This window comes from Paenibacillus sp. FSL M8-0142, assembly GCF_038597315.1.
In the GTDB taxonomy this organism is placed as follows: Bacteria; Bacillota; Bacilli; order Paenibacillales; family Paenibacillaceae; genus Paenibacillus_AQ; species Paenibacillus_AQ lactis.
The window spans coordinates 57,672-173,014 of sequence record NZ_CP152008.1 but is presented as its reverse complement, the minus strand read 5'-3'; the positions used below and the strand labels follow the sequence as shown (position 1 = coordinate 173,014).

98 protein-coding genes, 1 tRNA gene and 3 rRNA genes (1 of these 102 only partly in view) are annotated in these 115,343 nt (G+C 50.4%); 26 read left to right on the top strand and 76 right to left on the bottom strand.

Annotated features, from left to right (window positions below):
* Both NSQ46_RS00780 and NSQ46_RS00775 read right to left on the bottom strand, forming a co-directional pair.
* Positions 1 to 1,161, bottom strand: partial view of a BglG family transcription antiterminator gene (locus tag NSQ46_RS00780; RefSeq protein ID WP_342576052.1) — the 5' portion only. It extends 912 nt beyond the left edge of the window; only the first 1,161 of its 2,073 coding nucleotides appear in the window; it begins with the start codon at positions 1,159 to 1,161; its stop codon lies beyond the left edge, outside the window.
* Positions 1,162 to 1,232: 71 nt separating this feature from the next.
* The gene (locus NSQ46_RS00775; RefSeq protein ID WP_007129038.1) at positions 1,233 to 2,669 is read right to left on the bottom strand and encodes a PTS mannitol transporter subunit IICBA; all 1,437 of its coding nucleotides are present in this window, start codon (positions 2,667 to 2,669) and stop codon (positions 1,233 to 1,235) included.
* A 365-nt stretch (positions 2,670 to 3,034) separates the two neighbouring features.
* Between NSQ46_RS00775 and NSQ46_RS00770 the strand changes: the two genes are divergently transcribed.
* The gene (locus tag NSQ46_RS00770; protein WP_007129039.1) at positions 3,035 to 3,715 is read left to right on the top strand and encodes a class I SAM-dependent methyltransferase; all 681 of its coding nucleotides are present in this window, start codon (positions 3,035 to 3,037) and stop codon (positions 3,713 to 3,715) included.
* 95 nt (positions 3,716 to 3,810) lie between these two features.
* Here the strand turns inward: NSQ46_RS00770 and NSQ46_RS00765 are convergent, their stop codons facing one another.
* The gene (locus NSQ46_RS00765) at positions 3,811 to 4,512 is read right to left on the bottom strand and encodes an FHA domain-containing protein (protein ID WP_244152672.1); all 702 of its coding nucleotides are present in this window, start codon (positions 4,510 to 4,512) and stop codon (positions 3,811 to 3,813) included.
* Positions 4,513 to 4,703: 191 nt separating this feature from the next.
* Between NSQ46_RS00765 and NSQ46_RS00760 the strand changes: the two genes are divergently transcribed.
* The 3 genes from NSQ46_RS00760 (at position 4,704) to NSQ46_RS00750 (ending at position 8,023) form a co-directional block, all read left to right on the top strand.
* Positions 4,704 to 5,684, top strand: a complete 981-nt coding sequence (locus NSQ46_RS00760) for a glycerophosphodiester phosphodiesterase family protein (RefSeq protein ID WP_007129041.1) — start codon at positions 4,704 to 4,706, stop codon at positions 5,682 to 5,684.
* Between the two features lie 215 nt (positions 5,685 to 5,899).
* Positions 5,900 to 6,637, top strand: a complete 738-nt coding sequence (locus tag NSQ46_RS00755; protein ID WP_007129042.1) for a hypothetical protein — start codon at positions 5,900 to 5,902, stop codon at positions 6,635 to 6,637.
* A gap of 36 nt (positions 6,638 to 6,673) precedes the next feature.
* The gene (locus NSQ46_RS00750) at positions 6,674 to 8,023 is read left to right on the top strand and encodes a polysaccharide deacetylase family protein (RefSeq protein ID WP_007129043.1); all 1,350 of its coding nucleotides are present in this window, start codon (positions 6,674 to 6,676) and stop codon (positions 8,021 to 8,023) included.
* Between the two features lie 154 nt (positions 8,024 to 8,177).
* Here the strand turns inward: NSQ46_RS00750 and NSQ46_RS00745 are convergent, their stop codons facing one another.
* On the bottom strand, positions 8,178 to 8,915 hold the full coding sequence (locus NSQ46_RS00745) for a sulfite exporter TauE/SafE family protein (RefSeq protein WP_279615610.1): 738 nt from the start codon (positions 8,913 to 8,915) through the stop codon (positions 8,178 to 8,180).
* A 234-nt stretch (positions 8,916 to 9,149) separates the two neighbouring features.
* Complete coding sequence (locus NSQ46_RS00740) at positions 9,150 to 9,848, bottom strand: Crp/Fnr family transcriptional regulator (RefSeq protein ID WP_342576050.1); 699 nt, start codon at positions 9,846 to 9,848, stop codon at positions 9,150 to 9,152.
* Between the two features lie 114 nt (positions 9,849 to 9,962).
* On the opposite strand from NSQ46_RS00740, the gene NSQ46_RS00735 reads away from it, so the two are divergent.
* Entirely contained in the window at positions 9,963 to 10,307 is a 345-nt protein-coding gene (locus NSQ46_RS00735; RefSeq protein WP_210094078.1) for a DoxX family protein, read from the top strand.
* A gap of 92 nt (positions 10,308 to 10,399) precedes the next feature.
* Here the strand turns inward: NSQ46_RS00735 and NSQ46_RS00730 are convergent, their stop codons facing one another.
* Entirely contained in the window at positions 10,400 to 10,900 is a 501-nt protein-coding gene (locus NSQ46_RS00730) for a cupin domain-containing protein (RefSeq protein ID WP_210094176.1), read from the bottom strand.
* A 508-nt stretch (positions 10,901 to 11,408) separates the two neighbouring features.
* Between NSQ46_RS00730 and NSQ46_RS00725 the strand changes: the two genes are divergently transcribed.
* From NSQ46_RS00725 to NSQ46_RS00700, 6 genes are all read left to right on the top strand, one after another.
* Positions 11,409 to 12,761, top strand: coding sequence for a glycosyltransferase (locus NSQ46_RS00725; RefSeq protein WP_342576049.1), 1,353 nt, complete (start codon positions 11,409 to 11,411; stop codon positions 12,759 to 12,761).
* A 24-nt stretch (positions 12,762 to 12,785) separates the two neighbouring features.
* Positions 12,786 to 13,877 (top strand): acyltransferase family protein, encoded by a 1,092-nt coding sequence (locus NSQ46_RS00720; RefSeq protein ID WP_342576047.1) that lies wholly within the window; start codon positions 12,786 to 12,788, stop codon positions 13,875 to 13,877.
* A gap of 6 nt (positions 13,878 to 13,883) precedes the next feature.
* Entirely contained in the window at positions 13,884 to 15,026 is a 1,143-nt protein-coding gene (locus NSQ46_RS00715) for a glycosyl hydrolase family 18 protein (RefSeq protein ID WP_007129050.1), read from the top strand.
* Between the two features lie 115 nt (positions 15,027 to 15,141).
* Complete coding sequence (locus NSQ46_RS00710) at positions 15,142 to 18,312, top strand: ATP-binding protein (protein ID WP_342576045.1); 3,171 nt, start codon at positions 15,142 to 15,144, stop codon at positions 18,310 to 18,312.
* A 204-nt stretch (positions 18,313 to 18,516) separates the two neighbouring features.
* A complete protein-coding gene (locus NSQ46_RS00705) occupies positions 18,517 to 19,122 on the top strand; it encodes a TetR/AcrR family transcriptional regulator (RefSeq protein WP_251535841.1) in 606 nt (201 codons plus the stop codon).
* A 17-nt stretch (positions 19,123 to 19,139) separates the two neighbouring features.
* Complete coding sequence (locus NSQ46_RS00700) at positions 19,140 to 19,529, top strand: DUF5367 family protein (protein ID WP_210094084.1); 390 nt, start codon at positions 19,140 to 19,142, stop codon at positions 19,527 to 19,529.
* A 189-nt stretch (positions 19,530 to 19,718) separates the two neighbouring features.
* On the opposite strand, the gene NSQ46_RS00695 is transcribed toward NSQ46_RS00700, so the two are convergent.
* The 5 genes from NSQ46_RS00695 to NSQ46_RS00675 all read right to left on the bottom strand — a co-directional run bounded on the left by NSQ46_RS00695 (position 19,719) and on the right by NSQ46_RS00675 (position 25,018).
* Positions 19,719 to 20,252 carry a DinB family protein gene (locus NSQ46_RS00695; protein ID WP_210094085.1) on the bottom strand — a complete coding sequence of 178 codons (534 nt, stop codon included), beginning with the start codon at positions 20,250 to 20,252 and terminating at the stop codon, positions 19,719 to 19,721.
* Positions 20,253 to 20,401: 149 nt separating this feature from the next.
* Entirely contained in the window at positions 20,402 to 20,863 is a 462-nt protein-coding gene (locus tag NSQ46_RS00690; RefSeq protein WP_210094086.1) for a VOC family protein, read from the bottom strand.
* Positions 20,864 to 21,338: 475 nt separating this feature from the next.
* Positions 21,339 to 21,866 carry a class I SAM-dependent methyltransferase gene (locus tag NSQ46_RS00685; protein WP_210094087.1) on the bottom strand — a complete coding sequence of 176 codons (528 nt, stop codon included), beginning with the start codon at positions 21,864 to 21,866 and terminating at the stop codon, positions 21,339 to 21,341.
* Positions 21,867 to 22,258: 392 nt separating this feature from the next.
* On the bottom strand, positions 22,259 to 23,731 hold the full coding sequence (locus NSQ46_RS00680) for a YdiU family protein (protein WP_210094088.1): 1,473 nt from the start codon (positions 23,729 to 23,731) through the stop codon (positions 22,259 to 22,261).
* Between the two features lie 387 nt (positions 23,732 to 24,118).
* The gene (locus tag NSQ46_RS00675) at positions 24,119 to 25,018 is read right to left on the bottom strand and encodes a 3-hydroxyacyl-CoA dehydrogenase (protein ID WP_210094089.1); all 900 of its coding nucleotides are present in this window, start codon (positions 25,016 to 25,018) and stop codon (positions 24,119 to 24,121) included.
* Between the two features lie 216 nt (positions 25,019 to 25,234).
* On the opposite strand from NSQ46_RS00675, the gene NSQ46_RS00670 reads away from it, so the two are divergent.
* The 3 genes from NSQ46_RS00670 to NSQ46_RS00660 are packed head-to-tail and all read left to right on the top strand — an operon-like array spanning position 25,235 to position 28,114.
* Positions 25,235 to 26,371, top strand: coding sequence for a DUF418 domain-containing protein (locus tag NSQ46_RS00670; protein ID WP_007129059.1), 1,137 nt, complete (start codon positions 25,235 to 25,237; stop codon positions 26,369 to 26,371).
* A gap of 19 nt (positions 26,372 to 26,390) precedes the next feature.
* The gene (locus NSQ46_RS00665; RefSeq protein WP_210094090.1) at positions 26,391 to 27,512 is read left to right on the top strand and encodes a sensor histidine kinase; all 1,122 of its coding nucleotides are present in this window, start codon (positions 26,391 to 26,393) and stop codon (positions 27,510 to 27,512) included.
* Positions 27,509 to 28,114 (top strand): response regulator transcription factor, encoded by a 606-nt coding sequence (locus NSQ46_RS00660; RefSeq protein WP_210094091.1) that lies wholly within the window; start codon positions 27,509 to 27,511, stop codon positions 28,112 to 28,114. Before NSQ46_RS00665 ends, NSQ46_RS00660 begins: the two co-directional genes overlap by 4 nt.
* A gap of 207 nt (positions 28,115 to 28,321) precedes the next feature.
* On the opposite strand, the gene NSQ46_RS00655 is transcribed toward NSQ46_RS00660, so the two are convergent.
* From NSQ46_RS00655 to NSQ46_RS00615, 9 genes are all read right to left on the bottom strand, one after another.
* A protein-coding gene (locus NSQ46_RS00655) for an IS1182 family transposase (RefSeq protein WP_251535842.1) occupies positions 28,322 to 29,682 on the bottom strand; the annotation gives its coding sequence in 2 pieces (ribosomal slippage) (positions 28,322 to 29,115 and positions 29,115 to 29,682; 1,362 coding nt in all).
* A 120-nt stretch (positions 29,683 to 29,802) separates the two neighbouring features.
* Positions 29,803 to 30,081, bottom strand: coding sequence for a hypothetical protein (locus tag NSQ46_RS00650; protein WP_251535843.1), 279 nt, complete (start codon positions 30,079 to 30,081; stop codon positions 29,803 to 29,805).
* Between the two features lie 75 nt (positions 30,082 to 30,156).
* On the bottom strand, positions 30,157 to 30,369 hold the full coding sequence (locus NSQ46_RS00645) for a hypothetical protein (RefSeq protein WP_251535844.1): 213 nt from the start codon (positions 30,367 to 30,369) through the stop codon (positions 30,157 to 30,159).
* A 260-nt stretch (positions 30,370 to 30,629) separates the two neighbouring features.
* Positions 30,630 to 31,154 (bottom strand): hypothetical protein, encoded by a 525-nt coding sequence (locus NSQ46_RS00640; protein WP_251535845.1) that lies wholly within the window; start codon positions 31,152 to 31,154, stop codon positions 30,630 to 30,632.
* Between the two features lie 255 nt (positions 31,155 to 31,409).
* Positions 31,410 to 32,018: a protein Mom gene (locus NSQ46_RS00635; RefSeq protein WP_251535846.1), complete on the bottom strand. Its 609-nt coding sequence runs from the start codon at positions 32,016 to 32,018 to the stop codon at positions 31,410 to 31,412.
* Positions 32,011 to 32,526, bottom strand: coding sequence for a ParB N-terminal domain-containing protein (locus NSQ46_RS00630; protein ID WP_251535847.1), 516 nt, complete (start codon positions 32,524 to 32,526; stop codon positions 32,011 to 32,013). Before NSQ46_RS00630 ends, NSQ46_RS00635 begins: the two co-directional genes overlap by 8 nt.
* 68 nt (positions 32,527 to 32,594) lie before the next feature.
* The gene (locus tag NSQ46_RS00625; protein WP_251535848.1) at positions 32,595 to 32,834 is read right to left on the bottom strand and encodes a hypothetical protein; all 240 of its coding nucleotides are present in this window, start codon (positions 32,832 to 32,834) and stop codon (positions 32,595 to 32,597) included.
* Between the two features lie 269 nt (positions 32,835 to 33,103).
* Complete coding sequence (locus NSQ46_RS00620) at positions 33,104 to 33,514, bottom strand: hypothetical protein (protein ID WP_251535849.1); 411 nt, start codon at positions 33,512 to 33,514, stop codon at positions 33,104 to 33,106.
* 457 nt (positions 33,515 to 33,971) lie between these two features.
* Complete coding sequence (locus NSQ46_RS00615) at positions 33,972 to 34,586, bottom strand: restriction endonuclease (RefSeq protein ID WP_341342581.1); 615 nt, start codon at positions 34,584 to 34,586, stop codon at positions 33,972 to 33,974.
* A 359-nt stretch (positions 34,587 to 34,945) separates the two neighbouring features.
* Between NSQ46_RS00615 and NSQ46_RS00610 the strand changes: the two genes are divergently transcribed.
* A complete protein-coding gene (locus tag NSQ46_RS00610; RefSeq protein ID WP_251535850.1) occupies positions 34,946 to 35,509 on the top strand; it encodes a hypothetical protein in 564 nt (187 codons plus the stop codon).
* A gap of 273 nt (positions 35,510 to 35,782) precedes the next feature.
* Here NSQ46_RS00610 and NSQ46_RS00605 read toward each other — a convergent pair.
* From NSQ46_RS00605 to NSQ46_RS00580, 6 genes are all read right to left on the bottom strand, one after another.
* A protein-coding gene (locus tag NSQ46_RS00605) for an IS3 family transposase (RefSeq protein WP_156124786.1) occupies positions 35,783 to 36,903 on the bottom strand; the annotation gives its coding sequence in 2 pieces (ribosomal slippage) (positions 35,783 to 36,654 and positions 36,654 to 36,903; 1,122 coding nt in all).
* Between the two features lie 375 nt (positions 36,904 to 37,278).
* Complete coding sequence (locus tag NSQ46_RS00600; protein ID WP_306437009.1) at positions 37,279 to 37,920, bottom strand: class D sortase; 642 nt, start codon at positions 37,918 to 37,920, stop codon at positions 37,279 to 37,281.
* The gene (locus NSQ46_RS00595) at positions 37,917 to 39,173 is read right to left on the bottom strand and encodes a response regulator (protein ID WP_244869284.1); all 1,257 of its coding nucleotides are present in this window, start codon (positions 39,171 to 39,173) and stop codon (positions 37,917 to 37,919) included. The genes NSQ46_RS00600 and NSQ46_RS00595 overlap by 4 nt, the downstream gene beginning before the upstream one ends.
* A gap of 419 nt (positions 39,174 to 39,592) precedes the next feature.
* Entirely contained in the window at positions 39,593 to 40,501 is a 909-nt protein-coding gene (locus tag NSQ46_RS00590; protein ID WP_342576035.1) for an SMI1/KNR4 family protein, read from the bottom strand.
* A 318-nt stretch (positions 40,502 to 40,819) separates the two neighbouring features.
* Positions 40,820 to 41,323, bottom strand: a complete 504-nt coding sequence (locus tag NSQ46_RS00585; protein WP_007129065.1) for a DinB family protein — start codon at positions 41,321 to 41,323, stop codon at positions 40,820 to 40,822.
* 270 nt (positions 41,324 to 41,593) lie between these two features.
* Entirely contained in the window at positions 41,594 to 43,696 is a 2,103-nt protein-coding gene (locus NSQ46_RS00580) for a TerD family protein (protein ID WP_342576033.1), read from the bottom strand.
* A 374-nt stretch (positions 43,697 to 44,070) separates the two neighbouring features.
* Here NSQ46_RS00580 and NSQ46_RS00575 point away from each other — a divergent pair, with 374 nt between their 5' ends.
* Positions 44,071 to 44,532 carry a hypothetical protein gene (locus tag NSQ46_RS00575; RefSeq protein ID WP_342576031.1) on the top strand — a complete coding sequence of 154 codons (462 nt, stop codon included), beginning with the start codon at positions 44,071 to 44,073 and terminating at the stop codon, positions 44,530 to 44,532.
* A gap of 153 nt (positions 44,533 to 44,685) precedes the next feature.
* Here NSQ46_RS00575 and NSQ46_RS00570 read toward each other — a convergent pair whose 3' ends face one another.
* From NSQ46_RS00570 to NSQ46_RS00550, 5 genes are all read right to left on the bottom strand, one after another.
* A complete protein-coding gene (locus NSQ46_RS00570) occupies positions 44,686 to 45,315 on the bottom strand; it encodes a class D sortase (RefSeq protein WP_342576029.1) in 630 nt (209 codons plus the stop codon).
* Between the two features lie 433 nt (positions 45,316 to 45,748).
* On the bottom strand, positions 45,749 to 49,219 hold the full coding sequence (locus NSQ46_RS00565) for an S-layer homology domain-containing protein (protein ID WP_210094097.1): 3,471 nt from the start codon (positions 49,217 to 49,219) through the stop codon (positions 45,749 to 45,751).
* 596 nt (positions 49,220 to 49,815) lie between these two features.
* Positions 49,816 to 50,346, bottom strand: coding sequence for a DinB family protein (locus NSQ46_RS00560; protein WP_210094098.1), 531 nt, complete (start codon positions 50,344 to 50,346; stop codon positions 49,816 to 49,818).
* Positions 50,347 to 50,675: 329 nt separating this feature from the next.
* Positions 50,676 to 51,191: a hypothetical protein gene (locus NSQ46_RS00555; RefSeq protein WP_210094099.1), complete on the bottom strand. Its 516-nt coding sequence runs from the start codon at positions 51,189 to 51,191 to the stop codon at positions 50,676 to 50,678.
* 236 nt (positions 51,192 to 51,427) lie between these two features.
* Positions 51,428 to 51,919 (bottom strand): CarD family transcriptional regulator, encoded by a 492-nt coding sequence (locus tag NSQ46_RS00550; protein WP_007129072.1) that lies wholly within the window; start codon positions 51,917 to 51,919, stop codon positions 51,428 to 51,430.
* A 131-nt stretch (positions 51,920 to 52,050) separates the two neighbouring features.
* Here NSQ46_RS00550 and NSQ46_RS00545 point away from each other — a divergent pair, with 131 nt between their 5' ends.
* Positions 52,051 to 52,491 (top strand): MarR family winged helix-turn-helix transcriptional regulator, encoded by a 441-nt coding sequence (locus NSQ46_RS00545; RefSeq protein WP_342576025.1) that lies wholly within the window; start codon positions 52,051 to 52,053, stop codon positions 52,489 to 52,491.
* A gap of 71 nt (positions 52,492 to 52,562) precedes the next feature.
* Positions 52,563 to 53,636 carry a hypothetical protein gene (locus NSQ46_RS00540; protein ID WP_210094101.1) on the top strand — a complete coding sequence of 358 codons (1,074 nt, stop codon included), beginning with the start codon at positions 52,563 to 52,565 and terminating at the stop codon, positions 53,634 to 53,636.
* Between the two features lie 241 nt (positions 53,637 to 53,877).
* On the opposite strand, the gene NSQ46_RS00535 is transcribed toward NSQ46_RS00540, so the two are convergent.
* The 6 genes from NSQ46_RS00535 to NSQ46_RS00510 form a co-directional block, all read right to left on the bottom strand.
* Positions 53,878 to 56,658 (bottom strand): discoidin domain-containing protein, encoded by a 2,781-nt coding sequence (locus NSQ46_RS00535; RefSeq protein WP_210094102.1) that lies wholly within the window; start codon positions 56,656 to 56,658, stop codon positions 53,878 to 53,880.
* Positions 56,659 to 56,785: 127 nt separating this feature from the next.
* The gene (locus NSQ46_RS00530) at positions 56,786 to 58,309 is read right to left on the bottom strand and encodes an ABC transporter substrate-binding protein (protein ID WP_342576023.1); all 1,524 of its coding nucleotides are present in this window, start codon (positions 58,307 to 58,309) and stop codon (positions 56,786 to 56,788) included.
* A gap of 115 nt (positions 58,310 to 58,424) precedes the next feature.
* Positions 58,425 to 59,372, bottom strand: a complete 948-nt coding sequence (locus NSQ46_RS00525; protein ID WP_099478038.1) for a carbohydrate ABC transporter permease — start codon at positions 59,370 to 59,372, stop codon at positions 58,425 to 58,427.
* A gap of 21 nt (positions 59,373 to 59,393) precedes the next feature.
* A complete protein-coding gene (locus tag NSQ46_RS00520) occupies positions 59,394 to 60,323 on the bottom strand; it encodes a sugar ABC transporter permease (RefSeq protein WP_007129078.1) in 930 nt (309 codons plus the stop codon).
* Positions 60,324 to 60,593: 270 nt separating this feature from the next.
* Entirely contained in the window at positions 60,594 to 62,144 is a 1,551-nt protein-coding gene (locus tag NSQ46_RS00515; RefSeq protein ID WP_342576020.1) for a response regulator transcription factor, read from the bottom strand.
* Entirely contained in the window at positions 62,141 to 64,006 is a 1,866-nt protein-coding gene (locus NSQ46_RS00510; RefSeq protein ID WP_342576018.1) for a sensor histidine kinase, read from the bottom strand. Before NSQ46_RS00510 ends, NSQ46_RS00515 begins: the two co-directional genes overlap by 4 nt.
* Positions 64,007 to 64,257: 251 nt before the next feature.
* Here NSQ46_RS00510 and NSQ46_RS00505 point away from each other — a divergent pair, with 251 nt between their 5' ends.
* Together NSQ46_RS00505 and NSQ46_RS00500 are read left to right on the top strand one after the other, a co-directional pair.
* Positions 64,258 to 64,659 carry a hypothetical protein gene (locus tag NSQ46_RS00505; protein WP_342576015.1) on the top strand — a complete coding sequence of 134 codons (402 nt, stop codon included), beginning with the start codon at positions 64,258 to 64,260 and terminating at the stop codon, positions 64,657 to 64,659.
* An 88-nt stretch (positions 64,660 to 64,747) separates the two neighbouring features.
* The gene (locus tag NSQ46_RS00500; protein WP_342576013.1) at positions 64,748 to 65,137 is read left to right on the top strand and encodes a hypothetical protein; all 390 of its coding nucleotides are present in this window, start codon (positions 64,748 to 64,750) and stop codon (positions 65,135 to 65,137) included.
* A 127-nt stretch (positions 65,138 to 65,264) separates the two neighbouring features.
* Here the strand turns inward: NSQ46_RS00500 and NSQ46_RS00495 are convergent, their stop codons facing one another.
* Positions 65,265 to 65,864 carry a uracil-DNA glycosylase gene (locus NSQ46_RS00495; RefSeq protein ID WP_342576011.1) on the bottom strand — a complete coding sequence of 200 codons (600 nt, stop codon included), beginning with the start codon at positions 65,862 to 65,864 and terminating at the stop codon, positions 65,265 to 65,267.
* A gap of 225 nt (positions 65,865 to 66,089) precedes the next feature.
* On the opposite strand from NSQ46_RS00495, the gene NSQ46_RS00490 reads away from it, so the two are divergent.
* The 4 genes from NSQ46_RS00490 (at position 66,090) to NSQ46_RS00475 (ending at position 71,671) form a co-directional block, all read left to right on the top strand.
* A complete protein-coding gene (locus NSQ46_RS00490) occupies positions 66,090 to 68,723 on the top strand; it encodes a family 16 glycosylhydrolase (RefSeq protein WP_342576009.1) in 2,634 nt (877 codons plus the stop codon).
* A gap of 365 nt (positions 68,724 to 69,088) precedes the next feature.
* Positions 69,089 to 69,853, top strand: coding sequence for an ABC-three component system protein (locus tag NSQ46_RS00485; protein WP_210094109.1), 765 nt, complete (start codon positions 69,089 to 69,091; stop codon positions 69,851 to 69,853).
* Entirely contained in the window at positions 69,850 to 70,092 is a 243-nt protein-coding gene (locus NSQ46_RS00480; RefSeq protein WP_210094110.1) for an ABC-three component system middle component 7, read from the top strand. The genes NSQ46_RS00485 and NSQ46_RS00480 overlap by 4 nt, the downstream gene beginning before the upstream one ends.
* Complete coding sequence (locus tag NSQ46_RS00475; protein WP_210094111.1) at positions 70,070 to 71,671, top strand: DUF2326 domain-containing protein; 1,602 nt, start codon at positions 70,070 to 70,072, stop codon at positions 71,669 to 71,671. The genes NSQ46_RS00480 and NSQ46_RS00475 overlap by 23 nt, the downstream gene beginning before the upstream one ends.
* Before the next feature lie 165 nt (positions 71,672 to 71,836).
* Here the strand turns inward: NSQ46_RS00475 and NSQ46_RS00470 are convergent, their stop codons facing one another.
* From NSQ46_RS00470 to NSQ46_RS00455, 4 genes are all read right to left on the bottom strand, one after another.
* Positions 71,837 to 72,178, bottom strand: coding sequence for a helix-turn-helix domain-containing protein (locus NSQ46_RS00470; protein ID WP_210094112.1), 342 nt, complete (start codon positions 72,176 to 72,178; stop codon positions 71,837 to 71,839).
* A gap of 266 nt (positions 72,179 to 72,444) precedes the next feature.
* Positions 72,445 to 73,245 (bottom strand): AAA family ATPase, encoded by an 801-nt coding sequence (locus NSQ46_RS00465; RefSeq protein WP_251537695.1) that lies wholly within the window; start codon positions 73,243 to 73,245, stop codon positions 72,445 to 72,447.
* Entirely contained in the window at positions 73,238 to 74,587 is a 1,350-nt protein-coding gene (locus NSQ46_RS00460) for a DDE-type integrase/transposase/recombinase (RefSeq protein WP_251537694.1), read from the bottom strand. Before NSQ46_RS00460 ends, NSQ46_RS00465 begins: the two co-directional genes overlap by 8 nt.
* Before the next feature lie 41 nt (positions 74,588 to 74,628).
* A complete protein-coding gene (locus NSQ46_RS00455) occupies positions 74,629 to 75,084 on the bottom strand; it encodes a DUF6431 domain-containing protein (protein WP_251537693.1) in 456 nt (151 codons plus the stop codon).
* A gap of 1,064 nt (positions 75,085 to 76,148) precedes the next feature.
* Between NSQ46_RS00455 and NSQ46_RS00450 the strand changes: the two genes are divergently transcribed.
* The gene (locus NSQ46_RS00450) at positions 76,149 to 76,778 is read left to right on the top strand and encodes an NUMOD4 domain-containing protein (protein ID WP_342576005.1); all 630 of its coding nucleotides are present in this window, start codon (positions 76,149 to 76,151) and stop codon (positions 76,776 to 76,778) included.
* Between the two features lie 45 nt (positions 76,779 to 76,823).
* Here NSQ46_RS00450 and NSQ46_RS00445 read toward each other — a convergent pair whose 3' ends face one another.
* Together NSQ46_RS00445 and NSQ46_RS00440 are read right to left on the bottom strand one after the other, a co-directional pair.
* Entirely contained in the window at positions 76,824 to 76,925 is a 102-nt protein-coding gene (locus NSQ46_RS00445) for an SHOCT domain-containing protein (protein WP_342576002.1), read from the bottom strand.
* A gap of 27 nt (positions 76,926 to 76,952) precedes the next feature.
* Entirely contained in the window at positions 76,953 to 77,654 is a 702-nt protein-coding gene (locus NSQ46_RS00440; protein ID WP_342576000.1) for a hypothetical protein, read from the bottom strand.
* A 363-nt stretch (positions 77,655 to 78,017) separates the two neighbouring features.
* Here NSQ46_RS00440 and NSQ46_RS00435 point away from each other — a divergent pair, with 363 nt between their 5' ends.
* Entirely contained in the window at positions 78,018 to 78,227 is a 210-nt protein-coding gene (locus NSQ46_RS00435; RefSeq protein ID WP_342575999.1) for a helix-turn-helix transcriptional regulator, read from the top strand.
* Between the two features lie 376 nt (positions 78,228 to 78,603).
* Here NSQ46_RS00435 and NSQ46_RS00430 read toward each other — a convergent pair whose 3' ends face one another.
* The 32 genes from NSQ46_RS00430 to NSQ46_RS00275 all read right to left on the bottom strand — a co-directional run bounded on the left by NSQ46_RS00430 (position 78,604) and on the right by NSQ46_RS00275 (position 115,316).
* Positions 78,604 to 79,665, bottom strand: coding sequence for a tyrosine-type recombinase/integrase (locus NSQ46_RS00430; RefSeq protein WP_342575997.1), 1,062 nt, complete (start codon positions 79,663 to 79,665; stop codon positions 78,604 to 78,606).
* A 135-nt stretch (positions 79,666 to 79,800) separates the two neighbouring features.
* A tRNA-Ser gene (locus tag NSQ46_RS00425) sits at positions 79,801 to 79,889 on the bottom strand.
* A gap of 79 nt (positions 79,890 to 79,968) precedes the next feature.
* Positions 79,969 to 81,249, bottom strand: coding sequence for a serine--tRNA ligase (serS, locus tag NSQ46_RS00420; protein WP_007133230.1), 1,281 nt, complete (start codon positions 81,247 to 81,249; stop codon positions 79,969 to 79,971).
* 193 nt (positions 81,250 to 81,442) lie between these two features.
* Positions 81,443 to 82,027, bottom strand: coding sequence for a pyridoxal 5'-phosphate synthase glutaminase subunit PdxT (gene pdxT / locus NSQ46_RS00415; RefSeq protein WP_007133229.1), 585 nt, complete (start codon positions 82,025 to 82,027; stop codon positions 81,443 to 81,445).
* 16 nt (positions 82,028 to 82,043) lie between these two features.
* Positions 82,044 to 82,925 (bottom strand): pyridoxal 5'-phosphate synthase lyase subunit PdxS, encoded by an 882-nt coding sequence (gene pdxS / locus NSQ46_RS00410; protein WP_007133228.1) that lies wholly within the window; start codon positions 82,923 to 82,925, stop codon positions 82,044 to 82,046.
* A 172-nt stretch (positions 82,926 to 83,097) separates the two neighbouring features.
* The gene (locus tag NSQ46_RS00405; RefSeq protein ID WP_007133227.1) at positions 83,098 to 84,510 is read right to left on the bottom strand and encodes a D-alanyl-D-alanine carboxypeptidase family protein; all 1,413 of its coding nucleotides are present in this window, start codon (positions 84,508 to 84,510) and stop codon (positions 83,098 to 83,100) included.
* 170 nt (positions 84,511 to 84,680) lie between these two features.
* A complete protein-coding gene (guaB, locus tag NSQ46_RS00400; protein WP_007133226.1) occupies positions 84,681 to 86,138 on the bottom strand; it encodes an IMP dehydrogenase in 1,458 nt (485 codons plus the stop codon).
* A 618-nt stretch (positions 86,139 to 86,756) separates the two neighbouring features.
* A 5S ribosomal RNA gene (gene rrf, locus NSQ46_RS00395) occupies positions 86,757 to 86,873 on the bottom strand.
* A gap of 186 nt (positions 86,874 to 87,059) precedes the next feature.
* Positions 87,060 to 89,986 (bottom strand): 23S ribosomal RNA (locus NSQ46_RS00390).
* 424 nt (positions 89,987 to 90,410) lie between these two features.
* Positions 90,411 to 91,964 (bottom strand): 16S ribosomal RNA (locus NSQ46_RS00385).
* Together the 16S, 23S and 5S rRNA genes form the textbook arrangement of a ribosomal RNA operon.
* Before the next feature lie 671 nt (positions 91,965 to 92,635).
* Positions 92,636 to 94,147 carry a lysine--tRNA ligase gene (gene lysS, locus NSQ46_RS00380; protein WP_144871511.1) on the bottom strand — a complete coding sequence of 504 codons (1,512 nt, stop codon included), beginning with the start codon at positions 94,145 to 94,147 and terminating at the stop codon, positions 92,636 to 92,638.
* Positions 94,148 to 94,385: 238 nt separating this feature from the next.
* Positions 94,386 to 94,862, bottom strand: coding sequence for a transcription elongation factor GreA (gene greA / locus NSQ46_RS00375; protein WP_007132906.1), 477 nt, complete (start codon positions 94,860 to 94,862; stop codon positions 94,386 to 94,388).
* 213 nt (positions 94,863 to 95,075) lie between these two features.
* A complete protein-coding gene (gene dusB / locus NSQ46_RS00370; RefSeq protein ID WP_007132905.1) occupies positions 95,076 to 96,101 on the bottom strand; it encodes a tRNA dihydrouridine synthase DusB in 1,026 nt (341 codons plus the stop codon).
* A gap of 337 nt (positions 96,102 to 96,438) precedes the next feature.
* Positions 96,439 to 96,645, bottom strand: coding sequence for a helix-turn-helix transcriptional regulator (locus tag NSQ46_RS00365; RefSeq protein ID WP_251537895.1), 207 nt, complete (start codon positions 96,643 to 96,645; stop codon positions 96,439 to 96,441).
* Positions 96,597 to 97,145, bottom strand: a complete 549-nt coding sequence (gene folK, locus NSQ46_RS00360) for a 2-amino-4-hydroxy-6-hydroxymethyldihydropteridine diphosphokinase (RefSeq protein WP_251537904.1) — start codon at positions 97,143 to 97,145, stop codon at positions 96,597 to 96,599. Before folK ends, NSQ46_RS00365 begins: the two co-directional genes overlap by 49 nt.
* A gap of 7 nt (positions 97,146 to 97,152) precedes the next feature.
* Positions 97,153 to 97,515: a dihydroneopterin aldolase gene (gene folB, locus NSQ46_RS00355; protein WP_007132902.1), complete on the bottom strand. Its 363-nt coding sequence runs from the start codon at positions 97,513 to 97,515 to the stop codon at positions 97,153 to 97,155.
* A gap of 38 nt (positions 97,516 to 97,553) precedes the next feature.
* Positions 97,554 to 98,414 carry a dihydropteroate synthase gene (gene folP / locus NSQ46_RS00350; RefSeq protein WP_007132901.1) on the bottom strand — a complete coding sequence of 287 codons (861 nt, stop codon included), beginning with the start codon at positions 98,412 to 98,414 and terminating at the stop codon, positions 97,554 to 97,556.
* Positions 98,411 to 99,298: an aminotransferase class IV gene (locus NSQ46_RS00345; protein ID WP_144879015.1), complete on the bottom strand. Its 888-nt coding sequence runs from the start codon at positions 99,296 to 99,298 to the stop codon at positions 98,411 to 98,413. Before NSQ46_RS00345 ends, folP begins: the two co-directional genes overlap by 4 nt.
* Positions 99,295 to 99,876 (bottom strand): aminodeoxychorismate/anthranilate synthase component II, encoded by a 582-nt coding sequence (gene pabA, locus NSQ46_RS00340; RefSeq protein WP_007132899.1) that lies wholly within the window; start codon positions 99,874 to 99,876, stop codon positions 99,295 to 99,297. The genes NSQ46_RS00345 and pabA overlap by 4 nt, the downstream gene beginning before the upstream one ends.
* Positions 99,877 to 99,880: 4 nt before the next feature.
* Positions 99,881 to 101,542, bottom strand: coding sequence for an anthranilate synthase component I family protein (locus NSQ46_RS00335; RefSeq protein WP_251537906.1), 1,662 nt, complete (start codon positions 101,540 to 101,542; stop codon positions 99,881 to 99,883).
* A 202-nt stretch (positions 101,543 to 101,744) separates the two neighbouring features.
* Positions 101,745 to 102,683, bottom strand: coding sequence for a cysteine synthase A (gene cysK, locus NSQ46_RS00330; protein ID WP_007132897.1), 939 nt, complete (start codon positions 102,681 to 102,683; stop codon positions 101,745 to 101,747).
* Positions 102,684 to 103,086: 403 nt separating this feature from the next.
* Positions 103,087 to 104,022 carry a peptidyl-prolyl cis-trans isomerase gene (locus NSQ46_RS00325; RefSeq protein ID WP_028406003.1) on the bottom strand — a complete coding sequence of 312 codons (936 nt, stop codon included), beginning with the start codon at positions 104,020 to 104,022 and terminating at the stop codon, positions 103,087 to 103,089.
* A 23-nt stretch (positions 104,023 to 104,045) separates the two neighbouring features.
* Complete coding sequence (hslO, locus tag NSQ46_RS00320) at positions 104,046 to 104,930, bottom strand: Hsp33 family molecular chaperone HslO (RefSeq protein ID WP_251537909.1); 885 nt, start codon at positions 104,928 to 104,930, stop codon at positions 104,046 to 104,048.
* A gap of 52 nt (positions 104,931 to 104,982) precedes the next feature.
* Complete coding sequence (locus NSQ46_RS00315; protein ID WP_251537911.1) at positions 104,983 to 105,747, bottom strand: type III pantothenate kinase; 765 nt, start codon at positions 105,745 to 105,747, stop codon at positions 104,983 to 104,985.
* Positions 105,744 to 106,619, bottom strand: coding sequence for a carboxylating nicotinate-nucleotide diphosphorylase (gene nadC / locus NSQ46_RS00310; RefSeq protein WP_251537912.1), 876 nt, complete (start codon positions 106,617 to 106,619; stop codon positions 105,744 to 105,746). The genes NSQ46_RS00315 and nadC overlap by 4 nt, the downstream gene beginning before the upstream one ends.
* Positions 106,609 to 108,225 carry an L-aspartate oxidase gene (nadB, locus tag NSQ46_RS00305; protein WP_251537913.1) on the bottom strand — a complete coding sequence of 539 codons (1,617 nt, stop codon included), beginning with the start codon at positions 108,223 to 108,225 and terminating at the stop codon, positions 106,609 to 106,611. The genes nadC and nadB overlap by 11 nt, the downstream gene beginning before the upstream one ends.
* A 39-nt stretch (positions 108,226 to 108,264) precedes the next feature.
* Entirely contained in the window at positions 108,265 to 109,203 is a 939-nt protein-coding gene (nadA, locus tag NSQ46_RS00300) for a quinolinate synthase NadA (RefSeq protein ID WP_028406008.1), read from the bottom strand.
* A 222-nt stretch (positions 109,204 to 109,425) separates the two neighbouring features.
* Positions 109,426 to 111,483, bottom strand: coding sequence for an ATP-dependent zinc metalloprotease FtsH (ftsH, locus tag NSQ46_RS00295; RefSeq protein ID WP_007132890.1), 2,058 nt, complete (start codon positions 111,481 to 111,483; stop codon positions 109,426 to 109,428).
* Positions 111,484 to 111,583: 100 nt separating this feature from the next.
* Positions 111,584 to 112,123 (bottom strand): hypoxanthine phosphoribosyltransferase, encoded by a 540-nt coding sequence (hpt, locus tag NSQ46_RS00290; protein ID WP_007132889.1) that lies wholly within the window; start codon positions 112,121 to 112,123, stop codon positions 111,584 to 111,586.
* A 76-nt stretch (positions 112,124 to 112,199) separates the two neighbouring features.
* Entirely contained in the window at positions 112,200 to 113,630 is a 1,431-nt protein-coding gene (gene tilS, locus NSQ46_RS00285; RefSeq protein ID WP_007132888.1) for a tRNA lysidine(34) synthetase TilS, read from the bottom strand.
* A 41-nt stretch (positions 113,631 to 113,671) separates the two neighbouring features.
* Positions 113,672 to 114,592: a serine/threonine protein kinase gene (locus tag NSQ46_RS00280; protein ID WP_007132887.1), complete on the bottom strand. Its 921-nt coding sequence runs from the start codon at positions 114,590 to 114,592 to the stop codon at positions 113,672 to 113,674.
* Entirely contained in the window at positions 114,576 to 115,316 is a 741-nt protein-coding gene (locus tag NSQ46_RS00275; protein WP_007132886.1) for a vWA domain-containing protein, read from the bottom strand. The genes NSQ46_RS00280 and NSQ46_RS00275 overlap by 17 nt, the downstream gene beginning before the upstream one ends.
* Positions 115,317 to 115,343: the final 27 nt, after the last annotated feature.

The window sequence follows — 115,343 nt, the reverse complement described above, 5'->3', positions numbered from 1 at the left end:
CAGCCCGTTTCGGATTTCATCCACCGCCTGACGGACGATGCCGAACAGCTCCTCGTAATCCTTGCGGATCGGACTCAGCAGCGGATTACGGATGCGGGTGCCCTCCCGGAGCCGCTTCATTGCGGCACCCAGATGCTCCACCAATCCGGCCCGAAGCGTCCGGTCCTCTTGAAAATCCAGCCCTGTCCGCTTCGCCACCGCTTCGGTCAACCGGTGCGCAATCTCCACCATTTCGACATCGGAATGGGCGAGCTCGATAATCTCCGACATTTCGCCCGCTGCGTCAAACAATTTTGCGATATAAACAACCTCTGCGTCGGAGAGCCTTAGGTCCAGCGTATTTTCCAGCCGGACGGCAAAGCTTCTTGCGTCAGCCAGCATCGCTTTTGCGCTTCCTGCCTCCTCGGGCCGGATGGATTCAATCGGACGCCCCTGCCGAATTCGGCTTACGGTGACCGATAGAGTGATCAGCATCCGTGTGTAGGCTTCTTCGGTTAAGCTCTCCGTCCAGCTCCAGCCCATATCCCATAGGGCTCTTTCAACGTCCAGAAGGACAGGCTTGTCGATCATGGACAGCAGGCGGGCGATGGCGGGATGACTGTAGTCTTCGTAGCCGTCTCCGACCAGATCGGAGTAATCCACATGCTCATCGGCCAGCCTGCAGATTGCCCACCGCTTGCCGCTCTCCGCCCCTTCGATCTCGACGCCATATCCCCTGCGCCGGATCAGCGACAGTCCGAACCGCTTCATCCACGGCTCGACCTCATCCAGATCATTGCTGATGGTCGGAACCGTGACCTTCAAGCTGTGGGCCAAGGCAAACAGCTTAACCGGCTCCTCGGCTTCCAGCAGCGCGCAGAGCAGAAGGATTTTCCGCTCTTCCCCGGAGTAATCTGCGGGCTTGCCTGCGATCAGCCGTGCCCGAAGGCTTGCTTCGGCCCCGGGCGCCTTGCTCTCCAGCCGGATGCCCGTTCCCGACTTTTTGTAAAGCAGTACCCCCGCACCCTGTAGATGCTCCTCAACGGCTTCCAGCTCCCGATGGACCGTTCTGACGCTGACCCCGATCTCAGACGCGATCTCTGCAGCCGTCATGCCCTCCGGTCTGTCGAGCAAGAGCAGAAGCAGCTGGCGCTGCCGGGCAGTTATAGGTTCCAGATCCATGCCTCCCTTCTGCACGAAATGGAGACAACGCCGGCGTATAGGCGCCAGCGTGTCATATCGTTACTGCAATATTAATCTTTCAGACGTTCCACAAGCTCATCATATCTCGGGCTCTTCAGGAAGTTGTCGATCGAGATATGCTCCGCATTCGGATTTTTGGCGATGGCCCGTTCCGTCAGCGTCTTCTGCGTGATGACGATATCCGCATCGTCCGGAATTTCGCTGACCGCCGAGTTCACGACGGTAATGTTCACGCCGGCCTGCTGCAGCTTCTTCCGGAGGACGGAAGCGCCCATCGCGCTCGAGCCCATGCCTGCGTCGCAAGCGAATACGATTTTGTTGATATTCGTCTTATCCGCGTTAGCGACAGCAGCTGCGGCAGGAGCGACTTGATCATTCATGCCGCCTGTCTTCATCGCCTTCATTTTCGCAGAGGCTTCTTCCAGGTTCGGCTCCTCTTCACCCTTCTTACCCGTTTTGAGCAGCACTGCCGCAACGAGGAAGGATGCGATCGTCGCCGTGATGACACCGGACAGGACGGCCAGCAGCCCGCCTTTAGGCGCCATGGCAAAGTAAGCGAAGATGCTTCCCGGCGATGCTGGGCCTACAAGTCCAGCACCAAACAGCTGGAAGGTGAACGTTCCGACTACGCCGCCCGCGATGGCAGCGAGAATCAGTACCGGCTTCATCAGAATGTACGGGAAATAAATCTCGTGAATCCCGCCCAGGAAGTGAATAACGACTGCGCCCGGTGCGGAAGCCTTCGCGGATCCGCGTCCTACAAGCCAATAAGCCAGCAGGATGCCGAGGCCCGGGCCGGGATTGGATTCAAGCATATACAGCACGGACTGACCGATCCGGGCCGATTCCTCGGTTGCAATCGGGCTCAATATCCCGTGGTTGATCGCATTGTTAAGGAACAGGATTTTCGCCGGTTCAATAATAATGTTGACCAGCGGCAGCAAATTGGCATTGACCAGCACGTCGACGCCCGCGGACAGTGCCTTGGTAACCCCCTGAATCAACGGTCCGATGCCGGTATAGGCGATAAGAGCAAGCACTCCGCCAATAATACCGAGCGAGAAGTTGTTGACCAGCATTTCGAAGCCGGATTTGATCTTGCCGTCGATCAGTTTGTCGAATTGCTTCAGCACCCACGCTGCGAGCGGTCCGACGATCATGGCTCCTAGGAACATCGGAATGTCCGATCCGACAATAACCCCGACTGTAGCGACTGCACCGATGACGGCCCCCCGTTTGTCGTGGACCATCTGCCCGCCGGTGTAACCGATCAAGAGTGGCAGCAAGTAGCTGATCATTGGACCGACCAGCTTGCCGAGCGTTTCGTTCGGGAACCAGCCGGTCGGGATGAATAAGGCCGTAATCAAGCCCCAAGCGATAAATGCGCCGATGTTCGGCATGACCATACCGCTCAGGAGACGGCCGAGCTGTTGAATTTTGACGCGTATGCCTCCGCCGGATGCGTTGGCCTTCGTCTCAGTGGACATGATGCGATACCTCCAGTCCTTATTTTGAAATATATAAAAAAATCGGTTGTGTCATGAACCATGTCTGACATCTTTATGTTAAGGCATTTTGGTAAGCGCACTCAACGAAAGGAAAATTCGGTTTCGGCAAGAATATTGTTGACAATTTTTAAATGGATCATGTTTGTTATTTGAAAATATCTCCCGATAGGCAGTTCTTTCATAGTTCACGGCCAGTTTGATCCTCATAAATTCTCGTTTTTCCCGTTGATTTTCGTTTCATATAGGTTATACCTATAAATTATATTTAATTTATATATTTCCTTAATGAGGCAAGGGTGGGTTACGATGGAGCCAGCCAATCATTTCGAGAGGAGTTTTGAACTATGGACCCGTCGGTAAAAGACCTGTTTGACGCTGTCGCCGGTGACTATGACCGGGAGCGCCGGCAGCTGATCCCCTGTTTTGACGATTTTTACGGAATGGCGCTGTCTCTCGTTGAGAGCGACCATCCATCGCCGCGTATCCTGGACCTGGGAGCCGGCACCGGACTGTTCTCCGGCATGGTGCTGCATAAGCACCCGCATGCCCGCTTAACCCTGATGGACCTGAGCGACAAAATGCTCGAAGGCGCCCGCCGAAGATTCGCAGGAGCGGATCAGGTCCGCTATATTACCGGCGACTACGCGGACTATCCATTCCGCGAGTCTTACGACATCGTCATCTCCTCCCTGTCGATCCACCATCTGACCCACCCTGCCAAGCAGCGATTGTTCCATGCTGTGTACGGGGCCCTCGAGCCGGGCGGGATCTTTGTGAACGCCGATCAGGTTCGGGGAAGGCACACGAGCTCCGATGAATACTACCGGCAGCGCTGGCTGGAATCGATTCGCCGCAGCGGCTTATCCGAGGCAGCGATCGAAGCTTCGATCAAGCGGCGGGCGGTTGACATTAACGCGTCATTGGAGGACCAGCTCCGTTGGATGGAGGAGGCGGGCTTTCAGGAGACGGACTGCATGTATAAGCATTTGGATTTTGCCGTGTTCTTCGGAAGGAAGCCGAGTTAAAACAAACAAAAACAAGCTCGTTCCTCAATAAGAGGAAGAGCTTGTTTGTTGTTCGCTTATCTCTACTGATGATCTACTGCCTGTCCGGCATGCCGTCAAGCATCATCATCCGCGTGGATGTGAAGAATATAGCCTTTGCCCCGGATGCTCTCGATCCCAAGCAGTCCGCGCGTCTTCTTCCGAACCCGGTAGATGAGGGCATTCATCTCTTCTGCGCTCACATCCGGCACGTCGTCCGGACCCGCCTCCCGCTCGGGCCAGACCAGGAGCTTCAGCTGCTCTTTGGATACGAATTGCTCCTTGTGATGGAGCAGCAGTTCAACGCATTTATATTCTTTTTCCGAGAAGGCAATCACCGTTCTCCCATGAACGAGCTCCTGCTTATAGGGGTTGAGCGTTATGCCTCCCGTATCCTCGGCAGCTGCCAGATGTTTCATGAGCGGCGTAATATCCATCGTCTCATCCATTCGAAGCACCGAGAAGGTTAACACGACCAGATCACCGGCCAGCGCCACGGAATCCCCGTGCTGCAGCGGAGCCTCTCCATTCGGTTCCAGCCGCTGCTGATTGACGAAGGTTCCGTGCTTGCTGTTCAGATCTTTAATGCTGAATTGTCCGTCCCTGTAGATCAGCGCTGCGTGCTTGCGGGACACGTACACATTATCGAACGTGATATCCGGGTCCCACTGCTTGCCCTTGCGCCCAAGCACCGTCATCGATCTCCTCAAAGGGATCACATCTCCGCGCTCGTACGGGTTCCCCCGTTCCACCATCAAGTAGGAGGATCTATCCATCATGCTACCTCCTGATTATCGTAATATCGCCCATGCTTTGTTTCATTTATCAGATCGCTATTATGCAATTGTTATGCTCCAGCCATTGAGTATGCGCCCAAAATCACTAACATGGATAAAGAGAACAAAGCTAGAGATATAGAGGAAGCCGAAACGCTCGGCTCTTAACAGTAACGATTTTGGGGGATTGAATCATGCGTATTCGAAAAAGCTGGAGGAACGTCATTCTGGTTATTCTCATCATACTCGGATTTCTGTATGTTAACAACTCGTCGCTATTCACCAAGGAACGCGAAGGTGAGCCCTTGCTGCTCGCGCATCGGGGGATCGGCCAAACCTTTCCGATGGAGGGAATTGAATCCGATACATGTACCGCTTCACGTATTTACATACCGGAGCATGCCTTTCTGGAGAACACCATACCATCCATGAAGGCAGCCTTCGATGCCGGCGCGGATATCGTGGAGCTGGATATTAAGCCGACGAAGGACGGCCAGTTCGCCGTATTCCACGACTGGACGCTGGAATGCCGGACGAATGCACACGGCTCGGTCAAGGATTATACCATGGAGCAGCTGAAAAGCATCGATATCGGCTACGGCTACACGGCGGATCAGGGAGCCACCTATCCGTTCCGGGGGAAGGGCGTCGGGCTCATGCCGTCCCTATCGGAGGTGCTGGCCGCATTTCCTGACGGCGAATTTCTGATTCATATCAAAAGTCAGGATGCCGGCGAAGGGGAGCTTCTGGCCGCCTATCTCGCCCAGCTGCCGGAAGACCGCTTAAGCCGGCTCACGGTATATGGCGACGATGCGCCGATCAGCGAACTAAAATCGAGGCTCCCTGCGCTTCGGGTCATGTCGATGGATTCTCTGAAGAGCTGCCTCATCTCTTATATCGGTGCCGGCTGGAGCGGCTATATGCCGTCGGTCTGCCGCAATACCCAGCTGCATATTCCCGAGAAGTACGCCCCTTATTTGTGGGGCTGGCCCGATAAATTCCTGAACCGCATGGACCGCATCAATACGAGGGTCATTCTGGTCGCCGGAGACGGCGGATGGTCGGAAGGCTTCGATACGGTCGAAGATCTGAAGAGGCTGCCGAAGAACTACAGCGGCGGCATTTGGACCAACCGGGTGGATGTCATCGCACCGGAACTGACGATCAAGAAATGACATGGAGCAAGGCGCGCTTGCTTCTTGGCCATACCCCCAGCAATGGGGGTATTTTTTTCATGTCCGCATCCCCGCGCCATAAGCTCAACGCCTGCCTGCCAATTGAAATCAAGGCAAAGTTTTTGGGCCCATCCAGCCGATGATTTATATAGACCAGAAGGATCAGACCGTGACGAGGTGCCACCGAACTACCGTTGATTAGGAGAGGATATTTTTTGGCCAGAGACACTGAGAAAAAAGGATGGTTTAAAAGCGTGCTTGCCCCGCAAGCCCCATCAGAGAAGGAGCCTGCGGAAACGGCGCCGGTCCCGGCCCCGGCCGAATCGGTGATGGAAACATCCGGGCCCGCGCATCCTGCGCAGCCCCCGGCAGATCATCAGAAATCCCTGTTATCGAAGGATAACCAGGACAAAATCGCGCTGGACGTGATCGTATCGATTGAAAACATGCTCAAGGAGCGACAATTGCTGTCTTATAAAAACAACGGTCTGGAGGATCAGCTGGCGGCGGCAAACGAGACGATCCAGCGGCTGAAGCAAGAGCATATCAAGAAGGATCAGCTGATTCAGGAGAAGAGCAAGGAAATCCGCGAGCTCGAAAACACGCTGACCCACAAGCAGATGGGCTACGATCAGCTTCTTGAGGACTATAAAGAATTCCAGCTTAGCTCCAACCTGGCTTATGAGAAGCTGTCCGGACAGCTGGAGACAGAAACGGCGAAATACGGGAAGCTTTATGAGGAATCCACGAATGCCCAGTACCAGAGCATGCTCAAGATTAATGAGCTGGAGGACAAGATCCGGGAGCTGCAGATCGAGAATCAGAAATATGCCGAGCAATATCGGAAGATCGCCGACGAAAAAGCGGAGCTCTTGCAGACGATTCAGGACTTCACCGAGAGAATGGGCTTCTCCTTCGCACCGAAGACATCAACGACGCAGATGCCGGAGTAATTCCGCGGATCCGCAGCAAGAGAAAGGAGATCCATCATGTCCGTCTTTTACGGAAAAGTGATTGAATTGCAAGACATTGAACAGCATGAAGGGCAGTATGGCATGCGAATCCGGCTATCGGCCGCCGAGTCGTTCGAATATGTCTGGGCCATCGATAATGCGACTGCAGAGAGCCTGCTGGCGATTGTAGACTTTGACGGCATTCATAAATACCGGCTGTCCCGGCATACCGTATGGGATGCTAATCGTCGGCAGTACATAGGCTACATCACCAAAACCCGCCGCGATCAGAGCATCCGTTATCCCTTCGTCTGCTCCGAAGCATTTATACATAATCTTAATGCAGTTCAGCGCGTTCAGCATCTGGACGAAATCCATGCGCTGCCTTTTCTGTCCCTGACGTACGCGGAGCGGGAAGCTGAGACCTTGCAGGAGGAAGAAGAGCCGGGACGAAACCAGCAGAAGAAGCACAAAAGGCAACGATTGCCGATGAGGCGGGTCGCCATCACGGCCCTCAGCATGCTGTCGATCCTGTTATTGGGCTCGTTCGATGCCCTGTCCCTTCCGGTAGCGGAGTCGCCGGGCGCTTCAGCCTTTACGGCAGGGACGGCTCTTCCGGCATTCCAGTCCGTACGGCACACCGCTGCAATGGCTGAGGCCTCTTCGAACCCAGCCCCGAAGAAGCTGGAATCAGAGCCTCGGCCAAAGGTCAGCTCCGAGCCGAAGCTGAGGCCGCAGGCGGAGCTGAAGCCGCAGACGGAACTGAAGCAGCAGACTGGGACGAGGCCACAGACGGAACTGCCGTCCTTCGAGCTTAAGGACGCCGTCACCTACAGCCTGCCGAAGGGCTATGTCGCTTTGACCTTTGATGACGGACCGTCCAAATACTCGGCGAAGATCATGAAGGTGCTGAAGGAGCATCAAGTCGGCGGCACCTTCTTCTTCGTCGGAGAGAATGTGGGCAAGCATCCGGCCGCGGTTCGGGCCATCCAGGAGAGCGGCTATTCCATCGGCAGTCATTCCATGAACCATGCGAACATGCCGCTGCTGGCCTACGAGGAACAGGAAGCGCAGATCAAGAGCGCCGCTGAATCCATCGAAGCCATTACGAAGCAGCCGGTTACGCTCTTCCGTCCGCCATACGGGGCATTCAACGAGATGACGGAAGAGGCGAGCCGCGCACACGGCAGCAGCATCGTCCTGTGGAACAAGGACCCTGAGGACTGGCTGACGCGCGATAGAGACAAGATTCTCCATTATGTCCGCCATACGGAGCCCTCCGGCTCCATCATTCTACTTCACGAGTCGCAGGCGGTCATCGATGCGCTGCCGTCCATTATTGCGTACCTGAAGGATCAGAATTTAAAAATCGTCAGCCTGCAATAGCCATTATCGACTCCTGCATGTGGACCCCCGACAAATAAAGGCTGTGCCTGCAATTGATGTTCATGCAGGCGCAGCCCTTTTTTTCATGATGATACGGCATGGTTCATTACAGCAGATCTCCCTCGCAAGGGACATTTATTATGGCAGGCTTCCTCTACAAGCTCTCGATCAGCATGTACACGCCAGTAAAGATAAGGATCACATACGTAAAGATTTGAAACACTCGCTGATTAATGACCCGGAATAGCCGCTGTCCGAGGAACAGCCCCAGGAATACCAGCGGAAGCGCCATGGCACTGGAAGTCCAGACCGTCTTGGTCGACCCCGCTACGATCGCTTGAATCAGAAGGCTCAGCGTATAGATGAACATGTAGAAAGCAAGCGTCGTCGCTCTAAGCTGCTCCTTCTGCGTATCCGTGCCGGAGAAATACAGCAGCAGCGGCGGCCCCGGCATCCCGATGCTGGTGGTCAGGGCCCCCGACAATCCGCCTACGGCCAAATCTCTGCCCGGGCGCTGCCGGATCCGGAACCGCAGCATCAGCATGACGGTAAGCAGAAGGATGATCAGGCTCACGCCGAGCTTCAGCCGGCCGATATCGATCCACGAGAAGACGGCTATGCCGATCGGCAGACCGATCACGCTTCCGATCACCAGCCTTTTGAGGATGCCAAAGTCAATGTCCTTCCGAATTCTAAAGATTAAGGCGGCGGATATGATCAGCGACAGGATCAAATTGATCTGGATCGCCTCCGCCGGCTCGAACAACAGCAAGAGAAACGGCGTTGCGAGAATGGAGAACCCGAAGCCGGTGCTTGTCTGGAGGATGGATGCCACGAATATGATGACCATAAATAGAAGAATGTCCACGGGGTTACACCTGCTTTCTTCCATATGCGTTATGGGGAAGTCGGCCCATATCAAACGCTCCATCCTGCCATTGTAACATATAATCCCAGTGATTCTCCCTTATGAGGCTGTTTTTGTCCTGCCTATTATGCTCGGCTATATAGAGTTCCTGCCTCAACTTACCCGCATCAGGAGCCGGGTGCCAGTCATGTATGCGTTCAGAGAAGCCCGCCCAACAATGAAGCTGAAACGGCCGTGGAGCTTATCGCTCGTTGCCTGTCACTTAGGCTCTGATAGTGCAGCCTGCAGCCGGCTCCTATGGATCCAATACGGTTTGCGGTTTCCTTCTTTTCGAAGGATTCCCTCGTCCACAAGCTGATTCAGGATGGGCGTTACGGTCTCCCGAATGCTGCCCGTCATGCTGGCCAGCTCCTGGTGGGTCATTTCAACCGGTAACGGAATCCATTCCCCATCGTTTCTTGGACCTGAATTAAATTTCGTCACAAGCTTATTGAATAGGAAGAGCAGTCTTTTACGCACACTTCCGTAAGCCATGTACTCAAGCATGTCCTCGGTTTCCTGCAGTCTGGCGGTGACGATCTCGATGTACTTTAAGGCCAGCTCGGGCTTCTCGGTGATGACCTTGCGAAACTGCCCGCTATCCATCTCGCATATGACGGAGTCCTCCATCGTGACCGCGAACAAGGGGACCCCTGAACGAAAAGAGGTAATCTCCCCGAATAGATGGCCTGTCCCTAAAATATCAAGCGTCAGCTCCTTCCCATCCTTCGTAATCTTATACAGGCGAACGCTGCCGGATTTGATGATATATAGCACCTTGTGCTCCATGTAAGGCGAAGCGATCACGGTTCCTCTGGGCCGTGCTTCAAGCGGCGTGATATGGTTCAACTGCTGCAGCTCATCCTCGCTAAGCCCCTTAAACAAGTCCACTCTCGATAGATACGTAACCATCTCCATCTGACCTCATCCTTTTCCTATGTATTCCAGACTACATCCCTCAGCGCCCTGCCCCGGATAAACTATGCCTTGAAGGCTGTAAAAGCCGCACCTCATAACAAGGAGTGATTTCCCATGGAGCCGATATGGACCGTTCTGTTCCAAGGCATATTAATCGTCATCTTCGTCATTTCCGCATCATTGAAATTTCTGCGCGCCCCTTCGATGGTACGGCACTGGACAGAGTACCGATACCCCTTCTGGGGAATGTATGCCGTCGCCAGCCTGGAAGCCGCGGGTGTCGCGCTTATGATCACGGCATTCTGGTTGCCGGAGAACACATTTTATGCCGCCGCCCTGTTTGCCGTACTGATGATCGGAGCGGTACACGCCCATCTTTTTCGAGCCAAGCATAAACCAATCATGGCCCTCAATGCAATGCTGATGCTCGTGCTGTCCGTTACCCTGCTTTTTCAATAATCACCGCGCAAGTCCCCTAACGAAAAAGAGGCCGGCCGTCTGCATGCAACAGATGACCGAGCCTCTTTCGTCCATTCCATCATCAAAACCCGCTACTTCACCCATTTGTGCAGCAGCGGCCCTTCCTCGCCGTAGACCGGGTCCATAGACGGAACCGGCACGCTTCGGATCTCCGATATGGCCTGCGCCCGATCGGTCGGATTCCGTTCCCGCAGATTAGGCGTGATTCCGCCGGGATAGGCGCCCACCACCGCAAAATCCGGACTGGCGTCCAGCAGCATATGCGCCGTTCCGGCCGGCAGCACGATCACGTCGCCTGTTGCTAGGGACAGCCGCTCCCCGGCATCACCGCCGATCAGCACCGTCGCGCTGCCGGATTGCACGCCCAGCACTTCATGCGTATTGCTGTGGTAATGGTGGTAATCGTACACGCCTCCAGTCCAGCTGCCTGTCCATTGATGGCGGTTGAAGGCCGCCTCTATGCCGGCCGGGTGATCCGCAAACACGCCCTCGTACACGATCACCGGCAAATCCGGATGATTCGGAACTTCTCCATCGTCCCTTACGAAGAATGATCTGACCTGAGCCTCCACTGTCATCCGCTCCTCTCTGCACGATTGATGTACTCGTAGTACCAGTACCCGGACGGCCCGTGACTCAAACAGTAAACAGCCAAAGACCATCGGCGGATGCCGATAATCTGGCGAATGCCTCTTCAGAGATATGAAGCTCCCGCTCCCCTGCTGCGATCTTGCTGAATCGCTTTAGTCTCCTAAAAACTCGAAATGAGAACCAAGACGAAGACAGTCCATGAAAAAATACCATGTATTCGTTTTCTTGGTCCTTAACAGGATTTTACATCGAATCATGAACTAGGATAGTTTATTACATAAGATGTCATTTGGTTTTATATGTAATTTAAGGATGTAATTGGTTTATTTTATCCCTCTGCAATCCATTTTTATCCCTTGACGTCCATCTCGCATCCAAGAATACACCCATGGTCCATTCCGAAAAGCCACCTGCAGATTGCGCAGGACCCGATCAGCAGCAGGCTTACCCGTTCCATCCAATCGAGAGAAAGAGAAAGGAGAGAGACGTTTGCAGTACTTTTTCTACGGCATTGCCGGGATATTTCTGGTGTTCCAGACCTTGTATACGATCATTCCGTTGTGGTGCAGCAAGGTGAAGCGACTCGATCCGGATCTGCCTGAGCATTCGATCTCGGTGCTCGTTCCGGCTTACAACGAAGAGCTGACGATCCGAAACTGCATGGATGCTATGGCCGGTTTGAACTACAGCCGCTATGAGATCCTGATTATCAACGATGGCTCCAAGGACGGCACCTTATCCGTGCTTCATGAGCTGCTGGAGTTGCAAGCGGATTTAAGGCGGCCCGATCAGAAGCTATCCTACAAGACGGTGAAGGGCTTCTACCGCTCGAACCGGTACCCGAACATGTTTGTGATCGATAAGCTCAACGGCGGCAAGGCGGATTCGCTGAATGCCGGCATCGATTATGCAGCTTCGGAAATCGTCATCACGCTGGATGCGGACAGCATGCTGGAGGCAGACTCGCTGCGGTATGTAAATCAATATTTCCATGACGATAAAGTTATTGCGCTTGGCGGCACGGTCAAAATCGTTCAGGGTGCAAAGCGGGATCCAAATGGCGTGATCATCGAGAGGTTTCGCGGAAAGGGCTTGATCAAAAGCCAGATCATCAATTATACGCATGGCTTCTATGTGCGCAAGCTTACGCAATCGTTCTTTAATTCCATCGTGGTCATCTCCGGCGCATTCGGCGCCTTCCACAAAGCTGTGCTCGTGCAGGTGGACGGCTTCCGCAGCACCGTAGGCGAGGATATCGACATTACCCTGAAAATCCATGAGTACATCAAGGCCAACGGCCTGAGGAAAAAGCTTGTGTACGCACCGGAGGCGGTCTGCTACACCGAATGCCCCGAGAACCTGCGCAACTTCTACAAGCAGCGCATCCGCTGGCAAAAGGCCTTCATCGACTGCATCCTGATCTATTGGTCCAGGCTGTCCAGCAAATTTAGCGTTGGCGTCAGCCTCTTTTTTGCCATCGACGGGTTTATGCTGGGCACGTTCTCCGCATTCACCACGCTTTTTTACCTGGGACAGGCACTGATGCTGGGCGGCAATGTGCTGCATGCGTTCATCTTCCTGCTCATCAGTCTGCTGTTCAATGCGGCGCAGATCATCATTTCGCTGCACCTATGCCGCAAATACGGCAGCACCTACCGCGTGGCCGACTATGTGGCCATGTTCCTGTTCAGCCAGTGGGAGCTCGTCACATACCGGAATTTGCTGCTCTACATCAATATTGCCGGGACGTTTAAGTACTTCGACAATGATGAAGGCTGGGGCTTCGTCGAGCGCAAGGGCGCTGTCGCCATTAGCCAGAACATTGCCGCAGGCTCGAACTAATATCAAGGGAGGCTGCCATAAAGCATGATACGAAATAACCGAATTATATACGTGGATATGCTCAGAATCCTATCCATCGTTGCCGTCATCGTGCTGCATTATACGGCGGAGGTGCTGACGAGCACGAATGATTTCAACAGCTCCGCATGGTGGATCAGCAACGGGTTCAATTCCATCTCCCGCTTCGCCGTGCCTGTCTTCTTCATGATCAGCGGGGCGATGATGCTGCGGACGAACATCAGGTCCTACCGGGAATTTTACGCCAAACGGGTTATCCCGCTGCTCATTCCCCTCCTCACCTGGTCGCTCATCTACGGCTTGTATAATCAGTACTATATTATTCGAAGCAGCATGAACGCCTACGAATTTGTGATCGACTTCGGCTTCCGGCTGCTCACCGACCGGAACTATGTGCATCTGTGGTTCCTGTATGCCATTATCGCCATTTACATGACCGTGCCGCTCATCAGCAAATTTATCCGATCATGCAGCGAGCGGGATTTACGGTATTATCTGCTCTTATGGTTCATCGTCAGCATCGCGTACCGCTTCATATCGGATGCCGTATTCCGTGCAACCGAGCAATACATCAATATCCCGATCATGAACATTCCGTTCTTCATGGGATTTCTGGGCTATTTTATCCTGGGACATTATCTATTCCATTACGATCTGCCGGGGAGGGCAAAGAATCTGTTGTACAACCTCGGCATCGTCTCCTTCTTCCTTACGCCGGTAGCCACCTACTTTGCGTCTATGCACAGCGGCGTGCTGGACGAGATGTTCTATGGCAACTACTCCATCACCGTGTTCTTCATGTCCGTCGGCCTGTTTATTTTCTTCAAGGAGAAAGAGCCCCGTCTCAGCGAAAGCGTGAACCACAAGGTTCAGAAATTGATCGGCTCGATCTCCAAAGCCAGCTTCAGTATCTACCTCATTCATCTGCTGGTGGAAATGATGCTCTCCGGCAGAACCGAGGTCGATGCCACGCTGGCGGAGGCGGCCCTCAGTCTTCTGATCAATATCGGCATCATCTTCGCCATCAGCTACGTCACCGTCAAGGTGCTGAACCTGAGCAAGACGGCAACCTATATCCTGTTTGGCGGTCGGGGGTGACGTGAGATGAGAGTCAGTATCTATACGAAAATATTTATTGTTGTGCTGCTTGCCGGCATGAGTTTTTATTTCTACCGGATATCCGCGAAGGAGGATCGCAGAATTACGGCCGTATACGTGGAGGCATGGCAGGATTACCGAACATTGAATCTGTCGGAGCGGGGGGTCGACATCGCCTTTATCGCATTCGCCAAAATCAAAGGCACCGATCTGTATTTTCACGAGGACAGCCAAACCGACAGCCAGATCAAAGAAAACATCAAGCAGCTAAAACGGCATCATCCGCATACGAAGATGGTGCTGGCGATAGGAGGCTACGGCGCGGACGGCTTCTCCGATGCTTCGCTGGACGGCAACCGTTACTTGTTCACGGAGAGCATTGTCAACATGGTCAAGGAGCTGGAGCTGGACGGGGTCGATATCGACTGGGAGTATCCGGCTTTCGATGCCTGGAATACGCAGAAGGCCCGGCCCGAGGATACGAAGAATTTTACCAGCCTGATGAAGGAGCTGCGGGAGAAGCTGTACCGGCTTCCGCATAAGAACAAGAAGTACCTGCTGACCTTCGCCTCAGGGACGCAGGATTGGTATTTTCGCAACGTCGAGGTGAAGAAGGTCGAGAGATACGTCGACTACATCAACGTCATGACCTACGATCTCACCGGCAAATGGTCGGATACGACCGGCTTTAATGCCAATCTGTACGTAGACAGCCAAGGCAAGTCCGAGCACAGCGTCGACGGCATCGTCTCCATGTATCTCGATCACGGCATCGACAGCCGGAAGCTGCTGCTCGGCATCCCCGCGTATTCCTACGGCTGGAGGGATGTGAAGGATAAGAAGGGGAGCCCGGGCGGCCTCTTTGCATCCGGCAAGCCGATCGACATCGATAAGACGGATTTGAGCTATAAGCAGATCAAGCGGTCCTATCTGAACAAAAACGGCTACAAACGCTATTTCGACAGCAAAGCCAAAGCCGCTTACCTCTACAATGGGGATACGTTCATCAGCTACGAGGATCCGGAAGCCGTGAAAGAGAAGATCCGCTACATTAAGAGCAAGAATCTCGGAGGCGCAATGTTATGGCAGTATGCGCAGGATGCGGAGGACGGGCTCGTACAGCTCTTATCCGAGCATTTGAACGAATAGTTCAATTGCCGGGCCGCGTAAAGATTGAATGTCAGACGATCGTGGTGCCAGCTCAGCAAAGACCTTGCAGCAGGGAAGAGGATTCCTCGCATGATATGTCGAAATCTATCGTATTATGCGAAAATGGAATGAAACAGCTCTCAAATATTCTGCGATCATCATCTTATTTCTTGCCTTGTTATTCGGCCTGCGATGGGCTTGGTCCGAAATGTTCTCCACCTCGCACGATCCTCGCGCCGTTAACGGTGTGCTCGATCTCCGCGGGGTGGATTTAAATTCGTCCTCCCCATTCTATTTGGACGGTGAATGGCAATTCTATCCGTTTCAATTCCGATCCCGGGCGGATGTGGAGGAGATGCCGTTTCGCAGCGTTCAGGTTCCGGGAGACTGGGGCAGCGCGCTTCATGACGATGGGAGCGGACCGTCCTACGGATACGGGACATACCGGCTCCGCATCCTGACCGACCCGCTGGAGGAGCCCGTCGCCATCTGGATTAAAGGAATCGAGACGGTCTCCCGCGTAGAAATGAATGGTCTGGCGGAACCGGAATTCGGTAAACTGGCTGCGGACAAGAACAACTATATTGCAAAGAGCGCTTCGTATACGGCCACCTATTCCGAAGAAGGCGCGACCGAAATCGATCTGCTCATCCAGGTCGCCAATTTCGACGAGCCGCATAACGGCGGCATCGTCCGCTCGATCCGCTTCGGGTCGGCAGCGTCGATCGATTATGTGCGCTGGTATTCGATCGGATTCCAGCTGGTGACCTTCATGGTCCTGCTGCTGCACGGCCTTTATGCCGGCATTCTGTTTGCATTCAATCGGCAGGAACCCGCACTGCTGATGACCGGGCTGCTGACCCTGACGGCGGGCATCGCGATCCTGGCCGGAAACGATTATATCCTGCTGCTGTGGCTGCCGATCGATTACGCGGGAGGGATTAAGGTCCGCCTGATCGCCCTGCTGTGGCAGAACCTGCTGATGCTGCTCTTGTTCCGGCGATTCCTCTCGCCTGTCTCCGGACGAACCTGGCTGCGGGCATTTACAGTGGGGCTCATCCTGTTCACCGGCTTCCTGGTCGTTTCTACGGCATCTTGGGTCCACAGTGTCATGGAGTTTAAGCTGTTCGCGTTCTTCTATCTGATTCCGCTTGCGTGGCTTGTCCATTTGGTGGGAACGATGATCTTCCGGCGGCAAACCGATCAGGACATCGTATTCCTGCTGCTTACGGCAGCCGGTATTATCACCAATCAGCTGTGGACCCTGGCGGAGTCTGGCAAGGAGATTACCACCGTCTATTACCCGGTTGATATCATTGCGGCGATTATTGGATTCTCGACATACTGGTTCAAAAAATATATCCGCAACGCCAAGGAGAACGCCAAGCTGAACATCCAGCTGCAGAAGGCCGATAAGCTTAAGGACGAATTTCTGGCCAACACGTCGCATGAGCTTCGAACCCCGCTGCACGGCATTATGAATATCGCCCAATCCGTTGTCTCCAAAGAACAGGAGAACATGAACAAGGGCAGCGTCGAAGACATGAAGCTGCTCATTACAATCAGCCGCCGCATGTCCCATTTGCTTGAAGACCTGCTCGATATCACCAGGCTGAAGGACCACCGCATTACGCTTGCTCCCGAGCCCTTGCGCATTCAATCGGTCGTTCCCGGGGTATTCGCCATGCTTCAATTCATGGTGGAGGGCAAGCCGGTCCGGCTCCGAATGGAGATTGCGGAGTCGATGCCTCCGGTTATGGCCGATGAGAAGCGGCTTGTGCAAATTCTGTACAACTTGGTTCATAATGCGCTCAAATATACAGAGCAGGGAAGCGTAACGGTCTCCGCCTCGGTTCGGAACGGCCAAGCCGAGATCCAGGTATCCGATACCGGAATCGGCATGAGCACGGAAGCGCTGGAGCGAATCTTTCTTCCTTATGAGCAGGGCTCCCACGGCGTCCATGACGGCCGGGGGTTTGGACTCGGCCTCAGCATATGCAAGCAGCTCGTCGAGCTGCATGGCGGCGCGATATCCGTCAGCTCCGAGCCGGGTGCCGGCTCCGTCTTCTCGTTCAACCTGCCGCTTGCGGAGGCAGGGGCAAGCGAGGCGAGGCTTTCCAAGCCGTCCGGGGAAATGGCGGCGTCTACGGGACACGAGGCATCCGAGGCAACGGAGACAAGCGGAGCTGAACCCGCCTCCCTCCCGTCAGCCGACAGAGGCATCCACGAGCCGCTGCCGCCTCCCGTCGATCCGTCGCTGGGTAACGACGGCAAGGCCAGCATTCTAGCCGTCGATGATGACCCGGTTAACCTGAAGGTGCTGCTGGGCATCCTTTCCTCAGAGCCGTACCACATTACTACAGCCGTTTCAGGGCTGGAAGTGTTGGAGCTCCTGGGAATGCGGACATGGGATCTGCTCATCGCGGATGTGATGATGCCTCAAATGTCCGGCTATGAATTGACGCAGCGCGTCCGGGAGCATTACTCGGTAGCGGAGCTGCCGATTCTGCTGCTTACCGCCCGTAGTCAGCCTGAGGACATCTATACGGGATTCGCGTCGGGCGCCAACGATTATATGACCAAGCCTGTCGATGCAACGGAGTTAAAATACCGAATCCGGGCGTTGATCATGCTCCGGCAGTCGGTCCGCGAGCGCTTGCGGATCGAGGCCGCCTATCTCCAGGCACAGATTCAGCCTCATTTCCTGTTCAATACGCTGAATTCCATCATGGCGCTGAGCGAGATCGACACCAAGAAGATGCAGCATCTGGCGGGTGCATTCGCTTCGTTCTTGCGGATCAGCTTTGATTTTCTGAACACGGGCGAGCTGGTGGATATCACGTACGAGCTCGAGCTTGTCAAAGCCTATCTGTATATTGAGCAGGAACGGTTCCGCGAGCGGTTAGCCGCCGTATGGGAGGTCGACCCGGGGATTCAGCTGCGCCTTCCGCCGCTGTCGATTCAGCCGCTGGTGGAAAACGCCGTCAAGCACGGAGTTCTTCGTCGGCATCAGGGCGGAATGGTCCGGATTCGGATCACGCGCCAAACCGAAGGGGTGCTGATTGAAGTGATCGACAATGGCCGCGGGATGGAGGCGGATCAGGTAGCCGAGCTGTTGAGCCCTGCCGGGCAGGCGCTGCGGGGGATCGGCATACCGAACACGAATCGCCGGCTGATTCAAATGTATGGTCAAGGATTGACCATCATCAGCCGCCCGGGTGAAGGCACGTCCGTGTCCTTCGTCATTCCGGAGCATCGCCGGCTAGAGAAGAAATCAGGGAATTAACCGATGTAAAGCTCCGATTGCAGACGATACTATATACGGAGCGTATGGTCAGGCAAGCAGAGGCTTGCCTGGCTATTTTTGCGCTGATCTTCAGCCTTTGAACGTAATAACCCCGATATGCATCTTCCAAATCCAGGATCATTATGATAATATACCTTCAGAAAGAGTTAGTTAGTTGAATAACTTATACTGGAGGTGGGTCTGTTGGCAAGACCTCAACGGATTACGAAAGAGGAATTGATCGCCTCAGCCCAGCAATGCATTCAAGAGAAGGGGCTCGATAAGCTGACGTTGAAGGCCGTGGCCGAAGGAGCCGGTGTGACGCAGGGGACGGTTTACTACCATTTCAAAACCAAAGAGCAGCTCATGCTCGAAATCGTCCGCTCCATCTGTGATGCGTCCTGGCAAACGGCAGGGTCGGATCCGCAGGATGGCAGCAGACGTGATACGATGGTCCGCGTGCTGGAAGCCGCCCGTGACCGCTGCGCGGAGAAATCGTATCATACGCTGTTCTTCTCGCTGGTGGTACACAGCTTGCAGAACTATGCCCTCCGCGACCAGCTCAAGGGCATGGTCGAGCGTGAGAACACGCATGCTGCCGGCCTCCTTGCCCGGCTCTTCCCGGAAATGGAGATGTCCGGCCCCTCCCTGAAATACCGGGCCATGATGGTCAACGCCCTTATCGACGGCCTGGCGCTTCAGGCGCTTCTCGATCCGGAGTTTGAGGCGGAAGCGGTGTATGCGGAGCTGATCGGGGCAGCCTCCGCCTGGATAGAGAAATCCTCCGATTCATCCAACACTTCAAGTTAGAAAGGAGCTGCAAAGCCATGCGGTTTTGGATCAGCTTAGGATTCCTGCTGTGGTTGGCCGCTACATTCGTGTTCCGATTTTGGGGAGGTGCGCTGATCGATCCCGGCCAGCCCCTCATCTGGCTGTCCTTTATTGGGATCGTTCCCCTGATTCTGCTGACGCTTCGGGCGCTGTTTCGTGCCCGGGAGCTCTCTTCCTCAGAGCGCCCACGGGCTGCCATGCTGGTGGCGATCCCGGGGATGCTGCTGGACCTCTTCAGCGTAGCTTTTCATGACCTGGTGTTCCCCGGACTTCCACAAGCCCATCTGCACCTCTTCTTCGTTTGGCTGCTGTGGGCGTATTCGCTCATTCTTCTGGGAGGACTGCTCGGGCAGTTGAGCGGCAGCCCCAGTCGTGATCAGCCATGACGCCTGGATGTCGGGACACAGGGACGCCGTGACGGTCAGAATAAGGCAGAATAAAGGCAGAGGCAGACGCGGCCGGCCTTCATCGACCGAGCCATCACCCTCGGCTAGGCTGCCTCGCCTCCCTTCGCAAGCGAAAAAAACGGATGCCCATCCTCTCGAATGGCATCCGTATTGTCTTTTTCCGATCCGTTATTTTCCCGTCCGGTTCAAGATGCCCAAGTATTCCACCCAAGGGCCGACATCCATCCGGTACCGCTCCGCTAATACCCGGGCGATTTGGGCCAGATGCGTCAGATCATGCACCACCCAAGTCGAGAGCAATTCCCGTACCTTCACAACGCCGAAGGCCGGATGCACGCCCGTCAGCTCCAGCTGATGCTCCGATTGGACCAGCGTCTTCAGCTTCTCGATACTTTGCGCCCGAGCCTCCTTAAAGGTCTGCAGTCGTTCATCCGTCGACGCCGTCTTCCCTTCGGACAGATGGGCAAACCGGTCAAAAGGAGGGAACGGCTTGCCCTCCCCCTCCTCCAGCATAAACGCCAGCCTCGGCATCCAATTCGTTCGCTCCCCTTCAATAAGGTGATCGATCACTTCGGTAGCATTCCAGGTGCCTTCCCCTTCGTTGCTCGTCAGCCAGCCCTCCGGCAAGCCGGACAGCAACGCCGCAAGCGCTGCCGGCGTCCGTTCCAATAGCGCAATGGCTTCATTTAACTCGAAATTCATAAGAGCCTTCCCCCTATAAAGTTAAATCATGGTCATGATGTGGTTGACCGCCGTTATGTAACGCCGAGCACCGTTGCTGGAGCGAAATCTTGCGGCCGTCGCGGTTTTTTTTGATGCAGAACACATTCAGAGGTGTCTTCCACTGACCCCTAGCCCACCGGATGGAATAATGCTGCTCTCACCTTCTCGGCCTCTTCCGGGGTTCGATGTTGGTCCACGACTTCATTCACATCGAATTTATTCCCATCCGGGTCATAAAATACGAAATTGATTCCGCAGCTGTGACGGTCCTGAAGCTGATCCGTTACGACGCCATTTTCTTTCAATTTATGATACAGCACCTCGATCTGCCTGACTTCAAAGGTAAACCGAAACATTTCATATCCGTCCCTCGTTGGAAACTGATTATTGTGCGGGCCTTCGGTTTCCACCAAGTGCAGCCATTGCCCGTCGGAAAGCTTCAAAATCACTTGAGCTTCCGCTGGATTATAAGGTACGGCATACTCAAGCCCAAAGTTATTCTGCCACCATGCCGCCGACTTTAGCGGGTCACGGACCGGTACATAGATGGAACACACGGCTTTTAAAGCATTTCCTTGAACCTTCGACATTTACAGTTCATTCCTCTCACTGGGTTTATTCTCTTATTCTCTTTCATGATAAGAAACGCTTTCCGGAGCCAAAACCAAACACCTTTCCAAAAAAATAGCTCGGCATATTTCTGATTACATTCGTCTGCCGCCTCCCGATTTCCTGCAAAAATACGGCTCACGCCAGCCAGAATTCCGAAGCGGGGGCTCAGCCCGCCCGGCCAGCCAGCCGCTTATCCCTCCCCGCCGCCACCCGCTTTTACATGAGCAGCCCGCATAAGCCGTCAACGCAAAAAGGCGGAAGGCATCAAGGCCAACCGCCGGAGAAAAGAAATCGATCGAATGATCATCCATCATCTCATCTGCCCAACATCCGTCCTACTAACGGAACGTCACTCTTCAATCCGTTTAGAAGAGGGGGACGTGCCTCCTTCCCGTGCCAAGAAGCGTTGGAAATAAGACGCAGAGCCGCCAAGCGACCTGTACGCCCCGGCGGCTATATTTCCTGCCAGGATAGCTGCTGCCGTCGTTTGCGGCAAATCGTCAGCCCCGGCGAAATTGGAATCGTCACCATCTCATAAGCATCGGTCTTTTTGGATAACTCATCGATCGCTTGATAAGCGGTCCCGCATAGCGTCGGGTCCATCATTTCAGCGCTCCCCGGATGCGAATCATGAAGCAGGATCAGGCCGTGCGGCGACACATAAGGGAAAAAATCATAGAAATCCTGCAGCACGGCTTCTCTGGAGTGATCGGCGTCAATGAACAGCATGTCAATCTGCATCGGGCGAGCCGCCAGCTCCTGGGCAAAGGCCTGTGTCGTTCCATGGAAGAACCGCGTCTTGGGGGTCATCTGCATATGCTGACCGGCCTCACCGTTCAGATCAACGCCGATCAGGGTTTCCGCAAACGGAATGACCCGGTTGAACAGCGCGCATTGGTACAGCCCCAGCTCCACGTATACTTTGGGCCGGACGATGCTTGTCAGAAAGAGGATGAAGTCCTCATGCCAATTGATTCTCACTGGTTCATCGCCTCCTTCGCTTGTACTCATTCCTTTATTTTATTTTGAGCATATGCGATGTGTGCCATGATACGAGACCAAGTGAGAATGCTGCCTGAATGATGCACCGGGACCGCTGAGATGACCGAGCGCGGCAGCTTTACTAGGATAAGCATGGCTCATGATCAGCGGTGCAGTTTCCCGCTCCCCGAAAGCCGATGGAGGTTTCCGGCGCGCCTGATCGTCACCAAACAAAGAACCAACGTCAATAAACCCTGCACCAGATGGCGCAGGGTTGTGCTGTGCTGTATGATAGGCTCGGATTACTCTGATCCCTTCTGTTCCCGCTTCGTGCGCATAAGGAGAACCGTGTGCGATGAACAAACCAAGCCCATGCCTCTATCGGGGCTGCATCAGGTTCCGCAAAAGGTCCTGTAGGGACGGCCTGACTGCGGAGGCAGCGTGCAATATTCGTCCTGCTCGGGGACATAAGCGTACGGATTCGCCAAGGCCGCAACCAGACGCTTCAGCACACTGTAGTCACCGGACTCCACGGCAGCCTCCAGCGCCTCCTCCACCCGGTGGTTGCGCGGGATGATCGCCGGATTGCTGCTGCGCATCCGCTGCTTCGACTCCTCCTCGGACGCTTCCTGCCGGTCTAATCTGCCGCGCCACAGCTCCAGCCATTGTGCGAAATCGGCGCTGCCGTGCAGACCCGTCTCCTCAGGCCGGCCCAGCGTCAAAGCACGGAAGGTGTTCGTGTAGTCCGCTCCGTGTCGCTGCATGAGGTGGAGAAGGCTCTTCACGAGCTCTTCATCCTCTTCCTCCTCGTTCACGATCCCGAGCTTCGACCTCATGCCTTCGAGCCAGTGGCGATGGTACAGCTCGGCAAAATCGCCCAGCGTTTCCTCGGCTGTCGCGATTGCCTGCTTCTCGTCCTCCTGCAGAAGCGGCAGCAGCGTCTCGGCGAAACGCGCCAGATTCCAAGCGGCGATCTGCGGCTGATTCCCGTAAGCATACCGACCCTGCACATCAATGGAGCTGAACACCGTATTCAGATGATACGCGTCCATGAAGGCGCACGGCCCGTAGTCGATCGTCTCCCCGCTAAGCGCCATATTGTCGGTGTTCATCACGCCGTGGATGAACCCGACCAGCTGCCACTTGGCAATCAGGGAAGCCTGTCGCCGAATGACCGCCTTCAGAAGCGCCAGATAGCGGTTCTCCTCCTGCTCCGCCTCGGGGTAATGCCTTTGAATCGTATAATCGGCAAGCGCCTGCAGCTCCCCGGCTCTCCCCCAATTCGCGGCATACTGGAAGGTGCCGACGCGCAGATGACTCGCCGCGACCCGGGTAAGAATGGCACCAGGCAGTTCGGTTTCGCGGAAAATTTCCTCCCCGGTTGTCACTACCGCCAGACTGCGGGTAGTCGGAATGCCGAGCCCGTGCATCGCCTCGCTGATGATGTATTCGCGCAGCATCGGGCCAAGTGCAGCTCGGCCGTCGCCGCCGCGAGAGTATGGGGTTCTGCCTGAACCCTTAAGTTGAATGTCCATCCGCTTTCCCTCGGGCGTGATTTGCTCGCCCAGCAGAATCGCGCGGCCGTCGCCCAGCATCGTGAAATGCCCGAACTGATGCCCCGCATAAGCTTGGGCGAGGGGCTCGGCCCCCTCGGGGACTCGGTTGCCGCCGAATACGTCCGCTGCGCCTTCGGCCTGCAGCGACTCGGCATCAAGCCCAAGCGCTGCGGCTAGCGGCTCGTTGAAGATGACGATCTCGGGAGCGCGCACAGGCGTTGGGTCAAGCCGGGTAAACATCGTTTCCGGCAGGCGGGCGTAGCTGTTGTCAAAGTTCCAGCCTGCAGCTGGCGTTGATTCATTGGTCATCGGAAGTCTCCTTTTTCATTTTCATTATACGTTTCTCGGATTATGCTCTTCGTTTATGCTCGCAACAATGAGTTCCATGATTGCTGTACATCTTCTATGTATCATCCATTTCGACTTCAGCCTTTTATAGATTGTACCGGCTCTCCTGTATTATTCCTTGCCGACGGCTTAAGGGATCAACCCAGCCATTACCCTTTAGTTTACGCTATTCCGCCTGCTTCGCCAAACATGGCATACCTGCTCCCCGGTAATCGGTTAGCGCCAAATTGCGGGCCTTGCCTTGTTCGCGGCCGAATGCGGAAAGAGCAGCCCGAATGCAGCACGCGCGCATAAGACGCGTGCAGGACTGCTCCTTCGGCAGGCCATCTTCAGGGAACGTCCGCTTAATCAGCTCTTTAGGAAATCCGGATCCGCAAAGCTCGGATTCGGATACTTGTAGAAGCCCTCTCCGGTCGCCCGTCCAAGCTTTCCTTTGTCGATATACTCCGTCTTCAGCAGGTTCGCCACCCGAACGAACTCTCCATCCCCGGTCGCATCCGCCTTCGCTTGTCCGATATTGTAGGCTGTGGTGATGCCGACGACATCCAAGATCGCGAACGGACCAAGCGGTGCGCCCGTTGCCACCATCCAGGTTTTGTCGATCGTCTCGACGTCGGCCACTTCCCGGACTAACAGACGCTGGGCCGCCTCAAGCAGAGGCACCAAGAGGGAATTCAAAATATACCCCGGCTGCTCCTTATGGAGCGGCAGCGCCACCATCCCGATTGCCTTAGCAAAGTCAATGACATCTTGAAACACCTGCATGTCCGTTCTTGAATGCTTCATGACTTCAGCCGTATTGTTCTTCCAGATTTCATTGGCAAAATGCAGCGCCAGGAACCGCTCCGGCCGTCCGGTCGAATCGGCAAACTGGCTTGGCAGCAGCGTCGAGGAGTTTGTGGCAAACACCGTTTTGGCAGGAGCGGCCTGTCCCAGCTTGGCGTAAAATTCGGTTTTGATGGACACCACCTCAGGGACCGCTTCAATGACCAGATCCGCCTCGGCCACGGCCTGTGCTAAATCGCTGTGAAAGGAGATTCGGTCAAAGGCTTGATCGGTTTCCTCCTGGGTCGCCCCCAAATCCTGCCGGTAATGCGGCTTCAGCTCCGCAATCCGCTCCTTCGCACGTTCGAGCGCCTGATCGTTAATGTCGTATACCGATACCTGAAAGCCTTTGAATGCGGTCTGGTAGGCAATCTGACTTCCCAATACGCCGCTTCCGGCAACCGTAATGTGTTTGAAATTCATGATGATGTCTCCTTTATCGCTTAGTTAACCCTTTTTCCGTATACAATCCCCCAATTATTACAATACATACCCCCAATCTCTCGGGATGACCCCAGCCTTCCCTAACTTTATGACAGGTGTCATAAGGATCTCTTTACAGGTGTGAATGTTGCGGCAGACCGGCCGAATCTACAATAAAGCTGTAAGAGAGAACGATAAGGAGAGAGGGAAAGAACCATGGAACAACGAAAGGAACGCATTCGTCTGCTGGATATTTTGCGGGGATTCGCCATCCTCGGAACACTCGGGACGAATATTTGGCTCTTCGCGCATGCGGGAGACCTCAATTATATGACAACCTTTGAATATTCCGGCTGGTGGGGAATTGATGATCTTCTTCGCATGATCGTGTTATTCCTTGTGAACGGGAAGCTGCTCGGACTATTGACGATCATGTTCGGCGTCGGGCTCGAAATGAAGTATCGGCAGGCCAAACGGAAGGGAAAGCCATGGCCGGGCGTTTATCTGTGGGCTGTGCTGTTTTTGTTCCTGGAGGGGCTGCTGCATTTTATACTGGTTATGGAATATGACATCTTAATGAGCTATGGGATTACGGCAATCATAGCGGCGTTTATCGTAAAAGGCGGCGACCGGCTCATCGCCCGTTCGATGACGGTCATCGGCAGTGTCTGCGCGGTTGTGCTGCTCGGCTTAATGGGATTGATGCTGGCGGTTAGCGGGCAGGTATCGATGGGCAGCTTTGACAGTATCGTTGCTCTATATCAAGAAGGTACGTGGATGGAGCAGGTGCGGTACCGGCTGGATAACTTCCTTCCGCTTCGGATCGAAGCCATATTAACGATTCCATCCAACATATTTCTGTTTCTGCTGGGGGTTCGTTTCATGCGTGCAGGGGTGTTTTCCCCGGATGAAAAGGGCCAAAGGATACGAAAGAACCTATTTAAACTCGGCTTGTTTATCGGGTTGCCGCTTAACCTGCTCATTTTCATCCCAGGCGGCGCATTCGATCTGCCGGTGCGCTATTTATTTGCTCCTCTGATGTCCATCCTCTATATAGCAATCATTGCTAGAATGATACAATATACGAAGTGGGAATGGCTGTGGCGCCTCCTGGAGAACGCCGGGAAAATGTCTCTGAGCTGCTATGTGCTCCAAAACATCATCGCCTCCTTCCTCTTCTACGGCTGGGGCTTGGGGCTCGCCGGCAAGCTGAATTCTGCAGCCATCATCGCCATCTGGCTGATGATTTGCATCGTCCTGCTGTGCATTTCATCCCTATGGCTTCGGGGCTTTAAGCTAGGACCTATGGAAACCGTCCGCAAACAAGCGATAGGCCTCTTTGAATCGAGATAGCCAGAATTGGGGGCTTGATATGTTTCATAAGTTGTACCCGAGAGACCAAATCAAAAATTATCTGCTGATCGACCTCGTACTGACGGTGTTTTTATTCTACCGGGTGTTAAGCTCGGATACGGCACCGGGACTGTGGGGCAGCCTTCTGCTGCTCCTGCTGTTCCTGGTTTCGTTTTATATTGCATTGTGGCGCCGCAGCGGCTGGCTTCTGGCAGCCGTGTTATCAGGCCAGGGTACGCTTACCGTGCTCGGAATCTTTATTGGGCCGGGTATCCTGCTATTCGGCATCCTCTTTGCCGACTTGCTCGGCAAGTCCAGGTCCAAAGGGCAGATTGCTATCGGCAGTGCTGCTATTGCCCTCTCGTATCTGCTGGTGTTCGTCATCCGCCAGGAGCCGCTGCTGAAGACGGAGAATGCCATTTACCTGCCGGTTATGATCATTCAAACGTTGTACCCGGCCATTATCTATATTCGGGAGAAAGCAAAAAGCCTGCAGGGCGAGCTGGAGGAAGCCAACCAGCAGATCGCCATGTATATCCAGCAGGAGGAGCGTCAGCGGATCGCGAGAGATCTTCATGATACGCTCGGACAGACCCTGATGATGATCAAGATGAAGACCGAGCTGGCGACGAGATGGGTGGATAAGGATCCTGCCCAGGCCAAACGGGAGCTTGGCGAGATTCTGGACAGCTCCAGGACGGCCCTTAAGCAAGTGAGAGAGCTGGTATCGGAGATGAAATTCATCTCCCTGGCCTGCGAGCTGGAGCATTCCGTCAAGCTGCTGGGTACGGCAGGGATTGAGCTGAGGATCGAGAAGCCGGAGAAGTCCCCGCTGTTATCCAGCGTGGAGGAAACGATGCTTGCGCTCTGCGTACGTGAAGCTATGACCAACATCATCAAGCATAGCCGCGCCAAGCGATGCACCATCCGGATCGAGGCCAAGGACGAAGCCTACGAGATCCACATTGCGGATGACGGCACCGGGATCAAGGAGCCGGACGGCGGAAACGGCATCCCTTCGATGAAGGAGCGGATGAAGATGCTGGGAGGCTCATTTAGCATTGCCGCTTCCCCAGCCGGGGGAACCACCTTGTCTTTAATGCTCCCGTTACGCCAGCATAAAAAGGAGGACCCCGCATGATCCGAATCGTGATTGCAGAAGACCAGAAAATGCTTCGCGGCGCATTCGCCTCATTGCTCCAGTTCGAGGACGACATCGAGGTGGTGGCGGAGGTGCCGGACGGAGAACAGGCATGGGAAGCCATCTCGCTCCATCAGCCGGATGTGTGCGTGCTCGACATCGAGATGCCTCATATTAGCGGGCTCGAGCTAGCCGAGAGGATACGCCATGCCGGCTTGCCTTGCAAAATCATGATCGTCACGACCTTCGCGCGCCCCGGTTATTTGCAAAGAGCAATGGATGCGCGGGTCGAGGGATATTTGCTAAAGGACGAGCCGATCGATTACTTGATCGAGGCCATCCGCCGGGTCATGAAGGGCGAGCGGGTCGTCAGCACCGACCTGGCGGCAGCGCTCTTCATGAAGGAGGAGAACCCGCTCAGCGAGCGGGAGATCGAAATGCTTCGCCTGACCAAGGAAGGGATGACGACCGAGGACATCAGCAAGGCTCTGTTCCTGACGCGAGGAACGGTTCGCAATTACCTCTCTTCGGCCATTCAGAAGCTGGACGCCGAGTCCCGGCAGCAGGCGGTCGCGATCGCGGAGGATAAGGGCTGGCTGTAGGCGTTAAGCCGTAAAAGCGTGATATGGTGACTTTAGCAGTATTGTGGCCTGAAGTATTTAGTTTCTCCGATATATATCTCATGTAGACACGAAAAAAACAGCCTGCCGCTTGCCGGCAGGCTCAGATTGTCGAGAAACCCACGTCTTGTAGACGTTGGGTTTCTCTTATTTTCATTTGCAGTTGCTAAAAAGCCTAAAAAAGAAGGGTTACCCCCTCTTTTCCAGGCGATCCAGGTGGATCGCCATCTTCTTCATGTTCTGCACGGTGGCCGTCATCAACGCTTGTTCCGTGACGTTCGAGAGTCCGCGCAAACGGCAATAGCGAAACCCATGGAGCTCTTTGGCATCCGCGAAGCTTCGCTCAATCGTTTCTTTTCGTTTGCGGTACAACTGCTTGCCGTCTCGGCTTAGCCGGTTATTTCGCACCCAGTCTTTGCTGTCTTCCCAGACATGTCGGGTCAGTACCTTCCGGTGGTTCCTGGAATGAGTGCATTGCGCAAGCATCGGACAGGTCTTGCAATGTTCCGGGTCTGACGCATACTGCCTGTAACCCTTCCGGTCGGTAGTCCGGTACGTCAGTTGGTGTTTTTCCGGGCAGATATAGGTGTTACTTTCAGCGTCGTAAGTAAACTTCCATTTGGCAAACAAACCTTGCTTCGGATGAAATCTCCGGTGTGCAATAACGGCAAAAATCTTTCGCTGCTGTAAACCTCGGCAAATGGGCGTAGTTAAATAACCGGAATCCAGGGCTACAGCTTCAACCTTGAATCCAAAACGTTCTCTTTGGCGGTCTAATCGCGACAAATACGGAACCGAATCGTGGACATTTCCTGGCGTAACATGGACATCGGTAATGAGATTGTATTTAAGATCCACCGTCCGGTGGTCGAGATAAAAGAACCCCTCTGGCTTACCGTCGCGAATCATATAGCCACTTTCAGGATCGGTGGTGCTCACTTTAATTTCTTTGGTTCCATTCACTTCCTCTCGTACTTTCAGGGCTTTTTTCCGTGCGCTTTGCGGTCCTCCGTCACAGCCTCATTGAGTTCGTCAATATAGTCCTTGGTGTTTTGTAGAACTTCTTGCTTGGTATAGTGGTGCTTGTTGGCATTGGCTTTTACGTGAGTCGAATCGGTAATGAGCACACGCCCGCCCACCATTTTGTGCGAGATCGCTTGGAGGACGATTTCGTCAAAGATCTCCTGGAAAATGTCAGTATCCTTAAACCGAGTCCGCCGGTTCCAGCTAATGGTGGAGTGGTCTGGGACTTTATCGGTTAGACCAAGACCTAAAAACCAGCGGTAAGCCAAATTCGTTTGAATCTCGCGTTCCAACTGGCGTTCGGAGCGAATGCCATAAAAATAACCGAGAAAAATCATCTTAAACAGAACGACCGGATCAATGGCTGGCCGCCCGTTATCTGCGCAGTAAAGAGGACGAACCTTATCGTCAATAAAGGAGAAGTCGATATACTTGTCCACTTTCCGCAGCAAATGATCCTGTGGAACCAGCTCTTCAATTGACACGAATTCGTAGCTTTGTTGTTTTTCCCGATTAGATCTCAGCATTCAAGACACCATCCGTTCATGAGTAGTTATCTATATTATACAACATTAACGCGGTGCTGTCTTAAAATAAATAAACATAAAGAAGGCTGTCGAGACTTTCTCGACAGCCTGAGAAGCCCCTTAAAGGGACTTCTTGTGCTTCGTGATAAGGTGCTTAGCTCTGCTTTCACCATATGGAGTAAGTTTAACCCCTGTCATGACAACATCATTTGGAATGCTGACACCATCATACTTCGGACTCCATGCTCTCAATGGAACATAAACCAACCCATCTTTGTTCAAGTGGTACAGGGCTTCAATGAAATCATCTACTTTCCCTTCTCTTGAGAAGTGGGTATACACCTCTTGCTTCTCTTTCTTATGGGCAAGACCAAGCAACACTACATCTTTGAATAACATACGTCATTCCTCCTATATGGGATTGTACTACCAATATAAGAGGAAGCCGCCCTTAATTTAACATGCCTACGTAATTCACAATTCATCATCCTTCTGAAGCTTGATGTCCAGCTCAATCAACCGTTCCAGATCCTGAACGGTCTTCATCATTATATGTCCAGCCTGTAGGTCCTTAACCCATTGGGCGATAGCTGCCTTGACGATTTTACGGTACTGCTCTTTGGATTCCAGGATCCCTTCCATCACGGCGAGCTCATGCTGCAATAAATCTTCATCTTTTGTTCTCATGTGGTCCCCTCAGCTTTCCTTTATACTGGAATGCGAGATAGCGGCGGTGTCGATAAATGCCGCGCGCGGCGGGCCGCTATCTCAGCTGGGGGTACCTGGGCGAATACCCTGGGTATGATCAGGAGGACGTGTCAGCGTCCTCCTTTTATTTTAATTAAAATTTGATTAACCTATTTCAAAGAAAAAACCACCCAATCAGTAGGTGGTTGATGTTTCAAATATCTGTCCTATTAGTCAACATATTAAAGAGTATTTAGAATTCAATCACCAATGAGGAAAATAGAGTGAAACAAAGCTACGAAAAATTCAGGTTCTTGTATCGGAGAAGCTTCTTCGATCTCTAATCTTACCTTAAATCCTTCTGTCGTTTTCATTCTCCATCTAGCCAACTCCTTACCTGAATGCATGAACTTAGCCCAATCGAACATATCTTTCTTTATTACATACTCTTGATCTTGATAAGTGACTTTAAACTCTGGAGCAACTTTTTGCCAACTCTTATATGTAACTCTAAAAACGTCTTGTGTATCACTACGCTGAACACTATATTCCGGCCTCCCAAGCCATGGTGTTTTTTTGTTGCACTGGAACACCGGATGACCGTCTGCAGAATATACCTGGATCTGTGCGGACCAATCAATTCCAAATACATAATTGCACATCTTTGCTATAACATTGGGATATACTCGCTCAAACCAGCACACTACATTCCCTTGCTCGTCTTTAACTTTAGTCCGTTTGGTTGAGGGCTTCAGCTTTGGCGGGTTGTAGGAGAAGATCTTCATTAATGTCCCCCTCATAATTCAGATTTATAGAATGCATCCACTACAATCCTATCATCAATTACAATAATATTGAACAATCTGTCGTTAATTGAAGAATATCTCTGTTGATATAAATATCAATGATGAGTTATAGTTCAGCACTCGTTCGATTAATCAAAACAGGCTTAATGCCTGTCGCTTCCTGGTATCGTTGTTTGATTACATCACAGAACTTCGGATCAATCTCCATAGTCCTGCAAGAGCGATCCATCTGATTTATTTGGGATAAGGTTTGTGCAAAGGCATGATCTTGCGCCGCATCTTCTTGTTAAGGGGCATAAGGTATTTGTGCTTGCCTTCGGTACGATACAATTCGGCATTGGCATCAAGATTATTCCTGATCCAATCGATGCGTTGACTGCCGGTACCGTACTTGGAATGAATCGATTTGGGATGTGTCTTCTTCCCTTTAATGATGAAATAATGTTCACCGTCTGTCTTTCCCTCATAGATCCAGTTGGTCGCCTGATAGATCCCACCGTGATGCTTCTGTTCAACGTCGGCATAACTGACGATCAACTCAACGTTGGGGGACTGATCCTTCAAGAATCGAATTGCTTTGGCAAGGATCTCCGAAACAAACGACTTGTGTTTGGTCAATGCAACCCGTGTGAGCTCACAGCATTCACGTTGAGTCAGGCCGTAAGGAGACCCGATATTCTGAGTTGCCCCACGGCTGAATATAACAACCCCAATATACTGGCCATTCTCCCATGCTCCCACTTTCACGGACTTTCCAGCGGGTAAGCTGCGGCTATAGTGGAAGTTCTCGCAAGCAAACTTTGCGGCTGCATGCGTCGCCCAATCCACCTTTAAATCAATCATGTTCAAATTCCTCCCCGCAGTGCGGACAAGTCACAAGCTTTGAGCTCAATACCCCCAAATCCCCTTGATCTTCGGGAGTGCCTGCTTCAAAATTCGGGATCTCAATATCCCCAAGCATTTGTTTCAAGTCCACATCGTCAAAACCGGACAAGGAAATATCCACGCCGTCCTTTTGCAGCTCAACAAGCAACTGCGATAGAGCATCTTCATCCCAGTCACCTGATACTTTGTTCAAAGCAATATTCAGGAGCCGTTCCTGCTGATCGTCGAGATCCACGACAGACACTTGCAGTTCAGTATGGCTCTGCTCATTAACCAGGATCTTATACCGTTGATGGCCACCGACCATGTTTCCTGTGCGTTCATTCCAGATGATCGGCTCCACATAACCGAATTCCTCGATGCTTCGGCGAAGTTTTTCATATTCAACGTCCCCAGGCTGAAGATCAACCCGAGGGTTATAGGCTGCTGCATTAATCTGATCGATTGGCACGATTCTGATGTTCATGTCTCTACCTCCAGTGGTTTTATGACAACAAAAAAAGGACCAGCTCAGGGCTCGTCCTAATGATTGTATTAGCTGTTGTGTCTTCTCAGTGCGTCTTCTAAACGGTTGAATAAGTCGCCATACCGTTCTTTTGTGGCTTCATCAGTTACAATTTTCATTCCGTCTAGACTAGATACCATTCCTTGAAGATGCACAACGTGAGTTTCAAGTGCATTGAAGTAATCTGGGTCTGAGGTTTGGATCAGCCTATTTATATAAAAAAGGTCTACAACTTCTAAAAGAAGAGTATTTTTATTAACAAATTTCATCTAAACACCCCCGTTCAAAACATTCATTCATGTCAAGGATATTTTACCTTCCTCAGTATGAAGTGTCGAGGATAAAACAAACAAATTGCTTTGTATTTGTGTTGAGTTGGTTTCAACGTTTGGGTGACCATCATATGCATTCGTACGCTCACTCAGTTGCTGTTCTCCGCTCTTCAACGGACTGCTCCCTGCAATCGGATGTTCTCATACTAATACGCTTAAAACGGCTCATATTCCGTCATATAAGAGCAACAGAAAAAGCACCTAATTTAGGGTGCTTCCTTAAGAAATTCATATATCATTTTGATATAACGCGAAAGTGTTACGATGTAATCTTCGTCAGCAACTTTGGAAGCATCAAAAATCAATTGTTCTCCTGAATCCAGAGTGATAGTCAATTTCGAACCGGCATAGCGATCATTATGGTGTTCTAAATAGTCTAGTTTAGTCACCTTATAATCTTTATAAATAATTTCACTCAGGCTTCTCGTGTCATTCTTTATCGAAATGATATCTTTGTGCGTGAATATGGTCAGCCCTGGTTTTTCTTTACCGAACCAATCCTCCGGGTAGAATGCCATAATTTTTTCATCAAGCTGACTGTCTTGAATATGCATTAGTAAATCCGTATAAATTGAACTGCTTCCAAAGTATCTCTTAAATTCTTTGTACATTTCCATACGAATCCCTCCTCGACATCATAATTCGACATTCAGGAAGGTTTTTCCTTTCTAATACAACACTCAGGAGGTTTAGGACAAAACTGCTTCACTCCATCCCATCTCCCCCACACACAACCTTTGCATTTCTTCGGCTGCTCTCTGGGTCGGATCCGTTTCTTCTTCCGTCTTCTACTGACCACTTCTATTCCTCCAATAAAAAAAGCCGATCCAGTGAAGGAACGACTTTAATGTGATATGTATGATGTTGGTGTTACGTCCTAAAAGCATGCGCCCGAACGGTCGCCGCAAAAACGCTGCGCTCTTTGCTTTAAAAGCATACGTACTTTGTAACTATAGAGGAAGAACAAGACCATTTTAACGAAGTCACAAAATCAAGGTCAATCTTCGGAATGTCCTTCATTAGCGAAGAAACTAATACCATACATGTTTTACTCACTATTGCTCATTAATTCGATTATGCACTCGTCTTTACACTTCCTGATTTCTTTGAAGCTGATAGCTTCTCTTTCATAACTAGAAGCATTTCTACCAGTTCATCCCGGCTGATTAGTCTGACTCCGTTTGATTTTGCGAGCTCATAAGCCTGTTGAGTAAAATTACTGTTGGTAACAACCCATGCACCGGATGCCTTATAGTGTGCCTTAGCACCCTGAACTTCTTGAACAGCTTTCAACCCTACATTCTTTTTATAACGCTTGGCTTGAACCACAATCCGTTTCCCATCTTTGGACATAATCAGATCTGCTCCAAAGTCGCCTGCTGCCTTTGTAACCTCAGCCTTGTACCCCTGAGAGCGAAAAAGATGACCAAGATAATGTTCAAATTGTACGCCGTCCATCTTATCGATCTCAGCTATGCCTGACCTCTTCAGTCGTTCGGCACGTTTTCGTTGAATATAGACCATTAAAATAATAACTCCAACGACACCTAGCAATCCGACAACCAATGATGCTTGCCATGATCTTGTTACCGAATAGGTTCCAATAATTCCTCCCAACATCGCCATACCAGCTAACCCTTGGAACAATTCTTCTTCCTGCTTCGCCTTACTCTTCCTTCTTGCCATCATTTCTTCCCCCAAGTATGTATATTGTCCTGAACACAATTCGACACTTGGGACTAATTTCCTGCCTTGTATAGAAAAAAGCGAGAAGAGGAACGCCCCAGTCATATGCCGCCTCGTGCGGCTGTGCGTTTCATTCTCGCTTAATTCCCACAATACAAATATATCACCTAAAAAGTCCAACGAAGTGCCATTCTTCATTCAAAAATAGATTATTAATCAGTCACTGATTTAATAGCGAATAGTTCCTTTATGTAAATTCTATGTAAATTTATATATGAATCTACCTAAATTTTGCAATCATAGATTTCTAATGCTATAATATTCCTGTAACAACCAAATTCTATGAAAAGAGGTATGAATCTATGAAAAAGGTTAAGCAACTGGGAATCGCATCATTATCTGCACTCTTGTTGTCCTCATTTACTCTACCCGCTTTTGCTAGCGCTCAAGTTGCGAATGGAAATTCTACTAATTCGGGAACACAAATCGAATTACCGTCTGGCCCAATCAATCTAGACAAAAGAATTGAACTTGAACTTAGACAAGTAGATTACGATACTCTCTTTAGAACGGTTGGCGCTGAGCTTGGTATTACATCAACTGCAGGCGATGTTACTACACAAGGTTGGAAGACAAAACTAGCAAAAGAAGTAGCACAAGAATTGATCAAAAAACTCAAAAACGTTGGGTCACGTGCTTGGAATGAACAGATTAAAGTATACGTAGACAAATTGCCATTGACAGCTGGTGCAAAAACTACTCTTAAAACATATCTTAGTTACCAGGTACTCATGCAGGCATTGGATATTATGGTAGACTTCACAGGAACTGCAGAGGATGGCCTCTCTAACGCATTACAATCGGTTGGTATTCCGGCGTGGTTAAGCGATCCAGCTGCTAGAGCTATTGTATTCTTCCTGCTATAAAGCACCAATATTTAAGGGGGACTAAACGTGTACATACTTTCACTGATCATACTTATAATTACAGGTTTGGTGTCCGTCATTGATATTTTATTCGGCTTAAAAGAATCGGGCGAAGGTATCAGAATATTTGTCAACGTCTCTCAAGCTCTATTCTTCTTGTCGATACTATTCTTTGTAATAAAAATGTCTACCCGAAAGAAGTAAGCATCGAAAAAGGAGAGCTGTTTATCCAGCTCTCCTCAGGCTGTCGAGAAATGGATTGTCAACAGTAAATCAGACAGCATTTTTAAGGGCTGCATGGCGATACTGAACCGGTGTCATGTATCCTAGTGTTCCATGAATCCGATGCTTGTTAAACCAGTTAACATAATCGTATAATTCCAGTTCCAGATGACGAAGACTCTGGAAGTTCATCTGGTTCACGAACTCTGTTTTCATAATCTTGTAGGTCGCTTCCGCCACAGCGTTGTCGTAGGGGCAGCCTTTCATGCTCAGGGATCGGCCAATTTCAAATGTCTCCAAAAGTGCATCCATCTTTTGATTTTTAAACTCACTGCCACGGTCGGTATGGAACCATTGAATCTGAGATAAATCACCCTGAACCGTTGCAAAGGCACGAGAAACCAACACGGCATCCTTATGAGGGCCTACACTATGGCCGATGATCTCTCGATTGAACAGGTCGATAAGTACACAAATGTAATGCCACCGGTTCTGAACTTTCACATACGTCAGATCGCTGACAACGACTCGTTTAGCCTCCGTTTGATCGAATTCGCGATTCAGCGTATTGGCTGTAGACGCTTCATTACACGCGGACTTAAGGGGTTTATATTGCGACACGGTGTACGTAGAAACAAGTCCCTGCTCTTTCATGATCCGGCCAATTCGACGTCTGGAGACGACGAAACCACGTTCCTGGAGCTTGACTTTAATCTTGCGTGTACCGTAAGCTTTTCGATTCTTATGGAAAATGTCCGCAATCGCTTCGGCGACATCGTCTTCGCTCGTTTGTTCTTTCGCTTCATAGTAAAACGTACTTCTTGCGATTTGCAGGACGTCGCACATTGCTGATACCGAGTATTTATCACGGTTGTTCTGGATGATAGCTACTTTCGTCCCATGATCAGCGCGGCTTGCTTTAAAATATCCACCTCCATTTTCAGACGCTGGTTCTCCTTTCGCAAGGCAATCAGCTCATTGTCTTCGGAGGAGCGATTGTCCTTCTCCTTGAAGGAACCCGTTGTTTGGGCTTGTTTGATCCAGCGGTCTAAAGCGGAGGCTGTGAGGTCATATTCCTCCACGATCGCTGCTCTGGATTTTCCGTTTTCATAGAGTTCTACCATTTGTTTTTTGAATTCTGCTGTAAAGGTACGTCGTTGTTGTTTTGGCATTGTAGAGATCCGCTCCTTAGGATGATAGGTTTATTCTACAAGCCCTCATTTTTATTGTCCAACTAAGTGTAGACGATCCACCATAAAAAAGGGCACTCCATTAGGGAGTGCCCTCAGAGTGTCGAGAAAGTCCAACGGACTTTTCGACACTCTATTTTTTATATGGGGAATCATATCTTTTAAAATAAAAATCGATTTAAAGCGCTCTGAGAACCCTACTTCAGTGACCGACGAGGCAATTTTAAACCCCCTGCAAAAAAACAGGGGGTTTCTCGACAGCCTGAGCCTGCCGCTTGCCGGCAGGCTGTTCCATCAAATCGTTATAAGAATCTGACCTATCATAAATCAATGAGATCCATATTACCGCGGGAAATCTTATGAGATGATCTTCCCCTTAATAATGAGCCGATGCGTCGGATTGACCATCGGGTGGCAGGTCACGAGCGTAACCTCCTTATTCTTCCCGTCGCTTTCCAGCACCCAGACTTCCTCCGGCTTAACGATCAGCTTTTCGGTTACCTCATATTTAAATACTCGGGTACCCGTATCCACTTCGATGGCATCGCCCACGGCCAGCTCATCCAATCGGTTAAAGTTCCTTCCATAGGTTCGGTTGCGATGGCCGGCAACGGCAAAATTACCGATCTCCCCGGGTCTTCCCGTATGCTCGATGCTGGCCAATGTCGTCCTCAGATTCTCCTTCGTCGCCCCATGCAATACAGGCAGCTTGAGATCGATCTTGGGGATGGCAAGCATCACTTCGAGCTCCCCTTCAGATTTGATGGAGGCATGATCGGATGTACCCGCTCCACCGGCTGCTTCATTGGATTCCTGGTTCCCTGACGCCTGACGATCATCCACAACGCTGATCTGTTGAAGACTATCCTGCCATTCGCGGGCCAGCTGCTCCTGTTCCGCCTGCTGAACCCTTTCCGTCAGCTTCGGATAGAATATTAGGATTATTCCTGCAATGATGAATAGAACAGGCAATGCCCGTTTGATCATGGTCTCACTCACGCCCCTTGCTCATCAGCGACCTCAATGGTCTGCTCCCACTCTTTGTACCATTGAACGATGTTGTCCGAAAGGGGAACCTCATATTCCCCGAGCAGCACTTCCTTCATTCGCTGAAACATCTTTTTGACTTCAGAGTGATGATGCAGCGAAGCATAGATATACATCAATCCGACATAGCCGTCCTCCAAATACGGCAGCCGCTCGATCACCTGCTGGTGGATTCTTACGGCTTCCGCATACTGGCCGATCTCGACATGGCATGCTGCGACGGATTGGACATGCTCGAGCCATAGCAGCCGAAGCCGTTCCTGCTCCGGCTCCGCCCACACATACCGGTGGTCCGCCAGGAAATCCCCTTCGTACACATCCATGATCGACTGGTGGGTGGAAAGCGTGTCCGGCATTACCTCCGGCGCTTTACTCAACCTGTCTTCCCATTTCTCCACGTCCAGCTTACCCGCAAGCTCCAGCCGATAGCTCTCGTCATGATAATGAATTCGGGCATCCAGCCCGCACATTCTGATCATTTTCCGAATCTGATAAATGGCCGTATGGAGCTGCGTCACGGCTTTGTGCGGGTCGTGGACAGGCCACAGCAGATCCATGAGCGTCTGCTTGCTCACCGTCTTCCCCCGGTAGTAAATAAGGTAGGCGAACAGCTCCGGGGCCTTTAACGTTTTCCATGGAAAATGCTTAGGCTCCCCGTTCTCCCTATAGTGCAGGGATTGCAAGCAGCAGAGGGTTATTGGCTCTTGTTCATCTTCGGTACGGCTGACAACTGCTGCCGGCTTTGTTAGCGAACCTTTCACGATTCGGTCGATCGTAACGGAAAGCCTTGAAGGAAGCACCGGCTTCAGCAGATAATCCAGCGCGTTAACCTCAAATGCCTTGATCGCATAATCATCATAGGCGGTCACAAACACGATCTGAAGCTGAGGCCGAACCTCCCATAAACGCTCCGCCAATTCAAAGCCGGTCATCTCCGGCATCTCGATATCCAGAAATACGACATCAGGCTCCTCTGATTGGGCTGCATCTAATGCTTCGTATGGATTTTGATATTCGCCAACCCACTGGAAATCGGCGGCAGCTTCTTCTTGTAACAGCAGTCTCTTTAAATACTGTGTAGCCAGTATTTCATCATCGACGAACATGACCTTCAAGGTCCTCTTCTCCCCCTTCTGCAGGCTCGCCATCCCCCTTGAACCGGGTTCCTTATAGATGAAGTGATGTTCCTGGTTTTTTGCAGTCATGAATGACTTCTCGTGGTCCATCTCACGCAAAACCAGCGAACAGCTCCCCCAATCGTCCAACACCATTTCTTCTATATATTGGCATGTTGCGTTGAATATTTTCTGAATGCTTATTCTAAGTCTTTATACTCATCTTATCACAATAGAATGTTACTTTTGATATTCGATTACAATTTTTACTTGTCGCAGTTGGAATTATTTGTGGTGAGGCTCCCGGTGTAATGCCGACTAATGGAGCATTGTAAAAAAGCTGCTCAGGAGTAAGAGCTCACGCTCCTCTCTGAACAGCTTTTTATCGTATGGTTGTTTTCTTTTCCTGTAACCGGTGTGCCGCAACTGAATTCCAGCAGCATGGCTCTTCTACTGGCTTGGTTTCGGGCGAAGCTTCTTTATCAACGGTGGATGTTCAAAAAAGGCGTTTACGCTTGCACCAATCCCTGAACAAAAGCTTGGAAGTTCGGCGCAAGCCGGGTAATCTTGTCTGGATGTCTCTGGTCAACATGAACGACCTCGGGCTCTCCGTCATTGCCGGCTGCCCGGTAGTCCAGCATGACCGCTTCCGATTCGGAAGGACACAAGCATAGAACGACACCGATCTCCGGGTAGCCTCGATTCTCGATCATATACCGGCTGCCGGCTTCTCCGCAGAGCGAGTGCTTCTTCTCTCGGCCGATGCCCAGCATGCCCGTAATCTCGATGCGGCCATCGGCTGCCTCCCCCGATTGTATAGGGAAAAACCTTCTGCGGGGAATCCCGCCATTATGTACTTTCATCATCTGAATATAGGCTGTCGGCAGTTTAAAAACCAGCTCTTCCTGGATGGATTCAACCAAATCGTCCGTCGGCGGCGCCATGGTATACGAATCGGCAGCTTCCGCGCCGTCATCCCAAAAATCCGTAACATCCAAATCAGCAGGAATAGACGCCTGTCCGGTTGGAGCATCAACTGCTGACACAGCGGCTTCATGCTCCTGCCCCTCCGTTTTACTTCGAATCCACTCTAGGAACTCCAGCGTATCCTCATCCCCCGGCTCCAGCCGGTCGGCGGTTTCGAAGGCTTCGCGCGCATTCTCATACTGCTCCAGGTAATAATAGGCCAGTCCGATGCGGTAATGCCAGAGCGGGTCCTCTTGTCCTTCTTCCGCAACCGATAAGAACTGTTCAACCGCCTCCTCGTAGCGCTCCAGATTATTCAGCGCTCTGCCCAAATGGCTTGTCAGGACATAATCCCGTTCTTCTTCCGGAATCTCCGTGATCGCATCAACGATCGCTTCGAATTCATCCTCTTCATGCCATTCCTCGAGCTGTTCCAAGAGTTCTTCCCTCATTGGCCTTGCCCCCTCTCATACTTTAGTAGAATTATACCATTTTCGGCACGGCAGGCTCCACATCATGTATCGTTATCGTTAGTAAGGCTGGAACTGCAAAGGTGCTGTACGAATGCTTCCCGTTGGAGTGGTGCGCAGGGTGGGGTGGGTCAATAACTGCGGGTTAGGCGCCAATACCGCAAAAGGCCGCAATCCCTGTGAGGATTCGCGGCCAGAAAACGGTGAACATCGGACAAACACCAACATCCATGCTGATAAGCTTGACGTGTGATTCGTTTTAAATTTAGCGCCTGAGCTTTCGGTCATGTCATGATTTTTTTACTGCGGCGGCTGTTCCACCCCGAAATGGATCCAGTCTTCTTTAGGAGGCCCGTATACGCCAAAAGGCTTTAATCCCGCTTGACGCATTAGAATCGTAACCTGTCCCCGGTGGTGGACAATGTGTTTGATGAGTCCCATCAAGATGGACGCATTCGATTCATCTCTTCCGAAGGCATTCTGCACCGCTTGCAGCGAGGCATCCGTCCACTGCTCCTCAATGGCGCGAGCCGCCCGGTCGCTGATCTCCGCAAAGGTATCGGCAATTTCCTTCGCGGAAGCAGGGACTTCCTCCGCATTCGGGATCTGTTCGATGGTAATTCCGAACTCTGACAAATATTCCGGGATATTCGTGGTGAAGTGCCAGGCGATTCTCCCCAACGTTCGTCCTTCCCCGTACACCTTCTGCTGCAGCGAGGCATCCGTCAAACCGTTCAATACCTGCTGAGTTAATGCAGCCTCCCTCTTCCACTCCGCAACAAAATCCGAAATTGTTACATACATAAGCGCAGTCCTCCTTATTTTTTAACAATCATATGTTATTTGGCTCGCCCATCCGCTCTGTTCCAGGGTCCTCCCCTAGCTGAAGTTCCGGTTCTCATTTACATGGTTATTGGACCGGCTGCCTTATCTTTATCCTAACCGTTAATAGTGACAAGGTTTGTCATTATTATGTGGCGAATTTAGCGATGATCCTAATTCATCCTGATTTCAATATGTGTTCGTGAAGAAAAAAGAGCACCGTCAATAGGTGCCCTCATCAAGCATATGCGATTAAACCAGGTATTCCGCCATAATCTGCTCGATATCAAACGGCGTGGTTCCATGATCCACCGAAAATACCGTTTCGGCCTGATCTTTCTGTTCGACGCACTCGCCCCGTGCCTTCGCATGGAGCATAAACAGATCGTACAGGTCCGGTTTCCGAAGCGCCGTCATGGCTTTCCCCATCAGAACCATTCCCTTCTGGTTCCCTTCGACATTGTTATAGTAATGCGGATGCCGCGTCAGGGACAGATCGGTCCAAATGACCGTGCGCTCCATCAGATCAAGGATAACGGGAATCGCAATCTGCGTGTCGGCGGTGACATCGATTTTGTTGACCACCGTGGCAGGCTCGAAGATTTCCCCGGAGCCGGGTTTTTTACGCATCATCCAGCCCGTGAAGCACTCCGGCAGCTCGCAATACGGCTGACTCGTATAAGAATGAAGGGTTGCCACGATGTAGCGCCCGCCGTACTGGACGATGGAAGGAATATGGAGATCAATGAATTCGCATGCGCCCTGTGGGGCGGATACGATGTCTCCGCTGTGCACGGCACGGTACTTGGACGACCGCAGATTCGTATACGAAATATGCTCCACGTACTGCCAGTTCCCGTCGTACATCACTGCGGACAGGTCAATATCCACGCGGCCGGTCGGTTGGCCGTCAACCATCCCCTCTTTCCACCAGCTGAAGAACCGGATCGTATCCCCCTCTCCCATCGGGAGGCGGCTTCCGCGTACGAGCGTACGCAAAGCTTTGCTGGCCGATCTTTGGGAGAACGGGACATGGTAGCGCTGCAAGCGTTGATCGACATAGGTCTTCCCAAGCGGCGGCAGCTCGGAGAACCGCTGGATCAATACCTGGTCACATAGGTTCACAATGTCCTCGCAAGCCCCAGGATCCACCTTCGGAAGCTTATTCGGAACCGCAAACGCCTTGGCCACATTGCCTTTCGGGAAGAAGATGCGAAGGTCGCTCGGCTCATGGCGGCGGGCAAAATGAGACTTCACCTGCAATAACACCAGCGTCGACACTTGATCCGCGACTTCTCCGAATGCAAGCACGACATACTCTGTATGCTCGGTCGAGCGCAGCAGCTGATCCAGCCGTCTCGCGAATTCGCCGGGACGCTTCATCAAGAGATCGATGAGGGACCAGACTTGATCATAACGGAAGGCGAGCTCTACGCTGCCGTTGAAGGTCGTAAAGGGCTTGTTATTGCGCAAGATATCGAAGGCTTCTTCCGCACGCGGAAAACGCGACTTGTATTCGGAAGGGTGTAGAATCTCGCCAAGGCGAATCCAGCGGTCTTTAAATCTCAGCATATCCTCCGTTATCGGGTGGCATCGCTCCAGCAATCCGAGCAGCAGCCGTCTTTCCGGACGCTTGAATTTACGGAAGCGCACAGGCGCGGCAAGGCTGACATCGCCCCCCGACCAAGCCGCTGCCAGACGCAAGACATCCGTCGCCGTTTTGAAGTAGCGCTCGATCAGGTTGATGTTTGCCTTGTCATGCTTCAGCAAGGAGCTTGCGACGAAGGCGGCGTTTTCCTTGAACGGAATTTCGGAAGGAAGCAGCTCTTCCAGCTCCTCCGGCTCGGCATTCGCGATCGCGGTATCGATGTCCTGCCGGTCCGTGTCCGAAATGGACGTCTTGGCTTGAATTAGTTGCCGGATCATCATATGGAACTCGGCTTGGCTTCCAAGCTCGATGACGGTCAGCTGGGTTTTATCCAGCAAAGTAGGTCTTACCACACCGGGATGATCGGGAGCCTCCAGCGTAAGATAATGGTAGACCGCATTCAGATACAGCGCTGCATCGTCTTCCTCCATCACTTGCTGCGGGAATCCGGGATACATCGGCTGATACTCCACATGTGCACCGACCATAACGCTAAGGTCAGCGACTAGCTGGGCATAGAATTCGGAAAACTGCTCCATGGATAATGTACGAATGACGTGCATCAATGGGTGGGAGAACGTAAATCCAAGAAACTCGATATTTTTCAGGGCAGTGGCCAGAACCGCTTCCGAAAGCCAGCCCTCCCCTTGCCCTCGCTCCACCATAAGTTTATTCGCTCTTCGTAAATAGATGGTATTATTTATCATCAGGATTCCAGGAAAGCCTTGCCCTAAATACGTGAAAGGTAGTTTAGAAGGAAGGTACAAGATAGCCTGGATGCCTCCTCTCTTAATCAACATCCCTCAGGGAAGCTGCGACCCTAATTCGCTCAATTTGAAATAGAAGGAAGGATCGCAATAGCCTGAAGGTGTGTTCGGTTCCAGGCCATGTGGCCGTGAACCTTGGATGCACCTATCATCACACACGTCGCTTCCTGCGAACAGGGCGGAAGTATTACGACTTATGGAAACGTGCGGAAATCGGGCCATTCCGATGAATTTCCTTGTGCCGTCCTGCAATTTTGCATTATTCTTGATGAGATTAAGTCGACTTGATATGTTGAATTGCAGGAGGACCAGACATGAGCGAGAAGCTGACCGTGCTTGAATGGCACAAGCAACAAGCCGTAACGAATTTTAATGCCACGTGGGATTTAATTGAAAAAAAAGATCGGACTTGGGAAGACGATCTTCAAATGATACACATGGCCCATGCTTCCCGCTTCCATTGGGGCGAAATCGGAACTCCCCTTCAATTTGCAAGAGGCGAATGGCAAATCTCCCGGGTATACGCCGTGCTCGGCATGTCCGAGAGTGCTTTATATCATGGTAAAAACTCGCTTAAATGGTGCATCGAGAATCACATCGGTGACTTCGATTTGGCATTTGCATATGAAGCCATTGCTAGAGCCTATATGATTTATAAGGAATCCGACTCCATGATGAAATATCTCCAACTGGCCAAGGAAGCAGCCGATCATATTGGAGATCCCAAAGAGAGAGATTACTTACTATCCGAATTGCAAACCATCTCGTTGGGTTAGTACCGCACTTACCCCTACATCATTAACGTCTGTGCAGATCACTTAAAAAGCGCCGACTGCAAAAAAGCGGGATAGCATAAAAATCTCACAATCCATTTATGGATTGTGAGACGTCCTTGCCATTTGCATCAATCTTTTAGTTAACACGAAATCCTAGGTTTGCTGCTCATCTCCAACCGGATATGCGTAGAAGATAAAACGATCCGGTGCATTGCCTAAATAGCGGAACGGATAACAGGTGGAAATGACCAGCACCTCGGATCCCATCGATCGAATAACCGATGTATCGTCCTTGTCTACAATATCCGTGCTTCGGATCTCGTATTCAAATGTCCCATACGGCAGCTTTACGATGAATCGATCCCCAACCGCCAGCTTGTCGAAGTTCCGGAACACCGTGTCCCGATGGCCTGACAGCAGAATCTGTTCATCGTCTAGTGGAAATGCGGTAGAGCTATAATGCCCGACTCCTCTTTCAAGCATATCCTCATCCGTGCCCTCGATAATCGGAAGCTCGGCTTCCAGCTTTGGAACTTCCAGCATCCCGATCACATCGTTCGGACTTGGATCAAACTGGGATCTCTCGGCCATAGGATCACGCTGCGAGGCTGGATCAACACCCTTATCATCCAAATGATCTATGGTTTGCGGCTGAGAAATCAGCGTATTCGCTTCCGCCATGGCTTCCTTCAGGCTTGCTTGATGTTCGAAATATTGTATTGCAGCGAATGTTACAAACCCGACGCCTGCAAGCATCAACAACGCACCTACGATTCTTCGCATGGCTTCCCCTTTCATTCTGTTCAAATTCATCAGTCGGTGACTGCCGGAGCAACAATGGAATCTAATGTTTTTCCAATTGAATATCTATATTTTTACAACCATATCTTACTTCTTCTCCTACTTAAAATCCAGCCGATTGACCGTACTTCTTCTCTTAATAAGCCAAAAGTAATAAATTTCTCGATTTAACCCACTCTGTTAATAGAGGTTCCGATGGAGACTCTAAATCGATGGGACACGCCTGGAATCTGCTCCGCTTACCACCCTATGTTTCCATTGATAAAGGATCTGCACGTTATACGCATCTGATACCTCCGTGATTTATATTTCAAGTTCGATCGTTCGTCACGCCGCTTAACAATAGGTCACCGTATCTAAATAGAAAAACAACCATTGACGACGTTCATGTCATCAATGGTTGTTTGGGTCGCTTCTACTTATCGATCAGGTTCGTCACTTTCAGCATTCTTGCAATCAGTGCGGTGACTTCGGCGCGCGTCATTTGCGCTTTCGGACTAAGAAGTTCCGAACCGTTCCCGCGAATGATGCCTGCGGAGATCAATTGTGCTACATCGGCTTTAGCCCATTTCGCTACGTTATCTCCATCTTTATATTGAGCCAGAACAGAAGTATCCTGTTCTACTGCATTCTGAGAGAGAATCAGGCGATGAGCCCGGGCTACCATGGCGAACCCTTCCTCTCTCGTAATTTGCCGGCCGCCGACGAAGTTGCCATCGTCATAACCGCGGACAATATCGAATTCATCGGCGATCGCAATCGCATTACGATACCAGATTGTTGCCGGAACATCCGGGAAGCTCATCTGTGGAGCCTCAGGACGCATCAAGCCTAAACCGAGAACCACCATCTCTGCAAACTCGGAGCGCGTAACGCTGCGGTCCGGCGAGAATGTGTTATTCCCGTTGCCCTTCAAATCCAGTCTTGCCGCGATATTGTTCACATCCGCTTTGCCCCAGTGTGTTCTCACATCATCGAAATCCTGCGGATTCCAGATGACCGAATAGGTTCCGCTGCTGCGGAGATCGTTAATCTGAGCAAAATAACGGTTATTGATCTTCGTTACGACAGTTGGCAGATGGTACACACTGCCGTCAGGGTTGACTACAACCCCTGTTGTGATCCGGTTAGGGTCGATGCCCTCCGGAAGAGCGATATATTTCGCCGCATATCCGCTCAGCTGACCGGATCTCACGTTCTTTCCTTCGTGAGCAAACATCAGGTCGAGATCGATTGGATCGACCAGCAGCTCATAGCCTGCCGATGTCGCCTTGCTCTTGGCAGATGCGGTCACGGCTTCCGAAGCACGCTTAATGTCGATACGGACTGCAATATCACCAAGCGCGGCATTTCCAAGCTGCCCAGCTACGGAAGACAGATTCATTTTACCGGCTGGAACCGGATAGATGGCGAGCGGGTTGCTGATTTCCAAGCTTGCGCCCTTATCGCCGAGCCGCTTCAGATTATCCGCAGTCAAGCCGCCAACTGTCAGGTCACCTTCATTCGGCGAGTGAATAGCCAGCTTCGGATCTGTGCTCTTGGATATTGCATCAACCAGCTTGCCCTGATCTACCTTCACTGAGGTTACGGTACGGCCATCCGTAACTGTCGTGGTACCGGTGGCAAATGGATTGTCATTGCCGTCCACTCGGACATCCAGATTGCTCTTTGGAGTTTCCGGCTGAGGTGTTGGAGTTGTTCCCGGCGTGCTTCCGCCTCCTCCGTTTCCGCCTCCATTGTTGTTATCTCCTCCGCCACTGAACGCTCGATATACGGTTAGTTTATAAATCGTCTCTCTACCGTTTACGGTTACCTTGACTTCAATGGTGTTGCTGCCTTCTTTTAAAAGCAAATGATCGCTTGCCTTACCGTCAGCTGCATCCATCCAGGTACCGCCATTGAGTGAAATCTCAATCTTGGCATTCGGATCCAGGCCAGCCAGCTCGTCCAGCGTTGGTGTTAGATAGACGCTGTACGTTGCAGCGAAAACGGATGCGGTGTATTCACGAGTATTTTCAGCAAACTCAGGTGACAGACCAATCGGTGTACCATCATTGCTATTGTTCAATTCCAAACCAATGAGATGGGAATTTCCGGATACATCCACCACGATCGTCTTGGATTCGTTGGACACTTTGCCGTCTTTTATTGCCGTTACATCGACCGTATATTTACCATCCGCCAGGTCAGCTGATGGGATGAAACTCCAGTTGCCACTACTGTCCACTTCGACTTCTCGAGTCTCAATGACATTTCCGTTCTCATCCTTCAGATCTACGGTTACTTTGGCATCCGGGTCTGCGCTGCCCTTGACTTCCGGCTTAGCCACGGATACCAGCTCACCGGTTGGTTCAGTGATCGCAAGCTGTGGCTTGGTCGTGTCCACCGTCACATTTTTGACAGCGGTATTGGACTCGCCGTTCTTCGTGGCTGTCACTTCAACCACGTAGTCCCCATCCGGCAGATCTTGGTCAGGCTCAAAGCTCCAAGTCCCGTCAGCATTCACATTGACTTTTGGAGTGCCAATCACTTTCCCGTCTTTATCTTTAATCACGGCCGTGACATCCGCACCAGGAGCAGACTCACCTTTAAACTCAGGCTTGGCTACGTATGCGTGGCTGCCAGCCGGCTGCGTGATTTTAATCCGGGTCTTCAGTTGATCTTCCGCTGCCTTTAGGGCCTCAAGCGCTTTATTTACTTGCTCTTGCGTTTTGTTTCTGTTTTCAAGCACTGCTTTGGCTTGTTCCAGTGCCTGCTGATACGCTGGCCACTCGTCTTCCATGTAGTCTTCTTCTTTCAATTGGCTGAGTTGCTCAACCGCCTTCTTCAGTTCGGTAATGTTAACAAAAGCTACGGATTTCTCGGCGATAACCTCGTAATTGGTGTCAGTTGACATACCACCGAATTCAATGACGTATCCTGTAACGTTGTTATCATTCGGATAATCATTCCACTTCCCTGCTTGTTGACCAGATGAAAAAATATGAGCTACATATTCCTTATTGCTGTAATCATTAGGCTCCTGAGCGTCCCAGTTGGTATACGCTCCGTCTACTGGCTTCCCAGAGGTTTGATAATAGCCTTCATAGAATTTCAAGCCATTACCGCTATCCTTTTCACCTTCTGGGCCGGTTACCCAACGCCAGTCACCAGTTTTCCTAGGTCCACCATCTTTACGTTCGATATCCTGTGCGCCAATCCAGCCCAAGCCTAGAGTCTTTTCTTTTACGAACTCATTCTCCTTGGCGTCTGTAATCGTGACCAGGTACCCTTGCCGTCCAAAATAAGTCATACCCTCAGCTTCTTGCTTCGCTTTATCCCAAGTAATTGAGCTGCCCTTATTTACATATTTGTAAAAGTGACCGTTACCTTCATAAGGAAGGGCATCGCCTAAGGTAAATTTAATAGTTCTCACTGATTTATCGCTGGACGTCGTCGAGAACTTAACACTGGATAATGTTTGCGTATAAGCTTCTGCTGAAGCCTTTCCCGTAAACATTAGAACGCCGTTATCGGGGGTATTTCTTTTTGCTGTAATTCCCGCAGCCAAGGTATATGATAATGTATCTCCGGTCTGGAAATTTTCAATCATTACCGTTGCAGCATCCAAGTTAGCCGTATCGGGAGAGTTAAGAATCAGAACCTCCGGATCAATAACTACCCCGGTCGGAGTTCCCCCGTCAACAACATCATAGCTGGTCGTACCCCCGGATGTGGTAATTAAGGCTTGTTCTGTATCAGCCGCGTAGACTGAAGCTTTAGCAGCTCCTACCGGAAAACCACCAATAGTAAGAACGCAAGCCAGGAACAATGCTGCATGCTTTTTCTTACGAGGCTTGTTGCTAGATTTAAACACGTTTTTCTTTCCTCCTATCTTTTTCATCATATTTGTAAGCCTCGTGTCTTCCCTTTCCAACAGCCGCTTCGCTTAAGTAATTATGCAGAATAGTTAAAATACCCCTCACATAATCTCTATCCTTTTAAATCCAGGCTACATCTCTGTTAGATTCCTAAATACGAAATTTGTTGGACCGAGGATCTTATTCAAAGTCACTGTCGAATTATAGAAATACACGCCACTACATTATATAGAGGCAGTCTGAATAAAATCTGAATAACCTTAAAGAATTTATCTATGAGAATTGATATATCGGTGCACGTGAACAAAAGAAAACAACCATCGAAGACGTTCATGTCATCAATGGTTGTTTGCGTTGCTTCATTATTTATCAATCAGGTCAGCCACTTTCAGCATTCTTACCATCAGTGCGGTTGCTCTGCACGCGTCATTGCTTAACCTTCCAGCCATCATAGGTTACTTTGAGGATGTACGCAATTCCAGCCTCTCCCACATATCGATGAAAGATCGGCCAGACGTACCGCATTCTGGTTGAAATCTCGGCACCGCATCCTGGCCCCCCTTTCCGCTTCGCATAAAAGGTTACATCTGCAGATGCCCAATTTTTTAAACTTGATGTCCCTTTATTTTGAAGGCGAATGCTCTGCATACCATTTTCTTAGCAGATTAATATGCGCCTGATGATAGCGGTTATGGTCAGCCATATGCCATAATCCCCAGCGAATCGTTGCTTGCTTTTCATTCTCATGACCAAAGGTGACCACCCGATCTAAATCAGCATCCTGCAATTGGGTACAGATGTCTTTCAGCATGCTTAACACCTCTTCATACTCCGATATCAGCATGTTGAGCGACTTGCCTTGGATCATCGGCAGCCGGTTGTTCACATCGATCATGGGACCGTATTGTTTTTGTAACGAATGAGGGAGCGGCTCCCCTTTCATCCGGTACACCCAATTCAAATCAACATACAGGATATGTCTCATTAATTGAGCAGTGCTGTTAAAGCTGCCATCGGGTCCCTTGTAATCGACTTCTTCCTGCGACATGCCCTTCGTAATCAACTGAAGTCGCTGGCTGTTTTCTTTCACCGCGGAATATAACATCCCAACGATCGGGGACATATTTGCCTCGCCTTGCAAATCTTTAAGCATCAGGCTCTTCCTCCTGCAATAATGGCTTCCCGGCCAATTATTTCTTTATTTCTGTAAGGGTTGCATCCCACATTAATACATTTATATTCGGATTTTGGTCTTCATTCATTATCGAGATGGCAAGCTCCTGTGCTCCTTGAATGTCCATTTCGGAATAAGCAGGATCCTCTCGTTCATTTCCATCTGCGATATATATATTTTTTCTATCTTAGTAGGGGAACAGGGAGGTGTCAATTCCAGACTAATTAGATGTGAGCGCGGCCTGATTCCGTTTGGTTGATCCCTTACGGACAACAGAAGGCCATCGACGAATCGACGGCCTCACGATCTTACGCTTGTATGCTCGATGCTTTGCTTGCCTGTCTTGAGTGCAGAACCTTCATCGCGTATCTTGCGATAGGCTGTGCGATCAACACTTCAATCCAGAACGCAATGCCGAAGTTTCGTGGCCAGGTATGGAGGAAGTTTTTAAACGGATCCAAACTGATGTGTTTGGTACCTACCATGGGGCCAATAATGGAGAGAAGAAGTGATAATACCGTTACGTTGAGCACAATATTTAATAATACTCTTGCATTGACCCCATCAGTCTGCCCCAAGAATTTAGGCATCATCTTGCCAACAATCGGGCCAGCGATCAGCTTCACGCATAACACGACGATGACCCACATGATAGGAATCACTTTTAGACTATCCAGATAAACCTCTTTGCTGAACCCGCGCTCCAATCCAATAATGATCGGCGCGATCGTGTTGACCGAAATAATCGATACGATCAATAAAAATAATATTCCCTCTTTGCCGTTCCTAGGCAGTCTTGTCTCCACGTCCTTCTGGTTTGCCATCTCCTATCATCAACCCTTCATCTAATGTGTCACCGTGTTATTTTAGCGATTTAGGGAGGCTCTTCATAAGTGAACATTCTGTGAATAATTATCCGAATAGAATAGAGAATGAACGTCCGAAACAAAAAAATCACCAACCGATAACGGATTGGTGATTTTTATTGTAATAATGAAGTCTGGATCGCATACATACAGTCTCTCTGCCCTCGCCTTGCTGAATTTCGGTCAGCCAGCGCTTACGCCAGCATGCCGTTTACCTTGCCCAATACCGATTCATAGGATGTATCCAAAGCAATTGCCATTTCCTGAAACAAAATATTTTGAGCCGAAGCTAACATCACTTGATCTTGTTGGTTCAGCTTTTTGTTGTTGCTTTCGGCCTTCTGCTTGTGACGCATTAAGGTGTTGATAATGTTAGCGATCTCCTCCCGGTCGCCTGATCTAATTAATTTGGAGTAGGTCTGGAAACGCTCCGTATTTTTTTCAATCCATCCCGTGCCCGGCGATTTAAAGGATTGCATGACCTTCTCGGCTTCCTCCCGATCGATCAGTTCGACCATGAGCAGACTGTCGTTGTCTACTGGCGTGCTAATCTTTAATTTCACGTTGCTTACCGGATGCAGCTCATAATAGCGTCTGGTTGTGCCCAAGACTTCTTTCTCGCTGATCCCATCAATTTGGCATATGCCATGAACTGAATAGATAACCAAATGACCCGTTTCAAACATGCTGTTGTCCTCCTCACGTTGTCAACTTGGTTGACTATGTACCTCTATTATACACTATCGTCAACTTAGTTGACGAAGAATCGTGAACTTTTGTATATTGGTGGAGGAATTGCTGAAAGGAATGATGACCAATGCATGTAGAAGTGAAGACCGTGGATCTGATCGACCTGATAAGCGAACGTCATGTCCTTCTCCGCACCTTAAACGACCGCTTGTGGCATAAAAGCCATGACCTTCATATATCGAACTCCGAATGGTTTATTATGGCGAGAATCTATAAGAAACAAACGACGATATCCCATGTCGCCAAACAAGTGGATATCTCCCGTCAGGCTACCCATAAATTCATTAAAAATCTGGAAGCCAAAGGACTGGTCGAGGTCAGCAGAGCGCAGCATAACAATAAAGACAAGTGCATCCGTCTCACGCAGTTCGGCGAGGAGTGCTTTGAGCACAACGAAGCGATCAAGGCAAAGCTTGAGGCCAATATCATCGCCTCGATCGGAGAAGAGCAAGCGGATCAGCTTAAGCGGCTTTTAACGATGGATTGGGGTTTGGGGACGAGTGTTTAACCTTACCTAGCCCTTGGCTGAAGATCATCCGGTTAACCATAATAAATGGATAAGAATCGAGGGTAAGATGAATGAAGCTTCAGCTCCTATTTCATGAATATTTAAATATAAAATTCAACAGAGGCTTGCCGTCGGTACAGACCGTTGGCTTTGAATATGGCGTTCTGGAAGACGAAAGAGCAGCGTTATTCTTTGTCGATCGCAACGGTCAGGCTTTTGTTGAATGGGCGTATGATTTACAGCCGGGAGATCCCCAATATGCTGCGAGCCCGGATTGGAAGCCTGTGCTCGCGGACACGTTTAAGCAGCTGGACGTCTACGATGAACAGATACTCTATTATCTGTTGTTTACCATCAACTCGACGACATCCATTGTTCGAAGCAATCCGTACAACGCCATGAATGATTTGATGAAGAATTATTGTTACTTCCAGTTGTCTCAATTAAACGGTGTCTCCCGGTTGAGCGATGAACAGAAGCTTCAATTAAGGGACTTTTTCCTCTTTTTCTACCTGTATGCCCACCCGGTGAACGAGGAGACGCTTTACGCTTTTTCATTCCACGGTCAGGATTTGGTTCATACGAAAACCGGCATCCACATCGAGCCATATTTCTCGGCGTACCATGATTACTACATCGAGCATTTCGATAAGCATCGCGATCAATTAATGATAGCTCCCCATGAAATCGCCGCCTGCAAAAACCTAACGATTGAGCTGCTTAGGTCCATCGAGGGAAAGTCGACCAAGCTGGTCTTGCCCCCGGAAGAAGGCTTCGAGGCTGCACTCCGACTGATCAATGATGTGGACGAGATGCTCCATATGTACTCGGAAAATAAATCAACGGTATTCGACATCATGAGAGATGCTCTCGCAGGCACTCGCTCTATCCCATATCGTGATCATTGCTTCAGCATATTGCTGCAGAATTACGTGTGCTATGTTCTTTATTTTGAGTTTGATGAAATTCATCATCTGGTGGACTACTTTAGAGGCACTCCGGCATGGTGCAAGACGATTCTAAATAAAATCTTCGCGGATACCATCTTTCTTCAGAAGATCATGCGGCAGAACCGGATCGATATTGCCGATTATGGGAGTGTGATTGAATTCTTCGATGAGGAGGCTCGGAGGATTTACTTGTGAGTGGCAAGCATCCCTGTTACCTACTCAGGAGCCGATGCTTCACACACTTGCTGTACCTGTCCCCCGCTCTTATAATACCCATTGATTAAACCCCCTTAGCGCATTACGCTTCCATGTACAGGCAGAGAACTTCCTGCCAGCAGCTCGTTGTGCTAATGGAGACCTTGATGAAATAAACTTGGCCGGCAGCTTAAAAAAGAGCGTTCCCCTCTTTAGGGAAACGCTCTTTTGCTCATTCATATTATTTCAAGCCCAATACCTCAAAATCATAAATCCGCGCGGCCGTATCCCCGCCTTGGGTCGCTTTCTCGACTTGAAGACGAACGTACTGTGCGGAGGTAAGCTCGATGGCATGGCTGCTGACCGCTTCCGTATTGTCTTTGACCGAAACCGCATCCTTCCATTCCTTGCCGTCCGAGCTTACCTGTATGGTGAATGCCCGCGTGTTGAATGCGGCCGGCTCGCCTCCCGCCTCCGCATGCTTGATCACGAATTCGCTGATCTTGTGCTCAGCTCCGAGATCCACCGTCAGAGAATGTGGCCCGTCTCCGACCGCACACCATTTGGTGGCGGCATTACCGTCCACCGCAAATGCAGGTGCTTCCTTCTCATTCACGAAGCTGGATGCTGACGTTTTCTTGCCAAGGGCAAGATTGCCAACGCCATTCTCCGCTTCTCGTGTAACCGTGATGAGCTTCTTCCGAACCACGTCCTCGCCAATGCTATTTTTAGCGGTTAACGTCACTTCGAACGTTCCTTCTTCCGGATAGGTCACCTTAGGATTCTGCTCCGTGCTGGACGCCGGCTGTCCGCCCGGGAAGCTCCAGCTCCAGGACTCTGTTACTTCCGATGAAAGATCCGTGAATTGTACCGTTTCTCCCGGTGCGATCAGCGTCTTGTCCGCCTTGAAGGCTGCCGTCGGCTTCGGGTATTCCGGCCAGTCAAAGCTTACGGACGCTGCTTTTCCTTGTTCATAATGGCGGTTCACCGGAATCACGACCATTTTGGTAGACTGCTCTTTTTGCAGACGCTTCATTTCAGGCACATAATAAACGGTGTTGCCCGTCATGCCCATCAACTCGTACTTGCCGTCCGGATGAACCCGGTACACCTGATAATACATTACGTCCTCCGCCTGTTTCGGTGCCTTCCAGGACAACCGTGCATCCCCATAGATTCCGTCGCGGAAGTCGTTCTCGATCACCTGCAGATCGGTCACCTGGTGCGGCTTCTTCGCCTTGTCATTCACCTGTGTAACGGCCAGTTTGCCGATATTGGCCTGATAATTGGCCATATCCGCCGCGGATTCGAATTGAAGCGAAATTCCCGCAATCGTACGTCCTTTGAACTTGTTAAGTCTGACGCTCCCCTGCTTCCAATCCTGATTCGCGCCTGCCTGGGTCCAGTTGGACGGCTCGAAGAACACATAGTCATCCGGCGCATCGGAGAAGGCCAACCCGATCTTCACCTTGGCATCCTTCGCATTATCAGTATAAACAAGCGATACTTCCGTCGTTGCCTCGACCGGGATATCCGCCTTATACAGCTTGATATGGGTAGAAGAACCTTTGCTGACGGGACCTGCTACCTGAAGCGAGCTGCCTCCGTAGTAGGATTTGCTGAAATCAAATCCAGGCTTGATGGCTTCGCCCTTGCCGTTGGTTTCCGTGATCCAGCGCCAGGTCGGCAAAATATCCTGCAGACTCCGGTTGCTCCAATCGCTGCTCCGCATCACTTTGCCGTCCACCGCAAACATATGGCCGTTCCCCGTATTAAAATGGGTGACGAACTCGGAATCAGTAAGCACCGTTTTGGCAACGACATCATGGGCAATCCCTCTCCAGGCGAGCGGGTCGCTTCCTTCAGGCTGGGAGGTATTCGCCGGGTTCATGCGGGGCCCAGCCCAGAAAATCTGCTCCTTGTTCATATATTCCTCATGCGTCTCAGAGCTGTTGAACGCCCAATCCGGACGGTAAATGCCGAGGGAAGTGGTCGCTTTCTTGCCTTCCGGGAACACGACCGGCCAATTGAACCTGCTTTCGTAGCCGTTTGCCTCCACATCGATTCCGGCGTACAGATCATACGGACTGCGGCCAAGCTCGGCCGCCTTCGCCGGGGAATTCAAGAACGGCGTGATATAATCGTATTTGCCGTTCTTCTCGTCCTTGAACTGCCAGCGGAAATCGATAAACATATTGTCGGAAACGCGCTGATTTCCCGCCTGGAAGAACATCTTGTTCTGATCCGTCAAAGCTCCCTGCCACTTCACCGGTCCGTCCTTGATCATGGAATCGTACCAGATCACTTCCATGCCCGGTGCCTTCTTCTGCTGAAGATACGTTAAAAATTCAGCCATCTTGGCGGCATCCTCAGGCGTTCCGCCCTGCGTTTCCTGATTGATGAACCAACCGTCAAATCCGTAATACGCAGCAACCTCAATCAGTTTGTCTGCAACCGGGAAGGATCCGTCCTCCCGCTGCTGTAACAGATCGTGCAGCCACTGGATTTTGCCTCCATGCTCGGTTTGCGGCAAGAAAACGGTTCCAAACACAGGCACGCCATTCTTGTGGGCTGCATCGATCACGTCGGCGCTTGGCGGAACGATCAAGCCTTCACCTGCCGAGCCGCCCCACATCACCAGCTTGTCAATATACTGCCAATTACTGAACGTATACGTATGGAACTTCTCCGAGCCTTGGGAAGGAGCTCCGCTTGTGCTTGGATACATGGAAGCAATCGATAGTACCTTCACTTCCTCTTTGGCATGGCTGTTGACCTTATGGCCCTGAACCCGCTTGGTCTCCAGCTTCACCGTTCCCCGGTTAAAAAGCGCATCCTTATCGGTTGACGGCGACCATTCCAGCAGCGTGTTCGGATACCAATAGGACGAATGAGGCTGCGCCGCTTCGGCTTCTCCAGCAAAACCCGTCAGGGCTGCTGCCAGCACGGCTGTGCTCATCCATACGGTCATTCTTCGCTTCCACTGAGCTTTAGTAAAATAACCCGGTTTGATTTTTTTCACTCGAAAAAACCTCCTATACGGATAATGATCATGCAGTTTTTCTAGTATTTTACAGGAGCGTGATGATAAATAGAGAGAAACGGCTATCATCATCAGCCGTTTCTACTCTTCAATCACTTTTTATGCCTTACTTGTTCTGTGCTGCCTTCCACTCATCGAACTGCTTTTGAGCCTCAGCGATAACTTTGTCGATTCCAGCATCCTGGAACTTTTGTTTTGCTTTTGGCAAGTATTCGTCAGGATCGATGGAGCCGGTATACAGTGCAGGAATGAATTCCTTCGCTACGTTCGTCACGGCCGCAACTTCTGTTTTGACCGGAGCCGTATCGAAGTTAAAGCCGAATGTAGGTGCTACTACAGCGGAGCTGTTAAATTTCTCGAATGCTTCCCACTTGTCTTCAGGCTCGCCTTCATGAAGGTACGTCAGGAACATATTGCCGAGCGCAAATCCAGGCATTGCATAGTTTTCCTGCATTGCAGGCATATCCTCGATGTATGGCCCTTCAAGCTTCTTGTAATGCGTTCCTTCCAAACCGTATTGAATCATATTACGCAATTTCTCATCCGTGTTCAGCAGGTTCAAGAACATCATGGCCCGCTCCGGATTTTTGGAATACGAAGAAATCGCCATCATCGAACCCGCTGCGGAGCTGGTGTAAATCACCGGATCGTGCATCGGTCTTGTCACAATGTCATATCCTGCGTTTCTGGACCAGCCGAGCTCTGCATATGGCTGCGTAATCTCGCGGTCCACGAGCCATTTGCCGGTCTTGATATTATCAATGCCGTCCAGCGTCGCTACATCCTCGCGCACATAACCCGCTTTATAGTATTTGCGCATCGTGGCCAAAGCCGATTTCAGTTCAGGTGTATCCAGCAGATTCACAAATTTAAAGTCTTTGGTATCAAGGTACATGCCGATCGGAATTTCATCACCAAGCGGGAAGTCAACCGGCAAGTACGGCTTAAAGCTTTTCGGTACGGCGAGCGGTGTAATATCCGCCGGCTCGTTCTCTTTAATCGTTTTCAAAAGCGGCTCCAGATCCTCAAGCGTTGTCACGTTGGAAATGTCCAGGTTGTACTTATCCAGATACTTCTTGTTGAAACGCCATACAAACTGCTGTGCCAGCTCCTTATTGGCCGGGATCCCATAGTTCACGCCATTCACCTTCGTTCCTTCGAGGAAACGGGGATCCAGTGCTTCCTTAATGCCTTGTCCATACTGATCAAGCAAGTCATTCAGGGGCTTGAAGGCACCCTTCGCCGCGTTTGGAAGATAATCAAATGCCCATGAGCTGGTGAAGGCGATGTCGTAATTCTCGCCGGAGCTGGTAATGACCTGCATCCGCTGGCTGTAATCGCCCCAGTCGATCATATTGATCTCGATCGTAGCGTTGATTTTCTCCGTCAGGTATTTATTGATCTCCTCTTGAACCTTAGGAAGATCCTTCTGGTTAGGCCCGATCATGTACATTTTGAGCTTGACCGGGTCCAGCTTGGATGCATCCACCGTGCCGTCGCTCTGAATGGCAGTCTCTTCCTTCGCGGGCTCGCCAGACTTAGCGCCTTCCTTGCCGCCGCAAGCCGATAATACGACCGTGAGCAAAAGCACAAGAGCAAGGGACAGTATAGAAGCCTTTTTCTTAAACATGTGTTTTCCCCCTGTATCACTTAATGGTTAATGCTATATTGACACCGCTTACACACCTCAGACGTGAAAGCCGGATTACTCCGGCCGTGTGCGATGCGGGTACAACCTTATGAAATTAGCCTTTGACCGAGCCTACCGTCAGGCCCTGGACAAAATACCGCTGGAAGAACGGATACGCCATAACAATCGGCAGGGTCGCCAATACGACCATCGCCATTCTTACCGTCTCCGTCGGCAGGCTTGCTGCTGCGTCGAAGGAACCGATATTCTGCGCATTCTGCGTCAGAAAGTCCATGTTCTTCTCGATCTTCATCAGCATGAACTGCAGCGGCGGCGTCGCTTGTGGATCGTTATAATACAGCAAGGCGTTAAACCAGTCGTTCCAGTACCCCAGAGAGCTGAACAAACCAATGGTTGCAATCCCCGGGAGCGAAACCGGCAGCACGATTCGGATAAAGGTCAGGAACTCGCCGGCTCCATCGATTTTGGCGGACTCGATAATTTCATCCGGAATCGTCGTTTGGAAGAAGGTCCTCATGACGATGATAGAGAACGCGCTCAAGGATAATGGAAAGATCAACGCCCAGATGGTGTTCTGCAGATGCAGGAACTGGGTCATCACGATATAACCAGGCACCATACCGCCTGAGAACAGCATGGTAAAGAATGCAAGGAAGCTGAAGAAGCCTCTAAATTCAAAATTTCGACGGGACAATGCATAGGCATAAGTCGTAACCAATGCCAGACTCACCAGCGTCCCCAGCACCGTGATCAGAAGCGTTAAGCCGAATGAGGACAAAAGCTCGCTGCCCGTTTCGAAAATATATTCATACGCTGCCGTGCTGAACTGACTTGGCAGCAGCCTGAAGCCTTCCGAAACCAGCGTCTGTTCGTCCGTCAGGGAAATAATAATAACAAATAGAAACGGAAAGATACAGGAAAACGAGAAGAGGCCGATCACGATATTGAAAATCGTATTCCACAATGGGGAGATGGCGTTGTAGTCCCTCTTCTTTGAACGCTTTGCCGGTTGATTCGCGGTTTGCGTAGATAGCTGCGTCATGAACGGTACACCTCCCTCGGATTAGAAGATCGCATGATCTTTTTCAATGCGTCGAACGATATAGTTGGCAACCAGAATCAGAATCAGTCCGACAAACGATTGGTACAAGCCCGCTGCCGTACTCATGCCAATGTCTCCCATGTTCATCAGCCCGCGGTAGACGAAGGTATCGATGACGTTCGTAACCGGGTACAGCGCGCCCGAATCCTTCGGAAGCTGGTAGAACAATCCGAAATCGGAACGGAAGATGCCGCCGATCGCCAGTATAGTCAGGATGATCATGAGCGGCTTCAGCAGCGGAATCGTGATGTACCGCACCTGCTTCCACTTGCTGGCTCCGTCAATGACGGCCGCTTCATAATAAGACTTGTCGATCCCTGTAATAGCCGCAAGATAGATAACGCTGTTGTAGCCTACGCCTTTCCAGATGCCGACAAAAACGAGAATGAAGGGCCAATACTTCGCTTCCGAGTACCAGCTGATCGGCTCTCCCCCAAAATAAGTGATGATTTGATTGAGCGTCCCTTTGTCGACGCTAAGAAACGTGAACGCAAAATAACTGATGATAACCCACGACAAAAAATGCGGCAGAAACATGCCGGTCTGATATACCTTAGCCGTGCGCTTGTTGACAAGCTCGCTTAGCATGATCGCGAAGCCCACTGCAATGATCAGGCCCAGAATGATAAAAGCCAGGTTGTACAGAATCGTATTCCTTGTAATGATATAAGCATCATTGGTTGTAAACAGATATTCGAAGTTTTTGAACCCTACCCATTCGCTGTTGAGCACGCTGGCAAAAAAACCGTCCGGGCTAATGCGGAAGTCCTTAAAAGCGAGAACGGTACCGAACATAGGCAAGTAAGCAAAGATAAGAAACCATATGGTTCCGGGCAGGATCATCAGCAGCATAAACCGGTTGCGTATGACCTTTTTGATGAACCCCGACATGAGCACTCCTCCTCTTCCCTGTTAAACAAGTGATGCGACTGCAGTAGAAGATCCCCATGATCTTTATCGATGCGCTATTCTATCACTTGCCCTTAACTACTATCATTGTGCCAAGTAAGCGCTATCGCGCTCAAGTTGAAAAATACTAGAACGGGATGGACAAATTAAAGAATCCCCTATAAGTGCGTGTTCAAAAAGTCGGGTTTTAACAAAAAACAGGCCGAAGGGTTGTCCACCCATGGGCCTGTCGCAATTGGTTTCCCGGTCGATTTAGTTCCGGTACATGGATCTCATCTCGGTTGGAGATACGCCGGTATATTTTTTGAACTGCCTATAAAAGTAGGAGCTGTCCGTATAACCCACGCTGAACGCAATATCCGCCGTCTTTTGATCCGTATGCAAGAGGAGCTGCGTGGCTTTCTCGATGCGGTATTGGTTCAAATAATCCGAGAAGCTTGCGCCGACCTCCTGCTGAAACAGCTGACCTAAATAATTCGGATGCATCTGCAGCCGCTGGCTCAGCGTCTTCAGGGAAAGCTCCTCCGGATAGTGATGCTGCACCTGCTCCACAAGAAACGAGACATGCGGGCTATAGCCCTGCTCCGCTTCTTCCAGGCGCGCAAGACTGCGCTCGACGATGCGCCATACATGATTTCGGAGCCCCTGGAGCGTATTAATCCGGTACATTGGCGTAAATACCTCGCTGTAATCCGGATTTTTCTCCATATCCTTCGCCGCGACCATCAGCTGGACCGCCGCATTCAAGCAGGTCTCCCGAGGAACCATCGGTTCCCTGTTGTCACCGCCCAGAACGGACTCGATATAAGCCTGCAGGGAGGGGATGTCTCCCTCGATCAGCAGCTTCGCGAACGTATCGGGACGAGCGGACGGCGAAGAAGCCTGAACGGCCTCCGGTTCCGCAGCCGAACTGTATAGGATCATGTCATCTCCGGCAATCAGGCAGGCGTTGAAGAGGTCCTTCGCCTTCCTGTAGCTCTCCTGAATATCTTTGAAATCATTGAAGCCTGCATTGCCCTCCGAGCACCATATGCGCAAGCCAGTCAGCTCCCGCAGCCGGGCCATGGCATTTCTCATACCCTCCCGCTCCGCGTCCCTCCGTTCATTCCTCGCGGCCGACATCATAACGATGTCGTCATCCGCATCAGGGAAACAGATCACCTCATGATCTCCCCCCAGCACTTCCGAAAAAGCCCGGCTGCATTCATCGGCTAGGCTGGTTAAGCGATAGAGCTGGGATACCGGGCGTTCGTCGGATATGAGCCGCAGAACATAAACCTGGTAAGACGCATAATTGAGCGGAATTCCGAGAAGCTCAGCTCTCTGTTTTAATTCCGAGCTCTTGATATCGCCGTTAACCCACCGCTGCAAAATATTGCTGCGCAGGATCCTCCAATCCTCCTCGGAACGAAACCGGCTCAATTCCTCGCGCTCCCAATCGCCGCGGATATGCTTGATCGTCGCCTCCAGCTCCTCGATGCTGATCGGCTTCAGAATATAATTCTGGATGCCGAGCGTGATCCCCACCTTCACATATTCAAATTCTTCGTAACCGCTCAGCACAATGAATTTGGTGCGCGGATGCATTTCTTTTACCTTCTTGATCAGTTCCAGCCCGTTCATTCTGGGCATCATAATGTCCGTGATCAGCAGATCCACAGGATCTTCCCTTAACCGCTCAAGCGCTTGCACCCCATCGTTGGCCGAACCTGACACATGCAGGTCGTAATTCTGCCAATCCACGATGGTGGCCAGGCCCTGGGCAATTAAAGGCTCGTCATCAACAAAAAATACCTTCCTCATGTCGTCTCCCCCTTACGCAGCATCGGTATTTCCATGCGGACCTCGGTTCCCTGTCCTTCCGTGCTGTTGATGGTCACTCCGTAATCACTCCCGTAGTTCAGCACGATTCGCTCGTGCACGTTCATCAGTCCGATCGAACGGTATCCCTTGTCGGGAGGCTGGAGAACCTTGTCCAGCGTGCTGCGGATTTGGGCCAGCTTTTCCTCCGGTATGCCCGTTCCGTTGTCGGATACGATGATGACGACCCGGTCCCCCGCCCGGCGGGCATGGACCGAAATTTTATTGTTGTCGTCCAGCGGACGAAATCCGTGAACGATATAGTTTTCCACGATCGGCTGAACCAGCAGCTTGATGATGCTGGCATTTTGGATCTCCGGATCCACCTCGATTTCCGTCTCCAGCCGTCCTTCATAGCGAATGCGGAACAAGTCGAGGTAAACGGAACACATGTCCATTTCCTCTTCAACGGTAACCACGGTGCTTTTTTTCACCATGTTCTTGAACATCACCGACAAGCTGTATATCATTTGCCCCACTTCCTTCGCGCCCACAAAGTACGCCTTCATGCGAATGGATTCGAGCGTATTGTATAGAAAATGGGGGTTGATCTGGGATTGCAGGGCAACCAGCTCCGCGTTCTTTTGCTTAATTTCCGAGGTATACATTTTATCGATATATTGCTCCAAACGGTCGCCCATGTCGTTAAACCGGCGGGAAATCTGCTGCAGCTCATCTTCGCCGGACATCTGAATGCGCGTCGACAGATCGCCTTCGCCGATCCGGTTCATCGAACGGATAATCCGCTGCACTTTCTTGGAGAACCTGCGAATGATCGTAACCGTAATCGCAAAACTGGCCGCAATAAACAGAAGGGTGACCAGAATCAGTCCCGTTCTTAAACTTTCCGTGCTCTCTTTGATCAGGGATTGCGACACAATTCCCACCACCGACAAGCCCGCATTGCTGACATTCAATATGTTCACTTTGGAGGGTTCATCCAGCTGCACCCAATCCCCGGCTTTTTCCTGCTCCAAATGGTAGGGGTAGGTTTGCCCGTAATACTCATCCTCCGAATCGTAAATGACCGTTCCCTGTGCATTCAACACCATAATCCGGCCTTTGACCGAAGCTCGGCTCTCCAGCCAGGATGAAATTTGCCGGGCGTCGAACTCCACATTCATCATCCCCACCCGATTCAGGGTCCAGGGGTCCTTCAGTTCTCTGGAATAGGAATACGATCTTGGACTGGAGCCTCCGGATGAACGCGAGGATTCGTTTGGAGGCATGGTATCCCAGCTGTGCTGCTCCCGGCGGGCAAACCAGGTCTCCCACTTGTTCTTGGATCCGGCATCATTATTCAACTGCTGGTTGGTCCGGCTGATATGCATGTAAAAATTGTTCGGATAGCTGTAGATCGAGACGCTTCTGGCGCTTGATTCCTGCTCCAGATAATTTCTTATCAAGGTATTGAAAGACCGTAATCGCTGCTCTCCTGCCCTAGTGTACAAATCCAACCGGTATTTCAGGTAACTCTCATATTCGTGGTTTAGAAAATAGATCAGCTCATCGCTTAGCGTGGCATCTCCGTAAATCTGCTGAAATATATTCTGTATGCCCTCATACTGCCTGCTCAAATAAATGTTCAGCACATGCGCGGATTTGAGATTCGCATCGGTCTGCTCACGGAGTATGCGCTGCTCCTGGTATTGATAAACCAGCGTTGCCGCAATCGCAAACAGCACGATCATGACGGTTGAGTACAGCACGACGATTTTGTTGAACATCTTTCGCTTCAAATGATTTAAATAGAATTGGCGCAGTCTTCTGAAAATATGAAACACACCCTGTTCTATAATGGTCACTTCGGCACTCAGTGTACACCCTTTCCGAAAACCCGGCAATTGAAAATTGCATTCTATGCTCGCCTAGCCTAAACCCCGATCATTGCTGCCGGACGTTCGCCAACATTCTCCTATCGCGGTATGGCAGATTGTGCAGGAAATGAGGAAGGGAGTTGAGAAGAATCTACAGAGCTTGTCAAAAAGCAATAAGCCCAAGGCCAATACATCAGCTAATGTGTCATCAAGTACAATAAAAGGTGCGACTAAAGCAAATGATTGAATTGTTTACAGATGGGATTCAGCTTTACTTTTCAACTTTAAGGGGGGAGATAATGCTTCAAATTAGTTTATTCATTGAAAGCGATTCGGAACAAGAGGTATCTGCAATAATTAACGAGGTATTATCGGAATTAGCAGAGTTAGTTTCAACATACCAGGTTTCATCTTGTGAAAAATACTGGAAGATTGAAACATGGTATAAGGCGGTGATCGATGTCACAACAGTTAATCCTATAACTCTTGATAGTGCAAATTATATGCTCAAGAGATTATGTAACGTTTGGATATGGGACAACAATAAATCATCAGCTCACACAAATGATAGGAACGACGATGTTATCTATGTACATCCCAAAATCAGATTTATTAATTGTTGGTTTGGGGATTTAGAGTAACCACATAGTAACCGACTAAACTAGGACATTTATTTGTACAGAGCAAAAGGGAATTTTACGATAAGTAAAAGGGGTGTTACTTTATCCCATGATTATTAACGGTGTTGGCGTTGACTCCTATCAACTTGGATGCGGACTTGAAGAAATAAAAGAAAAAATAAAAGACATTGATTATACTGAGGAAGAGTTAGACAATCATTTTACCATATCAACAGACTCTATTAAGTTTTGGATTGATAAAGATCAAAATAACGTAACCCAAATATCGATGTTTGGTGAGTATAAGGGAAAATTTCTTGAAAAAATTGGTATAGGAGGCACACTCTCTGACCTAAATGATTTAGGTATTAAGTGGATTAAAGAAGACTATGTTTACAAACTACCTGAATATCCTGGAATATGTTTTGAATTAGAGGATATTGATGATTGGAACGAACTAGAGGCACCCATAGAATTCATTTCAATCTATTGCGAATAGTGACTTCTTACCTTGAGGAAGAGATTCCTCAAGGTTTTTTCTTTTCCGTTGTCAGTGAGAGTACTGATCAAAAGTGATGAAATCGAAGTGATTTTCCATTCCTCTTTTAATATAAGCTAAAAATGACCTACCTCCCCCTACCTGCCCTCTCCTCCCACTTCTCCCTCAAACCCTTCAAATCCTCGACAAAATACCTTAGCAAATTGGGTCTCCTTCTTACGGCCAGCGGGTGATAGGTAAAGCCGATCGGGATTCCTTCAAACTCATGCCAGCTCCCCCGCAGCTCCTTAACGGTGGCGTTCTTCTTCTGCGGGAATAATCCTTCGACTACGACATTCCCAAATCCAAATAGTACAAGCGGCTGCTTCTGAAGGAGCTGCGCCTGCAGATGCGGCAGGCATGCTGCACGGGTGGCAGGCTTATCGTAAGCGCGGGTTGGCCGGCGTTTCAGCAAATAAGTAACGTATACCGAGTGGATCTCGATCCCCGCTTCCCTCATGCCGAGTTGGAGGGTTTCCCGGGTCCCGCACAAGAACGGATTGCCTTCCCGATCCTCCCGGGCTCCCGGATTATCCAGAATCAACATCAGCGAGCCCTGCGGATTCCCTTCTCCCCAGATGACACGATTCCGCTGTTTGTACAGCTCGCAGCGCTCACAATGCCGCATATCTTCGGGCGCTTGCTCTTCCGGCAAGATGACACAGGAATGATCCATTTCCTTAGACATGCATACCCCTCCTTTCCGTTAACAAGCAATGGTTCCATTATGCCCACCTAAAGTTAAAACTTGACCTCACCTATGGTTCGGACACCCGAAATAATGAGACCCAACCAAAAAAATCGTGCCTGTTCATCGGTTCATGATCTCCGATAGAATAAAGATGCTCACCGGTGTAAGCGTTTTCTGATATGCGTATAGACCGGGGAAATCCATGATTAAGGGAGGGTATTTATGAAGCGATCTTACACAACGGAGAGGCGGTTTAGGCACAAGGGACTGAGCTTGTTCTTGGCAGTCGTGTTGTTGGCCAGCATCGGACTGTGGCCGACGTCGAAGGTTCAGGCAGCCGAAGAGGCTGGAACCACCATTACCTCGATGTCTTACTTTTCCGCTGCAGACGGGCCAGTGATAACAAAATCAGGGGTTGGCCAAGCCAGCTACGGTTTTGTGATGCCGATCTTCAACGGAGGCGCCGCCACCTGGAATGATGTTGCCCAAGACTTGGGTGTGAAGGTGAAGGTGAACGGCAGCTGGGTCGATATCGACAGTGTCGGCAGCTTTGTCTATAACCAGAACTGGGGTCACTGGAACGACGGCGGCTTTACCGGCTATTGGTTCACCCTCTCCACAACAACGGAGATTCAGCTGTACTCCAAAGCGAATGGGGTGACGCTGGATTACAGGCTGGTCTTTCAAAACATCAACAAAACGACCATCACGGCGATGACCCCGACGCAAGGGCCGCAAATTACGGCAGGTTTTACGGGCGGTGCGGGCTTCACCTATCCGATCTTCAACAATGATCCAGCCATCACCTATGAAGCCGTTGCGGACGATTTGAAGGTGTATGTAAAGCCCGTCAACAGCAGCGAATGGATCGATATCGACAACAATGCCGCCAGCGGCTGGATCTATGATCAGAACTTCGGTCAATTCACCGATGGAGGCGGCGGCTACTGGTTTAACGTCACGGAGTCGATCAACGTCAAATTGGAATCGAAGACCTCTTCCGCTAACATCGTGTATACCATCACCTTTAACGAACCCGTAAGAAATTCATATGTGCTTACGCCTTATGAAGGAACGACCTTTACAGCTGATGCGAGCGGCGCTATCGGGATTCCGCTGCCTAAGATTGATGGGGGCGCGCCAATCGGCACGGAGCTTGGCAATTTCGTATACCAGATTAACATCAACGGGCAGTGGGTGGATCTGGACAATTCAAGCCAGAGCGGATTTGTATACTCGGCAAACGGCTACAATAACATGTCCCCTGCCAATCAGTGGGGGTACTGGGCCGATCATATCTATGGCCTGTGGTTCCAGCCGATCCAAGAGGACATGCAAATCCGTATTGGCTATCCATTAAACGGGCAGGCAGGTGGAAGCGTGGGCAGCAATTACATCAACTACACCTTGATCGGGAATCCCGATGCTCCTCGTCCGGATATCACTGATCAGGAGGATATTCCGATCGGATCGCCAAGCGATCCAACCATCGCGGGCATGAATCTGATCTGGCAGGATGAGTTTAACGGAACGACGCTGGATAACAGCAAATGGAATTATGAAACAGGGTATTATCTCAATGATGATCCGAATACCTGGGGTTGGGGCAATTCGGAGCTGCAGCACTATACCAATAGTGCGCAAAATGTTTTTGTACAGGACGGAAAGCTCAATATTCGAGCATTGAACGAGCCAAAATCCTTCCCGCAGGATCCTAATCGGTATGCACAATACTCCTCCGGGAAGATCAACACCAAGGATCATTTTTCCCTCAAGTACGGTAGAGTGGACTTCCGTGCCAAGCTGCCTACCGGCAACGGTATCTGGCCTGCGCTCTGGATGCTTCCGCAGGATAATGTGTATGGAACATGGGCATCCTCCGGTGAAATCGATGTGATGGAAGCACGAGGACGCTTGCCTGGCGTGACGAGCGGCGCGGTACACTTTGGCGGGCAATGGCCGACGAACCGGCATCTTTCCGGCGAATACCACTTCCCGGAAGGGCAGACCTTTGCCAATGACTATCATGTCTATTCTGTTGTCTGGGAAGAGAACAATATTAAATGGTATGTGGACGGCAAATTCTTCTTTAAAGTGACCCGGGATCAATGGTATTCGGCAGCAGAGCCGAACAATCCGAACGCCCCGTTCGATCAGCCGTTCTACCTCATTATGAACCTGGCGATTGGCGGAACCTTCGACGGCGGCCGGACCCCGGATCCGTCCGATATCCCTGCAACGATGCAGGTGGACTATGTCCGGGTGTACAAGGAAGGAGACGGCGGGGGCCAGAATCCTGGAAACGTGCCCGTTACCGGCGTAACGGTGAATCCAAGCACGGCGCAGGTGGAAGTCGGGCAAAGCGTTCAGCTAAACGCCAATGTAGCGCCTTCCAATGCAACGAATAAGCACGTGACGTGGTCGGTTGCGAACGGCAGCACGGCATCCGTAAGTCCGAGCGGTCTCGTGACCGGGCTCGCTCCGGGCACGACAACCGTCACGGCGACAACCGCGGACGGAAATAAAACCGCCAGCTCCACCATCACCGTTGTACCGCCTCCTTCCACCGTCATCGTCATCGGCGATGAGGTGAAGGGATTGAAGAAAATCGGCAATGACCTGCTGTTCTATGTTAACGGCGCCACCTTTGCCGACTTGCACTATAAGGTCAACAACGGCGTGCAGCTAAACGTAGCCATGACCCCTACGGGGAACGGCAACTACACTTACCCTGTCAATAATCTAAAGCATGGGGATACGGTTGAGTATTTCTTTACCTATAACCCAGGGCAAGGAGCACTGGATACCCCTTGGCAGACGTATGTGCATGGGGTGACGGAGGGGACACCGGAATAAGCGGTATGAGCGGGTAGAGGGAAAATCGATGCCTGCTTTAGGGTTGCTTGAGCGTGGTAATGATATAAAATCAGGGCTCCCACCAGTTTGAGGGAGCCCTGATTTTATGGGAATGAATTGGTTTATCCTGTAACCCCCCTCTAAATTTACAATCCCACTATAAAGATTATCCCCTTCAGTACACTTATTGCGTAGTTATATAGATCGGCCATTTAAAGCAAATTCCCCATCAATTGATTTGTCTACTATATTAATTCAGAAAGCCACTTGGACATATTTGTTGAAATAGTATATTTTTTCATTTAAATAATATTCGTAGTGGGTTAATATGGAAATGATTAATTACTGATGATTTGAGGTGCAACATGCAGGACAATAGAAAACCTCTAACTGAAAATGAAAATCTTATTCTCTTCTCAGAGGTTGAAGGAATATGTCCTCTATGTGCAAAAAGTCTCATATACTCTAAAGGTGGTAGGCAATACAAAATTTTCGAAGGAGCCCATATTTATCCGTTAAACCCCAGCACTCATGAAATTTCACTTCTAAAAGATGAAGAAAAGTTGAGTGAAGATGTCAATGATATAAATAATTATATTGCTCTTTGTAGAGACTGTCATAGAAAATTTGATAATCCAAGAACAGTCGCAGAGTACCGAAAATTATTATCCATAAAGAAGCAGTTTATAGCAAGGAATGAGAATAGAAAACAATATTCAAATTACCAAATTGAGTACGAGATTAAAGCCATTTTAACAACATTAGCTAGTGACATTGACTGGATACTTGAGCCCGAAACACTTAATTTAGATGCAATAAAAGTGGATGAAAAAGCAAACGGTACTTTATCAAGACTTACAAAAAGGAAAATAAAGTCAGATGTAGCTGAATATTATTTATTTATTAAGGAGCAGTTTACAGAGCTTGACAAAACTAATGGAGATACTTTTGAAACTATTGCTACACAGGTAAAAGCTTTTTATATGGTGTTGAAAAAAGCCGGCCATACCCAGGAGGATATATACCAAAATTTATCTGAGTGGTTAAGCAAAAAGACAGAAAACAGCTCTTTAGAAGCTTGTAAAATTGTAATATCATTTTTTGTTCAGAACTGTGAGGTGTTCTCATGATTGTGCCTAACAAAATCATCTCATTTGAGAACTCCATTATTAATAGAATGCTAATTATTTTAGAAATGTTGCGTATAAATAAAAATTATAGAGTGGCAGATTTGTTTGTTGAGCTTGGTCCTGAATTTGAAGGGATTGATGAATTCATTTATTCTCTCGATGTACTTTTTTTATTAGATGTTATTGATCTTGACACAGATAGTGGGGTCATACAATATGTTAAAACAGATTCGATGTGATGTTTTTAGAGAAAAAACAATCGATTTCCATCCAGGTTTAAATGTTGTTTTAGGAGATAATCAAGGGTCAAACTCAATTGGAAAATCGACGCTGTTAATGATCATAGATTTTATTTTTGGAGGAACTTCTTACACTGAATACAATAACGATGTGATGAGGGAATTGGGTGATCATGAATTTCAATTTTTCTTTGAATTTAGTACTGAGAAGTTTTTCTTTATTAGAGGTACAGTGAACCCAAAAGAAGTATATGAATGTAATGAAAGCTTCGATAAGATAAATACCATGACGCTAGAAGAATATTTGAAGTTCCTAAAAAAACAATACTCGTTGCCCTCGGAACATCTATCTTTCCGATCAGCAGTAAGTCTATATTCAAGGATTTGGGGAAAACATAATCTGGACGTAAAAAGACCTCTCCACACTTTTCCTAAGGAGAGAAACGCCGATACCGTAGTAAGATTTCTTCTACTGTTTAATGCTTATGATAACATCATTCATGAAGAAAAAAAGTTGAAATTACTTAAAGATTCACGCCTTACTCTTAATAAAGCAGGCAAATATGATTATGTGCCAAAGATCACAAAAACTAAGTATGAAAAAAATCTTAAAGAGATAGAAGAAATTGAAGAAAAAATTACAGATATTAAAGAGAATATTTATAAAGTTGCACTTAACATAAGTGACTTTGTTTCAGAAGAACTCTTTAACTTACAAAAGGAAAAGAATAAATTAATCAAGGAACGCGATTACTTTAGAACAAAACTGATCCGTATTAATAAGAATCTTAAAAATAAGCATGTAGATCAAAAATTTGAAAAATTGGTTGAGTTTTTTCCAAATGTTAACTTAGAAAAATTAATGAATATTGAGAGATTTCACGAAAATATATCAAAGATTCTTGCTGAGGAGTTAAAAAAAGAAAAAAGGCGACTGGAGTTAGAAGTTAATTTTTTTGATGAACAGATCAGTAAAATTGATTCCACTATGAATTCGCTTCTCAGTAATGATGGGCAATCTAACCACTTAATTGAGCATTTGTTTGATTTATCAACAAGACTTAGAAGCATCGAACTCGAAAATAAAATTTACCTAAAATCGCAGAATATAAAAAAAGATATAGAAACAACTGAAACCGATATTAGCGAAAAAAAGGTGCAAAGTATTGAAAAAGTCACTGATTTGGTGAACACTAAACTATTGACAATTAATGACTCAATTCATAATGAAAGCAGGCGTTCACCGAAATTAGAATTATTGGAGAAGGACTATAATTATAAAGTATTTGATAATACTGGGACTGGAAAGGCATATACAAATTTATTAATTTTGGATCTTGCCGTCTTTGAACTTACTAAACTCCCCATTCTAATACATGACTCAATTCTATTTAAAAACATCGAAGATAATGTTGTTGAAAACATAATCAAGATTTATAATCAAAAATCCACTAGACAAATTTTCATTGCAATAGACACTATAGATAGATACTCTGAATATACACAGATAATTTTAACGGAACAAAAGGCAATTTCGTTATCGAGAGACCGTCTGTTATTTATTAAAGACTGGCGTTGATGATCATAAAAACAAGGAATCAATCATCGACTCCTTGTAATAGTATCTGTGATAATACAACGTATAATACCAACTTAACTTGAATAATGTAAAAGGGAGCTGCCGCAGCAGCTCCTTTTAACTCTCCAAGCTTTAGTCGACCCTCTCGGACCATGACTCTCCCTCTTAACTCAACTGATCATCCAGCATAACGTCTATAACTTTCAGTATCCTCTTCTGCTCAGCCTCACTCCTGCTTCGGAGCCTGTCCACAATTTCTGTGAGTGTAGACTCCCGTTCCTCTCCACTCACAGGCTGGATATAACTAAAGAACTCCACCATCGAGAGATCGAGTGCATTCGTAATTTTAGCGAGTACCACAACAGAGCATACTTTTTCAGAACGTTCTAGCTTACCAATATAAGTTTCGTGTACCTCCGCCTTACTTGCAAGCTCCTCCTGGCTTAGTCCACGTTGTCTTCGGAAGTGCCGAATGCCCTCCCCCACCATCCTCATCAAATCATCCATAGCAATCACCCTAAGCAAACCATAGACCAGCCATATAACCACTCCAAGATACTATAGGGTTTTGTTTTATAAAATATACCCTATAGGGATTGTATTTTGATATAATAAGATTGCCCTATATTTCCAAAAATAAAACTCCTTGGCTCAAAACGTGGCGCATGGAGCTTAAGTGTTATTGCTAACGCATAATGTCCGGAGATTGATGGTGTAAGTTATCCTGCTATTGACGGTTAATCTGACCGCATCCGGATATACGAGAGGGAGAATTATGATAATTCTCCCTGAATGACGCGCTTAACCATATGATCGTCGATAATGCGGTGTTTGTTCTGTGCGCCGTAGAGCATGCAATGAGTACATACTTTGTTAATTAGCCTAGCTGCTCCGCCAGAGTAACGATAGATGTCGTCAATAGCTCCGTCAGTGAAGATGTCTCGTTCCGCACCGGCATAAGTCATGTGTCTCTCGATGTAGGCTCCTGTTTGGGCCCGGTCATAATGCGGAAGTTTGCATTGAAGATCGATGCGTTGACGAATCGCAGCGTAGGCTTGTAGGTTAATGCGATCCCACAATTCACTTTGCCCGACGAGGATGAGGGCCATTGGGCTTTGAGCATCCATCTTGAAATTTAGTAGAAAGCGAACTTCCTCCAGCATCTCTCGGTCCAAAAGATGACTTTCATCCACGACCACGACGGGCTGCAGTCCATGAATTCCCCGCATGAGCTCGATCTCTCGATGCAGCTGACGTTTCGCATCCCCGCGATAAAACTTCGATTCACAACCGAGTTGTTCCAGCAGCCCCTTGTAGAAGTGCCGCGGTGTCAGTTTTGAATCCGACAGATAGAGCACCTTGAACTTCGCAGGATCCAGTTCTTCGGCAAACCGCCGAATCGTTGTTGTCTTTCCGGTTCCGCAGTCACCGGTCACGACCGCAAACCATTGCCGTTCTGCCGCATATTCTAGCCGCCCCAGCGTCTCCTCCAAAATTTCCGACTCATATAACTCACTAGGCAGAATGTCCCTGGAGAACGGTGAACGGCTAAGCTCATAGAATGCCTCAAACATTGCCATTCACCTTGCCTTTCTTACGGAAGCTGATGGCCGGCACTTGCTCAGCGCGGCGCCCGCGACTTTGTACTTCAGCAACGCTTAACAGCCGCGATGAATCTGCCGGCAGCGGCTGAAGTTGATCCGGCAGTGGAGGACGTTTCCCGACACGTTCCCCGATTACGAGTTCCTTTACCTTCCATGGTTCGTGACCTTCGTACTCGATCACGAGCTCGGTGATGTCCGCCGGGTCATACACGACATCCACGGTACATCCGATGAACGGAAGCCCCACTTCATATTTACGCTCCAAGAAGCTGATGCACCCGGTTTTGTCGACTTTGCGGGTTTCGCAATGAAGGAATGCATTGGCGAGTATCTCTAGTTCCACAAACCGAAGCGCCTTCTTGTCACTTCGAAAGGCGGTTTCAGGGCTTCGTTTGTCAAGTGCTGAATGCGGCTTGTTCTGGTAGCATTCCGAAAGCCAAACTTCGAACAATTCATTCAGGCGGTCAAGCGTCTTTGGTTTTTCAAGTGCTGCTTCGCTAAGGAAAGAATCTACCACCCGGTTGAAGCGTTCAACTTTCCCGGTTGATTCGGGCGAGTATGGCCTAGCAAACAGAAGGCGAATGCCGAGCTTGGAGCACGTTCGCGTCATCCACTTAGTTCGATACTGCTTCCCGTTGTCGAAGTACACGGCTTCCGGAACACCGTACTTCTGAATGGCCTTTCGGAAGCTGTCTTCAATGATCGTCTTGTCCATGACCGGGTAAAACTCACCGTGCAGGACAAACCTCGTCGCGTCGTCGATAAAGGTAACGAGAAACACTTGTTTCATCGCTCCGTCCGGTCCAATGGGCAGATACGGACCGTACTTTATGTCCGAGTGCCATAGACGATTGCGGTGTGGCTGTTGGAATCGTCGAGCCGCTACACCTGAGTTTGCATACATTCGCATATGCCTTGTGCTATAACCACGTTCAGTGAGCTTCTCTTGAAGCGTGCTCCGTTTGATTTGACCTGGCTTAACGCGGCCTTCCCATTCCAAGATCTGAATGATCTGGGCAACACTGCGACTTGGCACTTCCCGCCGCAGCAAGATCGCTTGCTCCAAGACCTCCGGTGGAATGGCGGGGGCTGTGGGTTGTTTTCCTTTGCTCTTCGGCTTTAATCCGCCAAAGCCATCTTGCCGGTAGGCTGCTAAATACCGCCGCAGCGTTCTCTCCGATATTCCGATTTGCTCGCAAATTCTTTGCTTGATTTCCCTCGCCTTTGCCGGGTCGAGCCCTTCCGTAAGCAACGGGGCAAGGAGCTGCACACGATCCGCAGCGATCTGTTCCGCTTTCTTCTGATCTTTCATCCGTTTACACCTCTTTTGGTAGATTCGTTTACGAGTCTATCTCAGAGGGCTTCGGACAAGAATGCAGAACGGGTATGTACCCACAATTTTGAATTCACAACAGGTCGGACAACTCTTGCTAGCCATCCATCGGCATCTCCGACATAACGTCCGAATCTATGGTGTGCAGTTTGTGAAGGTGCGGACGGTTCCTTCACAACATCTAGATGAAAGCGAATGGCGATGGACTCTAGGCACCCTAACCAGTAGGTAGCCATTGAGCAAAGCCAAGTCCGCCAACGGTACAGTGTGGAGTTGTCTGCGGCAACATCTACTTCCGTGGGTTCAGACGCAATGACATTCTCCACACATTCTGATTCGTAACGCTTGTAAGGCACAATGCAGTCCGGTAACTCATGATGAATCTTCCGGCAAGCCGTACAACGTAGTCTTCGGATGACCAAGACGCTCTTTTCTCCCGTAGCATGTACAAGCTTCCGTTTTCGGCTCCCGATCACCGTCAAACTCGCAATGCAACAAGGACTAGGAACAATTTCTGCACACCTAACAAAAAACGCCGGGGATCTTCTCAACCAGCTCGTAATTTGATACAATGATCATACGTTTTGTGAGGGGATGTCTCCAGTGAGCTTGCGCGAACAGGCTCACGCTATATGGAGGCATCCTTTTCCTTTTCTGTGATACGGACATTATATTCGTCAATCCCCGGACAGGCAACACCGTCAGCTTTCGGGCATTATGCTTCAGCGTAAACACGATTATATTCGTTAGTATGAAAATGCTGTTTAAAGGAACTAATTGAAGAGGTGTCGCAGAACCATTGAAATTTATTAGGGAAGTTGATAATTAAACAAGAGACACATCATTAGAATGTCTTGAACCTCTCTCTAAACCAAGGCAAGGGAAACCAGTGAAGTTATACTACATCTGCGAGAGAGCCTTATCGTGGGAACGAAAGAGGTTTTAGAGAACGAATGGCTCGTAGATCAAGGTCGGAAGTTTGGAAGTATGCGTTCGGGGATTGGAAAATAGGGGAATTAGGTTTCCACCTGTAAACCATCCCCCGGCAGCCTTAGTTAAGTCTTTTCACATAATTGTGGTTATGTGAAAATTGATGTGTCCTCTCTTGCATGGCTTCACATAACTCGGACAAAAAAGAGAAATACAAAATAAGACTTCTTTCCCCAGTACAATTCTTTTAAATGTTTTAAACTGTTTAAAAGCTTTAAAAATCAAGCATGACTTACGTATTTGTTTATACTCTTCGTATCGCAAAATATAATAGTCACTTGCCTGAGAGCAAGTCATATAATTTCACTTCGATAATAGCAAACGATTTGTCCCCCTATATATCTATACAGAAACAAGTTGATATCACACGCATCGCAAAAATCTTTTTGCCAAATCAACTGAACACATGATGTTTTCGACTCTTTTAGAAGTGAGAGAGAAAAGAGGTGCATACCCCTTTTCTAAGAGTAATTACAAATGAGCCTTTGCCAATCATGGCAAAGGTTATTTGTCGTTCTCTCCTCAATTCGAAATGCAGGAGATGGTTATCATGACAATCAACAAAATGAATCAAAATGAGGATTTACAAGTTGAAAAGTGGCTTCCAGTAGTAGGTTACGAGGGATTTTATGAGGTTTCAAATCATGGTCGAGTCAAGCGTCTTAGTAGTAGTGGTACAAGTAAAGAGAAAATTTTAAAACCACAAATTCAAAGAGATGGTTATCAAAGGGTCACTTTGTCTAAGAAAGGTCAGAAAAAGAGGATGGCTATTCATAGACTTGTCGCTATAGCATTCATTCCAAATCCAGAGAACAAAGAGCAAGTCAACCATGAAAATGGAAATAAGTTGGACAATAGATTGAAAAATCTTAATTGGATGACACCTAAAGAAAATATTGCTCACGCAATTGCACATGGGTTAATCAAGAAGAACAGCAAACCAATAGTCGCTACTCATTTGAACACAGGAGAGCAGTGCGAATTTGCATCACAATCAGAAGCGTCAAAGGCTCTGTTCGTGAGCATGAACAAAATTTATGACGTACTCAATGGCAGACTCGCACATGTATGTGAATGGATGTTTAATCATCCGGATGACAGTTGTGTACAGCAAACAAATCGTCCTAACAGAAAGGGAGCAGCATCCTTATGCAAAAAATCGGTCTGTATTTTGAGTTAATACCTACTTCAATCCCAACAACAAATCTGCTTGGTTTTTTTCACATTACCCAATCATCTTATTCTTCTGTGCTTCAAATTCATCGCCGCTAATTATTCCCTCATCCTTTAGCTGGGCAAGTTTTCTAAGTTCATCAGCGACTGACAAGTTTCCTTGTGAATTATTGCTACTCGTTTAAATCTCTTTTTGGTTGTCTTCCTCGTCTGCTTGCCTAATAAGTACTCCCATTAATTGATGACAATGATATGCTGTATTGTAGCCATCTCTATATTCCTGACTATCCTTTGCATATGCGGAAGTTTCGGAATCTAAAAATGTAATCTTATGTACCGGGTTTGCAGTATCATTGACAATTACGTTCAACTCGATCTTTTTTACTTTTTCTTGGCTTGTCGTTGAGCCAGAAAGTCCTCCAATCATTGCCCCAACACCACCAGCTAGTAAACCACCTAATAAAGCACCGCCCAATTGACTTCCCCTGTTCGTAGAAGTAATACTGACACCATCAGTCAGAATCTCTGATTTCAAAATGTCTCGATAGCTGTATACTCTATCTCTATATGAATTAAGAGAAATGAACGATATTTGCTTATTCGTCTCGTCAATTGATAATGTAACATCTCCATTTGCTGAGGTATATCTTTGTGACGATTTGTGATTGGAGATACGCTTTAACCTTTCATCCGTTTCTTGCCGCTTCTGTGCCATTTTCTCTTCTTCAAGTTCCTTATTCTTCTTATAGCAGTACCACGAACCAATTCCAAATCCGATTAATAGAATCCACTCTACGATCGGATAATCACCACCGCCACTAATAGCAATGAAAAACATAATAAAAGCAAGGATTGCTAATACTCCTCCAAAGCCAAGATACATTTTTACACCCTCAAATCCATAGTATATTTTAACATTTGCTCACCTTTTCGCAGGCATCGAGATAATCCTTCATTAAATCGGTTTCTTTCTTCAGCTGGTTAATCTCCTTATCAAGCTGCTTAATTCTCGCCTTTCGTTTATCGCTCTCTGACTCACATGCTGTTCCCAATAGAATCAAACAAATACAAGTAAAGCTGAGTATGTAGTTCTTTATTCTCACATATATGCACCTCCCTAGTTTTAAAGTCATATACCAAATTATAGTATCGTATATATATGATTATTTCACTAAAACTTCTGATATATGGTTATGTGAAAGTCTGCACTCCTTCCATACGCTTGTATGGAAAGGAAGTGATAAAAATGTCTTCTGATTTTTTAAAACTCGTTGGTGAACGTATCAGAACTATACGCAAAGAAAAAGGCTACACTCAAGAATCTTTATCGGAAAAAAGCGGGATACATGTTACATATATTTCAGATATTGAGCGCGGTGAACGAAACATTTCGATGGAAACACTAGAAAAAGTGATTACTGCTTTAGATATAAGTCCAGTCGATCGAAGGTATTGAGGGCATTGAGGAACGGGCCGATAGACAAGAATCGATTAAAGCACTTAACTCGTTATTGGCTGGAAGGAAGATAGAGGAGGTGAAGCTAGTACTTCGCCTTGCTAAAGAAGTACTTGGAACATACGATAAGCTGAAATAATAAATCACCCATTCGCTAATAAGTCGAATGGGTGATTCTGTAGTTAAACTACATTGTATAGAATATTACTCTCGGCTCTCAAATACTAAAATTCGGCCCTTTTGCATTTTCTCCGATCGGGACGAGTAACTTTCCGATATGTTCAAAAGCAAGCTTAGAATGCGTCCTTGCGAGTTCTATAAGCCTTTTTTTCAAATACGCCATCCTCCACCATAGCCAACCATACGCTTCGTGAGGTTACCATTTCACAGCTTCCCCATTCATGAATTTCTCATACTGCTCACGTACATCAGCAACATCTTGATTAACATAACGATTGACCATTTCCATGGAGGAATGTCCAAGCAATCTACGTAATGAAAACGGGTCACCTGTTGCCTTTATATAACGAGTCGCAAACGTATGTCGGAAAGTGTGGGGGCTAATGCGAACACCTGTAATTTTAGCTTTCTTACCAATAAAACTGATACATCTGGTAGCCCAATTCTTGTCTAAGGGTTGACCAAACTCGTTAAGAAACAAGTTTGGAGCTTGTGCGTTAATTTCATGCCACGCAAGGTAAATAAACAATAGCTCTTGTGTTCTCGCCCCAAAGTATACCATCCGCGCTTTTCTGGTTTTAGCTGATTCAGCCCTAACAGATGCTGAGCGATTTTGCAGATCAACTTCCTCTACAAAAATTCTCATGCACTCCCCAATACGCACCCCCGTATCAAGTAGGAATGACATTAACAGGGCATCACGTAGTCCAGTAAAAGTGGTCAAGTCACAACAGTTAAACAGTTTCCGTTCCTGTGTCTTTGAAATTACTTGAAAATCTTCCTCTGGCACTTTTAGTAATTCTACATTATCGAATGGAGATTCTTTAATCATTCTTTCGCTAATAGCCCAATTGAACATTGCCTTAACTGTTCTTAATCTAATGTTAATTGTTGAGGGCTTCAACTTCTGTACCGTCAGCATATGGGAAATCCATGAACGAATTACATCACGATTCGGTACAAAGTTATCCAGACCGTTGTACTCTAATGCCAAGAACTGACGAAACCAGTTCATGTGCTTCCTGTAGTCCTCTAGGGTGCGCTCAGCGGCCCCAGCCGCTTGCCTTGCGGCATAGTAACGGTTAAATAGCTTGTCCAGTGTCAACGTCTCAGGACGAGACTTCTCAGCTTCTTGGTGTGCGGAGCGAGGCGTTTCTAAGACCGAAGGAGTCAGGCGGTCCAAAAGCCGCTGAGGTATGTCTAAATTGTTCTTTCTTTGACCTCGTTTCTGTGATGTTTTACTTGTTCTTGTATTCATATTTCTGTACCTCCCGTTAGATTTTCCTCTAACGGTCACGAACACAAAAAAACGCACTAGACCGCTGTTCAACAGTCAAGTGCGTTTCAGTCATAATTGCCGCAAATCCTTCTGCGACAAAGAATTTATTATGTATGGCGGAGAGGATGGGATTCGAACCCATGTGGAGTTGCCCCCTAACGGTTTTCAAGACCGCCCCGTTATGACCGCTTCGGTACCTCTCCATATGGTATAACAATTGCACCAAATTGAATCACGTGCATCATTCATTATACCACAACTCAAATGATTTAATCAAGCTAATTATTTCGGTGCAATCACGCTGATATTGCCCATGTATGGACGAAGCACATCCGGGATGACAACCGAGCCGTCAGCCTGTTGATAATTCTCCAGGATTGCCGCAACGGTACGTCCCACCGCAAGTCCCGACCCATTCAGGGTGTGGACAAATTCCGGCTTCGCTTTCGGCTCCGGACGGAAACGGATATTCGCCCGGCGTGCCTGGAAATCACCGATATTCGAGCATGAGGAGATTTCACGGTATACGCCGCTCTCGGGCAGCCATACCTCAAGATCATAGGTTTTCATCGAGCCAAAGCCCATATCGCCGGTGCATAACTCCATCACGCGGTAAGGAAGATTAAGGAGCTGCAGAACACGCTCGGCATCCGCCGTCATCTTCTCGAGCTCGTCAAAGGATGTGTCGGGATGCACAATCTTCACCATTTCAACCTTGTTGAACTGATGCTGGCGAATCAGCCCGCGCGTATCCCGCCCGGCTGCGCCGGCCTCGGAACGGAAGCAAGAGCTGTAGGCTACATAATATTTCGGCAAATCTTCAGCATTCAAGATTTCCTCACGATGGTAGTTCGTGACTGGAACCTCGGCCGTCGGAATCAGATAATAGTCCGTATCGCTGATCTTGAACAGATCCTCTTCGAATTTCGGAAGCTGACCGGTTCCGTACAGGCTGTCCCGGTTGACGATATAAGGAGGCAGCATTTCCTCATAGCCGTGTTTGTCGCTGTGCAGATCCATCATGAAGCTGATCAGGGCACGTTCAAGGCGCGCACCAAGACCTTTGTAGAAGGTAAATCTCGAGCCCGTAACTTTGGCACCAGCTTCAAAGTCAAGGATATTCAAGTTTTGGGCAAGCTCCCAATGCGCTTTCGGCTCAAAATCAAATGCAGCAGGCTCCGACCAACGACGAACCTCCACATTGTCTTCTTCCGAGGCGCCTACCGGCACACTCTCATGCGGAATATTCGGAATCGCAAGCGTAAGCTCCGCTATGTTTGCTTCAACTTCGCGCACCTCTTCGTCCATCGCCTTGATCTTATCCGAGACTTCGCGCATCTCCAGGATCAGCTCATCTGCATTCTCACGGTTCTTCTTCAGACGAGCGACTTCAGCCGACACGGTGTTGCGGCGATTCTTCAAGCTCTCGCTTTCCTGCAGCAACTCCCGGCGACGGGCGTCAAGCTTCGGAAAATCCGCAATCAAATCAAGCGACTTGCCGCGATTCTTAAGCGATTGTTCTACACGACTAAACTCGCTGCGCAATATTTTTACGTCTAACACGGGAAACCCTCCTAAAGTAAAACATCCATCGGTGTATCGTAACAGCTCTAGGCCCGGTACTCCAGGCTGGCAAGCTGCAAACTCTCATATACGTTACAATCTTAGTTTATTTCAGCGAAAAAGACAAACTTGACCCTTAGCAATGCCTAAAGAGTCAAGATGTCTTCTGTCTGATCCTATGCCTATGTTTGGTTTAGCCTTGACGGTCTGCCTGCTCCCGGACCATTTCAATAAAATATGCATGGAGCCGGTAATCATCGGTCAGCTCCGGATGATAGGAAGCTGCCAGCAGATGACCTTGTCTTGCCGTCACGATCTCATCGTTGTACGTAGAGAGAACTTCAACCCCTTCTCCTACTTCCAGGATGAGCGGCGCCCGGATAAACACGGCACGCACCGGTTCATCGATTCCCACGACCTTCAGGTCTGTCTCGAAGCTTTCTCGCTGACGGCCGAATGCATTGCGCGCAACCGTGATATCCATGAGCTTCAGATGCGCTTCCTCATCGCCCTGGATCCGCTCTGCCAGCACAATCAGGCCGGCGCACGTACCGAAGATCGGCTTCCCCTGCGAGGAGAAGCTGCGGATCGCATCCATGAAATCATATTTACGCATAAGCTTGCCGATGGTGGTGCTCTCGCCGCCAGGAATAATCAAGCCGTCGATATCACCAAGCTGCTCCACTCGTTTAACCGGAATCGCTTCGGCACCTGCCCGTTCAATACTCCGAATATGTTCTGCAACGGCACCCTGAAGTGCCAGTACGCCAATCTTCAATATTACCCCTTCTCTCTTACCAGCCGCGATCCTGCATACGTTCAGCAGCCGTAAGCTTGGAAATCTCGATGCCTTTCATCGGTGTACCAAGGTTCTTCGAAACTTCGGCAATCAGCTTGTAATCATCGTAGTGCGTTGTCGCTTCAACGATTGCACGGGCGAACTTCTCTGGATTCTCGGATTTGAAAATACCGGAGCCTACGAATACGCCGTCTGCACCGAGATGCATCATAAGCGCAGCATCTGCAGGCGTTGCAACACCGCCAGCCGCGAAGTTCACGACAGGAAGCTTGCCAGTCTCATGAACACCCTTCAAGAGATCATAAGAGACGCCCAGGTTCTTCGCTTCGGCATACAACTCGTCCTTCGACATATTCTGTACCTTACGGATTTGGCTGTTGATCAGGCGCATATGACGTACCGCCTCAACGATGTTGCCGGTTCCCGGCTCACCCTTCGTACGGATCATCGAAGCGCCCTCTCCGATTCGGCGCAGCGCTTCACCGATATCCTTCGCGCCGCATACGAACGGAACCGTAAAGTCCCATTTATCGATGTGGTATACCTCATCAGCCGGCGTCAGCACTTCACTCTCATCAAGATAATCGACGCCCAGCGATTCAAGCACTTTCGCTTCCACATAGTGACCGATACGGGCTTTCGCCATAACGGGAATGGAAACAACCTTCATCACTTCTTCAATAATGGTCGGGTCTGCCATACGAGCCACGCCTCCGGCAGCACGAATGTCGGAAGGTACGCGCTCCAGCGCCATGACTGCCGTTGCGCCGGCAGCTTCAGCGATTTTCGCCTGCTCCGCATTCATGACGTCCATGATGACGCCGCCCTTTTGCATTTCTGCCATACCTCTTTTTACAGTAGATGTTCCTGTTTCCATATCCCCTAGCCTCCCGAATATATGTTTAGATCTTACCACCCGAAATGAAGATCTCAGGTGGTATCGTACATGTGAATCTTGTAGAAATTTGTAATGAATCTAACTTGATATTTTAACGCAAGGTTATGAAATACACAACCCATTTACTCGGAATTTATAAGGCTTTTGCGGATTAGAACAAATTTTTGATCGAATCGAACAAATCCGCGAAGAATTCGCCAATCGCACGCAGGAACAGCTTGAACCAGCCCGCCTTTTCCGTTTCTTCGGCTGTAACCAGATTCAACGTATCGCTCTGGGTGCTGGCCATGCCCTCGATCTTGTAATTATACGTAACCGTCCCGACCTTCGTATTCTTTGCTACAGGAGCATTTACAGAACTGGAATCGAGCTTCGCTTCGAATTGAATATTGTTGCCATTGGAGCCTTTAGGCACCACGAACGTCAGGGCACGATCGGTCACGAGCTTTGCTTCTTTACCTTTGCCCTTCTTCACCTGCACCTTGTCAAAACCTTCAACAGTCGCCCCCGCAGGCTGAACCTCTTTCACTTCAAAGTTGTTGAAGCCATAGTCCAGAACCTTGCGGGTTTGTACAAAACGAGCGGGCTCATTCTTCGTCCCCATCACGACACTAATAAGGCGCATGCCATTCCGTTCGGCCGTACCGGCGAAGCAGTAGCCAGCAGCACTGGTATGTCCTGTCTTTAATCCATCTAATCCTTCGTAAGCATATGACTTGAAGTTCGTAATGTTCTTGTTCGCTTCCAGCATCCAGTTATAGTTAATGATTGGTTTATCATCACGCTCGCGGAATTTGTAATTTTGGAGTGCCGTAAACTCGGCAAAATCCGGATGGTCCTCCACGATGTACTTTGCCAGTATGGCAACGTCCATAGCCGACATTACGGTTTCCTTATCTTCTTTGGGGCGGTACTTCTCCGGCATATCCGCTCGGCTCAGACCGGTGGAGTTAATAAAGAAGGCCGTCTTAAGCCCCATCTTCTTGGCCGTGTCGTTCATCATTTTCACAAAAGCTTCTTCCGAACCGGCTACACGCTCGGCCAAAGCAACGGTTGCATCGTTCGCAGAGCCTACAGCCATCGCAATGTAAAGTTCTCTAACCGTATGTTGATCGCCTTCAGCAAGATATATACGTGAACCTTCGGTTTTGGCCGCATTCTCCCCAACGGTGACTACTTCGTCCCATGAGAGCTTCCCTTGCTTCACTTGTTCAGCTACGATGTATTCGGTCATCATCTTTGTCATGCTGGCCGGCGGCAATGCCTTATCCGCATTAATGGATAACAGCACCTGACCCGTAGACGATTCGATGAGTACCGCCGATTCCACTTCGAGTCCAAGCTGTTGAGCTGAAGGAACTCGATCAACCTTGGCATTCTTCGTATCCGCAGCGGCATCCCCGGTTTTCGCGTTGTCGGTGGTCTCCGCCGTAGCAAGTGTGGTTGGCGCAGCCAGCGAGACGGCCGGTGCAGCCGAGAAGCACAGTATATTAAACAGCATCAAGGATGCTAGCGTACGTTGTATGCGGTATCGTTTGTTTCTCTTAATCGACTTCTCTATCAATGGAATTACTCCCCTCTACTACTCAATAAGTCATAAGTTTAAGTCATTAACTTGTTCTATTCTATCACAGGAGAGATATCAAAAAAAGACAAGCCGGAGCGATTCCGCCCGGCTTGTCCAGGAAATAAATAACATTGTGTGCATATGCTGATTATGTTGATCAGATTTGATTACAAGGAGTAGTTCGGTGCTTCCTTCGTAATCTGAATATCATGCGGATGGCTTTCCCGAAGTCCGGCACCCGTAATGCGGATAAACTGCGTATCATTGCGCAGCTCCTCAAGGTTCTGCGTACCACAGTAGCCCATCCCTGAGCGCAATCCGCCGATCAGCTGATGAATCGTGTCCGCCAGCGGCCCTTTATAAGCCACGCGGCCTTCAATGCCTTCCGGCACCAATTTCTTGTCGTCATCCTGGAAGTAACGATCTTTACTTCCTTGCTTCATTGCAGCCAGAGATCCCATGCCGCGGTAAGCCTTAAATCGGCGACCTTGATAAATTTCCGATTCGCCCGGGCTTTCTTCCGTACCGGCAAACATGCTGCCCAGCATGACTGCATGCGCTCCAGCAGCGATCGCCTTCGTAATTTCACCGGAATATTTAATGCCGCCGTCCGCGATAATTGGAATGCCATATTCCTTAGCAACCGTAGCACAGTCATAGATCGCCGTAATCTGCGGTACGCCAATACCTGCAATGACACGGGTCGTACAGATCGAGCCTGGTCCGATCCCGACTTTGACGACAGAGGCTCCGGCTTCGATCAATTCTCTTGTACCTTCACCTGTCGCTACGTTACCTGCAATGATAGTAAGATCCGGATACAGCTCGCGCAGCTTCCGTACCGCGTCGACGATGTTGATATGGTGTCCATGCGCGGAATCGACGGTGATGACGTCTACGCCTGCTTTTACAAGCGCTTCGGCTCGCTCAAAGGTATCCTTGGAGATCCCGATGGCGGCGCCCACCAACAAGCGTCCTTGAGCGTCTTTCGCAGCGTTAGGGAACTGGATGGCCTTCTCGATATCTTTAATCGTAATTAGCCCTTTTAGCACGTTATTTTCGTCCACCAAAGGGAGCTTCTCGATCTTATGCTTCTGCAAAATCGTTTCTGCATCCTGAAGCGTCGTTCCAACAGGTGCAGTCACAAGGTTCTCGCTGGTCATCACGTCACGAATGACCGTGTTATAGTCATGCACAAAACGAAGATCCCGGTTCGTCAAAATCCCGATCAGTTTATTATCCTTATCCACGATCGGAACGCCGGAAATGCGGAATTTCCCCATCAGCTTCTCGGCATCGGCTACAAGATTATCGGCATGCAGGGAGAATGGGTTCGTAATAACGCCGCTTTCGGAGCGCTTGACCCGATCCACTTCCTCTGCTTGCTGTTCAACGGACATATTTTTATGAATAATGCCGATTCCGCCTTCTCTCGCGATCGCAATCGCCAGAGGAGCCTCCGTTACGGTATCCATTCCCGCACTGATCAGGGGAATGTTCAGCTTCACATGCTCGCTCAATCGAGTGGTAACATCCACTTCCTTTGGAAGCACCTCGGATTTTCTAGGAACCAACAATACATCGTCAAAAGTGAAGCCTTCCTTGCTAAACTTATCTTCCCACACCTGGGTTATTCCTCCTTTTTGTCGTCATCCTGCGGACTTTTAATGACTGTCAGTGCTGGACCGGACGGCATTTTCAAGTATTTTCAGAAAATATATTATTGCCATCTTAGCAAAGGGCCCATGGGCTGTCAAGGATTGAATTGCCCCCTATCTAAAAGACGATTGGTATCCATCCACGGCGTCAGATTGTCTTTACACAGTGGACAAATCATCAATAATCCTCTATTACATGGTTTCCTTACCCTGATCTTCCCCTTCCCTTTTGAATAGCCAAAAGTGTAAGATGTAACATTCCTTGATGGGCCTCATGCTGACATAGTATCACCTAAGATCAAACAGACTAAACAGCTGATCATTTCTGCGATCTTCATAGTAACCTGCTTGAAGGCAGCCTTTATGACTGATCGGTTAACGGACCCTGCTCCTCGGCGTATCAAATCACGATATATTTAAGCTTTTTGCATACACGTAAGCCTTTATTATGCCAATGTGTATTAGCCATCGCTGTTTAACCCATATCCCTTCAATCCTTACGCTACTTGAGCGTATAATATATACCCAAGAATATATACAAAAAAGCCGTCATCGATTGCTCGATAACGGCCTTTATGGTTGTTCGCTTGGCGGCGTCCTACTCTCCCGGGACCCTTCGGTCCAAGTACCATCGGCGCTGGAAGGCTTAACGGTCGTGTTCGGTATGGGAACGCGTGGAACCCTTCCGCCATCGCCACCAAACGTGATTTTTGCGCTGCACTTTGCTTCAATGATTGCTCACCAGCAAAATATCAAGCCTTAGAAAAGGCATGCAGCTTCAAAATCGTTTCAAGATCTTTTGAACCTTGAAAACTAGATACGAAACGTCTTTGCGTCTTACTGAAAAATCTTTATGCTTCCGTAGCGAGCTTTCTTTCAGAAAGCTTTTAGGATAAGCCCTCGACCGATTAGTATTGGTCAGCTCCATGCATTACTGCACTTCCACCTCCAACCTATCTACCTCGTCGTCTTCAAGGGGTCTTACATACTGGGAAATCTCATCTTGAGGGGGGCTTCACGCTTAGATGCTTTCAGCGCTTATCCCGTCCGTACGTAGCTACCCAGCCATGCTCCTGGCGGAACAACTGGTGCACCAGCGGTACGTCCATCCCGGTCCTCTCGTACTAAGGACAGCTCCTCTCAAATTTCCTACGCCCACGACAGATAGGGACCGAACTGTCTCACGACGTTCTGAACCCAGCTCGCGTACCGCTTTAATGGGCGAACAGCCCAACCCTTGGGACCTACTTCAGCCCCAGGATGCGATGAGCCGACATCGAGGTGCCAAACCTCCCCGTCGATGTGGACTCTTGGGGGAGATAAGCCTGTTATCCCCAGGGTAGCTTTTATCCGTTGAGCGATGGCCCTTCCATGCGGTACCACCGGATCACTAAGCCCGACTTTCGTCCCTGCTCGACTTGTAGGTCTCGCAGTCAAGCTCCCTTATGCCTTTGCACTCTTCGAATGATTTCCAACCATTCTGAGGGAACCTTGGGGCGCCTCCGTTACTCTTTAGGAGGCGACCGCCCCAGTCAAACTGCCCGCCTGACACTGTCCCCGTACCGGATCACGGTACCAGGTTAGAACCTAGATACGATCAGGGTGGTATCCCAACGTCGCCTCCACACAAGCTGGCGCTCATGCTTCAAAGGCTCCCACCTATCCTGTACAGATCGTACCCAAATCCAATATCAAGCTGCAGTAAAGCTCCATGGGGTCTTTCCGTCTTGTCGCGGGTAACCTGCATCTTCACAGGTATTAAAATTTCACCGGATCTCTCGTTGAGACAGCGCCCAAGTCGTTACGCCATTCGTGCGGGTCAGAATTTACCTGACAAGGAATTTCGCTACCTTAGGACCGTTATAGTTACGGCCGCCGTTTACTGGGGCTTCGGTTCACAGCTTCGGGTTTAACCCCTAACCGCTCCCCTTAACCTTCCAGCACCGGGCAGGCGTCAGCCCGTATACTTCGCCTTGCGGCTTCGCACAGACCTGTGTTTTTGCTAAACAGTCGCTTGGGCCTTTTCACTGCGGCCCCCTCGGGCTATTCACCCTACCGAGGCACCCCTTCTCCCGAAGTTACGGGGTCATTTTGCCGAGTTCCTTAACGAGAGTTCTTCCGCGCGCCTTAGAATTCTCTTCTCGCCTACCTGTGTCGGTTTGCGGTACGGGCACCTTCACCTGACTAGAGGCTTTTCTTGGCAGTGTGAGATCATGACCTTCGCTACTGTAATTTTCACTCCCCATCACAGCCCAGCCTTACGATGTGCGGATTTGCCTACACATCAGCCTCACTGCTTGGACGGACATCCATCAGTCCGCGTCACTACCCTCCTGCGTCACCCCATCGTTCATAACGGTTTACGGTGGTACAGGAATTTCAACCTGTTGTCCTTCGACTACGCCTTTCGGCCTCGCCTTAGGTCCCGACTTACCCTGAGCGGACGAGCCTTCCTCAGGAAACCTTGGGCTTTCGGCGGATCAGATTCTCACTGATCTTTTCGTTACTCATACCGGCATTCTCACTTGTATGCTGTCCAGCGCTCCTTACGGTACACCTTCAACCTACATACAACGCTCCCCTACCCCTGATGCAAGCATCAAGCCATAGCTTCGGTGGTGTGTTTAGCCCCGTTACATTTTCGGCGCAGAGTCACTCGACCAGTGAGCTATTACGCACTCTTTAAATGGTGGCTGCTTCTAAGCCAACATCCTGGTTGTCTGTGCAACTCCACATCCTTTCCCACTTAACACACACTTGGGGACCTTAGCTGATGGTCTGGGCTGTTTCCCTTTTGACAATGGATCTTAGCACTCACTGTCTGACTCCCGGATATAAGTCTATGGCATTCGGAGTTTGACTGAGCTTGGTAACCCTTGCGGGCCCCGCACCCAATCAGTGCTCTACCTCCACGACTCTCAATTCCGAGGCTAGCCCTAAAGCTATTTCGGGGAGAACCAGCTATCTCCGAGTTCGATTGGAATTTCTCCGCTACCCCCACCTCATCCCCGCACTTTTCAACGTACGTGGGTTCGGGCCTCCAGTGCGTGTTACCGCACCTTCACCCTGGACAGGGGTAGATCACACGGTTTCGGGTCTACGTCCACATACTAAAGCGCCCTATTCAGACTCGCTTTCGCTGCGGCTACGGCTTCTCGCCTTAACCTTGCATGGGAACGTAACTCGCCGGTTCATTCTACAAAAGGCACGCCATCACCCATAGATCGGGCTCTGACTTCTTGTAAGCACACGGTTTCAGGTTCTATTTCACTCCCCTTCCGGGGTGCTTTTCACCTTTCCCTCACGGTACTGCTTCACTATCGGTCGCTAGGGAGTATTTAGCCTTAGCAGATGGTCCTGCTGGATTCATACGGGGTTTCACGTGCCCCGCACTACTCGGGATCCGTCTCGGAGGGTTCACATTTTCGATTACAGGGCTTTTACCTTCTATGGCCGGCCTTTCCAGACCTGTTCGTCTAATCTAAACCTTTGTAACTCCATGTGAGACGTCCCACAACCCCAGAGAGCAAGCTCTCTGGTTTAGGCTGTTCCGCGTTCGCTCGCCGCTACTGACGGAATCACTCTTGTTTTCTCTTCCTCCAGGTACTTAGATGTTTCAGTTCCCTGGGTATGCCTCCTCGCATCCTATGTATTCAGATACGGGTAACTGGCTATTACACCAGCTGGGTTTCCCCATTCGGACATCCCCGGATCGAAGCTTGCTTACAGCTCCCCGAGGCAGTATCGTTGTTCGCCACGTCCTTCATCGGCTCCTAGCGCCTAGGCATCCTCCGTGTGCTCTTAGTAGCTTAACCTTATGCTCCGGTTATTGTGCTCATCGCTCTGTTGTCCGCTTGTTTCCTGATTGGATAAAACCACTCAATGGTGAAACAAGCTCCCAAAGGATCGATGATCCCAAAACCTTCGCGTGCTACTTTTATTGAAACTTGTTTTGACACAAGTTCAGCTAAAAGGATATTTCTAAAACGCAAATTCGTTTCGTTATCTAGTTTTCAAGGATCAAATTCAATCGGCCGTTAATCGACCGGAAGAATATCTTATCAATTCTCAGCGATCTTGTCTACAAGAAAGATCTGGAATCAACAAGCTTGAGAGGTTGAACTCTCAAAACTGACCAACGAGTGAGTAGGTCGACTTTACTTCGTAAAGTCTATTTATCCGGCAGCTTGCGCTGACCGTATTTGTACCGCTTCGCTACGGAAGCGAGGTACTCCATAGAAAGGAGGTGATCCAGCCGCACCTTCCGATACGGCTACCTTGTTACGACTTCACCCCAATCATCTACCCCACCTTCGGCGGCTGGCTCCCTTGCGGGTTACCCCACCGACTTCGGGTGTTGTAAACTCTCGTGGTGTGACGGGCGGTGTGTACAAGACCCGGGAACGTATTCACCGCGGCATGCTGATCCGCGATTACTAGCAATTCCGACTTCATGCAGGCGAGTTGCAGCCTGCAATCCGAACTGAGACTGGCTTTTTAGGATTGGCTCCACCTCGCGGCTTCGCTTCCCGTTGTACCAGCCATTGTAGTACGTGTGTAGCCCAAGTCATAAGGGGCATGATGATTTGACGTCATCCCCACCTTCCTCCGGTTTGTCACCGGCAGTCACCTTAGAGTGCCCACCCGAAGTGCTGGCAACTAAGATCAAGGGTTGCGCTCGTTGCGGGACTTAACCCAACATCTCACGACACGAGCTGACGACAACCATGCACCACCTGTCTCCTCTGTCCCGAAGGCCGCCTCTATCTCTAGAGGATTCAGAGGGATGTCAAGACTTGGTAAGGTTCTTCGCGTTGCTTCGAATTAAACCACATACTCCACTGCTTGTGCGGGTCCCCGTCAATTCCTTTGAGTTTCAGTCTTGCGACCGTACTCCCCAGGCGGAATGCTTAATGTGTTAACTTCGGCACCAAGGGTATCGAAACCCCTAACACCTAGCATTCATCGTTTACGGCGTGGACTACCAGGGTATCTAATCCTGTTCGCTCCCCACGCTTTCGCGCCTCAGCGTCAGTTACAGCCCAGAGAGTCGCCTTCGCCACTGGTGTTCCTCCACATATCTACGCATTTCACCGCTACACGTGGAATTCCACTCTCCTCTTCTGCACTCAAGTCCCCCAGTTTCCAGTGCGTCCCGAAGTTGAGCCTCGGGTTTAAACACCAGACTTAAAGAACCGCCTGCGCGCGCTTTACGCCCAATAATTCCGGACAACGCTTGCCCCCTACGTATTACCGCGGCTGCTGGCACGTAGTTAGCCGGGGCTTTCTTCTCAGGTACCGTCACTCTCATAGCAGTTACTCTATGAGACGTTCTTCCCTGGCAACAGAGCTTTACGATCCGAAAACCTTCATCACTCACGCGGCGTTGCTCCGTCAGGCTTTCGCCCATTGCGGAAGATTCCCTACTGCTGCCTCCCGTAGGAGTCTGGGCCGTGTCTCAGTCCCAGTGTGGCCGTTCACCCTCTCAGGTCGGCTACGCATCGTCGCCTTGGTGAGCCGTTACCTCACCAACTAGCTAATGCGCCGCAGGCCCATCCTCAAGTGACAGATTGCTCCGCCTTTCATAACTCCGCCATGCAGCAGATTTAATTATCCGGTATTAGCTACCGTTTCCGGTAGTTATCCCAGTCTTGAGGGCAGGTTACCTACGTGTTACTCACCCGTCCGCCGCTAACTCTCAGAGAAGCAAGCTCCTCATCAAGTCCGCTCGACTTGCATGTATTAGGCACGCCGCCAGCGTTCGTCCTGAGCCAGGATCAAACTCTCCAATAAGGATTTTTCGAGTGAATACCTTCCTGGATTACTCCAAGAAAATATCCAACCGATGAGTTTGTAGCTCATTACAAAAACTGACGAGAATTTGTTCAATTCTCTATTGTAACTCCCCGCCGAAGCGGTTCGTTTTTACTCACTCGTTGTTCAGTTTTCAAAGATCAACCTTTTCGTTCGTTACCAGCAGCCTCTCTCGCTAGCAACTTTTATATCTTATCATACTCTTTCGATTAATGCAAGCTTTTTTTGAATTTCTTTTTTCAATCCATTCTCTTTAGCTTGTTCAATCCGGTGTGCTTACCGGCTGTTTTCTTGGCCGGAAATATAATATACCATGGGATTTAGAATTGTGCAACCCTTAATTACAATATTGCCTTGTGGTAAAATCATCCTCGTCATTTGTAATGAATGATCATTAAATCATCCATAGGCCGCCGCCGTATATCCGTCCCTAACCGATTAACGATTGCAGGTTCCTCTCCGTACGAGCTTCACGCCTCTCCTATTGCTCGATCCATTTTGCGGAAAGATTCTACTTAAATGCATGAAGGAGACTACCTTCGTTTAATGATACAGCCACATAAACAAGGAACAATGGAAAGAAGTCATAAAAAAAGCAGCCAGCTACCAAGCCGACTGCCTTTGAAATCTCATCGTAAGAACATCTTCAACTACTCACGATTACGCATATGCGGGAAGAGCAGTACATCGCGGATGGACGGTGAATCGGTCAGCAGCATGATCAAACGATCGATACCGATGCCGAGTCCGCCTGTCGGCGGCATGCCATACTCCAGTGCACGCAGGAAATCCTCATCCATCTCGTGCGCTTCATCGTTCCCCTGCTCCTTCTCTTTCAGCTGCGCTTCAAAGCGCTGGCGCTGATCGATCGGATCATTCAGCTCGGAGAATGCATTGGCATGCTCGCGGGCTACGATAAACAGCTCGAAGCGGTCCGTAAAGCGCGGATCGGCGTCATTCTTTTTCGCCAGCGGCGAAATCTCAACCGGATGACCGGTAACGAAAGTCGGTTGAATCAACGTCTCCTCGACGAACTGCTCGAAGAACGCATTCAGAATATGGCCAAAGGTCATATGCGGCTCAACCGGCACTTTATGTTCTTTTGCCAGGCGGTGGGCTTCCTCATTCGTCATCTGAACGCCGAAATCAACCCCGACAACTTCCTTAACCGCATCCACCATGGATACGCGGCGCCATTGCGGCTTCAAGTTGACTTCATGCCCTTGATAATTGATGACCTGCGTGCCCAGTACTTCCTGGGCAATGTGAGCGATCATGTTTTCGGTCAGGGCCATAATATCCTTGTAATCGGCATATGCTTCATACAGCTCAATCATGGTGAACTCCGGATTATGACGGGTCGAGATCCCTTCATTCCGGTACACGCGGCCGATCTCGTATACTTTCTCCAATCCGCCCACGATCAGACGCTTAAGATGAAGCTCAATCGCAATACGCATGTACAGCTCCATATCGAGCGCATTATGATGCGTAATAAACGGACGGGCGGCAGCTCCCCCCGCGATCGAATGCAGGGTCGGCGTTTCCACCTCAAGATATCCTAACGAATCGAGGTAACGGCGCATCGACTGAATTATGCGGGAACGGGTAATGAAGGTCTTCTGAACGTCCGGATTGATGATCAGGTCGACGTAACGCTGACGGTAACGAAGTTCCACATCCTTCAAACCATGGAACTTCTCAGGGAGCGGATACAGTGATTTTGAAAGAACCTCAATCTCCATCACTTTCACGGTTAACTCACCGGTCTTCGTCTTAAAGAGAACACCCTTCACGCCGATGATGTCCCCAAGATCGAGAATGCTGAACGCTTCGTACTGTGCCTCGGCAACCGTATCCTGACGAACATAAATCTGAATTCGACCGCTCAAATCCTGGATATGGGCGAAAGAAGCCTTACCCATGCCGCGCTTGGCCATAATCCGGCCGGCCAGATTCACTTCCACCTGCTTCTCATCGAGCTCTTCCTTGGAAAGTGCGTCATACGCCTTCACGATATCGCCGGCATGATGCTCTCTTTCGTATTTTCCCCCGAACGGGTCGATGCCAAGCTTCCGAAGCTCGTCCAATTTATTGCGTCGAATCTGCAGAAGCTCACTTAGCTCCTGCTCCTGTTCCTGGTTATTGATTTCTTCCGTCATTGTCGCTCATCTCCTTCATTTCACTTCCATACATAGTCCCGTCACCAACAAATAACAGCATCACACAGCGCCGTCCGAGCTCTTCGTTCGTGACTACATCTTCCTGCAGGGGTGCATATTCGCCAAGGACTTAAAGGTATGGCTTGCCCATTTCGCAGCATCACACGATTAAGTCCTATACACAGCTATCTAATTTAAAAAAGCCCCCCGAAGGAAGCTTTCGCAATCACATTCCGACTTACTTCTTAATATCTACAATTTTATATTGAATAACGCCCGCTGGAACGTTAACATCAACAACCGAGCCTTTGGCCTTGCCGATGATCGCTTTGCCGACAGGGCTTTCGTTGGAAATCTTATTGTTAAGCGGATCGGATTCTGCCGTACCCACTATCGTGTATTCCATCTTGTCGCCAAACTCCAGATCTTCAACGATAACGGTATTGCCGACACTGACGATATCGGTGTTAATGTCATCGTGGTTGATGATACGCGCATTGCGGAGCATCTTCTCCAGCGTAATGATTCGTCCTTCGATAAAGGCCTGCTCGTTCTTGGCGTCTTCATATTCGGAGTTTTCACTAATATCGCCATAGCCGATGGCAACCTTGATCCGCTCTGCCACTTCGCGGCGTTTCACAGATTTTAGATTTTCAAGTTCGTCCTCCAGCTTCTTCAGACCGTCCTGTGTAAGAATGACTTCTTTATCGCTCATTAACCGATTCTCCTGTCATGTAAATAATTTATACCACGGTATCACCATACTATATGCGAATTCTTGGGGATCAGAACCTCCCCGTGATGCAAGCTTCTTTCTTGGAATTTATACTGAAAGATTATATGGTAACCATTTCAAAAAGTCAATGTGCGCCAAGGCTGTCAGCGGTGATATATACGGCACACCGTTAACAGCCTTTTTAGCGTATCATTATCCAACCGCTGCAACTGTTTGAGGATACGCACTAGCGGTCGTCTCCCCTTGATCCTCGAGTGAATCCACGAAGCTGTTCAGGATGTTGACCATTTCATCCCGTTTCGTTTCTTCCATAATGGTATCCTTGATCCGGGCAGATCCCTTGAGACCCTTGAGGTACCAAGCAAGATGCTTCCGCATCTCTTTGACCGCTACCTGCTCACCCCGAAGGGCAATCAACCGGTCCATATGCAAAATAGCAATGCGAATCTTCTCCTGCGGCGTCGGATCCGGAAGAAGCTCGCCTGTCTTCAGATATTCCACGGTGCGGTACAGCATCCAAGGATTACCCAGCGCACCGCGGCCGATCATGACCCCGTCGCAGCCGGTCGTATCCAGCATCCGCTTGGCGTCCTCGGGCGTGACAACGTCTCCGTTGCCGATGACCGGAATCGACACAGCTTCCTTCACCTGCCGAATAATGTTCCAATCGGCATGTCCGGTATACAGCTGCTCCCGCGTACGTCCGTGGACGCTGACGGCCTGGCCGCCCGCGCGCTCTACCGCCTGCGCATTTTCAACCGCAAAGATATGCTCGCTGTCCCAGCCGGTACGCATTTTCACCGTAACCGGTTTGTTCACGGCATCCACCACGGCGGCCACCATTTCGTAAATTTTATTCGAATCCAGCAGCCAGCGGGCGCCGGCATCCATTTTCGTCACTTTAGGTGCCGGACAGCCCATATTGATATCAATGATATCGGCATTGGTCTGCTGGTCGACAACTTTTGCAGCCTCGACGAGAGAATCGCGGTCGCCGCCGAAAATCTGAAGGCTGAGCGGCTTCTCCCGTTCGTCGACAAACAGCATCTCCTGCGTGCGTTTATTCCCATGCACAATTGCTTTGCCGCTAACCATCTCCGCACAGACCAAGCCTGTGCCGAATTCCTTGGCGATCAGCCGGAATGCCGGGTTGCACACGCCCGCCATCGGGGCGAGAACAACCTGGTTCTTCATCTCGATGTCTCCGATTTTCAACATGTTATGTCCCTCCTTTTTACTTCAAATATATATCGCTGAATGATCCCCTCTCTGACTAGAAAGTGAATCCGTAATTCTCAAACTCATTCATCATACCCATTTCCGTCACGCCCGTCCAGTTCATGAAAGGATGGCAGGATGTCCAATGCGCCTTGCTCCCTAGGTTACGGTATAGTGATTAGCAAGCTGCACGCAGTTCATACCCTGACGACATGCAGTAGACTTAGAAATTCCCGAAAGAGATTTCGAAATCGAGGTTGTTCGGTTTGCAGGTGATCCATGGATCTCCATTTTCCGGAGCCACGGCTTCGACATAACATGCATGGCGAGCGGGGCATCAGCCTCTTGCCTTCAGCTCCTGCAGCGAAATTCCAAGTACCTCGGCAATCCTCGCAAGGATCTGCTCCTCGGCCTTGCGATTACCCCGCTCAACGGCCCCCAGCACGGCCAGCGAAATGCCCGTGCGCTCGGCCAGTTCCTGCTGCGTCAAACCCTTTAATTTTCGGAAAGCGCGGATACGCTGCGCCAGCTGCTTGTTTTCCAAAGCTGTATTCCTTCCTTTCCTTCCAGTTTCGCAAGAGCTGTCTGCACCACCCGGTACAAGCCGGAAGGCTCATCCTCAAATACGATATCGGAAAGCGGCCTAAGAACAAACGAACGCTCCTGCATGCGGGGATGCGGGAGCATCAGCTCCGGCGTATCCAGGCGGCGTCCCTCCATCCACAGCAAATCCAGATCAACCGTCCGCGGTCCCCAATGAATATGACGGACACGGCCGAGTTCCTTCTCTATCCGCTGCATTTCGGCAAGAAGCGCGTGCGGACTCAAGGATGTCGACACAACCGCCGCCATGTTGAGGAACATTGGCTGATCAATATAACCTACAGGCTCGGTCTCGTATAGATTGGAGACTCGCAGCACCTGAATGCCGGGCGTGTCATCCAAACGTTCGAGGGCCTCCATCAGGTTCCCTTCACGGTCCCCCAAATTGGCCCCTAAAGCAATATAAGCCTCTGAGCACTCAGAGGTGGCGTGTGAATTCATGATCGTCTCACTTTCTGGTCCGATGGAGCTCGATGGTAACACCTTCGAAATGAATATCAAAAGGAGGGTGCGGCTTCGTTAATCGGACCGTTAAAGCATCGATAATAGTATAAGTGTCCAGTACTTTAGTTGCAATATGCTCCGCTAAAGCTTCAATTAATTGAAAGGACTCCTGCCGCATGATGCCTTGAAGGAGCTCATGAATCTCGGCATAATTTACCGTTAATGTCAGATCGTCGGCAGCCGCAGCCTTGCTGAGATCCAGCTCAAGCTCCAGATCGACGTAAAAACGCTGGCCAAGCTTGCGCTCTTCCTCAAACACACCATGATAACCGTAGTATTCCATCCGGCTCAATATCATTTTATCCATTCTCTAGCTCCGCCCTTCCATCCAATCTGATAAAAAAATCACATCCGGCGCAGTTCCGGCGAGGCATATACCATCGCATCACACATCTTCGCCGTGCGTTTCATATGCAGCACGTCATGCACCCGAACGATCTGGCAGCCTTGCGCGATGCCGTAAGCCAGCGTAGCCGCTGTTCCTTCCAGCACATCTTGGGCAGGCGCATTGAGCGTCGTCTGAATGAACCGTTTGCGCGATGTTGCCAGGAGCACCGGAAACCCAAGCTCAACCAGCTTGTCCAGCGATGCCATCACCTGCAGGTTCTCCATATAATCCTTCGCAAACCCGATTCCCGGGTCCAGCAAAATATGTTCATCCTTCACCCCGGCCGCTCGAGCAATTTCGACACTTTCCATCAAATCCCGTTTCACGTCTTCCACGAGGTCGGTATAATCCCGGTTCCGGCGGTTATGCATCAGGATAACCGGGCAGCCGAGCTCCGCCGCTGTTCTCGCCATGTCCGGATCCTCTTTGAACCCCCATATATCGTTGATAATATGAGCGCCGGCTTGGATCGCCTGGCGGGCTACCTCGGCCTTATACGTATCGACCGACAACGGAATATGGGGGGCATGCCGGTGGATCGCTTCCACAACCGGAATAACCCGGGCGAGCTCCTCATCTACTCCGACCGGCTCATGACCCGGGCGGGTCGATTCCCCCCCGATATCAATCAGATCGGCTCCGTCCTCGATCAGCTGCATCGCATGCGCGAGCGCCCGCTCCGTATCATTATACCGGCCGCCGTCAGAGAACGAATCCGGCGTTACATTCAATATCCCCATGATCAGCGTCGATTGTCCCAGCTTTAGGACTGCTTCTTCGCTAAGTCGGTATTCCCGTTCATATATCGTGGTTTTCATTGGTGCAACCCTGCTTTCTCTCGATAGGCTCCGAGCAAAGTCCGGGTGATCGGACCGGCTGTTCCTGCTCCAACGACCTGACGATCATCGTCTATGCCAATCAATGTCGTTACCGGTACAATCTCCTGAACGGAGCCAGTCGTAAATATTTCGTCCGCTTCCAGCAGATCACGCCAGCGGTAGCGCCCCTCCTCGGTTCGAATCCCGGCTTCCGCTGCCAGCTCCAGCACAACTGCCCGCGTAATGCCGGGGAGAATGCCTGTCCCGAGGTCAGGCGTATACAGCCGTCCCTGCTTCACGAAAAACACGTTGCTGACGATTCCCTCCGCCAGCTCGCCGGCAGCTGTTAGCAGCAAGCCTTCAGCCGGTCCTTCCGAATGGGTCGGGTAACGGTCGAGCTCCCGCTTCGCGAGTATATTATTCATATAATGCAAGGATTTCATCCGGACCGGCGACTCCGGCGTATTTCGGGGAAGAGAAAGGAGCCGCAGCGCCCGTCCCTTCTCGTATAAAGATCCATTCGTCCCAGGCAGTGCTTTGGCAAACAAGATTTGCGCCGGTTTGACATAATTGCCGGACGGCAGCCCCAGAGGAGCCTCGCCGGCCGTTATCGTATAACGGATATAGGCATCCGCCAGCCCGTTCGCGTTCATTAGGTCCGTGATCCAGGCACGGATGGACTCCAGATCCGCCTGATATTCGATGCCCATCCATGCACAGCTCTCAGCGAGACGGTTCAGATGCCGCTCCAGCAGGAACGGCTGGCCGTTATAGGTGCGAAACGTCTCAAACGCGCCCATCCCGTATAACAATCCGTGGTCCAACACAGACACTTCAGCCCGGGCAGCTTCGACAATGCCGCCGTTCAAGCCGACAAATTTCATGCCTTGGCACCTGCGGTCCGCTTCAGGAAATTCCGGAGCATTTGATGGCCATGATCCGTAATGATCGATTCCGGATGGAACTGCACGCCTTCCACCGGGTACTGTTTATGGGCAAGCCCCATAATTTCGCCTTCTTCGGTCCAAGCGGTAATCTCCAGCTCGTCCGGGAGGCTTTCCTTCTCAACGATCAGCGAATGATAACGCGTCGCCGTGAACGGATTTGGCAGCCCCTCAAAGACGGAACGGCCCTCATGATGGATCGGCGAGGTCTTGCCGTGCATGAGCCGCTCGGCCCGGACGACCTTGCCGCCGAAGGCCTGGCCGATGGCCTGATGCCCCAGGCAAACGCCGAAGATCGGGATAACGCCTTTGAAATGGGATATGACTTCCAAGCTGACGCCTGCTTCGTTAGGTGTGCACGGACCCGGGGAGATCAGAATATGATCCGGCGCCAGCGCTTCAATGCCGGCAATATCGATCTCATCGTTCCGGAATACCTTAACTTCCTCACCGAGCTCACCCAAATACTGAACCAGGTTGTACGTAAATGAATCATAATTGTCGATCACAAGTATCATACGTTTATCCCCCTATATCCGCAGCTACGGCTGCAGCTTCTTCTTCACTGCACATCAAGGCTGCAATCAAAGCCTTTGCCTTGTTATGGCACTCCCTGTACTCCCGATAAGGATCCGAATCGATCACGATGCCGGCCCCCGTCTGAATGTAGCCGATCCCACCCTTCACCGCAAGGGTTCGGATAATAATATTCAGCTCCATATCCCCGTTATAGTCAATCCAGCCCATCGAACCGGTGTAGGGCCCTCTCGTAACCGGCTCCAGCTCCTCAATGATTTCCATCGTCCGGATTTTGGGTGCGCCCGTTATCGTGCCTCCAGGAAATACGGCGGCAATGACGTCATACGCCTTGCTGCCCTCCGCTAGCCGTCCCTCGACCTGCGATACGAGATGCATGACATGCGAATACCGCTCCACCGTCATCAGCTCCGGGACATGAACGGTGCCGTAAGCTGCAATCCGGCCAATATCATTGCGCTCCAGATCAACAAGCATGATATGCTCCGCGCGTTCCTTCTCGCTGCCGAGAAGCTCAGCCTCCATCGCCGCATCCTCTTCTGGATTGCCCCCGCGGCGCCGGGTTCCTGCAATCGGACGGGCCGATACGATATCGCCGTCCACCTTCACCAGCAGCTCCGGCGATCCGCTGGCCAGACTGAATCCCGGCGACGTCAGGTAACCCATGTAAGGGGACGGATTCAAGATCCGCATCCATTCATAGACCTCTGCCGGATCCCCGTGGAGCTTCAGATGCCGCCTGAGGGACAGATTAACCTGAAACACGTCCCCTTGCCTTATATACTCCTGGATGGCCAGCACTGCCTGCTGAAACGCATCCTGCGAGAAATCAATCTCGAGCCGGTCCCAGCCTTCCACATGAGGTCCTGACAGCTGCCCGGCCCTTTCCACACGCTTGCGTCGCTGCCTTGAATCCTCGGACTCGCCCTCGCCTCCGGCTTCCAAAGGTTGGCCGAACAAGTCGTTCCATGCAGCCAGCATACGCTCTGCCTTTGCCTCGGCTTCGGCGTACCGCTGTCGTAGCGAAAGCTCCTGCTCCGGTGATAGACCGGAAGCCTGATTCTTCCCCGAAGCGGACTTATCGCTTAAACCAGATTGATCCTCTTGCCGTTTGTGGCCATCCCACGGAACATGGATCGAGCAGTAGATCGAATCATCCTTATGGTCGTAGATCCAAATCTCATTCATCTGCATCCATAAATAATCGGGGAAGCCGGGCTCGTCCTTGGCCAAGGCCGGCAGCTGTTCGATGGAGCGGATGACGTCATAGCTGAGAAAGCCCGCGCAGCCTCCGCGAAAATCCGGCCACCCCTGAATCCGCGGCGCACGAAAGGAATGCATCCAATTCTCCAGCAGATGCAGCGGTTTACCCGCAACCTTTTGCCGTTCTCCGGTAGACAGCGTAAGGATCTCTCCCTCATCTCCCTTGCCCTGCAGGATGGACGCCGGTTGCAGGCCAAGATACGTATAACGTCCGCCCTTGCCGCTCTCGAATACGAAAGCATAGGGAGAAGCCGATCTCCAAGCCTGCTTCCATGATGGAGGAAGTCCTCTGGAACTTCCTTTATATTGAACCAGATAGGGAAGTACGGACCAGCCCTCCGCAGCCCACGCAAGCCAATGGGCCAAATCCAATCTTCTCTTCATGCCGATCCTCCCTTATAGTATTGAACGCATAAACCCTTACTGTTGCCTGTCAGTATACTGTATCCCGCCTCGCTTGAAAACCCTAAAAACATGCTTGGCCAACAATATTTTTTTACGTTCAGAAGCAGCCGAATATGGTTGTAGTATACACAAAAAGCCCTCAATGCTATGAACACATTGAGGGCAACGCTGTATGAACGATTTATGCCTCGAAGTTATAGAGCGGCGTGCTAAGGTAGCGCTCCCCGTTGCTCGGGATAACGGCAACCACGCGCTTGCCTTTGCCGAGCTCCTTGGCAACCTTCAATGCGGCGTAAACAGCTGCACCGGAAGAAATTCCGCCAAGAACGCCCTCTTCTTTCGCTACGCGGCGGGAGGTTTCGAAGGCTTCCTCATTCTCGACATGAATGATTTCATCATAGATTTCCTGATTCAGAATTTCCGGAACGAAGTTCGCCCCGATGCCTTGAATTTTATGCGGGCCAGGCTTGCCGCCAGCCAAAATCGGGGAAGCTGCAGGCTCAACCGCATAGATTTTAATGTCAGGGTAGTGGCTCTTCAGCACTTCGCCGGCACCCGTAATCGTACCGCCTGTGCCGATCCCGGCTACGAATGCATCCAGCGTGCCGCCGATCGACTCGATCGCTTCTACAATTTCAGGACCGGTCGTTTCACGGTGAATCTTTACGTTCGCTTGGTTCTTGAACTGCTCCGCCATGAAAAATCCGGAGTTCTCCTTCAAAATCTCCTCCGCCTTCTTCACCGCTCCGTTCATTCCCTCGGAGCCTGGCGTCAGAACAAGCTCGGCGCCGTATGCGCGCAGCAGGTTGCGGCGTTCCAAGCTCATCGTTTCAGGCATAACGATGACCGCTTTGTAGCCTTTGGCCGCAGCCACCATCGCCAGCCCGATTCCCGTGTTGCCGCTCGTTGCTTCAATGATCGTATCGCCCGGCTTCAAACGGCCTTCCTTCTCGGCTTCCTCTACGATGCTGACCGCAATCCGGTCTTTAACGCTGGCTCCCGGGTTCTGGTACTCCAGCTTCAGATAGATCTCCGCACTGTCCTCCGGCACGATCCGGTTCAAGCGCACAAGGGGTGTATCGCCGATGAGTTCTGTCACATTGTTTACGACTTTTGCCATGAATGAAGCCCTCCTCATAAATATGGGTGTGTTTCCATGAATACATAACATTGTTAGGCAAGCCATGTCATCGTGTATATGCATAGCCCATCCGTGATGTCGAAATCATTAGAGCCGCTAAACGCACTGACGATAACTCATGCCTGCGGCCTTTACTTAATCCGAGTAAATAGGTAGGTTTTTGTACTTTCATCTTATCAACGATAAAGGCCATTGTCAATAACACTTTGCGTTGAAAATAAGCTTTTCTAGGTATTCTTCCCTGCATCTTTCGGACGAGTCTGCCAGAGAAAGAATGCTCCTGGAAATGCTTTATGAAAGCCGTTTAGCAAAAAAAGCTCCCGAAGCAAGGATGATCCTTCCCTCAGGAGCTATTCTGCTCGGATTGATGTATCAGTATAAGTCATAAGGTCACTGTGCTTGCAACGATGCGCGCTTCGTATTTCTCCCGAAGCCGCTCTTCAAGCTCCGTCAACGATATCGACTGCTCCAGCGCCAGCTGTTTTCGGACCGATTCGCGGATGCTTTCCTCGCTCGGGGCCTTCGGCTCCACGATTTCTTCCACATACACGATGGCATAATTGTCCTCCAGCCGGATCGGTCCTGCGATATCTCCGGCCTCCAGCGTCAGGGCAGCTTCCATCAGCTCAGAGGGTACAAAAGGATCATCTTCCTCCACCAAGCCGATCTTCCCGCCGTCGCCCCGGGTATACTCATCCAAGGAAACCTCGGCGGCAAGATCCGCAAAGTCTTCTCCGGCCTCCAGCCGGTCCATGACCTGATTCGCTTCAGCCTCCGACGCGACCTCAATCATCGATAAGTTCAGCTGTTTCTTGGGGCGAAATTGATCCGGATACTGCTTAAGATAGGAATCAATCTGCTGCTCATCGATATGCACATCGGCCGTAGCAATTTTTTCAAGGAGCAACCGATAGGTCGTCTCTATTCTCAACTCTTCCTCTGAGATGCCAAGCTGACTTTCCATCTCCGCAAAAAAACGTTCTTTCGAGCCGTAAGCTCGGCTCATCATGTCGATCTCCGCTTCCAGCTCTGGTTTCGTAACGTCGATGCCCCTCGCTTCGGCCTCTAATGCTACGGCCTTCCGGTTAAGGATGGTCATCAGCATGTCATGCCCGTATCGCTTCTTCAGCTCGCGAACCCACTCATCTTCTGTGATCGCCTTGTCCTGAATGGTGGCAACAGCCGGAGACGGCCCATTCCCTGATGGAGAACTTGCCCGCGGACCTTCCCCGGAGAACAGCATGTAGCTGCCCATGACCAGTACGCCTGCTGTCAAGACAATGACGGTCGCCCACAATCCCTTCTCTTGTCTCGTCATCACGGTCGCTCAATCCTTAACGTTTAAGATTTGGCCCGCTCTAGCACGGATTTTAGCTGTTCTACATCAAAGGTATACGTTTCGTTGCAGAAATGGCAGGATACTTCCGCCTTACCGTCCTCATCAATCATTTGTTGAATTTCATCGTGTCCCAAGCTGATCAAGGCTCGCTCGACCCGCTCCTGCGTGCAGTCGCAGCTGAACTTTACGTCCATCTCATCCAGAATGTTCACATCCGGTACAACCCGCTTCAGGATGTCCTCCAGGCTGAGCCCCTCTTCCAGCATCTTCGTCACCGGCGGAATGGCGCCAAGCGCACGCTCAAGCTCCGTGATCTCCTCATCCGTGATTCCCGGAAGAAGCTGAATGATGAATCCCCCAGCATTGGCGACCGTATAGTCAGGCGATACGAGCACCCCAAGGCTGACTGCGGAGTTCGTCTGTTCGGATACGGCAAAATAATACGTAAAATCCTCGGCCAGCTCGCCTGAAATAATCGGCACGCTGCCGCGGTAGGGCTCCTTCAACCCCAAATCCTTGATGACGTGAATATAACCGGTGCGTCCGACGGCAGCAGCCACATCCATCTTGCCCGGGCGGATATTCGTCAGCTCGACATGCGGATTGTGAACATACCCGCGCACCTCGCCGTTGGCGTTGCTCTCTGCGGCGATCAAGCCGATCGGCCCGTCCCCGCGTACTTGAATGCTGAGGCGCTCGTCGCCTTTCAGCATCGCTCCCATCATCGCTGCTGCCGACACGGTACGGCCTAAAGCGGCTGTAACGACCGGGAACGTGTCATGCCTGCTGCGCAGCTCCTCGACCAGATCCGTGGTCCGGACGGCGAAGGCCCGCACTTTCCCGCCTAATGCAGTTCCCCGCAGTATGCGGTCTTTTTGTTGGTCCATCCTAAGGCCCTCCTTGTCTTCTAGTTGTTATGTTTTACCCCGAATCCCGGGCTTAGTTGCGTTCGTAAATGATGCGCAGTCCATCAAGCGTAAGCAGAGGCGCAATCTCTTCGATGGATTCCGTTTCGCTCGCGATCAGCTCTGCCAATCCCCCAGTTGCGATAACCTTAACATTGTCCGTCCCCATCTCGGCTTTTATACGTTTAACCAGCCCGTCGACCTGTCCGGCATATCCGTATACGATTCCGGCTTGCATGGCGTGGACCGTATTGCGTCCGATCACCTTCTTCGGCTTCTCGAGCTCTACGCGGGGGAGCTTCGATGCACGCTGCACCAAGGCTTCGGTAGCGATCCCGATTCCTGGAACGATAACCCCGCCCAGATAATTTCGATCTTTATCGATGCAATCAAAGGTCGTTGCCGTCCCAAAATCCACGACAATGACCGGGCTTCCGTACTGCTCGATCGCAGCAACGGCGTTGACGATCCGGTCGGCACCGACCTCCCGCGGGTTCTCATACCGCAGATTAAGGCCGGTTTTAATGCCAGGGCCGACGATCAACGGAGTCTTGCCAATATACTTGCTGCACATCTCCTCGACCACTCGGATAAGCGGCGGAACAACGGAAGAGACGATAACTCCTTCAATTTGGCTTACCGTTATATTCGACATTTGAAACAAATTATGGATCAGCACGCCGTATTCATCCACCGTGGATTGGCGTGACGTGCTGATTCGGAAATCGTGCAGCAGCTGCTTGCCCTGATACACGCCAAGCACGATGTTCGTGTTGCCTACGTCTACGACCAGAATCAAACCCCTGCTCCTCCCTTCTTGGTGTTTAGATCTAAACTGATGTCCAGGTTGTGGAACGAATAGGTGAGCCGACCGACCGAAATGACGTCCACCCCGGTCTCCGCTATGCCGCGCACCGTCTGAAGTGATACATTGCCGGAAGCCTCGACCCGAACATGCGGCGATCTCGCCTTGATTCTTCGAACCGCCTCGGTCATCAGCTCATGATTCATGTTGTCGAGCATGATAATATCTGCACCGGCATCCAGCGCTTCCTCTACCTGTTCAAGGCTTTCCGTCTCAACCTCGATGGTCATCGTATGCGGTATATTCGCTCTTGCGCGGTCTACCGCCTGGCGGATGCCGCCGGCGCCTTTAATATGATTATCCTTGATCATGACGGCATCATACAAGCCGAACCGGTGGTTCGACCCGCCGCCTACGCGGACAGCGTACTTCTCAAGCATCCGGTGGCCCGGCGTCGTCTTCCGCGTGTCCACAAGCCGGGTCGGCAGCCCTTCCAGCGCCTCGACATAAGCGCGCGTCGTGGTTGCAATTCCGGACAAACGCTGCAGCAGATTAAGGGCCAGTCTCTCCCCTGTCAATATACGGTGCGTAGACCCTTCCACTTCAGCAAGAACGGTTCCCTTCTCCACCCGCTCGCCGTCCCGAACCAGCGACCTAAACACCAGTGTCGGGTCAACCGTCTCGAAGACCAGCTCCGCAACCGGCATGCCGGCCACGATCCCGGATTCCTTGGCGTGAATCACGGCCTTGGATTCATGTCCGGGCTCAATCGTCGTAAGGGTCGTAATATCTCCAGAGCCTACATCCTCTTGTAGCCAGGTTCGAATACTCTGGAGCAGGCCGTCATGGTAACCGTTAAACATCATCGCTTATTTCCTCCGTCCTATCTTGATCCCGGGTGTGCACGATATGCTTCTTCCATGCATCATCATTTCGTTCCGGAAAATCCTCGCGGTAATGGGCCCCCCGGCTCTCTTCACGGCACAGCGCGCCTTGAACGACCAGCAGTGAGGCCGTAAGCATATTGGCAAATTCGTACTCCTCGCGTTTGGTCAATACCGCTTGAAACAAGGGAAGCTGCCGGCCAAGCTCTTCGGCCGCCCGTAATAGGGTGTCCCGGTTACGGCGAAGACCGGCATACCGGACCATCACTTTCTGAAGCTTCAGCCGCTTTTCGACCATAGCCTGGGAAGGCGCATCCTTGCGCCCAAGCCCGAAGGATACATGAAGGGATCGCTCCGTCCGTTTCGGAAGCTGCCGGATCCGTTCAACAATGCGGCTTCCGTATACAACCGCTTCGGACAGCGAGTTGCTGGCCAAGCGATTCGCGCCATGAACGCCGGTCGAGGACACTTCTCCGCAGGCGAACAGACGCTTCACGCTGCTCTCCCCGTACAGATTGGTCTTGATGCCCCCCATCATATAATGCGCAGCGGGGGAGACCGGAATCCAATCGGAGGTCAGATCAAGACCATACCGCATGCAGGTTTCGTAAATCGTTGGGAACCGGTGTTTGACCATCTCCGGGGATTCATGGGTAATGTCCAAGTAGACGAACGTGGAGCCCGTCTCCTCCATCTCGCTCACAATCGCCCGGGCGACAATATCCCGGGGCGCCAGCTCCAGCAGCTCATGGTATTTGTGCATGAAGCGCTCGCCTTTAATATTCCGGAGCACGGCGCCTTCTCCGCGCACCGCTTCCGATACCAGAAACCGCGGTGCTCCCGGATAACTCAGCGCCGTTGGGTGGAACTGAATAAACTCCATGTCCCGAATCTGGGCGCCCGCCCGATAGGCCATCGCGACTCCATCGGCGGTCGCAACTTCGGGATTGGTCGTGTACCGGTACAGCTGACCGGCACCGCCGGAGCACATAATCGTTGCTTGGCCCCGCACGAAGATCCGCTTCCCGTCCGGCAACTGGACAATCGCTCCATGGCATTCGCCTTGATCGGTAACCAGATCGATGACAAAATGATCATCCCACACCTCTATATTGTGAAGCATTTCGACTTGAATGGAAAGGGCGCGTACGATTTCATAGCCGGTAGCATCCCCATTCGCATGGAGAATTCGGCGGTGGCTATGGGCTCCTTCCTTCGTTAGAGCGAGCTCCCCGTTCTCGACGTCAAACATCGTCCCGAGACGGATTAATTCCTGGACACCGGCCGGTCCTTCGTTAACCAGCACATCCACCGCCGCCGAGGAGCATAACCCGGCCCCTGCAAGCAGCGTATCCTGCCGATGATAGGCCGGTGAATCGTCCTCCGCCGTCACGGCTGCGATGCCGCCTTGCGCATAGCGCGTATTGCTCTCGAGCAGCGATTTCTTCGTAATCAACAGCACCTTATGATGCTCACTTGCCAGAATGGCGGTATATAATCCGGCGATGCCGGAGCCGATGACGATCACATCCGTCTTCTTTACCGGCAGGTCCTTTAGGTCAAAATCGATCAAATACTGCGGTATCACGCTCGTCTCACCTGTCTTCTCGCGAAAGAGTAGCGCATGCTACTTAACTTGTAACATGCGCTCTAGGGAAGTTCTGGCTTTCTCTGCAACGACAGGAGGTACGTAAATCTGCGGCTTCATCGTCTCCAGAGCTTTGACCAGCTTTTTGAGATTATTCACTTTCATATTCGGACATACGAGGAATTTGGTCGCAAAATGGAAGGATTTATTCGGACTGTCCAAACGGAGCTGATAGCCGGTTCCGTCTTCGGTTCCTACGATAAATTCCTGGGCCGGCGAGTTTTTGCAGTATTCCAGAATGGCGGTGGTGCTGCCTACGAAGTCGCCCATAGCGACAACCTCCGGCCGGCATTCCGGATGCACGACGAACTCGGCGTTCGGATATTTCGCCTTCATCTCCACCACATCTTTCACGGTTAACATATCATGCGTATTGCAGTACCCTTCCCAGATGATCAGCTTCTTGTCGGTGTGCTGCTGGACGTAATGCCCCAGGTTTTTGTCAGGGACCCAAATGATTTCATCGGAATCGACCGACTGAATGACCTTGACCGCATTCGAGGATGTACAGCAAATATCGGTCTCCGCCTTGATCTCGGCCGATGAATTGATATAAGTGACCACTTTGGCATTCGGATGCTGGGCCTTCAGCTTGCGCAGCCCGTCAACGTTTACCATATCGGCCATCGGACAGCCTGCGCGCTCGTCAGGAATAAGCACCGTTTTATTCGGCGCCAATATCTTTGCGCTTTCTCCCATAAAATGCACGCCGCAAAAGACGATCGTCTCGGCATCCGTCTGGGCCGCCTTCTGAGCCAGCAAAAAGGAATCTCCCCGGAAATCGGCGACCTCCTGAATTTCATCCCGTTGATAATAATGCGCCAAAATGATGGCGTTGCGTTCCTTCTTCAACTCCATTAACCGTTCACGCAGCACGCGGTTCTGCTCTGCCTTGCGCTCCAGTGCCAAAGCTTCCATGATCGACCCTCTCCCCTTATGTTATCCGGCATTAGCCGCTTGATGACCATGTTTGAAGGACGTTCGCAACCTTTGTGAAAGGATGCGCATCCTTATTTAACAACTAATGTACACGGACCTCTAATCCCTGTCAATGTGATAAGAAGCACAAAAAGAACCGGAAAACGAATGATCGTTCTCCGGTTCTTCATTTTTATTCCAAATACGAGTATTTCAGCGAATTTACGTTAGACTGCTATCATTATCCGATCCGCCAGGAGGATCTTTACGCTCTGAATCCTTACGATCCAGATTCGAATCCATCGGGTTGTTCGGAATCTCTTCCGTAGAAGTCGGCTGCTGGCCTTCTTCCTTCCCTTGAATACGGACGCGGACATCACCGATGTTGTCGATCGTTGGCTCGCCATTCTCGGAAGAGCCGGATCCTTCGCCACCGCCGTTGCCTTCGACTGTTCCAGTCTCAATGAGATTCTTAATCTGCTCAAGCTCCAGCGTTTCTTTCTCCAGGAGCGTATTCGCAATCAAATGAACCTCTTTGGCATGCTTGGACAGAAGCTCTTTACACTTCTCGTAGCATTCGGTGATAAACCGCTGCATTTCCTGATCGATCTCGTAAGCGATTTGGTCACTGTAGTTCTGCTCGTGCCCGATATCCCGGCCAAGGAACACTTGTCCTTGGGATGTGCCGAACTGCATCGGACCGAGCTTCTCGCTCATACCGTATTCCACAATCATGCTGCGGATAATGCTGGTTGCCTGCTGGAAGTCGCTGTATGCCCCGGTTCCGATTTCTCCGATGAACAGCTCTTCCGCCACGCGTCCGCCGAGCAACCCGGTTACGCGGTCAAGCAATTCCTGCTTCGTCACGAGCATGCGGTCTTCCTTCGGCATCATGATGACGTATCCGCCGGCGCGGCCGCGAGGAATAATCGTTACCTTATGCACGGTATCCGCATGCTCCAAGAAGTAACCGACAATCGTATGACCGGCTTCGTGATAAGCAACGATGCGCTTCTCGCGGTCGCTGATCACGCGGCTGCGCTTCTCGGTACCGACGATCACGCGGTCGATTGCCTCGTCGACTTCCGTCATCGATATATCTTTACGGTTACGACGTGCGGCAAGCAAAGCCGCCTCGTTCAGAAGGTTCTCCAGGTCCGCGCCTGTAAAACCAGTCGTACGCTTCGCGATAATGTCGAGTTTGACATCCTTCGTCAGCGGTTTATTGCGTGCATGCACCTTCAGTACAGCTTCACGTCCCTTAACATCCGGACGATCCACGGTAATCTGACGGTCAAAACGTCCCGGACGCAGCAGCGCCGGGTCCAGAATATCCGGGCGGTTCGTTGCAGCGACGATAATGATGCCTTCATTCGCTCCGAAACCGTCCATCTCTACGAGCAATTGGTTGAGCGTTTGCTCTCGCTCGTCATGTCCGCCACCAAGGCCGGCGCCGCGTTGACGGCCCACAGCATCAATCTCGTCAATGAAGATAATACATGGCGCATTCTTCTTCGCGTTCTCGAACAAATCGCGTACACGCGAAGCACCGACACCGACGAACATTTCCACGAAGTCGGAACCGGAAATACTGAAGAACGGAACGCCTGCTTCACCGGCAACCGCACGAGCCAGGAGCGTCTTACCGGTTCCCGGAGGACCGACAAGCAGCACACCCTTCGGAATGCGGGCGCCGACGGTGTTGAATTTGCGCGGATCCTTCAGGAAGTCGACAACCTCAACGAGCTCCTGCTTCTCCTCGTCAGCACCGGCTACGTCTTCAAACGTAACGCGTTTCTTCTCTTCATTATATAAGCGGGCTTTGCTCTTGCCAAAGTTCATCACTTTGCCGCCGCCGCCCTGAGCTTGATTGAACAGGAAGAAGAACAGAACGAACATGATCACGAGCGGAATAAAGGATGAAAGCAGTGTCAGCCAAATGCTTTGGCCTTCCATCGGCACCACGGTCAGCTTTACATCGTTGCTCTCGCTGGCTGCGGTCAATTCCTGCATCGCCGCATCAGTAGCCGGAATGTAGGTCGAGAAATTCTCCGACTTCTTCTCGTCGGTGACTTCCCTATACTTACCAGTCACCAGATACGCGTAGCCGTCGAATTGAACCGTCATTTCCTTTATCTTGTTATCTTTAACTTCCTGCCGCAGCTGATTATAACTAGGGGCTTCGGCCTGTTCGCCACCGTTAGTGACGAATTGTACTATGCCCACCACGACCAAAAATAGAATCAAATAAAAACCAGAATTCCGGATGAACCGACTCATCCCCTACCTCCTCTCAAGACACATAAGATATTTTACCACAGCCTGTCTGGCCTTCTCAACAAAGGGCCAAGATCCGTGGCAGCAGCCCATATGGCGCGGTTTAACTGCTGTAGATTTCCGGCTTCAGAATCCCGATGTAGGGGAGGTTCCGGTAATGCTCGGCATAATCAAGCCCGTAGCCGACAACGAAGGCGTCAGGCAGTACGAACCCGGTGTAATCGGCCTGCAAATCCACCGTTCGGCGGGCAGGCTTGTCGAACAAAGTAACGACGCGAACCGAGTTGGCCTTGCGGCTCTTGAGCAGCTCGATCAAATGGCTCAGCGTAAGACCGCTGTCAATAATATCCTCCACGATCAGAACATCCCTGCCTTCAACGGATGCATCGAGATCTTTAATGATCTTGACCACACCCGATGACTTGGTGGATGCCCCGTAACTGGAAACGGCCATGAAATCCAGCTCCAGAGGTACTGTAATGGATTTAACCAAGTCTGCCATAAAAATAAACGCACCTTTAAGAACGCAAATAACGAGCGGATTGCGTCCTTCGTATTCGGCGCTGAGTTTTGAACCGAGTTCCTTAATTTTCGCATGGATTTCTTCTTCTGTGATCAGTATTTCCTGAATGTCGTTCTGCAACTTCAATGGACCTCCTAGTTTATACATATGAAAGCGTGAAACGGGCCATGCTTAGGGTCTATGCTTGCCTGAAACCTTAAAGCTCCGTAAACTCCATACGGAGAATCCGCACGGTATGCCGCCCTGGAGCAGCATGAGAGGAACGTCGTACATCCGGAATCCATACAATGTTGCCGGCACTGTCGCAAACGATCGGAATCCGGGAACGGACAGACGGTGGAATTTTCTCATCAATGAGAATATCTTTCACCTTTTTGCTTCCGTTTAATCCCATAACCTTCATCTTGTCTCCCGGCTGTCTGTTACGCACGGTTAAAGGAAATCGAAGCTCGTCGGCATCGAACTCCACCGCGCTGGCAGAGCGGGCTGCCCCAGACCGTGCGCTGCCGTCTGTCCTGATCGACAGCGTCAGCAGCTTTCCGATTTCCGGAATAGGCACACGCCGGTCCTCGGGAGAATCGAGCGTATATATGTACTGTCCCTGTTCGGACGGAGGCTCCGGCCAAAATGTTATTCGACCGTACTCGCGGATACAGGTAATGCCGCCCCCCAGTGAAAGACGCCAACTGCTCCGCTGATTGTTCAAGATGCCTTGGCGTACCGATTCGATCTTGACAAAATCGGTGATTTCCTGTTCAGAGGGCAGATAAGTTAATATTAGTTTAATCAAACGCCGTTGTAAAGCGACATGTAAGGCCAAAAAGGAAGGCGCGTCGATGGCGAGCCTCCCATTGTTCTCCTGCACCAACTGACGATACGCCCGCTCCGCTTCCTGATCCATGTAGTCATCCTCATACTGCACAATTTCCGCTAATTGATTCAGGGAGGATGAAAGCTGCCCATTGTATTGTTCCAGAAACGGCAATACCTCCAGGCGAATCGCGTTGCGGCGGTATTTCGTCTGCAGGTTGGTGTAGTCAATGGCATATGAAAAGCCGCAGCGGCGGCACAGCTCCAAAATGTCCGCCTTGTTTATACGAAGGAAGGGGCGGATGAGTTCCACATTTTTTTCGGTGCGCTTCCATCGCATACCGGACAAGCCCGACAAGCCGCTGCCGCGCAGAAGCTTCATCATGACCGTCTCGGCCTGATCGTCGGCATGATGCGCAAGAGCCACCGATCGGGCATCGTATGTCCGAGCCGTTTGGAGGAGAAATTCATAGCGCTTCTCCCTGGCTGCCTCCTGCCCGCCCTTTCCGCTCTCTTCCATATATGAGGGAATATCAGCGAACGCAATTTCCAGCGGAAGACCGAGGGATTCCGCCAATTCGCGCACGAACTCCGCTTCCGCATCCGATTCTGCGCGAAAGCCATGATGGACATGGGCACATACCAGCTTAAGCGGCGTATGCTTGGTCGAAATTTCGTGCAGCACATGCAGGAGAGCAACGGAATCGGGTCCGCCGGATACGGCGACCACGATGCAGTCCCCTTCCGACCACAGCCCAAATTCAGCGGCAGCGCGCCGCACGTCCGAAACGATCCAGTGCAGATAATCCTGTTTCACTTCTAAGTCCCCTTTATGAATCCGTGACACGGCAACGGGCATTAAGAGCGGAGGAAGAGATAGATGGCGCAGGCCAAAACAGCTGCCGATATGCCGAATGCATTCTTCAGCCACCTCGGCGTGCGGACCGGGATTTGCCGGACATGACGCTCCGAGGCTTCATAGATCCGGCGCTTCCATTCGTTCAGCGCTTCCCGTGAATCCGCGAAATCACCTGCGAGCGCCTTGTTTAGCCAGGCGGCATAAGGCTTAAATACAGGATTTCTTCGCATCAGCTGCTGCAGATCCGAAACGCTCCGTGTCTGGGGAAGCTGGCAGGACGCTTCACGCAGAGCCTTTTCATCCAGCAGCCCTATACACATCACGGCAAACGAGAACAGATCGTAGGAGCCGTCGCCGGTCCGGCTTCCGGCATTCCAATATCCCCGGTCATACCATTCCGTGAACTGCTTCACGCTCCGGCCAAACCGACTGACGCCTCCGTAATCGATCAGCTCTACCCTTCCGTAGGCCGACACCATCACGTTATCCGGCTTCAAATCACCGAATGCATAGCCGGAAGCATGCAGGACCGAGAGCTTCTCGAGCAGCTTCAGCCCGATCAAGGCGAGCCACTCCGTGCCGCGGGCGCGGATAAAGCGATGCAGGGGGCTGCCCTCGATATAGCGCATGACGTAGAATGTCACTTCCCGGCTGCCTTCCAGATGGTCATCCGCCTCTACCAAATACGGATCCGGCATCTGCTCCTTCAGCGCGTTCAGCACGTTAATTTCGGATTGCAAATCCAAGGCGTCGTATCCCACCTTTAGGGCATACCGGCCCCGCCCGCCAGACGGGCGGACAAGATACACCTTGCCGTTGGCCCCTTTGCCAAGGAGCCGCTCAACGATGTACCGGCTCCTCCCCCATTTTCCCGTTATGACGGTCCCTGGCGGGTACGCCGGACTAGACGACGTAGTCACCGAGCATCCCTTCCTCTTGGCTGGAATGTCCCTGCCATGATTGATTACCCTCTAGTGTACCATATCGGTAAAATTCAATCACCTTTAACAGTGCCGGTCCCGTCGGGGTGGCTCCTCTCATCTGAAGCCGGCCGAACATGCTCCTGACTCCGTCCAAATCCGAGGTCCAGTTTACGTCCATCACCGCATCCTCGCCGCTGTGCTTGCCGGGGAAGTGAAACACGGATAACTTGCTCGAGCCCGCCCGGGCTTTCAGGCTGAGCATCAGATCCCGTATCGCTTCCTCGACGGCAGCCAGCTTTGGCTTCATGCTGGCACTCGCGTCAATCAACAGAGCTACCTGAAGCGGCGACGTCTCCGCCAGCTCATCCACCACCTCAACGACCTGCGAGCGCTTGGCAGGCGGCAGATCCTCCAGCGACCCATCCCCCAGAATATGCTGTATCTCCTTATTTACCGCCTGCTGGATCGTTTGAACCACGGTTTTCCGCGTCATCATCTGTATCGTCTGAGCCAGCTGCGGCGTTCCCACGATCCGGTGTATCCCCCCTCCGGCCTTGGCAATTTCTTGGATTTCCAATCCTCCGAGCTCGCCGATCGTTCCATAATCAAGCACGCCCACCACATTCACAACGATCCCGTCCTGCAGCGCATGAGCCGCAGCGAGCACCGGGCTCGTGCCTACATTCGAGCATCCGTCGGTTATCAGCAAGATTTGTTTCATATGAAGAATCGCCTCCCGTTCCATCGG

What these genes read in the sequence shown, in the direction of transcription:
- folB (WP_007132902.1), bottom strand. Translation starts at nt 97,515, where the DNA reads ATGGATAAAATGATATTGAGCCGGATGGAATACTACGGTTATCATGGT.
- NSQ46_RS00450 (WP_342576005.1), top strand. Translation starts at nt 76,149, where the DNA reads ATGACAATCAACAAAATGAATCAAAATGAGGATTTACAAGTTGAAAAG.
- NSQ46_RS00775 (WP_007129038.1), bottom strand. Translation starts at nt 2,669, where the DNA reads ATGTCCACTGAGACGAAGGCCAACGCATCCGGCGGAGGCATACGCGTC.
- cysK (WP_007132897.1), bottom strand. Translation starts at nt 102,683, where the DNA reads ATGGCAAAAGTCGTAAACAATGTGACAGAACTCATCGGCGATACACCC.
- NSQ46_RS00645 (WP_251535844.1), bottom strand. Translation starts at nt 30,369, where the DNA reads ATGAGAACAAAAGATGAAGATTTATTGCAGCATGAGCTCGCCGTGATG.
- NSQ46_RS00560 (WP_210094098.1), bottom strand. Translation starts at nt 50,346, where the DNA reads ATGCTTAAAGATTTGCAAGGCGAGGCAAATATGTCCCCGATCGTTGGG.
- NSQ46_RS00625 (WP_251535848.1), bottom strand. Translation starts at nt 32,834, where the DNA reads ATGAAATTTGTTAATAAAAATACTCTTCTTTTAGAAGTTGTAGACCTT.
- NSQ46_RS00520 (WP_007129078.1), bottom strand. Translation starts at nt 60,323, where the DNA reads ATGTCGGGGTTCATCAAAAAGGTCATACGCAACCGGTTTATGCTGCTG.
- NSQ46_RS00495 (WP_342576011.1), bottom strand. Translation starts at nt 65,864, where the DNA reads ATGTCTAAGGAAATGGATCATTCCTGTGTCATCTTGCCGGAAGAGCAA.
- NSQ46_RS00570 (WP_342576029.1), bottom strand. Translation starts at nt 45,315, where the DNA reads ATGCGAAGAATCGTAGGTGCGTTGTTGATGCTTGCAGGCGTCGGGTTT.
- NSQ46_RS00430 (WP_342575997.1), bottom strand. Translation starts at nt 79,665, where the DNA reads ATGAATACAAGAACAAGTAAAACATCACAGAAACGAGGTCAAAGAAAG.
- folP (WP_007132901.1), bottom strand. Translation starts at nt 98,414, where the DNA reads ATGAAAACCACGATATATGAACGGGAATACCGACTTAGCGAAGAAGCA.
- NSQ46_RS00515 (WP_342576020.1), bottom strand. Translation starts at nt 62,144, where the DNA reads ATGAGGAAGGTATTTTTTGTTGATGACGAGCCTTTAATTGCCCAGGGC.
- pabA (WP_007132899.1), bottom strand. Translation starts at nt 99,876, where the DNA reads ATGATACTTGTGATCGACAATTATGATTCATTTACGTACAACCTGGTT.
- NSQ46_RS00620 (WP_251535849.1), bottom strand. Translation starts at nt 33,514, where the DNA reads ATGGAAATGTACAAAGAATTTAAGAGATACTTTGGAAGCAGTTCAATT.
- folK (WP_251537904.1), bottom strand. Translation starts at nt 97,145, where the DNA reads ATGAATTCACACGCCACCTCTGAGTGCTCAGAGGCTTATATTGCTTTA.
- NSQ46_RS00675 (WP_210094089.1), bottom strand. Translation starts at nt 25,018, where the DNA reads ATGAATTTCAAACACATTACGGTTGCCGGAAGCGGCGTATTGGGAAGT.
- NSQ46_RS00530 (WP_342576023.1), bottom strand. Translation starts at nt 58,309, where the DNA reads ATGTTTAAGAAAAAGGCTTCTATACTGTCCCTTGCTCTTGTGCTTTTG.
- NSQ46_RS00660 (WP_210094091.1), top strand. Translation starts at nt 27,509, where the DNA reads ATGATCCGAATCGTGATTGCAGAAGACCAGAAAATGCTTCGCGGCGCA.
- nadA (WP_028406008.1), bottom strand. Translation starts at nt 109,203, where the DNA reads ATGGAAGCTTTGGCACTGGAGCGCAAGGCAGAGCAGAACCGCGTGCTG.
- greA (WP_007132906.1), bottom strand. Translation starts at nt 94,862, where the DNA reads ATGAGCGATAAAGAAGTCATTCTTACACAGGACGGTCTGAAGAAGCTG.
- NSQ46_RS00500 (WP_342576013.1), top strand. Translation starts at nt 64,748, where the DNA reads ATGATTATTAACGGTGTTGGCGTTGACTCCTATCAACTTGGATGCGGA.
- NSQ46_RS00505 (WP_342576015.1), top strand. Translation starts at nt 64,258, where the DNA reads ATGATTGAATTGTTTACAGATGGGATTCAGCTTTACTTTTCAACTTTA.
- NSQ46_RS00470 (WP_210094112.1), bottom strand. Translation starts at nt 72,178, where the DNA reads ATGGATGATTTGATGAGGATGGTGGGGGAGGGCATTCGGCACTTCCGA.
- NSQ46_RS00490 (WP_342576009.1), top strand. Translation starts at nt 66,090, where the DNA reads ATGAAGCGATCTTACACAACGGAGAGGCGGTTTAGGCACAAGGGACTG.
- NSQ46_RS00565 (WP_210094097.1), bottom strand. Translation starts at nt 49,219, where the DNA reads ATGATGAAAAAGATAGGAGGAAAGAAAAACGTGTTTAAATCTAGCAAC.
- NSQ46_RS00575 (WP_342576031.1), top strand. Translation starts at nt 44,071, where the DNA reads ATGAGCGAGAAGCTGACCGTGCTTGAATGGCACAAGCAACAAGCCGTA.
- NSQ46_RS00635 (WP_251535846.1), bottom strand. Translation starts at nt 32,018, where the DNA reads ATGATTGATTTAAAGGTGGATTGGGCGACGCATGCAGCCGCAAAGTTT.
- NSQ46_RS00715 (WP_007129050.1), top strand. Translation starts at nt 13,884, where the DNA reads ATGAGAGTCAGTATCTATACGAAAATATTTATTGTTGTGCTGCTTGCC.
- NSQ46_RS00740 (WP_342576050.1), bottom strand. Translation starts at nt 9,848, where the DNA reads ATGGAGATGGTTACGTATCTATCGAGAGTGGACTTGTTTAAGGGGCTT.
- dusB (WP_007132905.1), bottom strand. Translation starts at nt 96,101, where the DNA reads ATGTTGAAAATCGGAGACATCGAGATGAAGAACCAGGTTGTTCTCGCC.
- ftsH (WP_007132890.1), bottom strand. Translation starts at nt 111,483, where the DNA reads ATGAGTCGGTTCATCCGGAATTCTGGTTTTTATTTGATTCTATTTTTG.
- NSQ46_RS00440 (WP_342576000.1), bottom strand. Translation starts at nt 77,654, where the DNA reads ATGTATCTTGGCTTTGGAGGAGTATTAGCAATCCTTGCTTTTATTATG.
- NSQ46_RS00610 (WP_251535850.1), top strand. Translation starts at nt 34,946, where the DNA reads ATGAAAAAGGTTAAGCAACTGGGAATCGCATCATTATCTGCACTCTTG.
- NSQ46_RS00640 (WP_251535845.1), bottom strand. Translation starts at nt 31,154, where the DNA reads ATGAAGATCTTCTCCTACAACCCGCCAAAGCTGAAGCCCTCAACCAAA.
- NSQ46_RS00770 (WP_007129039.1), top strand. Translation starts at nt 3,035, where the DNA reads ATGGACCCGTCGGTAAAAGACCTGTTTGACGCTGTCGCCGGTGACTAT.
- NSQ46_RS00670 (WP_007129059.1), top strand. Translation starts at nt 25,235, where the DNA reads ATGGAACAACGAAAGGAACGCATTCGTCTGCTGGATATTTTGCGGGGA.
- nadC (WP_251537912.1), bottom strand. Translation starts at nt 106,619, where the DNA reads ATGATGTTTAACGGTTACCATGACGGCCTGCTCCAGAGTATTCGAACC.
- lysS (WP_144871511.1), bottom strand. Translation starts at nt 94,147, where the DNA reads ATGACGGAAGAAATCAATAACCAGGAACAGGAGCAGGAGCTAAGTGAG.
- NSQ46_RS00465 (WP_251537695.1), bottom strand. Translation starts at nt 73,245, where the DNA reads ATGTTTGAGGCATTCTATGAGCTTAGCCGTTCACCGTTCTCCAGGGAC.
- NSQ46_RS00485 (WP_210094109.1), top strand. Translation starts at nt 69,089, where the DNA reads ATGCAGGACAATAGAAAACCTCTAACTGAAAATGAAAATCTTATTCTC.
- NSQ46_RS00545 (WP_342576025.1), top strand. Translation starts at nt 52,051, where the DNA reads ATGCATGTAGAAGTGAAGACCGTGGATCTGATCGACCTGATAAGCGAA.
- NSQ46_RS00580 (WP_342576033.1), bottom strand. Translation starts at nt 43,696, where the DNA reads ATGATAAATAATACCATCTATTTACGAAGAGCGAATAAACTTATGGTG.
- NSQ46_RS00750 (WP_007129043.1), top strand. Translation starts at nt 6,674, where the DNA reads ATGTCCGTCTTTTACGGAAAAGTGATTGAATTGCAAGACATTGAACAG.
- NSQ46_RS00525 (WP_099478038.1), bottom strand. Translation starts at nt 59,372, where the DNA reads ATGACGCAGCTATCTACGCAAACCGCGAATCAACCGGCAAAGCGTTCA.
- NSQ46_RS00745 (WP_279615610.1), bottom strand. Translation starts at nt 8,915, where the DNA reads ATGGAAGAAAGCAGGTGTAACCCCGTGGACATTCTTCTATTTATGGTC.
- NSQ46_RS00480 (WP_210094110.1), top strand. Translation starts at nt 69,850, where the DNA reads ATGATTGTGCCTAACAAAATCATCTCATTTGAGAACTCCATTATTAAT.
- NSQ46_RS00710 (WP_342576045.1), top strand. Translation starts at nt 15,142, where the DNA reads ATGCGAAAATGGAATGAAACAGCTCTCAAATATTCTGCGATCATCATC.
- NSQ46_RS00555 (WP_210094099.1), bottom strand. Translation starts at nt 51,191, where the DNA reads ATGGCAAACCAGAAGGACGTGGAGACAAGACTGCCTAGGAACGGCAAA.
- NSQ46_RS00735 (WP_210094078.1), top strand. Translation starts at nt 9,963, where the DNA reads ATGGAGCCGATATGGACCGTTCTGTTCCAAGGCATATTAATCGTCATC.
- NSQ46_RS00335 (WP_251537906.1), bottom strand. Translation starts at nt 101,542, where the DNA reads ATGAAGAGAAGATTGGATTTGGCCCATTGGCTTGCGTGGGCTGCGGAG.
- NSQ46_RS00435 (WP_342575999.1), top strand. Translation starts at nt 78,018, where the DNA reads ATGTCTTCTGATTTTTTAAAACTCGTTGGTGAACGTATCAGAACTATA.
- NSQ46_RS00630 (WP_251535847.1), bottom strand. Translation starts at nt 32,526, where the DNA reads ATGAACATCAGAATCGTGCCAATCGATCAGATTAATGCAGCAGCCTAT.
- NSQ46_RS00720 (WP_342576047.1), top strand. Translation starts at nt 12,786, where the DNA reads ATGATACGAAATAACCGAATTATATACGTGGATATGCTCAGAATCCTA.
- NSQ46_RS00540 (WP_210094101.1), top strand. Translation starts at nt 52,563, where the DNA reads ATGAAGCTTCAGCTCCTATTTCATGAATATTTAAATATAAAATTCAAC.
- NSQ46_RS00690 (WP_210094086.1), bottom strand. Translation starts at nt 20,863, where the DNA reads ATGTCGAAGGTTCAAGGAAATGCTTTAAAAGCCGTGTGTTCCATCTAT.
- NSQ46_RS00275 (WP_007132886.1), bottom strand. Translation starts at nt 115,316, where the DNA reads ATGAAACAAATCTTGCTGATAACCGACGGATGCTCGAATGTAGGCACG.
- NSQ46_RS00590 (WP_342576035.1), bottom strand. Translation starts at nt 40,501, where the DNA reads ATGAGGGAAGAACTCTTGGAACAGCTCGAGGAATGGCATGAAGAGGAT.
- NSQ46_RS00695 (WP_210094085.1), bottom strand. Translation starts at nt 20,252, where the DNA reads ATGAATTTCGAGTTAAATGAAGCCATTGCGCTATTGGAACGGACGCCG.
- NSQ46_RS00475 (WP_210094111.1), top strand. Translation starts at nt 70,070, where the DNA reads ATGTTAAAACAGATTCGATGTGATGTTTTTAGAGAAAAAACAATCGAT.
- NSQ46_RS00595 (WP_244869284.1), bottom strand. Translation starts at nt 39,173, where the DNA reads ATGACTGCAAAAAACCAGGAACATCACTTCATCTATAAGGAACCCGGT.
- NSQ46_RS00345 (WP_144879015.1), bottom strand. Translation starts at nt 99,298, where the DNA reads ATGAAATTTGTCGGCTTGAACGGCGGCATTGTCGAAGCTGCCCGGGCT.
- NSQ46_RS00765 (WP_244152672.1), bottom strand. Translation starts at nt 4,512, where the DNA reads ATGATGGATAGATCCTCCTACTTGATGGTGGAACGGGGGAACCCGTAC.
- NSQ46_RS00650 (WP_251535843.1), bottom strand. Translation starts at nt 30,081, where the DNA reads ATGTTATTCAAAGATGTAGTGTTGCTTGGTCTTGCCCATAAGAAAGAG.
- NSQ46_RS00615 (WP_341342581.1), bottom strand. Translation starts at nt 34,586, where the DNA reads ATGATGGCAAGAAGGAAGAGTAAGGCGAAGCAGGAAGAAGAATTGTTC.
- NSQ46_RS00760 (WP_007129041.1), top strand. Translation starts at nt 4,704, where the DNA reads ATGCGTATTCGAAAAAGCTGGAGGAACGTCATTCTGGTTATTCTCATC.
- NSQ46_RS00700 (WP_210094084.1), top strand. Translation starts at nt 19,140, where the DNA reads ATGCGGTTTTGGATCAGCTTAGGATTCCTGCTGTGGTTGGCCGCTACA.
- NSQ46_RS00550 (WP_007129072.1), bottom strand. Translation starts at nt 51,919, where the DNA reads ATGTTTGAAACGGGTCATTTGGTTATCTATTCAGTTCATGGCATATGC.
- NSQ46_RS00680 (WP_210094088.1), bottom strand. Translation starts at nt 23,731, where the DNA reads ATGACCAATGAATCAACGCCAGCTGCAGGCTGGAACTTTGACAACAGC.
- NSQ46_RS00325 (WP_028406003.1), bottom strand. Translation starts at nt 104,022, where the DNA reads ATGACGAGACAAGAGAAGGGATTGTGGGCGACCGTCATTGTCTTGACA.
- NSQ46_RS00460 (WP_251537694.1), bottom strand. Translation starts at nt 74,587, where the DNA reads ATGAAAGATCAGAAGAAAGCGGAACAGATCGCTGCGGATCGTGTGCAG.
- pdxS (WP_007133228.1), bottom strand. Translation starts at nt 82,925, where the DNA reads ATGGAAACAGGAACATCTACTGTAAAAAGAGGTATGGCAGAAATGCAA.
- NSQ46_RS00585 (WP_007129065.1), bottom strand. Translation starts at nt 41,323, where the DNA reads ATGTATGTAACAATTTCGGATTTTGTTGCGGAGTGGAAGAGGGAGGCT.
- NSQ46_RS00665 (WP_210094090.1), top strand. Translation starts at nt 26,391, where the DNA reads ATGTTTCATAAGTTGTACCCGAGAGACCAAATCAAAAATTATCTGCTG.
- hslO (WP_251537909.1), bottom strand. Translation starts at nt 104,930, where the DNA reads ATGGACCAACAAAAAGACCGCATACTGCGGGGAACTGCATTAGGCGGG.